Below are 115,343 nucleotides of genomic sequence, written 5' to 3'. Positions count from 1 at the left end.
ACGGCGGCAGCGGTAGCACCGCCAACGGCTTCGGCGGTGCCGGCGGCGGCGGTGGTGCCGGCGGCACTGGCGGCGTCGGGGTTTCGGCCGCCGCCAGCGACGGCGGCGCCGGCGGCAAGGGTGGTGCCGGTGGCGACGCGGGCAACGGCGGCGATGCCGGAACCGGCGTCGGCGCCGCGGGCATTGCGGGCATTGGCGGCGCGGGCGGTGCTGCGGGTGACGGCGGCGCTGGTGGTGCCGGCGATCCGATGTACAACAGCAACGGCGGCGCGGGCGGCGCCGGCGGCCTCGGCGGTCACGGCGGAAATGGCGGTGCCACCGGCGGTCCCGGCGGCAATGGCGGTGGCGGCGGCCACGGTGGTGACGGCGGGGCCCTCGGCGGTACCGGTCACGTCGGGCAGGGCGGCAATGGTGGCGGCGGCGGTGTCGGCGGCGACGGCAACGGCGGGGCCTTCGGCGGCCACGGCGGCGACGGCGGCGATGCCGGCACCGGCTCCGGAACCCCCGCCAACGGCGTCGACGGTGCCGACGGCAATCCCCCTCCGCCATAAGCCCGGTCGGGCCGCCGCCGGGGGCCGCGGCGGGGCCGGCGCGGCCGCCCCGCCCCGGTCGAGTGTCGGGTTGTGCCACGGTTTTCGGTTGCGGGCGTGGCATAAGTCGACATTCGTGGCGGGCCCGCCGCCCCAGCCTGGTCGAGTGTCGGGTTGTGGCACGGTTTTTGGCCGCGGGCGTGGCATAAGTCGACATTCGTGGCGGGCCCGCCGCCCCGCCCCGGTCGAGTGTCGGGTTGTGCCACGGTTTTCGGTTGCGGGCGTGGCATAAGTCGCCCCGCCCCGGTCGAGTGTCGGGTTGTGGCACGGTTTTCGGCTGTGGGCGTGGCATAAGTCGACATTCGCGGCGGGCCCGCCGCCCCAGCCCGGTCGAGTTACACGGATTCTCCGCCGCAGGCGTGGCATAAGTCGACACTCGCGGCCTCACACGCGACGGCCCGCGGCCTCACACGCGACGGCCCCAGACCGCCGCGACGGCCTAACGCGACGTCAACGCCAAGAACGCGCCGAGGTCCACCAGCCCCGCGGGCGTGGCGGGCAGGTACTCGGTCAGCGTTTCCGAGCGCACGATCATCGCCGCGTACTGAGCCCGGCTGACCGCCACGTTGAGCCGATTCCTGTTAAGCAGGAACGAGATACCCCGCGGCACCTCGTCGATCGACGACGCCGTCATCGACACGAACACCACCGGCGCCTGCCCGCCCTGGAACTTGTCCACCGTCCCGACGCGCACTCCGCCCAACCGCGCCGCGTCCAGACGCCGGCGCAGCAGCGCCACCTGCGCGTTGTACGGCGCGAGCACCAGCACGTCGGCGGGGGCTAACGGCCGGGTGCCGCGCTCGTCGGTCCACGGGCTGCCCAGCAGCCCGGCGATCCGGGCCGTGATCGCGTCGGCCTCCTCGGGGCTGTCGACCGAATTGCCCTGGTGGCGAACGGAAACGACGTGCAACCCGGGCTTGCATCCCTGAAGCCGGCGCGCAGCGGTGCAGTCGTGGGAATGCAGCCGACCCTCGTAGGCCAGCGACGACACCGCCGCGCACACCGCGGGGTGCATCCGGTAGGACAGGTCCAGGAAATAGCCGCGCTCGTCGGGCAGCGTGCGGGCGCCGTCGACCAGCCAGTCCAGCGCGGAGGTGTCGACGGGTTCCGGATGTGTGCCCTGACTGACCTGCGGCAGCTGCTGCGGGTCCCCGAGCAGCAGCATGTTGGCGGCCGCCGGCGCCACGGCGATGGTGTTGGCCAGGCAGAACTGGCCCGCTTCGTCGATCACCAGCAGATCCAGGCTGCCGGGCGGCACCCGGTTGGCGTTGGCGAAATCCCAAGCCGTCCCGCCGATCACGCAGCCGGCGTGGTCGGCGACAAACCCCGGATACGCCGAGCTGTCGATCCGCTGCCAGCGCCCGGCGCTCCCTTCGGACGACTTCTTGGCGACCAGCGCCGCGTCCAGGCCGGCGTCGATGACGCCGTTCAGCACGTTCTCCACCGCCGCGTGCGATTGCGCCACCACGCCCACGCGCCAGCCGTGCTCGGTGACCAGCCGCGTGATCGCCGCCGCGGCGGTGTGCGTCTTGCCGGTCCCCGGCGGGCCGTGCACCGCCAGGTACGACGAGTCCAAATCCAGCGTCGCGGCGGTGATGTCGGCGACGGCATCACCGGAGCGCGGCAGCCCGGCGCCGCCGCGCACCCGCGGCGCCGCGCGCAGCAGCACGTCGAACAGCGCGCTGCCAGGGAGTCGCGGCAACCCGTCCGCCACAGCCGACGCCGTCGTCTCGATCGACGCCCGCAACGCCGCCGTCGGCACCGGCGGACCCGGCGTCAAAGCGAACGGCAACCGGTCAAAGGTGTTGCCGTCCTTGTCCGCTCGCTCGACGATCACCACCTCGGTCGGCGCGCTCGGATCGTCGACTTCGACGACCGTGGCGCTGCCCGCGACCCGATGCTCGGCGGTGTCGTAAAGCGCGAACACGTCGCGCGCGAGGTCGCCCCGGGCCAGCTCGCCGCGCAGCCGCACCCGCCGCTGCGGCTTGCGGGCCCGCGGCGGCGTGTGCCAGTCGCGCACCACCGTGGCCCCGTCGGCGACGAACACGTCGGTGTTGTCCGCCCATTCCTCGACCGGGAAGTTCAGCCGGTCGAAATGCGCCCACCAGAACGGCTTGTCCTCGCGGCGGTGGTAGCCCCGCGCCGCGGCCACCAAGGCCACCGCGGTCTGCCTCGCCGTGCGCTCGCCGGCGGCCGCGTCGCCGGTGAACTTTGCCAGCGCCGCGGCCAGCTGATCGTGCTCCTCGATGGCGCCGCCGTCGGGAACCGGTTGCACGCCAACGGGTGTCACGCCGACCTCCCAGGCGCGCAGCACCAGCCAGTCGCGCAGCTTGCGGGTCGAGACGCAGTCGTAGTGGTTGTACTCGGCGATCTCCTTGAGCAGTGCCGCCGCGTCGTCGTCGCGGCCGTCGGCGCGCAGCTCGCAGTAGCGGCCGTAAGCGGTGATCGAGGAGGCCGCGGTGGTGACCTCCCCGGAGCGCAGCTCGCCGCCCATGTACAGCGGTTCCAGGGCCTTGAGGCTGTAGGACTCCGCGCCCACCCGAAGGCTTTTGCGCACCAACGGGTAGAGGTCGACCAGCACGCCGTTGCGCAGCAGGTCGTCGATCGCGTCCTCGCCGACGCCGTAGCGCCCGGCCAGCCGCAGCAGCGCCGTCTTCTCGTACGGCGCGTAGTGGTAGATGTGCATGTTGGGATAGCGCCTGCGCCGCTTAGCGACAAAGGACAGGAAGTCCGTCAGCGCCTTGCGCTCGTCGACCCGGTCGTGCGCCCACAGCGGGCGGAACGCGCCGCCGGCCTCCAGCACCCCGAACAGATACTCCAGGCCCCAGTCGTGCCCGTCGGCCGTCCACAGCGGGTCGCCCTCGAAGTCGAAGAACAGGTCGCCCGGGTCGCGTTCGGGCAGCAGGGTCAGCGGTTGCGGGTCGACGATCTCGTACAGCGCGGCGCCGGTGTCGCGCTGCCGGATCTGCAGCCGCGCCTGCGCGGTCAGTTTGTCCACCACGGCCGGGGCCAGGCCGGCCACCGCACCCACGTGGCCGGCCAGCCCGGCCACGGTGCCGATCCCCGCGTCAATCAGCTTCTCGCGCTGGCTGATCCGCATCCCGGAGACCAGTAACAGGTCGTCGGCCGCGCGCAGCTGCTCTTCGCAGAGCTCGCAGCGCAGACACGCCCCCACGCCGTCGTCGTCCCAGCGCACGGCGGCGCCCGCGGCGTAATGCTCGTCGAGCAGGCGCTGCACCCGTTCGCGCTGGGTTCGGTAGACCGGGATCAGGTCACACAGGCGATGACGGGTGACGGTCCCGTCGCCGAGTTCCAGCTCCGCCTCCGGCGCCACCGCAACACCCGCGCCGGCCAGCGTGTCGGCGTAGGCCGCGAGCTGCAGCAACGCGGGAACCTTGGCCGAGCGCGCCAGCTTGGTGTCCACGACGCGGTACCGCTCGCCGTCGCGGACCAGGAAGTCGGCGAACCCGACGAACCGCCCGTCGAACATCGCGGCCTGGTACACCACCGGAGCGCCGCCGGCGATGGCGCGCCGCGTGGCCTCGGCCGCGGCCGTCAGCCCCGCGAGCGTGTACGCCGGGCGCCCGATGACCGCCACCCCGTCGGCGAACTCGTCGCGCAGCCGGTCCAGGCGGCGCCGCTCGTGCTCGTCACCGAGATCGGCGGTGCGCTGCAGCAATTCGTCCTCGACGGCGACGGCCGGGCCCCAGCCGAGTTTCGCGTCGAACCCCCGCAACAGGGCGTACTCGCAGCGCGCGGCGGCGGCGAGATCCGACGCGCTGTAGACGACCCGCTCTCCGATGACGAACACAGCAGCAACACTAGGAGAAGCCTCCGACAAGTTCGGGGCGCGCCGACACGGCAACACAGCAGGCACGGCAACACAGCGAGCACGGCACCACAGCGAGCACGGCAACACAGCGAGCACGGCAACACAGCGAGCACGGCCACGCGCGGTGAAACCGATATCCCGGCAAACGCCTCCGCAAACGAATTGAATCGCCAAATCGCTCCGAAGCCGAAGCGACGCGCGTACAGTTCCCGGCGCCGCTCGAAACGGTTTCCTTTTGATTGTCGCAATGAAGCGATGGGAGCCTGAAATGTCGACTTTTCTGAACGCAGCACCCGAGGCCCTGGCCACGGCGTCGGCGGACCTGAGCGGGATCGGGGAGGCGATCAGAGCGGCCTCCGCGACGGCGCTGCCGTCGACGGCGGGAATACTGCCCGCGGCCGCCGATGAAGTATCGGGCGCAATAGCAAGACTATTCGGCAGCCATGCCGCCGAATATCAGGCTTTGCAGACCCAGACGGCGCAATTCCACGCCCGGTTCGTGCAGCTGCTGAGTTCGGCGGGGGGCGCGTATGCGGCCGCAGAGGCGGCCAATGCCTCGCCGCTGCAGACCATCGGGCAGACCTTGCAAAGCCTCGCGGTGTTCAAGCCGGTGCAGTTGGCGACGGGGCGCCCGCTGTTCGGTGACGGCGCCAATGGGGCCGCGGGCACGGGCAATGCCGGTGGCGACGGCGGTTGGCTGTGGGGCAATGGCGGTAACGGCGGGTCGGGCACGACCGGTGTCAACGGCGGCAAGGGCGGGGCCGGAGGCTCGGCGGGTCTGTGGGGGCATGGCGGCAGCGGCGGCGCGGGCGGGGCCGCGACCGGGACGAACGGTCGCGGTGGCGACGGTGGCGCCGGCGGGGCCAATGGGCTGATCGGCGGCGGCAACGGCGGAGTCGGCGGAACCGGCGGGCTCGGGGGAGTCGGCGGCAACGGCGGTAACGGCGGAGTCGGCGGGGCCAACGCGCAGGTGCTGTCGATGAACGGTGTCGCCGGCGCCGGTGGCGCCGGCGGCGCCGGCGGTGCCGGAGCCCAAGGCACCTCGCACGCGCTGAACTTCGGGGTGACCGGCGGCAACGGCGGCAATGGCGGAAACGGCGGCACGGGCGGGACCGGCGGGGTCAACCACGCGCAGATGGGCGGGTCCGACGGGGCGGGCGGTGCCGGCGGAGTGGGTGGTGTCGGCGGTGCCGGCGGTGCCGGCGGTGCGACGGCGAACGGCGGCGACGCCGGCCGGGGCGGGGCGGGCGGATACGGCGGCAGCGCCGGCGGTGCACAGGCCGTGGCCGGCAGGGGCGGTGCCGGCGGGGCCGGTGGCTCCGGCGGCGCCGGGGGCGTCGGCAGCGACGAAACCGGCCACCCGAACGACGGGGGCGTCGGTGCCCATGGCGGTGCCGGTGGCGACGGCGGTGTCGGCGGCGACGCCGGCGCGGTCGGCACCGGCGGGGTCGCCGGCAAGGGCGGCGACGGTGGCCTCGGCGGCAAGGGCGGCATGGGCGGCGCCGCCGACTCGCCTTATGCCGGTGGCGCGGGCGGTACCGGGGGCCTCGGCGGTGACGCCGGGACCGGCGGCGCCGGCCCGACTGCGGGCGCGGGCGGCAAGGGCGGCGGCGGCGGCGCCGGCGGTGACGGCGGCAGCACGGGCAGTGCCCACGGCGGCGGTGCCGGCGGTCAAGGTGGGGGCGCCGGCAGCGGCGGCATCGGCGGGGTCGGCACCACCGGCACCGGCGGCACCGGCGGCGACGGCGGGTTGGGTGGCGCCGGCGGCCACGGCGGTGCGGGAGCCAACTACGACGCCGGCGTCGGCGGTAATGGCGGCGCCGGTGGTAACGCCGGGCGCGGCGGGGTCGGCGTGGTCGACGGCGGCCATGGCGGCATCGGCGGCCAAGGCGGTGGCGGCGGCATCGGCGGCGATGCGATAGGCGGCACGTATGCGGGCCTGGGTGGTGACGGCGGTCAGGGTGGCGCCGGCGGAAATGGTGGCACAGGCATCACCGGCCTCGGCGGTGGCGGCGGTACCGGTGGTGTTGGCGGCCGCTCCGGCGACGGCGGCACCGGCGATGGGAGCCGGGGCGGCTTCAATTCCGGTCAGGGCGGCCGCGGCGGCAATGGCGGCAGCGGCTTCGCCGGCGGTGGCACCGGCGGCGACGGGGGTGTCGGCGGCGCCGGCGGTAACGGCGGGCTCGGCGCGAGCACCGGAAGCTACAGCCAGGGTGCCTACGGTGGCCAGGGCGGTGAAGGCGGCAATGGCGGTGCGGCCACCCACGGGGCTGCGGCCGGCGGCAACGCGGGCAACGGCGGCGCGGGCGGTGCCGGCGGCAATGGCGGCAATGTGGGTGCCGGTATCGAGAGCGACGGCGGCGGCGGCGGGAACGGCGGCAACGGCGGGATGGGTGGTCTTAGCCCCGGAGGCGTGGGAGGTAACGGCGGTAACGGCGGTGTCGGCGGCGCGCCCGGCAACCACGGCACCGGCGTCGACAACTTGTACAGCGTCGGTGGTGACGGCGGCTACGGCGGCAACGGTGGGACCGGCGGCACCGGCTTCGCCGGTGGCGGCAAGGGTGGCGACGGCGGCGCCGGCGTCGACGGCGCCAGCGGTGGCGACGGCACTGGAACCCGCAGTTATGGTGGCTGGGGCGGCGGCGGCGGTAATGGCGGTACTGGTGGCACGGCCACCGGTGCGGGTGCCGCGGGCGGCGCCGGCGGGCACGGTGGCGTCGCCGGGGCCGGCGCGAGCGGGGGCAACGTCACCGGCGCGAACAGCCTTAGCGGGGCTGGCAGCGGTGGCTACGGCGGCAATGGTGGTGATGGCGGCCAGAGTGTCGCCGGCATGGGCGGCAAAGGTGGCGACGGCGCCGCCGGCGGCGCCGCCGGTAGCGCAGGAACCGGCGGCGACGAGAACTGGGGCGGTGGCGGCGGAGGCGGGGGCAACGGCGGCAACGGCGGTGAGGGCTTCACCGGCGGAGGCGCGGGTGGCGCCGGCGGGGCCGGCGTCCGCGGAGCCGCCGGGGGTGACGCCGAAAGCAGGAGCTACGGCGGCTACGGCGGTTCGGGCGGTACGGGCGGTCACGGCGGTAACGGCACCGGGGCCGGGGCGCTCGGCGGTGCCGGCGGGGCGGGCGGAGCTGCCGGCGATGGCGCCAAGAGCGGCGCCGTCGGGGTGGGCGGCATCAGCATCGGCGGTGACGGCGGCTATGGCGGCTATGGCGGCGGCGGCGGCGACGGCGTTGCCGGCGGCGGGGCGGGCGGGGCAGGTGGCGCCGGCGGTGACGGGGGCGGCGGCGGCAATGCCGCCACCGGCGGCTACGGCAGCTACGGCGGCAACGGCGGTTCGGGCGGCTGGGGCGGTGACGGCGGTGCCGGCACCGGGGCCGCGGCTGCGGGCGGCAATGCCGGGGCGGGTGGCGCCGCCGGCAACGGCGGGGCAGGCGGCGATGTCGACGGCACGACGGTCAGCCATGCCGGCGCCGGCGCCGTCGGCGGCAGCGGTGGCATCGGCGGCGCCGGCACCACGACGGGTGGCAAGGGTGGCGCGGGCGCCCATGGTGGCAACGGCGGGGACGCCGGCACCGGCGGAGGCGGTGGTGCGGGTGGCAGCGCCGGCGCCGGCGGCGACGGCGGCCGTGGAGGCGCCGGAGTGGACGGCACCGGCGCCGCCGGTGGCATGGGCGGTAGCGGCGCCGACGGCGGCCACGGCGGTAGCGGTTCCCTCAGCAACGGCAACGGCGGCGCGGGCGGCTCCGGCGGTGCCGGCGGCACCGGCGGGGTCGGCGTGACGGGCAGCGGCACCGACGGCGGCACCGGCGGACAGGGCGGCGCGGGCGGTGACGCCGGCAACGCCGGCGCCGCGGGTTCGGGCACCGGCACCGCGGGGATCGCCGCCGCTGGCGGGACCGGCGGTGCGGGCGGCACCGGTGGTGCGGGCGGTTCCGGGGATCCGCTGGCCAACACCAACGGCGGCACCGGCGGCGGCGGCGGCCTCGGCGGGCACGGTGGCAATGGCGGTGCCACCGGCGGTACCGGTGGCGACGGCGGGCACGGTGGCATCGGCGGCGCAGGCGGGACGCCCGGCGGCACCGGCACGACCGGCCACGGCGGCGGTGGTGGCGCCGGTGGCGACGGCGGCGACGGCAACGGCGGTGCGTTCGGCGGCCACGGCGGTATCGGCGGTATCGGCGGCGTCGGCACCGGTACCGCCGCCGCCGGCGGCGACGGTACCGACGGCAATCCCCCTCCGCCCTGATCCACCCCGCCGAATATCGGCTTGGGCGCGCGAAACGCCTCGCGGCGTGCCTCAAGCCGAGTCTCGACGTGCCTTCCGAAGAATTAGCTCGCGGCAGCGCAGCAGGCGACCACGACAGCCGCCGCAACCGGCCCTACCGTGCCGCGCAAGGTCGCAGATTTGAGAATCCCCGAATCGACAAATCCCGCCTTTACGCGGGCGTAAAGTTCGCTCTGCTCACCCGAGGCGATAGGAGCTCACGATGGCGTCTTACCTGATCGCGGCACCCGAAGCCCTGGCAGTGGCGGCGTCGGACCTCAGCGGCATCGGGGAGACCATCAGGCACGCGTCCGCGGCGGCGCTGCCGTCGACGACGGCCCTGGCGCCGGCCGCGGCGGACGACGTCTCCGGGGCAATCGCCCGGCTGTTCGGCGGGTTTGCTCACGACTACCAGGCGGTGCAAGCGCAGGGAGCCCGGATTCATGCGCAATTCGTGCGGGCGTTGACGGCGGGGGCGGGCGCCTATGCCAGCGCCGAGGCGGCCAACGCCTCTCCGCTGGCCGGCCTGGGAGACCTGGGCTTCTTCTCGCCGGTGAAGCTGCTGACCGGCCGGCCGCTGATCGGCGACGGCGCCAATGGCGCGGCTGGCACGGGCAACGCCGGCGGTGACGGCGGCTGGCTGATCGGCAACGGCGGCAACGGCGGATCGGGCACCACGGGCACAGCGGCCGCAGCGGGCGGCGCCGGCGGCGCGGGCGGCTCGGCGGGGCTATGGGGCAAGGGTGGCGACGGCGGGGCCGGGGGTACGGCCACCGGAACAGGCGCGGGCGGCCGGGGCGGCGACGGCGGGGCCAACGGCCTGATCGGCGGCGGCAACGGCGGCAAGGGCGGCGAAGGGGGCACGGGTGGCGGAGGCGGCTCGGGCGGCCAGGGCGGCACGGGCGGCGCCAACGCGCAGCTGTTCTCGACGCAGGGCGTCGCGGGTGCCGGCGGCCACGGCGGCACCGGCGGAACCGGGACGGAGGGCGACCTCGGGCAGGGCGGCGGCAATGGCGGCACCGGCGGCACGGGCGGTACCGGGGGTGCCAACCACGCGCTGCTGGGCGGCGCCGTGGGCGCGGGCGGCGACGGCGGTGACGGCGGCAAGGGCGGCATGGGCGGCACCGGCACCACCACCGGGGGCAACGGCGGCACCGGCGGGCAGGGCGGCAACGCCGGCGGCGCGGGCGCCGCGGCGGGCAGCGGCGGCGACGGCGGCGCGGGCGGCACGGGCGGCACCGGAGCCAGCGCCGGCGTCGCGGGCGACGGTGGCACCGGCGGCGACGGCGGCACGGGTGGGCTCAAAGGCAGCATCGGGACCGGCGGGACCGTCGGCGACGGCGGCAAGGGCGGCACCGGCGGCACCGGCGGCGCGGGGGTCGACGGCGCGCCCGGCTTCGGCGTCAACGGGGGTCAGGCGGGCAACGGCGGCACGGGTGGCAACGGCGGCAGCGCGGGCGATGCCACCGGCACCGCGGGCAGCGGCGGCGACGGCGGCGCCGGCGGGCAGGGCGGCACCGGCGGCAGCAGCGCCACGCAGGCCGGCAACGGCGGCGGGGCCGGCAGCGGCGGAACCGGTGGGCTCACGGGCGCGGTCGGGACCGGCGGGGCGGTGGGCAATGGCGGCGCCGGCGGCACGGGCGGCGCCGGCGGCAACGGCCTGAACGGCGCCGACGGCACCGGCGCGGCCGGCGGCGACGCGGGCAACGGCGCTGCGGGCGGCAACGGCGGCAGGGCGGGCGACGCCACCGGCACCGCGGGCGCCGCGGGCACGGGTGGCGCGGGCGGGACCGGCGGCAACGGCGGCAGCGGCATCGCCGCCGCCAACCAGAATGGCGGCACCGGCGGGAGCGGCGGCGACGGCGGAGACGGTGGAATGGGCGGCAACGCCGCGACCGTCGGCACCGGCGCAGCGGCCGGCAAGGGCGGCCTGGGCGGAGACGGCGGCGTCGGCGGCAAGGGCGGCGCCGCCACCGACCCCTACCTCGGGGGTGACGGCGGCAAGGGTGGCGACGCCGGGAACGGCGGCCAGGGCGGCATCGGCCCGGTCGGCGGCGCGGGCGGCGCGGGCGGCACCGGCGGCGCCGGCGGTGTCGCCGCGAGCAGTGGTGCCAGCTCCGGCGGGGGCCACGGCGGCGCCGGTGGCCACGGCGGTGTCGGCGGGTATGGCGGCGTCGGCAACGTCAGCGTCGGCGGCGACGCGGGCGCGGGTGGCGCGGGCGGTGCGGGCGGACACGGCGGCGCCGGCGCCCACGACATGTTCAACTTCCCCACCAGCGGCGGCACCGGGGGCGACGGCGGTGCGGGCGGAATCGGCGGCAAGGGCGTCACGGACGGCGGGAAGGGCGGCGTGGGCGGCGTCGGCGGTCTCGGTGGCGACGGCGGCAATCAGATCGGCAGCAACGGCTCGGGCGGTACCGGCGGCGCCGGGGGCACCGGTGGTGCGGGCGGAACGGGCGGCGTCGGGAGCACGGGTGTCGGCGGGACCGGCGGCGCGGGCGGCGTCGGTGGTGGGTCGGGCAACGCCGGGGCGGGCTACAGCGGCTGGGGCGGCGAGGCGGGCAACGGCGGAATCGGCGGCGACGGCGGCGTCGGAGCCGTCCGCGGCGGCGCGGGCGGTGCCGGCGGCCACGGCGGCGACGGCGGCAGCAGCGCCGAGGGCGACTACAACTGGGGCGGCTTCGGCGGCGACGGGGGTTCCGGCGGCAAGGGCGGTAACGGCTCCGGAATGAACAGCAGCGGCGGCGCGGGCGGTGCCGGCGGCGACGGGGGCAAGGGCGCCGTGGGCGCGGATGACACCGGCGGGATATTCGGGCAGGCCGGGGGTGGCGGTAGCGGCGGCTTCGGCGGCGCGGGCGGCGACGGCGGCAATGGCAGCGGCACCGGCACCAACGGCGACGGCGGGGCCGGCGGCCAGGGTGGTCAGGGCGCCCTCGGCGGCAGCGGGATCGGCAGCGCCTCGACGTACGGCGGCTTTGGCGGCGACGGCGGCAACGGCGGCAACGGCGGCAACGCCGGCACCGGTGGTCGCGGCGGCAACGGCGGCAATGCCGGTGACGGGGGTGCCGCCGCCGACGCCGGTGCGGGCGCCAACGGCGCCGGTGGCTACCCCGGCGGCCGCGGTGGGGATGGCGGACACGGTGGCAATGCCGGCGATGTCACCGGCACCAACGGCAACGGCGGCAACGGCGGTAAGGCCGGCGACGGGGGCGCCGGCGGCAGCGGCAGCACCGACCCGACCGGCGACGGGCACGGCGGCCAGGGCGGCGGCGGGTATGAGGGCGGCAATGGCGGGGACGCCGGCACCGGCGGTCACGGCGGCAACGGCGGCAACGGGGGCGCCGGTGGTCAGGGCGGCGCCGGCGGCAACGCCGCCGCAAACACCGGTGCTGCCGGCGGCGACGGCGGTGGGGGCGGGCTCGGGGGCAGCGGCGGCAAGGCCGGCGACGCGACCGGCATCGCCGGCAGCGGCGGGGCCGGCGGCAGTGGCGGCTTGGGCGGCAACGGCGCCGACGGGCATGACAACACGGCCCTCGGCATCGCCGGCGGCCAGGGCGGCAGCGGTGGTAGAGGCGGCTACGCCGGCGCCGGCGGGGATGCCGGGACCGTCGGCACCGGCGGCGTCGCGGGCCACGGCGGCGACGGGGGCGAAGGCGGCGTCGGTGGTAACGGCGGTGCCGCCGCCCAGACCACGATCGCGGGAGACGGCGGAGCCGGCGGCGAGGGCGGCGACGCCGGGGCCGGCGGAGCCGGTCCGACCGGCGGCACGGGCGGCAAAGGCGGCGTGGGTGGCCTGGGCGGAGATGGCGGCACGACCGGCGCCCCCGCGGGCGGCGGTCTCGGCGGCCAGGGCGGTCAGGGCGGCGCCGGCGGTAACGGCGGCACCGGAACGACGGGCGTCGGCGGTCAGGCAGGCAGCGGTGGGGCCGGCGGCGGCGGCGGTCACGGCGGCGATGGCGCCAACGACTTCTACGGAAACCCGACCAGCGGCGGCGGGGGCGGGGCCGGCGGTGCCGGCGGGACGGGCGGCACCGGCGCCACCAATGGCGGGGCCGGCGGCGGCGGGGGGAAGGGTGGCCTCGGCGGCGACGGCGGCATTCAGATCCTCACGTCCGGCTCGGGTGGCTCCGGCGGCTTCGGCGGCGACGGCGGCGCGGGCGGCGGTGGCGGCACCGGCACAACCGGCGTCGGCGGGGCGGGCGGCGCCGGGGGCGTCGGCGGTGACTCGGGCAACGCCGGGACGGGCTACGAGGCCTTCGGCGGCTTCGCCGGCAGCGGTGGCGCGGGCGGCACCGGCGGCAACGGGGCCGTCCAGGGCGGCGTCGGCGGGGGCGGCGGCAACGGCGGCAACGGCGGCAGCAGCGCGGCCGGCGACAACAACTGGGGCGGATTCGGCGGCGACGGCGGCCAGGGTGGCAAGGGCGGCAACGGCACCGGCACCAACGCCAACGGCGGCGCGGGCGGTACCGGCGGTCGCGGCGGCCTAGGCGCTGACGGCGGTGCCGATACCGGCGGGATCGACAACACGGCCGGTGAAGGCGGCGCGGGCGGTCATGGCGGCAGTGGCGGCGCGGGCGGCAACGCCGGTCCCGGCGGCAGCGGCATCAACGGCAATGGTGGCGCGGGCGGCCAGGGCGGCGACGGCGGCCGCGGCGGTCTGGCCGACGGCCAGGTGTTGGCCGGCGACGGCGGCAACGGCGGATTTGGCGGCAACGGCGGCAATGCCGGCAGCGGCGGCAAGTTCGGCAACGGCGGCAATGCCGGTGCCGGCGGTGTCGGCGGCGACGGCGGTGGGGCTGCCGCGGGTACCGGCGCCACCGGTGGTGCCGGTGGCACCGGCGGTTACGGCGGCGGCGGTGGCAATGCCGGTGACATCAACGGAACGAATGGCAGGGGCGGCAGCGGCGGCGCCGGTGGCCTCGGCGGCGACGGCGGCAGCGGCGCCGACAAGACCGGCCTGAACGCCAACGGCGGCATGGGCGGCGAGGGCGGTGCCGGCGGCGACGGCGGTGGCGGCGGCACGTCGGGTTCAGGCGGGCAGCCGAGCGTCGGCGGGTCCGGCGGCCAGGGCGGTGGCGGCGGCACGGGCGGCGTCGGCGGGGCCGCGTCCAGCGGCTTCACCGGCGGCAAGGGCGGTGCCGGCGGCCACGGTGGTGGCGGTGGTGACGGTGCTCCCGCCAACGGCGCCGGCGGTGCCGCGGGTGGCGGCGGTACCGGTGGCGCCGGTGGCACCAGCCCCACCCTCGGCGGCGCGGGCGGTACGGGCGGCGACGGCGGCGACGGCGGCAGCGGCGCCGGTACTGCGCTCGGCGGTGCCAAGGGCGGCGGCGGTATCGGCGGACTCGGTGGCGTCATCGGCGGGGCCAACGGCGGCGACGGCGCCGACGGCGCCGACGGCGCCTGACCCGACACTCGCCGCGGCCGTATCTGACCCGTCCCGTCGCCGAGTGTCGGGTTAAGTCACGCGATACGCCCGGAACCGTGTCACAACCCGACACTCGCCGCCCGCATCTAACCCATCCCGCCGCCGAGCGCGCGATGCATACGTCGTCCGTACATCCCGCCGCCAAGTCCCCGGCAGTTCAGTAGCCCGATACTGACACCGCCCGGCCCGCCGCGGGCGACGATTCCCGCATGTCGTCGTATCTGAACGCCATACCGGAAGCGCTAGCGGCAGCATCGGAGGACGTCGCGGGCATCGGCTCCTCGCTCAGCGCGGCCAATTCGGCCGCCGCGGGCCCGACGAGCGCGTTGCTGGCCGCCGGCGCGGACGACGTCTCGGCGGCGATCGCCGCGCTGTTCTCCAACCACGCCAGCCGATATCAGGCGCTCAGCGCGCAGGCGGCGAACTTTCACGCCCAGTTCGTCCAGGCGTTGAACGGCGCGGGCAACGCCTACGCCGCGGCCGAAGCCGCCAACGCGTCGCCGCTGCAGAGCCTCGGGGTGTTTTCGCCGGTCCAGGCCCTGACGGGGCGCCCGCTGTTCGGCAACGGCGCCAACGCCGCGCCGGGCAGTGGGCTTGCCGGCGGCGACGGCGGGTGGATCATCGGCAACGGCGGCAACGGTGGATCCGGTTTTTCGGGTTCCGGGGGCCCCGGTGGCAAAGGCGGGAACGCGGGACTGATCGGCACCGGCGGGGCCGGCGGGGCCGGCGGATTCGGCGCCACCGGCGGGCCGGGCGGCGCCGGTGGCAACGGCGGCCTCTTGTACGGCAGCGGCGGCAGCGGCGGCAGCGGCGGCGCCGGCACGGTCGGCACCACGGGCGGGACCGGCGGCGCCGGCGGTGCCGCCGGACTGTTCGGCGTCGGTGGCACCGGCGGCAGTGGGGGAGTCGGCACCATCGCGGCGACGGGCGGAGTCGGCGGGCACGGCGGCTTCTTGGCCGGCGCGGGCGGGGCGGGCGGTGTCGGCGGGCTCAACGGCGGAAGTGGCGGGACCGGTGGTGCCGCCGGCCTGTTCGGCGCCGGCGGCGCGGGCGGCACCGGCGGGTCCGGCATCACTGCCGTGCAGGCCGGGGGGACCGGTGGGACCGGTGGTATCGGCGGCATCTTCGCCGGCACCGGCGGTGCTGGTGGGGCCGGCGGGGCAGGCTTCGACGGTGGCAGTGGCGGTCATGGCGGGGCCGGGGGCAATGCGGGCATATTCTCCGGCGGCGCAGGCGGTGCCGGCGGCACGGGCGGTGCCGGTGGCGACACCACGAGCACCTTCTCCTCAGGGGTCGGCGGGACTGGGGGCCGGGGTGGCGGCGGCGGGCTGTACGGCGCCGGCGGCGCGGGCGGCGCGGGCGGAACCGGGGGGTACGTCACCGGCTCCGGGATGGCCGGCGGGACCGGCGGGGCGGGCGGCGCGGGCGGGATCTTCGCCGGCTCCGGTGGTGCCGGCGGTGCCGGGGGTGGCTCGGGCGGCGACGGTGCGGCCGCGAGTGACGGCGGCGTCGGCGGCAACGCCGGCATATTGTCCGGCGCCACCGGAGGCTCCGGCGGCTCGGGCGGCCTCGGCCTGCATGCCGATGGCGGAACCGGCGGCAAGGGCGGCAGCGGCGGCCTGTACGGCGCCGGCGGCTCGGGGGGCACCGGCGGCGCCGGAAACGGCCTCGGCTTCGGCGGTGGGGAAGGCGGCGCCGGCGGCGGCGCCGGTGCGCTCCTCGGCGTCGGCGGAGCGGGCGGTGCGGGTGGGACCGGATCTTCGTTCGGCGGAGGCGGCGGCGCCGGCGGCAACGGCGGCCTGCTCTCCAGTTCCGGAGGCGCGGGCGGCATCGGCGGGTTCGCCGCCAGCGGCGACGGTGGAATGGGCGGGGACGGCGGCAAATCCGGGCTGATCGGCAGTGGCGGCAGCGGAGGCGCCGGCGGGGAGAGCGTGTCCTCAGGCACCGGCGGCGACGGCGGCAAGGGCGGCGACGCATCGCTGTTCGGCAATGGCGGCAACGGCGGCAACGGCGGAGAGGGACCGGCGAAGGGGGCTGGCGGTGCCGGCGGCAAGGCCGGCCTGCTCGGCACGCCCGGAATAGCGGGTCAGCCCTAGCGCGTGTTGGCGATCAGCTCCACGCCGGTGCCGTTCCAGCGGAACTTGACGACGGCCGGCAGCCCGATGCCGTTGGCGTACGTCAGCGCTACGGTGTCGCCGGTGCTCTGCGAGGCGTCGATTCCCTTGAACCCGTAGGTATCCGGCACGCCCTGCGGGATGAACTTGCCGAGATGGAACATCACCGCGCGGGTGTTCGGGTTGTCGCCGTTGGTGTTGGCCTTGACGACCACCGCCGACAGCTGCGCGCACTCGTTGTAGTTGCCGGCCAGCGGCTCCGGATTCCACGACTGCTGGCTGCGCGGGTCGCGAGGCAGCTCGGAGACCACCTTGGCGATCGTCGGCGAGCTCAGGTTGACCGCGCACGGGTCGGCCGGCGCGCTGCTGGTGGGCGGCGCTGCCGTCGGGGCCGGCGCCGCCGAAGCCGTGACCGAACCGGTCCCCGCGGCCGGGGTCGTGGCGTGCGGCGTCTTCGCGACCGTCGAGTCGCCCGAACCGCAGCCCGTCAGCGCCAGAAGTGTGACAGCGGCCAGGCCCACGAGCCGGCTGGATAACGACCACACAGCGCTGCAGGCTACCCACATGTGCCCGCACACGCGAACACCGCCACGCGATTTTATGAAAGCCATTGGTACGTCGAACGACGACGGTGATCTCGGGGCCTGACCGGCAACGGCGGCAACGGCGGCGCCGGCGGCCCCCCGCGAGGTGCCCAGGCGTACCGCGGACGCGGCGTGTCGCTGTACATCAGCGCACGCTCGCGTCCAAGCCGGGGCTCCCCACTAAACTCCACACCAAATGACCATCCCGGAGAATCCCCCCGAAACCACCTTCGCCGACCTGCAGATTCATCCCAAGGTCCTGCAGGCGATCGGCGACGTCGGCTACGAGTCGCCCACCGCCATCCAGGCCGAGACCATCCCGGCGCTGCTGGCGGGCTCCGACGTCGTCGGGCTGGCGCAGACCGGCACCGGCAAGACGGCGGCGTTCGCGATCCCGATCCTGTCCAAGATCGACGTCGCCAGCAAGGCCACCCAGGCCCTGGTCCTCGCCCCCACCCGCGAGCTGGCGCTGCAGGTGGCCGAGGCGTTCGGGCGCTACGGCGCCCGCCTGCCGCAGATCAACGTGCTGCCCATCTACGGCGGCTCCTCCTACGCCATCCAGCTGGCCGGCCTGCGGCGCGGCGCCCAGGTGGTGGTCGGCACCCCCGGCCGCGTCATCGACCATTTGGAGCGCGGCACCCTGGACCTATCGCACGTCGACTACCTGGTGCTCGACGAGGCCGACGAGATGCTCGCGATGGGCTTCGCCGAAGACGTCGAACGCATCCTGTCCGACACCCCGGAATACAAACAGGTGGCACTGTTTTCGGCGACCATGCCGCCGGCGATCCGCAAGATCACCACCAAGTATCTGCATGACCCGCTCGAGGTCACGTTCAAGGCCAAAACCGCTACGGCGGAGAACATTTCGCAGCGCTACATCCAGGTCGCCGGCCCGCGCAAGATGGACGCCCTGACGCGGGTGCTCGAGGTCGAGCCGTTCGAGGCGATGATCGTCTTCGTGCGCACCAAGCAGGCCACCGAGGAGGTCGCCGAAAAGCTGCGCGCCCGAGGGTTTTCCGCGGTCGCCATCAACGGCGACATCCCGCAGGGGCAGCGGGAGCGCACCATCGCGGCGCTGAAAGAGGGTGGCGCCAAAGGCATCGACATTCTGGTGGCCACCGATGTGGCCGCCCGCGGCCTGGACGTGGATCGCATCTCGCACGTGCTCAACTACGACATCCCGCACGACACCGAGTCCTACGTGCACCGCATCGGGCGCACCGGACGCGCCGGCCGCAAGGGCGCGGCGCTGCTGTTCGTCTCCCCGCGCGAGCGCCACCTGCTCAAGTCGATCGAAAAGGCCACGCGCCAAACGCTTACCGAGGCCGAGCTGCCCTCCGTCGAGGATGTCAACGCGCAGCGGGTCGCCAAGTTCTCCGACTCCATCACCGACGCGCTCGGCGCGCCCGGCATCGAGCTGTTCCGCCGGCTGGTCGAGGACTACGAACGCGAGCACGACGTCCCGATGGCCGACATCGCCGCGGCGCTGGCGCTGCAATCCCGCGACGGCGAAGCGTTCCTAATGGCGCCCGAACCGCCGCCCGAACGCCGGGAGCGCCCCGAACGGCGGGATCGTCCCGAAAAGCCCAGGCAAGCACGCGATTTCGCGACCTACCGGATCTCCGTCGGCAAGCGGCACAAGATCGGCCCGGGTGCCATCGTGGGCGCCATCGCCAACGAGGGCGGCCTGCACCGCAGCGATTTCGGCCACATCGCCATCGGCCCGGACTTCTCGCTGGTGGAACTGCCGCCGCGATTGCCCAGGGCGACACTGAAAAAGCTGGAGAACACCCGCATCTCGGGCGTGCTGATCGACCTCCGTCCGGAGCGTTCGCCGAGTAAGTCCCGCGCGCGCGACGGCGGCAAACCGCGTCGGAAGCACGCCGAATGACGCTGTCCGAGGAGCAGGACGCTCAGGGGGGCCTCGAGCAGACATCGCGCGTGGACCGGGTCGCGTCGCTCACCGGCATCCGCGCGGTCGCGGCGATCCTCGTCGTCGCCACCCACGCCGCCTACACCACCGGCAAGTACGTCCAGGGCTACTGGGGCCTGATCACCGCCCGCATGGAGATCGGTGTCCCCATCTTCTTCGTGCTGTCCGGCTTCCTGCTGTTCCGGCCGTGGGTACAGGCGGCCGCAACCGGCGGCCCCGACCCATCGCTGAAACGCTATGCATGGCACCGGGTTCGGCGCATCATGCCGGCCTACGTCGTCACCGTGCTATTCGCCTATGTGCTCTACCACTTCCACGAGGCGGGGCCCAACCCCGGGCACAGCGTGGAGGGGCTGATCCGCAACCTCACGCTCACGCAGATCTACACCAACGGCTACCTGGGCTCGTATCTGCACCAGGGGCTGACCCAGATGTGGAGCCTGGCGGTGGAGGGCGCCTTCTACGTCCTGCTGCCGCTGCTGGCCTACCTGCTGCTGGTGGTGATCTGTCAGCGCCGCTGGCAGCCGAAGCTCGTGGTGGGCACGCTGCTGGGGCTGATGCTGATCAGCCCGGCCTGGATGAGCCTGGTGCACCTGTGTTCCTGGTTCCCGCAGGCCAGCGGCGCCCGGCTGTGGCTGCCGTCGTACCTGATCTGGTTTTTGGTCGGCATGTTGCTGACCGTGCTGGCCGCCATGGGGGTGCGCTGCTACGCGTTTGTCGCCCTCCCGCTGGCGGTGGTCAGCTACTTCATCGCCGCCACCCCGATCGCGGGGGCGCCGACGACGTCGCCGGCGACGCTGAGCGAGGCGGTGGTGAAGATGATCTTCTACGCCGTCATCGCGGGGTTGGCGGTGGCGCCGCTGGCCCTGCCGGGCGACCCGCCCGCACACGGCTGGTATTCCCGGCTGCTGGCCAGCCGGCCGATGGTGTGGCTGGGCGAGATCTCCTACGAGATCTTCCTGGTCCACCTGATCACCATGGAGTTCGCGATGGACTACATCGTGCGGGCGCACGTTTACACCGGCTCGATGCTGTACCTGTTCGTCTCGACGATGGCGGTGACGATCCCGTTCGCCTGGCTGCTGCACGTGATGACCCGCGTCCGGGACTGACCCGTTCGGCGGGCCGGCCATCCGACCCCCACGCCGCCCACGGCGGAGTTAGGTTACCCTGACCTAAGTTGGCAATCCGACGAAGGGCGTCAGGACACATGACCGAACTTAAGCCGTCGCGGGGCTGGCAGGGCGCGGTGCTGAAGCTGATGGGGGCCGGCGACTACCGGCTCACCGTGACCGGCCGGCGCCAGATCGGCCCGCGCTATCTGAGCCTGAGCTTCGACGCCGACGGCATGCTGGCCCGCCACGCCGTACACCCGACGATGTGGATCCGGCTCTGGTTCGCCAGCGGCCACCAGCGCGGCTACACGCTGGTGGACCCGAATCCCGAGGAAGACACCTTCGACGTCGAGTTCGCCCTGCACGACGGCCGCGCGTCGGATTGGGCGCGCAACGCGCAACCCGGCGACACCATCGAGGCGACGGTGCTGGGCAGCAAGTTCGCCATCCCGGACCCGGCGCCCAGCGGGTACGTCGTCGTCGGTGACACCGCGTCGCTGCCGGCGATCAACTCCCTGCTGGAAGCCGTCGGCGACGCCCCCGCCCACGTCTTTCTCGAGGCGGCCTGCGACGACGACAAGGACCTGCCCGTGGTCCGTCCAGAGGACGTCACCTGGGTCGATCGGGACCGCGGCGACGCGCTGCTGGAGGCGGTGCGCTCGGCGGCGTTCGACGCGGCCGACCATTTCGGCTGGGTCGCCTGCAACACCCGCACCACGCGACACGTCGCCAGGGTCCTGCGCGAGGACTTCGGCATCCCGAAGCACTCGATCAAAGCGCAGGCCTATTGGGTGGCGTGAGCCCTCGGCTCCCACTCCGGTAACTCGATCCGCACCCGCTCGGCGCCGGCCTCCTCGGCTTGCTGGGCGGCGGCCGGCTTCTTCGGCGCTTCCTGCGCCGCCGCCGACGGTGCCGCGGCCAGCGCGCCCGACGAACTGATCGGCACCGCGGCCGGGCGCACGACCTCCTCCGGCTCGGCCACCACCGCGACCGGCTCGGGCGCCGGTGCCGGGGCCTTTGCGGGCGCCTGCTGCGCGGGTGCGGTGCCGCCGGCTGCGCTTGCCGACGATGCGGCCATCATCGACATCATGGCCACCTGGCCGGCCGCGCCGCCCAGTCCCGGCGGCGCCCCGGTCCCGGCCGCCGCGTGCGGCGTCGGGGCTGTCGGTGGGGCCGCGGCAGAGCCCGGGCCCGCCGCGGCGGGTGCCGCCGCGTCCTGCATCGGTGCCGCGGCCGGGGTCACCGGCGCCAGCAGGCCGGCCGCCCCGACCGCCGAGGCCGCCGACGCAGCCCCGCCCAGCGCGGCCGGCGACGCGGCCGCATCCGAGGACTGCGCGCCGCCGGACGCCCCGCCCGGCGACCCGGACATCGGGCCCGTCGTGGTCGGCGTCGCCCCGCCGGCTCCCGCCTTCGCCGCCCCGCCGATCATCCCGGGCAGGGTCGACATCAGCTGCGCGACGGGCGCCAGTTGCGACCAGGCCGCCGAGGCGCCGGCGTGGTAGCCGGCCATCGCGCCGACGTCCTGCGCCCACATCTCGGCGTATTCCATCTCTTTTTGCGCGATCGCGGGAAAGTTCAAGCCGAACAGGTTCGCGTTTGCCAGCGCGTTGGTGATCGCGCGATTGATGGACACCGCCATCGGGGGCACGGTGGCCTCGAAGGCCGCCTCGAACGCGGACACCACGGCCATGGCCTGGGTCGCGGCCGCTTCGGACTGACCGGCCGCCGCGGTGAGCCACGCGGTGTACGGCGCGGCCGCCTGGGCCATCGCCTGCGCCGCCGCGCCCTGCCAGGCCTGATTCGCCAGGCCCGAGGTCACCGACGAAAAGGACTGCGCCGCCGACCGCAGTTCGCTGGCCAGCCCGTTCCAGGCCGCGGCCGCGTTGAGCATCGGACCCGACCCAGCGCCCATCCGCATCAGCTGGGAGATGATCTCCGGGGGCTGCATCGGGAAGCTCATGGCCAGTCCTTCCGTGTGAAGCTTGGCTCACACACTCACGCCCGGGGCCGAGAAACCTCAGCCGGTATCGGGCCCGCGATCAGTGATGATCGATTTGCCAATAACTTGCCAATAACATAGCGCCCGTCCGCCGTCAGCTTAAGCGATTCCCGCGAAATGGCCCGGTCGGAACTCGACGCGCCCGTGATTTGGCGCCAATCAGCTAGGGAACTTGCCGAGCTGTGGCGGGTGTCACAACCGGCGCCAGAATGGGGGCGACGAACTCGTCGATCATCGCCCGCTCGTCGGCCTCGTCCCGTCCGGGGAACATCAGCAGCGAGATGATCACCCGCACCGCCCAGCGCGCCCGTCGTTGCACGGCGGCGGCGTCCTGGGGATCCAGGACGGGGCCCAGCGAGCTCAGGAACGCCGCCGCCAGGGCGGTGATCACCTCGGACCGCCCGGCCAGCTCGCCGCCGAGCGGCAGGCGGGTGGCGCCGAACCATGCGGCCAGGGCAGGGTTTTCGCGCACCATCCGCAGCGTGGCGGTGATGCTGGCGATCAGCCGTTCGCGCGGTTCCTCGATGCGCTCGATCCGCCGCATGATCTCGCGGCCCAGCCGATGCGTCTCGCGGTGTACGTACGCGGTGCGCAGCGCCTCCCGGCTGTCGAAATAGCGGTACAGCGTCGCGCGGGAACACCCCGCGGCCCTGGCGATTTCGTTCATGCCGACGGCCGCGGGGTCCCGCTCGGTGAAGAGCTGCTCGGCGGCGTCGAGGATCCGGTCCGCGGCGGCCTCGCTGCGGTGTTCGGCCAGCCAGTCCATCAGAGGGTCACCGGCACCGACAGCGGCCGCCGCACATAGCTGCCGCCGGACCAGACGATGTTTGCCACGTCGACCTCGATGCCCGGGCAGCGGGTCAGCAGCTCGCCCAGCGCCACCCGCGACTGCATGCGGGCCGCGGCGGCACCCAGGCAGTGGTGTGCGCCGTGGCTGAAGGTCAGGATGTTGCGGGGGCGCCGGGCCACGTCGAGTTCGCCCGCGTCGTCGCCGTATTGGCGCTCGTCGCGGTTGCCGGACCCGTACAGCAGCAGCACGCGGCGACCGGCCGGGATGGTGGTGTCCTCGATCGTGACGTCGCGGGTGACCGTGCGGGCCAGCCCCTGCGCCGGGGAGGTCAGGCGCAGCAGCTCGTCGATCGCGTCGGGGATGCGGTCCGGGTCGTCGGTCAGCAGCCGGCGCTGGTCGGGCCGCTCGTGCAGCAACGGCATCGACCCGCCGAGCATGCCGGTGACGGTGTCGTTGCCGCCGGTGACCATGGTGAACGTGAACCCCAGGATGGACAGAATGCCGGCGACATCCCCCTCGGCGCCGACCCCCGCCGCCACCAGATGCGAGATCGTGTCGTCCTCGGGTTCGGTGCGGCGCCGGTCGATCAGCGCGGTGAAGTAGGCCATCATCGTCCCGACGGCGTCGCCGACCGTTTCCAGCGCGCCGGCGATGCCCCCCTCGGCGGTGTTGGCCGCGACGATGGCCTGGGTCCAGCCGTCGAATTGCGCCCAGTCCTCTTCCGGCACACCGAGATAGTGCGCGACGACCATCGACGGCAGCGGCTTGAACAACTCGGCGGCAATGTCACCGCCGCCGTTGGCGCGGAGCCTTTCGATGCGCTCGACGACGAACTCGCGCACCTTGGGTTCGACGGCCTCGACCTGTCGCGGCGTGAACCCCCGCGACACCAGCTTGCGGAACTCGGTGTGCACCGGCGGGTCCTGCATCACCATCGGCGGGTTGTCCCGCAGCCCGATCATGTCCAGGTCGCCGTAGTTGACCGTCAGGCCCTCTGCCGAGGAGAACGTCTGGTGATCGCGCGCGGCCGCCCATACGTCGGCGTGCCGGGACAGCACGTAGTAGTCGTTCTCCGGATGTCCCGCGGGGACGACGTGGTGCACCGGGTCGTGGTCACGCAGCGCGCGGTACATCGGCCACGGGTTGTCCCAGGTCTCCGCGGTGGCCAGGACGAACTTCGCTGGAGCTTCGTGAGACACGGCAGCAGTCATGTCTCATTCGTACGACATATCGCCCATGCTGTCAATGCCCCTGCCCAGCGCCGAGTGTGCGGCCAGTCGCACGTTCGGCAGAGAAACCAAAAGACAGAAAGCTAGATCCCCGAGCCCGGGTTGAGGATGCCGTCGGGATCCAGCGCCCGCTTGATCCGGCGGTTGAGGTCCAGCACGTCGGGGCCCAAAAACCCCTCCAGCCACGGCCGCTTCAACCGGCCGACGCCGTGTTCCCCGGTGATCGTGCCGCCCAGCCCGACGGCCAGGTCCATGATTTCGCCGTACGCCAGCTGCGCGCGCTCGGCCATCGCGGCGTCGGCGGGGTCGAACACCAGCAGCGGGTGGGTGTTGCCGTCGCCAGCGTGCGCGATCACCGAGATCATCAGGTCCCGCTCCTCGGCAATCGAAGCGATGCCGGTGACCAGCGCGCCCAGCGCCGGCAGCGGCACCCCGACGTCCTCCAGCAGCAGCGATCCCTTGGCCTCGACCGCCGGTATGCAGAACCGCCGCGCGGCGACAAACGCCTCACCCTCGTCGGGGTCATCGGTCGAAAACACCTCGGTAGCACCGTTTTCCGCGAAGACCGAGGCCATTACCGAAGCGTCCTCGGCGCCCGCGCGACCGCGCTCGTCGGAGCCGGCCACCAGCATCGCCGCGGCCGACCGGTCCAGGTCCATCCGTAGCGTGTCCTCGACGGCGTTGATCGCCACCTGATCCATGAATTCCAGCATCGACGGCCGCAGCCGCGCGCTCACCCCGAGCACGGCATCCACGGCATCCGACACCGAACCAAACGACGCCACCACCACGCTCGAGGTGTTCTGGGCCGGCAGCAGCCGCAGCGTCACCTCGGTGACGACGCCCAGCGTGCCTTCGCTACCGACGAACAGCTTGGTCAGCGACAGCCCCGCGACATCCTTCAGCCGCGGCCCGCCGAGCCGCACCGCGGTGCCGTCGGCCAGGACCACCTGCATGCCCAGCACGTAGTCGGTGGTGACGCCGTACTTCACGCAGCACAGCCCGCCGGCGTTGGTGGCGATGTTGCCGCCGATGCTGCATATCTCGAACGACGACGGGTCCGGCGGATACCACAGGCCATGCTCGGCGGCGGCCTGCTTGACCTCGGCGTTGTACAGGCCGGGCTGGCATACGGCCGTGCGCGTCACGGGGTCGACGGTGATGTCGCGCATCTTCTCCGTCGACAGCACGATCCCGTCGTCCACCGCGGTCGCCCCGCCGGAAAGCCCGCTGCCGGCGCCGCGGGGCACCACCGGCACCTTGTGCGCCGTCGCCCAGCGCAGCACGGTCTGCACCTCCTCGGTGCGCCGCGGCCGGACCACCGCCAGCGGCTTGCCCGCCGACGGATCCAGGGCGCGGTCGTGCCGGTATCCCTCGGTCACGGTGGGGTCGGTGACCACCATCCCGTCGGGCAACTCGGCGATCAGGCTGTCCAGAGCGTTCACGTACCCGATGCTACGACCGGTTCAGCCTCCGGCGCCCGGTCCAGTTCCCGCAACGACGGCAACCGGACGCAGACCAGTCCCGTCGCCACAATCGGCAGCGCCAGCGCCAGGAACGTCACCCGCAATCCGGCCGCGTCGGTCAGCGGGCCGGCCAGCAGCAACCCCAACGGGCCCGCGGCATACGCCAGCGACGCCATCACGCCCACCACCCGGCCGCGCAGCTCCGTGGGCGCCCGGGTCTGCACCACGTAGGCGTAGATCGGCTGGATCGGGCCATAGACCAGGCCGACCAGCCCCACCAGCACCAGGATCACCGGCAGCGGCGGCAGCACGGCGATGGCCACAGCGGCCGCCCCGAAGGTGAGCACCGCGGTCAGCATGATCGTGCGCCGCGGCAACCGCTTGGCCAGGGCCACATAGCCCAGCGCGCCGACCAGCCCGCCCAGCGACAGCGCCACCAGCACCGAACCCAGCTGCCCCGGCTGGTGTCGGTCGCTGAAGTACTTCGGGAACAGCACGGTCTCCATCGGCAGGTACAGCGCGGTGACGACGAGGTCGATCAGCGCCAGCGTGCGCAGCACCCGCAGGCTCCAGACGAACCGCAGCCCCTCGGTGACCCCCGACAGCAGGCCGCCGGGCCGTGTCGCGCGGACGGGCCGGCCGGCGCCCTCGAGGCGCAGGACCGACATCGCCAGGATCGACAACGCGAACGCCCCGGCCGTGATCCACATCGTGGTGATGCCGCCGACCGTCGCGATCATCAGGCCGCCGATGCCCGGGCCCACCATGAATGCCAGGTTCAGGATCGCCTCGTAGAGGCTGTTGACCCGGTCCAGCGACCAGCCGGCGCGAGCCGCGGCCTCGGGCAGCATGGACTGGCGGGCGGTGATCCCGGCCGGGTCGAACGCCGCCGCGCACGCGCCCAGCGCGGCCAGCACCCAGACGTTGACCGCGTCCGCGCCGAACGTCAACGCCACCACCGGGACGCCCGCGACCGCGGCGCCGGACAGCATGTCGGCGATCATCGACACCCGTCGCCGCCCGAAGTGGTCGACGGCCGCACCGGCGAGCAGCGTGGAAACCAGCAACGGCAGCGTCGTCGCGCCCGCGACGATCGACGCCTGGCCCGCGCTGCCCTGCCGCTGCAACACCAGCCAGGGGAACGCGACCAGCGAGATGCCGTCGCCCGCGCAGGCCGCCAGGGTGGCGAACAGGACCAGGAATGCCGGGACGCGGCTGCGTGTGCTCATGGGATATCGCGGCTGAATTTAGCGCCAAACCGGCGACCGCAACCACCGAATTTCACAGCCGGGCAGGATGGTCGTGTGCTCACCCATCCCAATACCGGCAAGGGTTACGCCTCGCCGGTGCCGCCCGGCTCCGGCTGGCCGGGCGATCGCGCCACCCCGCAGACTCCGGTGGCCGCCGACGCGGCGCAGGTCGTGGAGCTGGCCGCCGGGGCGCGCTCGATCGGCGAACTCGACGCGGCGAGCAGCGTGTGCCGGGCGTGCCCGCGGCTGGTCGCCTGGCGCGAGGAGGTCGCCGTCGTCAAACGCCGCGCCTTCGCCGACCAGCCCTACTGGGGACGGCCGGTGCCGGGCTGGGGATCGGAGCGGCCCCGCTTGCTGATCGTCGGCCTGGCCCCCGCCGCCCACGGCGCCAACCGCACCGGTCGGATGTTCACCGGCGACCGGTCCGGTGATCAGCTCTACGCCGCGCTGTACCGGGCGGGCCTGGTGAACCAGCCGACCAGCGTCGACGCGGCGGACGGCCTGCGGGCCAACCAGGTCCGGATCGTCGCGCCGGTGCGCTGCGCGCCGCCGGCCAACGCGCCGACGCCCGCCGAGCGGGACACCTGCGCGCCCTGGCTGGCCGCCGAGTGGCGGCTGGTGTCCCCGCACGTCCGGGTGATGGTCGCGCTGGGCGGATTCGCCTGGCAGGTCGCGCTGCGGATGGCGGGTGTGTCGGTGGCGCCCAAACCCCGGTTCGGACACGGCGTCGTTGCCGAACTGCCGTCCGGTGTGCGTTTGCTCGGCTGCTACCACCCGAGCCAGCAGAACATGTTCACCGGTAGGTTGACTCCGGCGATGCTCGACGACATTTTCGGCAACGCCGCAGGGATGGCAGGAGTCAAGTGACGGAAGTTCTGGTGTCGGGCGCCAGCGTCGCGGGGATGACCGCGGCGTACTGGCTCACGCGGCACGGCTGTTCGGTGACCATCGTCGAACGTCAACCCGGGCTGAGCCGGGGCGGTCAGGCGATCGACGTGCGGGGGCCGGCGCTCGAGGTGCTCGAGCGCATGCAGTTGCGCGCGGCCGCGGACTATTTCCGGACCCGGATCCGCGGCGCGTCGGTGGTGGACGGCGACGGCAACACCCTGTCCGACGACACCGAGTCGACACCCACGCACGGCCCGATCTGGAGCCCCGACATCGAGCTGCTGCGCGACGACCTCCTCGAATTGCTGTACGACGCAACGAAAATCGACGTCGAATACCAATTCGACGACACCATCACCGCGCTGCAGGACGACGGCGCCCGAGTCACGGTCACCTTCGATCAGGCCGACACCCGCGACTTCGATTTGGTGATCGGCGCCGACGGGCTGCACTCCAACGTGCGCGCGCTGGTGTTCGGCGACGAGGAGAAGTACATCGACCGGCTGGGCACCTTCGCGGCGATCTTCACCGTGCCCAACTTCCTGGACCTGGATTACTGGCAGACCTGGCACTACGGCGAGAACAGCATGGCCGGCGTCTACAGCGCTCGCGGCAACGCCGAGGCCCGCGCGATGCTCGGCTTCATGGACCCCGAGCTACGCATCGACTACCGCGACCGAGCGGCCCAGTTCGCCGAGCTGCAGCGCCGGATGGCCGACGACGGCTGGGTGCGCCCGCAGCTGCTGGAGTACATGCGCGAGGCGCCGGACTTCTACTTCGACGAGATGTCGCAGATCAAGATGGACCGCTGGGCCCAGGGCCGGGTGGTGCTGGTCGGCGACGCCGCCTACTGCTGCTCACCGTTGTCGGGGCAGGGGACCAGCGTCGCGATCCTGGGCGCCTACGTGCTGGCCGGAGAGCTCAAAGCGGCGGGCGACGATTACGCGCAGGCCTTCAAGAACTACTACGACGAGTTCCACGACTACGTGCTACGCAATCAGTGGCTGGTCGTCGACAACATTCCCGGCGGCGCGCCCATCCCGCAGGAGGTCTTCGACCGGATCGTGCACTCGATCGAGCTCAAGGACTACTGAGAGGACTAACCGCGCCGGTGTTCTCGCCGAGAGTGAATTTCCTGCGAAATCACCGTCGTTTTCTCGCAGCCAGTTCACTTTCGGCGCGGCGGATGATGCCCGGCAACACGGCGATGCCGTTTTTCGGACAGCCCTAGACGGGGTGCATCACTAGGACGCCTGTAATGAGCGCCAACACCGCCAGCAGCGCCAGCACAAGCACGGCCAGCGTGATCGCGTTCGCCCGGCGCTGCTTGGCCTTGTCTTCCGCCGCGAAGGGGACCGGCGTGGGTTCGAGGGCGGCGCGTAGGTCCTGCGGCTGGTCGGGTACCGGTGGCGGCGCCGGTTGCCGCGGTGCGGCCGGACGGTGTGCCTGCCAGGTCGGCGCCTGAACCGCCTGAACCGCCTGAACCGTCGGCGCCGTCGGCGGAAGGTACGCGGGTGCGTTGAGCGCCGCGCGGGCGGCGTCGGCCAGTTCGAGGGTCGTCGCATACCGCTGGTCGGGCTGCTTGGCCATCCCCGTGGCGATGACGGCGTCGATCCTCGGGGGAACGCTGGGCCGCGACTGCGAGGCCCGCGGGGGCGGCGTGTTGAGGTGTGCGGCGATCAGGTGGGCGGTCGTGGTGCCGGCGAACGGCGGATGCCCGGTCAGCGCTTCGTACAACACGCAGGCCAGGGCGTAGATATCGGCGCGGGCGTCCTCCTCCTTGGTGTGGTCCAGGCGTTCGGGCGCGATGTAGGCGAAGGTCCCGATCATGTGCCCGGACTTCGTCATTCGCGTTTCGTCGGTGACGCGGGCGATGCCGAAGTCGATCAGGTAGGCGAAGTCGTCGGCGTCCAGCAGGATGTTGGACGGCTTGATGTCGCGGTGGATGAGCCCCACGCGGTGAGCGGCGTGCAGCGCCCTCGCGACCTGCTCGATGACGCGCACCGCGCGGTCGGCCGGCAGCGGACCGTCGGCCAGCACGGCCTGCAGATCGCGGCCCTCGATCAGCCGCATGTCGACGTAGAGGCGACCGTCGATCTCGCCGTAGCCGTGGATCGGGATGATGTGTGGACTGTTGAGCCGTGCGGCGGCTTCGGCTTCACGACGGAACCGCTGGACGAAGGTGTCGTCCTGGGCCATGTTGGCCGGCAGCACCTTGATGGCCACCGTGCGGTTGGTCTCCGTGTCGTGCGCGCGCCACACCTCACCCATGCCGCCGCGGCCGAGCAACGCGATCAAGCGGTAGCGACCAAATGGTGTCCCGTCCAACGCACGCCTCCCAGCTACCGCGGTCAGCTACACACTAAGGCTCGTGGTCGTCGACCTCGTGCCGATGATGCCCTCGGCTGCCGCAACCGAAACCGTGCGTGTCCGGCAGCCCGCGACCAGCAGGATCGTGCGCCCACGACGACTCGCGGCGCTTTCGTCGCGACAAGGTGGTCCGCATCGTCGGACACTGCTCAGGTGACCACCGAGCTGAACCCCGCGGACTATCGCTCCGAGCTGCGTCGGGCAGAGGACATCGTCAATCCGGAGACGTGGGCGGGCGGGCTGGAGGACAAGCGGGCGATCGCGCCGCGGTTGCGCGTCGGCCGGGACAGGTGGCTCAACCTGCTGTGGCTGCTTCCTATCGGCTTTTGCGGCCTGCTCGCGGCGGTGGCGATAGGCAAGGGCCTGCACAACATGCCGGCCGTCCAGGACTTCATCCGGCGCTACCCCGGGACCGTCGTGCCGTCCGGGGTGACCCCGGGGATGCCCGCCTGGGTGAACTGGACGCACTTTTTCAACCTGTTCCTGATGATGTTCATCATCCGTTCCGGCATTCAGATTCTGTGTGACCACCCGCGGCTCTACTTCAGCCGCAACGCGACGCCCGGCAAGGACGAGTGGCTGCGGGTCGCGCAGCCGGTGCCGGATGACCCGCTGTGGACGGCCAAGGATGATTCCGTCGCGCTGCCCGGGCAGTTGGGATTGCCCGGCATTCGCCATTCCATCGGATTGGCGCGCTGGTGGCATCTCGGAATTGACGTGCTGTGGCTTGCCAACGGCGCCGTCTTCTATGTGTTGCTCTTCGCCACCGGCCAATGGCGCCATCTCGTGCCGACCAGCTGGGATGTCTTTCCCGATGCCCTGTCGGTCGCGATTCAATACCTGTCGCTGAGCTGGCCCAAAGACAACACCTGGGTTGCCTTCAATTCGCTGCAGCTGCTGGCCTATTTCACCACCGTGTTCGTCGCCGCACCGCTCGCGCTCATCACCGGGCTGGGCATGTCGCCGGCCCTGTCAATGCGGTTGACCATGATCAGCAAACGGCTGAACATCCAGGTCGCGCGGTCGCTGCATTTTCTGGTCCTCGGGTATTTCCTGTTCTTCATCGTCGTGCACGTCACGATGGTCTTCACCACCGATGCGCTGCGCAATCTCAACCACATGTTCGCCGCCCGCGACGACAACGGCTGGGCGGGCTTCTGGGTGTTCAGCGTGGCACTCGTGGTGGTGGTCACCGCGTGGGTGGCGGCCACGCCGCTCACCTACCGGCACCCGCGCGTGGTGCAACGGGTGGGCTACGCGCTGATCGGCCCGCTGCAGCGGTTGTTCGAGCGCACCAACCCCAAGCCGGGCGCGTTCACCGAGAAGGACATCTCGCCGTATTTCTGGCACAACGGCACCTATCCGGAAACCGTCGAGTACAAGCAGTTGGAGAACGACAAGTTTGTCGATTGGCGGCTTCGGGTCTACGGCCTCGTCGAGCACCCCACCGAGTTCTCGCTCGCCGATCTGCACGACCTGCCATACCACGAACAGATCACCCAGCACTTCTGCATCCAGGGCTGGTCGGGGGTGGCGAAATGGGGCGGCGTGTCGATGCAGACGATCATGGACGTCGTCAAGCCGCTGCCCGACGCGAAGTGGGTGGTCTTCTACTCGCTCGGCCCGGGCGCCGACGGCGGCACCTACTATGTCGCGCACCCGATCGAGCAGATGAGCCATCACCTGAGCATGCTGGCCTACGACATGAACGGCGAACAGCTCAGCTACGGCCATGGGGCACCCTTGCGGTTGCGCAACGAGTTGCAGCATGGCTTCCGACATGTGAAGTGGCTCAAGGGTATCGAGTTCGTCGCCCACTATTCGGAGCTCGGCAGCGGCTACGGCGGCTACAACGAAGACCACGAATTCTTCGGGCGCCACCAGACGATCTAGCCGGCGCGCCACCGCGCACACGCAACGCGTCATCGGCGTGTCACGTCACGAAACTGCCTGGTCAGCAACCGAATTGAGCATTTTCGGGCGCATTCCCGCGACCGGCTGACGGGATCGGCATAGGGTCCGGCGTACGCGCTGGAAGTCCAATCCTGCTGGGAGGTAGCCGATGTCGTATGTGATCGCGAGCCCGGAGCTGGTCGTGTCCGCGGCCGCGGACCTGAGCGGGATCGGGGCGCGGATCGCGGAGGCAAACGCGTTCGCCGGCGCGCCCACCACCGCGGTGGTCGCGGCGGGGCAGGACGAGATATCGATCGCCCTCGCGGCGTTGTTCGGCCGCCACGCCCAGGTCTATCAAGCGTTGAGCACCGAGGCTTCGGCGTTTCACGATCAGTTCGTCGAGATCCTCAGCGCCGGCGCCCGATCCTATGCGGCCGCCGAGGCGGCGAACGTCTCGCCGCTGCAGGAGCTGTTGGGGGTGATCAACGCGCCCACCCGCGCGCTGCTGGGCCGGCCGCTGATCGGCAACGGCGCGGACGCCACCACCCCGGGCGGCAGTGGCGGGGACGGCGGGCTGCTCTTCGGCAACGGCGGCAACGGCGCGGCCGGCGGGGCCGGCCAAGCGGGCGGCAACGGCGGCAACGCGGGGCTGATCGGCAACGGCGGCAACGGCGGGCTCGGCGGCACCGGCCTCTACAGCGCGACCGGCGGCAACGGGGGCAGGGGCGGGCTGTTGTTCGGCAACGGCGGCAGCGGTGGTGCGGGCGGTTCCGCGACGGCGCCGTGGGGCGGTCCCGACGGAGACACCGCGTGGGCCGGCGCGGGCGGACGAGGCGGTAGCGCAGGACTATTCGGCCAGGGCGGTGTCGGCGGCGCCGGCGGGGTCAACACGAACTCGTTCGGCGGCGGAAACGGTGGCGCCGGCGGTTCCGGTGGCTTGGTGTACGGCGACGGCGGCGCGGGTGGCGTCGGCGGCGCGGCCGACAACGGAGGTGCCGGCGGCCAGGGCGGCCAAGGCGGAACCGGTGGCGTGTTCGGTGCCGGCGGGGCGGGCGGGGCCGGCGGAGAGGCCGGGGCGGGCAGCTCGGGAGGCGCGGGGGGCCATGGCGGTAACGGCCGCCTGTTCGGTGCCGGCGGCGCCGGCGGCGTCGGCGGAGCCGCGGCCGGTTCGTCGATTTCGGCCGGCTTCGGCGGCAGCGGCGGTAACGGCGGCCGGCTTTGGGGCAGTGGCGGTTCCGGCGGCGACGGTGGCGCCATCGCCGAGGGCGGTTTGAGCGGCAACGGCGGCGACGGCGGCAACGCCGGCTGGATCGGCAACGGCGGGTCCGGCGGAGCGGGCGGGGCGGGCAACGAGTTTCTGTCAGCCGCGATCGGCGGCAACGGCGGCGACGCCGGCTACATCGGCGACGGCGGCGTGGGTGGCGCCGGCGGCAGCCCCCAGGCCGGCACGCTCTGGGGCGTCGGCGGCGCCGGCGGCAACGCTGGCAACGGCGGCAGATGGTTCGGCAACGGCGGGACCGGCGGGGCCGGCGGCGGCGCCAGCACGGCCTCGCTCGGCGGTGCGGGCGGCGACGGCGGAAAGGCCGGACTCTTCGGTAACGGCGGCGACGGCGGCCGCTCGGGTGATGCGGACGCCGCGAGCGGGCTGGTCCGCCCCGGCGGTGCCGGCGGCGACGCGCAACTCGTCGGCAACGGCGGTGACGGCGGCGACAGTGGGTCGGGCTTCGTCCTGGCGCCCGGTGGGCCCGGCGGCATCGGTGGCCAACTCTTCGGCGAACTCGGCCGGCCCGGCGCCACGCCGGCTCTGTTCTAAAGGAAGTTGAAAGTAATCATCCGGTTGCCTTAAATGCAGTCGGCGCATTGCATGTTTGGCCATTTAGCCAAGGTCGGAGATGACTTTAATAAATCGCGCCTGTTTCGACTAACCAGACCCCTGTTCGGCGCGGCTCACATTACATTACGTTCGCTTTTAGTCGGCCCAGCAATTCGCGCGGCACGGAAGCGTGCCGTGAAAGGTTGAATCATGAATTTTGCGCTGTTTTCTCCCGAGGTCAACTCGGCGCTGATGTATTCGGGTGCCGGCTCGGGTCCGCTGGCGGGCGCGGCGAATGCGTGGGCCGGCCTGGCCGACGAGCTGGAGGCCGCGGCGGAGTCGTTTTCGACGGTCACGTCCGGGCTGGCGAACGGCGCGTGGCAGGGTCCGGCGTCGATCGCGATGGGGGAGGTGGCCGCGAACTACGCCAAGGGGCTGATGGCGTCGGCCACCCGGGCCGCAGAGGCGGCCGGCCAGGCTCGGACGGCGGTGGCTGCGTTCGAGGCGGCGCTGGTCGCGACGGTGCACCCGTGGGCGGTTACCGGTAACCGCAATCGGCTGGTTTCCCTGGTCAGGTCGAACCTGTTCGGGCTCGCGGCCCCGGCGATCGCCGAGACCGAGGCCCAATACGAGCGGATGTGGGCGCAGGACGTGGCCGCCATGTCCGGCTATCACATCGACGCCTCGGCGTTGGCCAGCCGGTTGGCGCCCTGGCAGAACTTCGCCAAGAGCCTGCCCGGTGCGGTGGCCAGCGCCGTCTCCAACGTGGGCATCGGCAACGTCGGGACCAACAACTTCGGCAGCGGCAACCAGGGCAATGCCAACGTATTCGGCAACGGAAACAACGGCAGCGGCAACTGGTTCGGCAGCGGCAACAACGGCAGCGGCAATATCGGCAGCGGGAACGTCGGCAACGGCAACCTCGGTTTCGGCAACCTGGGTTCGGCGACCGGGGGCCGCAATTTCGGCATCGGCAACCTGGGCAACGGGAACATCGGCTTCGGCAACCTCGGTACCGGCAACATCGGCTTCGGGAACAGCGGCAACAACAACTTCGGGATCGGGCTCAGCGGCGACAACCAAATTGGCATCGGCAACATCACCGCGGGCTTCAACTCGGGTACCGGCAACGTCGGCCTGTTCAACTCCGGCAACAACAACGTCGGCTTCTTCAACTCGGGCGACGGCAACTGGGGCATCGGCAACTCGGGGAACTACAACACCGGCTTCGGGAACTCCGGCAACCAGAACACCGGTCTTTACAACTCGGGCAGCCTCAACTTCGGGACGGCCAATGCCGGCAGCAACAACACGGGCAACGCCAACGTGGGCAACGTCAACACGGGCAGTTTCAACGTCGGGGGCACCAACACCGGCATCGCGAACGCGGGCGACTTCAACACGGGCCTGCTGAACACCGGCGACCTGAATACCGGCGCCATGAATTCCGGCAGCGGGAACATCGGCAACAACTACAGCACCGACAACAACAATCAGATCGCCTACGACTACACGGTTCAGCTCTCGCTGCCTCAGCAGTCGTTCAGTTTCACCTTGGTCGATCTGCATGTCAAAGACCTGTTCGACCTGCAGGTGACGCCCTACTTCGGCATTTCGCTCAACATGCCCGTCACCATCATCGATCTGCAGGCCGTGCCCGGCATCGGCAATTTCGGTGCCAGCGTCTTCGACGGCCCGGCCACCGTGGCGTCGGGATTCTTCAACCACAACACCGGCCCGACCGCCAGTTCGGGCTTCCGCAACTTCAGCGGCAACACCTCCGGATTCTTCAACAACATCGGCGCCGAGGGCCCGCAGGGGATGAACACGTCAGGGTTCTTCAACTTCGGCACGAACAACGCCGGTGCGCTGAACCTCGGCAACAACATGTCGGGCATCTTCAACACCCTGCTCGACGGCGGTTCCGGGTTCGGCAATTCCGGCCCCGGCGATGTCTCGGGTGTGCTCAACGGCTTCCAGAGCTGGAACCTGGGCTTCGGCAACCTGGGTCAGCTCAACGCGGGCTTCGGCAACGTCGGCGACAACCTGTTCGGCATCGCCAACAACGGCACCTTCGACTTCGGTTCGGCCAACATCGGCGACTACAACTTCGGGCGGGCCAATATCGGCAACCTGAACTTCGGATTGGGCAACATCAATACCGGGCCGTCGTTCAACATCGGCTTCGGCAATCACGGCACCGGCAACATCGGCTTCGGCAACGTCGGCAACAACAACATCGGTTTCGGCAACCTCGGTGACAACAACATCGGCCTGTCGAACAACGGAAACACCAACATCGGAATCACGCTGAGCGGCAACAACCAGTTCGGCGTCGGCAACGTCATCGCGGGCCTGAACTCCGGCTCGGGCAACGTGGGCCTGTTCAACTCCGGCAACAACAATTTCGGCCTGTTCAACTCGGGCGACAACAACGTTGGATTCTTCAATTCGGGTGACGGGAACTTCGGACTCGGCAACGCCGGCAGCTTCAACACCGGGCTGTGGAACTCGGGCTCGGCGAATACGGGCTGGCAGAACTCCGGCAGCCAGAACACCGGCCACTGGAACTCCGGTTCGGACAACACCGGCTGGGGCAACGCGGGCAGTCAAAACACCGGCAACCTCAACTCCGGCAACGTCAACACCGGTCGGCTCAACTCGGGCGATTTCAACACTGGAATCGGCAACTCCGGCGACGTCAACACCGGGGCATTCATCACCGGCGACGAGAACAACGGTTTCCTGTGGCGCGGAAACCTGGAGGGCGTGCTGCGCGGGCATTACGCCATCAGCGTCCATCCCGAGGCCGACGTGCTACTCGGGGTCAAGGGCGAAATCAGCGTTCCGGACTATACGAAGGATTTCAACGAACACACCTCCTTCACGGTCGACTTCGGCACTCACGACATCCAGCTGTTCAACCTCACGCCGAATCCGGGGCTGTCACTCGGTTCCCTCAACCCGGTCTTCGCGCAGAGCAACTCGTCGGGCTTCTTCAACTACGGCTCGGGCACCTCGGGTGGGCTGAACGGCTTTCCCGGCGGGACCAGCTCGAGCCCCAACACCTCGGGTTTCCTCAATAACCTCGCCGCCAGCGGCAGCAGTGTGTCCGGCTACCTGAACGGTCACATCCTGAATCCGGGCCAGAACGTTTCGGGCGTGGGTAACGCCGGCTCCGCCATATCCGGGCTGTGGAACACCGGTGGTAGCTATGACTCCGGGATCGGGAACACGGGTAGCGAGATCGCGGGCTTTTTCAACGATCTGACCAACGACCTGACCGCCGAATTTGCCGCCCTACAAGCGTTGGTCGGATCGCTCAAATAATGTCTGAGCCGCAACCACAATATTGCCGATTCGTGCCGCGAGTCAGCGATACGCAACCGCATCGCGGCGCGTCCAATTGAATTCCCCCTAGTTGTTCGGACTGGAAAGTCGCACTGCGCAATTCCCTGCTATGTTGAGCGGAACTCCGGACACATTTTCCTGTTCTCCCCACGCCACCAAAAAAGGACGCACGTGCACGCTACGCCGATGAACAGAAACGAGATCACCGAACGGATCGGCGTCGCCCGGCTGGAGCGTGGGCTGACCTGGCAGGAGCTGGCGGACGCAATCGACCGGCCGGTGCTGTGGACGACGTCGGCGTTGCTGGGCCAACACCCGATTCCGGCGGAGCAGGCCGAGATCCTGCTCGAGATGCTCGGGATGGACGACTCGGTGGTGCCGGTGCTGGCCGGGCCGGTCATGCGGGGGCGGGCCGCCGCGGTCCCCATCGACCCCACCATCTACCGGCTGTACGAGGCGCTGCAGGTCTACGGCGGGGCGATCAAGGAGCTCATCCACGAGCGGTTCGGCGACGGCATCATGAGCGCGATCAACTTCAGCGTGGACCTGCAGAAGAAGTCGCACCCGTCGGGCGACCGCGTCGTGGTGGAGTTCGACGGCAAATTTCTGCCCTACGAGTGGACTTCGGCGAATGGTTAAGGCGCGCAGGGCGACGCCGCGAGGGGAGCGGTGATGATGCTGGATTTCGCGGGGTTGCCGCCGGAGGTCAACTCGGCCCGGCTGTTTGCGGGTGCCGGGTCGGGTCCTATGCACCTGGCCGCGGTGGCCTGGCAGGGGCTCGCTCAGGACTTGTCGGCTTCGGCGGCGTCGTTCAACTCGGTGATCGCCGCCTTGGCGACCGGCTCGTGGTCGGGTCCGGCGTCGTTGTCGATGGCGGCGGCGGCAGCGCCCTATGTCGCGTGGTTGAACGCGGCCGCGGAACAGTCGGCGCTGGCCGCCGGCCAGGCCCGCGCGGCCGCGATCGCGTTCGAGACGGCGAGGGCCGCCACGGTGCACCCGGTGGCGGTGACCGCCAATCGGACGGCGCTGTCGGCCCTGGTCGCCACGAATTTCCTGGGCCTGAACACGCCCGCGATCTTCGAGAACGAGTTCAGCTACCTGGAGATGTGGGCGGAGGACGTGGCCGCGATGGTGGGGTATCACGGCGGGGCCACATCGGTGGCTTCGACGTTGGCGCCGTTCGCCATTCCGCCGCTGAATCTCGCCGGATTGGTCTCGCAGGCTTCGGAGTGGGCCACCCAGGTGGGGACCCAGGTCGCCGGGGCGGCCTCGCAGGTGGGCTCCCAGCTCGCGGCGGCCGGGGCCGCGGTCTCGGCGCAGGTGCAGACGGCGGTGGCCGCGATTCCGGATGCGGTGTCCTCGGTCGAATCGTTGGTCGCGGGGTTGCCACTGTCCTCGTTGAGCCAGCTGGCACAGATGGCGATGTATCCCGCCAGCATGATGATGTCGCCGATGATGAGCCTCCTCCAGCAGGCGGCAAACGGCGGTGGCACCGGGCTGGCCGGCTCGGCCGCGACGCTGGCGGCCGATACGACGAAATTCGTCGGCGAGATGGGCCCCGCGGCGAAGGCGTTGGGCGGCGGCGGTTTTGGGGAAGCGCTGTCGGCCGGTCTGGGCCACTCGCGGCTGGTGGGAGCCTTGTCGGTGCCCCCGACGTGGGAGGGCTCGATGCCGGCGAAAATGGCCAGTGCGGCGATGTCGGGGCTCGGCCCCGGCGCGGCCGCCAACGCCGCCGAGTTGGCCTCCGCCGCCGGGGCGCCGACGGGCACCGGCGGCATGCCGATGATGCCCATGCCGATGGGTGGTTCGGGTGCCGGCGCCGGGATGCCCGGCGGCATGATGGGCCGCGGCGGCGCGAGTCCGCACGTGCTGCAGAACCGCCCCAGGGTCATACCGGGCACCGGGGTCGGTTAGGCGGGGGGTGGCGGCTGGCCCCGCAGAGCTTCTGCACGTCAACGTTTTTGGTCAGTTCTGACAGAAGGAGTAATTGGTGAGTACTCGGTTTATGACGGACCCGCACGCGATGCGGGCGATGGCGGGTCGGTTCGAGACCCACGCGCAGACGGTGGAGGACGAGGCGCGCCGGATGTGGGCGTCGTCGACCAACATCGCCGGTGCCGGCTGGAGCGGCACCGCGCAGGCGACGTCTTACGACACGATGGATCAGATGAATCAGGCGTTCCGCAACATCGTGAACATGCTGCACGGCGTGCGCGACGGGTTGGTCCGTGACGCCAACAACTATGAGCAGCAAGAGCAGGCGTCTCAGCAGATCTTGAGCAGCTAGAAGGGAATTCGACGATGACGATCAATTACCAGTTCGCTGATGTGGATGCGCACGGGGCCCTACTTCGGGCTCAGGCGGCGTCGTTGGAGGCCGAGCACCAGGCCATCGTGCGCGATGTGCTGGCTGCCGGTGACTTCTGGGGCGGTGCGGGTTCGGTGGCCTGCCAGGAGTTCATCACCCAGTTGGGACGCAACTTCCAGGTGATCTACGAGCAGGCCAACTCGCACGGACAACAGGTGCAGATGGCCGGCAGCAACATGGCCAGCACCGACTCGGCCGTCGGGTCCAGCTGGGCCTGACCGACGACAAGCCAGACGCCACAGGCGCGGGTGACATGCAATGCGTGTTGCCCGCGCCTGTCGGCGTCACAGGGAGCCTCGAGGGGCCTCGGGGGGACTCAGCGCTCGTCGCTGTGAATCGCCTGTGGTGGCGTCACGCTGGACGGCCCGCCGAACACCAACTTGGCGAACCCCCGAAAGGCAGGCAACCCTTGTCATTCAAGAGAACTCAGTCCGCAACAGCCGAGTTGCCGAGCGAGCCTTCGCTCCCGCCGGCCGACGGATTGGACCGTTATAGTCTGAGCGTCAGCGGTTTTGTGGCCATTGTGATCGCGATCGTGTGCAGCCTTGGGGCCGGCCTGGCTTCATGGGACCCGGAACCGGCCGCGCCGGAAGACTTCGTCGCGTTGCGGGAGATCGATCCCACCATTCTGGTGGATATTCGCTACTTTTCGGGCGACAACGTGACCGGGCAGCCCGTCGACGGTTATCGAGCGCCGATGTGCATCCTGACTCGGCAAGCGGCGCAAGGGCTTAGGCGTGCGCAGCGCGAATTCACCGAGCTCGGCTACTCGCTGCGGGTCTACGATTGCTACCGTCCCCAACGCGCGGCCAACGCTCTCCTCGCCTGGGCGCGCGACTCCAGTGACCAGCGGACGAAGGCCGAATTCTATCCGCGCGTTGACAAATCGGATCTTGTGCGCGACGGCTTCATCGCCGGACGCTCAGACCACAGCCGCGGTAGCGCCGTGGACCTCACGCTGGTGCGGCTGCCCGTGGTGCCGAGCAAAGACTCGGCGATGCGCACATCCCGGACCGATTGCACGGCGCCGGCCGCGTCGCGTCCGGCCGACGACTCGATCGACATGGGAACGGCATTCGACTGCTTCGACCCGCTCACTCACACGCGGGACGCGGGGCTGCAGAGCGAGCAGATCACGAATCGGGTGCTGCTGCAGGGTGTTCTGCGATCCATGGGATTTGTCAACGATCCGCACGAGTGGTGGCACTACACATTCCAACGGGAGCCCTATCCGGACACCTACTTCGACTTTCCGGTGCACCCGCTGTCACTTCGCGACAGCGACAGCGGCGGTGACAGCTACAGCGACAACGACGTCGGCGGCGACCGGGGGTCGGGGGCCTTCGCCGGCCCGGTCGGTCGGCGTGAAGTCATGGCGATGGCCGGCTAGACCGCGAATGTGAAGTTTGTCGCTCGGTTAGTGAGACTTACCGGCGTCACACGGCGCGGACCTGGATGCACTAAACACACCAGGAGGCGAACATCAGCCGTGCCGGAAGGAAGTTCTGCACCAATGGGCTCTGACTGAGGGATGTTCCGCCCGAAGCAAAGGAGACAGAGCGGTGACCAGGACGACCGACCCGAACGATGCATTCATCGACGCAGATCTGCTGGAAGACATTCGGACCCACGCCGTGGCGCTGGACTGCGGCGAGCTGCATTCCCGCCGCAGCTCGCCGCAACGCCGTTCAGCATGGCGGCGGCGGAATCGCTGATCGCCGGTGCGACGCTGGGCGTCAGCTCCATGGCCTCGGCGTTCAAGAACTCGGCCGGCTGCGGGGCCCTGGAACTCGTCGCCGCCCCGGTGGGCGATGGCTATCGCGTGTCGGGGCTCATCCCGTGGGCGAGCAACCTCTACCACGACTCGCTGCTAGTCACGGCGGCACGCACGGAGGCCGGCGGCAGGCTGATCATCGCGGTGCCCCTCACGTCCCCGGGCGTCATCGTGGGCGACGACGTGCCACTGATGGCGATGGACAGCACCGCCTCGTCGTATCTGGTCCTGCGCGACGTCCATGTCGAGTCAGCGCAGATACTCGCCACCGACTTCGACGACTTCCTGGATGTCGTCCGCCCGACGAGCTACCTGCTGCAGTCCGCCATGGCCGTGGGGCTGGCCGCGTCCACCGTGGCCGCGGCCAGGCTCGCGCTGACGGGCGTGAATTCGGTGTTTGGTCCCGGGGTTGACCAGCTCGCGCGGGGCGTCGCCATGGCCGAATCGCGGTTGACGAGCACATGTCTCGCGGTCGGCACCGCGCAGCCGCCCACGGAGCGGGAGTTGCTCTGGCTGCGCATGCTGGCCGTCGAGCTGGCCGTCAGCGGTGCACTGGTGGAGCTGCAGACCGCCGGCGCCAGGGGGTTCGCGGCCAACACCTCGGCGAGCCGGCACTATCGGGAGGCGGCGTTCCTGGTCGTCCAGACTCCGACCGACGCCCAATTACGTTGGGAAATGTTCGGATACGCCCGGGCGGCCGCGGGGTCCGCCGATTCCGCCGGCGAGGCATTCTCGCTGGTGACACCCGTGGGGTCTTAATGGACACCCAAGTTCTTATCGTGGGCGCGGGACCTACCGGCCTTACCCTGGCAATCGAGTTGGCGCGACGCGGAATTGACCTTCGCATCATCGACAAGGCCACCGAGTTCCCGTCCGGCTCGCGCGGTCACCTGCTGCAACCGCGCACGCTGGAACTCTTCGAGGACCTCGACGTGCTCAACGATGTGTACGGGGCCGGCATCGCCGAACCGACGATGCACGTCTACGACGAGAAGTCGGCGATGCTCCGCATCCATGCGCGTCAACCGGTGCCGCCGCGTCCCGACGTGCCCTACCCCAATCCCTGGCTGCTGCCGCAGTCGCGTATCGAGCAGATACTGCGGGCGCGTCTCTGCGCGTATGGCCGAGAAGTGGAGCTAGGCGCCGAGATAACCGCCTTCGAGCAGGACGACCACGCCGTGACCGTGCGTCTCGCCAGCGGCGACACCCTCCGCACCGCTTTCCTGGTCGGCGCCGACGGCAAGCACAGCACGGTGCGCCGGTTGCTCGCGATTCCGTTCGCGGCGACGACGCGCAGCGAGGTGGGAATGCTGCAGGCCGACCTGGTTGTCGAGGGACTGGACCACGACTGCGGGCACGTCTGGATGAGCGACGAGCACGGCGCTTTGACCCTCACCCCGCTCGCCGGCGGCAGCCAGACGTTTGTGCTCAACACGACGGTGCCGCGCGTTCGGACGACCGTCGCGGGACTGCAGGCCGTGGTCGACGAGCTGTCGGGTCGCTCTGATATTCGGTTGTGCGAGTTGAGTTGGGCAACCGTCTGGCGACCGCGAGTCAGTGTGGCGCGTGCCCTGCACACCGGGCGGGTGTTTCTCGCCGGCGATGCCGGTCACGTCCTCCCGCCCTATGGCGGGCAGGCGCTCAACAGCGGTGTGCAGGACGCCTACAACCTCGGTTGGAAGCTGGCCACCGTGCTGGTCGGGTTGGCGGGGGGCGCCGAGGCCGACGACGAACTGCTGGCAAGCTACGAAGCGGAGCGGTTGCATGTCGCCACGCACAACTTGGTGGTCAACAGCGTCGTGGCGCATGGTGTCTTCGGCGGCCCGCATGACCAGTTCGTGCGTGTCGCGCGCCCGCAGCAACCCGATATCAGCTTCCGGGACGGGCCGCTGACGGTCGACGAGAACGGCGGCGCCGTGCTGGTTGCCGGGGATCGCGCACCCGACGCCGTGTGCCTGCAGAGCGGCAGAGGCCCGACGCGGTTGTTTACCCTTTTCAGTGGCGCGCACTGGACGCTGCTGCGGTTCGGAAGTCGCGCACCGAGCCTCGACCACCCGTGGCTGCACTCCTACGAGATCGGTGTCGACGTGCTCGACGACGATCGGCACATCGACAGCGCCTATGGTGTCGGGGACGGGGCGGCCGTGCTCGTTCGACCGGACGGGTACGTCGGCGCCATCGCTGCGCAGCGCGAGGTCTTGGCCGCCTACGGGCAGCGGCTGCTGCCGACGGCGCCGCCAGGTCGGCCAGATCACGTTGTTCGGCACCGGATTTCGGCCTGATTGCTACACGCCCCAGTTTGGTTGCGTCCCCGTGCATCGTCAGGACGATGTCGGGGTGGCGGGTGCGCCCACTCGCTATCGAGCGGAACACGCTGTTAGACAGCCGACTTGCAGAACGTGTCCCCGATAGGTGTCGGCACCCTGCGCGACCGCGGCCTTGCGACGCTCGCCACTGTCGTCGGCTCCGGCAACGACGATGTGCTGGCCAACGCCGGTGCCGCGGGCAACTACGGCAACGCTGCGGTGGCCGTCGGTGACAACAACGAAAACATCTCTGCGGCAGCAGGTAATCTCAACGCCGCCGTGGTGGTCGGCGATGGCAGTACCGCCGTGGCCGGTGGGGCCGCCGCCGGGGACCAGGGCAGCGGAAACGTCGCGGTGGTCGTTGCCGACAACGCGCTGGCAAAGGCGTTCAACGGCAACAACAACATCGCGATCGCGTATGCCAACGGCGCGTCGGCCATCGCGGGCCCGGGCGACAACCACACGGACATCGAGCCGGCACTGTAGCCGCGCATCGCCGAACACGCGTGTGGCCAGCCTGGTTGAGCCCGTTGCGTTTAGGCGCTGGAAGCTTTGACCCTGGGCTTCTGTAGGGCTCGCAGCGTGTCCGCGTTGGCGTAGCCGACCCGCGCGGCGATCTGCTCGGTGTTGAGGTGTGTGGTGCGCGCGAGATGATCGGCCCGCTCGACTCGCAGCCTGCGCACGATGTCGAGCGGACTCAGCCCGACGGTCTGGCGGGTGCGTCGCTCCAATGATCGGCGGCTGGTGCCGAGGAGTCGCGCGACGGTCGCGATATCGAGTGGCTGGTCGAGGTTCTGGCGGACGTAGCGCTCGAACTCCAAGACGACGGGGTCGTGGTGTTCGAGGTGGTCGTACATGACGAACTCGGCCTGGGAGGGCCGCTCCTCGATCAGCAGCAGTTCGGCGACGCGCCGTGCCAGGGCCGGCGAAATGCTGCGCAGGATGGACAGGGCCAGGTCGATATGGGCGAATGCCGCGCCGGCGGTCAGGAAAGGGCCGTCGGCCACCAGCATGCTGTCGAGGTCGATCGACACGGCGGGGAAGCGATCGATAAACACCTGCGCGAGAAACCATGACGTCGTCACGCGCCGCCCGTCCAGATGGCCGGTCTCGGCCAGGGTGAACACCCCGGTGCACGCCGCGGCCAGTCGGACGCGGTCGGGGTCGACGTTGCGCAGCGTCCGGACAACACGCTGCCCTGACACACTGGCCAGGGCCGCTTCGGTGTCCGGTCCGGTGATGGTGCCCAACGCCGGGACGATGATCACGTCGAGGTCGGACAGCTCGGACAGCGTGCGCGTCGCGCTCATCGTGATGCCGGCCGTGCTGGTGATCTTGCGGCCCGACGCCGCTATCTCCACGGAGATCGGCGCGATGGACGGATCGATGTGCTGCCGAACGACTTCAGCGGTCCCGATGATATCGATCATCGAGGCGACTGCCGAAACGAAACAACCGTCCTGGGCCACGATCCCAATCCGCATGGCGCAAATGGTAGTGAATCTGGCGCATTTGCTGGCGCAAAATGCAGTAAAACAGTCGCATCCGCTAGTGGTAGGGGGGAGTCGCCGCTCTTACGGTTGAGCTCATTGCGTCACAACGGGTGACGCGAAACCCCTCAGGAGCCACGATGAGCATCAACCAACCCACAGCAACTAAAGCCGTCGTTGCCAAACTGGTTGCGAGGGCGGAGACTGCCGATGAAGTCGGCGCATTTCTGGCCGGCGCGGTCGAACTCGCCAACGAAGAGCAGGGTACTACCGTTTGGTTCGCCCTGCGCACCGATTCGAATACTTTCTGGATCGTCGATGCCTTTCCAACCGAGCAGGACCGCGAGGCGCACCTGCGGGGCCGGATCGCGACCGCGCTGATGGCCAATGCCGACCGGCTGCTGAGCACACCGCCGCAGATCCTGCCGGCCGAGGTGCTTGCCGCCAAGCTTCCTGCGATGGCAGCGGCGCTGTAAGCGCGCTCCACCACTTGTTATCGAGGCGCTCTCACCGAGCGCTCGTATGACGCTGCCTGCTGACCGGCGGCGCGCCCCACCCATGAGCTGAATTTCACGTATAGCAATGCATCTGGAGGAATAATGGACCACTCGAATTCTTCACGGCCGGCCGACCGGGACCACACGGCGCGCGCCCTTGGCGAGGCCGGCGACCCGCCCGGCCCGGGCGTCCTCTCCACGCCCGTTCTCGTCGGCTCGGCGCAGTTCGGCGCGCTGGGCGACCCCAATCGACTCTGCATCCTGACCCGCCTCTGCGACGCGGGACCCAGTTCGACCAAGAGGATCGTCGAGGTGCTGCCGATCACCCGCCAGGCGGCGACCAAACACCTGGAGTTGATGGAGGCGGCGGGGTTGGTGCGCAGCTGCCGCCGCGGCCGGGAACGCATCTGGACGGTCCAGATCAACACGCTGGGCCGCACTTGCGATTACCTGGCTCAGTTGGCGCGTCGGTCCCACGCGCTCACGGGTCCGACCCGGCCGCCGCGAGGATTTCCGGGGCGCCTGCCGGTCGGGGGCCCACCGCCGTACCCGACGCGCACGGACGGCCGGAATCGATACGTGGTGCCCACCAGGCCACACCAACTCTAAAGCGATGCCGGCGCCTACCAAACAGGCGCGCTGAATTCGCCAAAGTATCTCCGCAACAACGTTCTAACGCCGACCTCACGCCAGCTCAATTTGCCAATCGCGCGGGATTGTAAGCGAACCCAACAGTCCCCAATGTGTGATCTATGTCCCCCACGTACAAGGCCTCCCGGCCGTCACGGATCAACGACCGAAACACACCAATCAGCAAAGGCCGAATCGCCAAGACCTGAGGCAAAAGCCTCAGAGGCGAGCCGTATCGCTCTCACGGTGTCGCACTGAACGATTCGCAGCCTTCGCCTTGGACGGATCGTTGGTACCCGCCCACGGATGAAACGAATTTCACCGAATTGCCATTCATCGTGGAGGAGCAGTGGACCACTCACCTTATGGCCGCCCGGCCGACCGGGCGCGCCCGCCAGCGCCGCCCGGCACAGCTATGCGGCAAAACCCGACGACCGGCGGCCAGCCCGCCCCGGCGGGCGGCGTCGTCGCCGCGCCCATCCTCATCGGATCGGCGCAGTTCGGCGCCCTGGGCGACCCCAATCGCCTGTGCATCCTGAGCTGGCTCTGCGACGTCGGCCCCAGTTCGACGAAGAAGGTCGTCGAGGTCGTTCCCATCACCCGCCAGGCGGCCACCAAACACCTGGAGTTGCTGGAATCGGCGGGCCTGGTGCGCAGCTGCCGGCGCGGCCGCGAACGCATCTGGACGGTACAGTTCAGCACCCTGGCGCGCACCTGTGATTACCTGGCCCAGTTGGCGCGCCGGTGCCATGCGTCGTCGGAGCACGCGCGGCCCGCGTCGGCGAATCCCGCGCGGCCCCCGTCGGCGAATCCGGCGCGGCCCCCGTCGGCGAATCCGGCGCGGCCCCCGTCGGCGAATCCCGCGGCAGCGCCAGTCGAGGGCCCTGCGCCGCACCGCCCGCGCCCGGAAGGGTGGAATCGACACCCGTTGGCTACCAGGCCATCACCGCAGCCTTACATGGACAGCCGCAGGCATGTCGCCGAGGCCAGACCCGGCGGGCCGCAGCACCGTAAGTAAGCAATGCCGCGCGTGTCTCGGGTGCATCAGGTTTGGCGTGTCGCGCCGGCCGGGCACCCGAGATCCTCGTGGACCGCAACGGAATTAAACCTCGGACCTTAGGCGGCCGGCGCCGATTGTAAGGGAGCCGCACAAGGTCGGATGTGTGATGTATATCGTCCCCGCCCGCGGCGCCGCGGCCGTCACAAAGAAATGCCTGATGAACACCAATGCGTCAAGAGCGAAATGCGGCAGGTGACCGAATCACCCGGTGGAGAGCGAGGAATCGATGTTCGTAGCGGTATGCAACCCGCCCCTGCCGGTGACGGTGGCGCAGGTCGTTGCCTTCGTGCGGTGCCTGATTCCCAGCGTCGGCGCGGTGGAAGTGTCGATCACGTCGACGAACTCATCGGCTGCATTCACCGTCGCCGTTGCTGACGTGCCGGCGCAGATTGACGAGGCCTTCGTGCGGGGAGCGGTCAAGGCCCTGGGCTGGCCGGCGCCGAAGAAGGTGCACGTGCGGTGCCGGTCGGAGAAGAACCGCAAGCAGCCGGCCCAGCTGACTTGGCGATCGAGGACCGCGATTCCAAAAAAATTGCGCCGAACAGAATCTCCGGCGACGGCCGCGGTGTCCGATTTGGTCGGCTCGGGATTGCTCAAGAAAATCCGCGCCTACGGGGGAGCGGTCAATCGTGACGAGAGCGATTTTCGGGGCCTGCTGAGCGCTCTCGGCGGCCTTGGCCTGTTGGGGCTGGGCTCCCCGGCCAACGCCGACGCACGGCTGCCCGAGATGGCCGAGGCGCTCGAGCTGATCGCCGCGGAGTGCATGCAAATGGGGCTCTGCGTACGGGACAACCGCATGGCCGTCGAGTACTTGCTCACCGCCGCAACACCATTCAGCATCGTTGCGACGGAGCCCCTGCTGGACGGCTCGGCGTGCGCCATCACCGCCATGACGTCAGCGTTCAACCACGTGGCCGGTCACAGCCGCCTGGATCTGACCGCGACCGCGGTCCGGGGCGGCTTCGACGTATACGGTCCAATCGGGTGCGCCAGCGACCAACTGCGGCCCGATTCGCTGTTGATCACCGCGGCGCAGACCAACACCGGCCAGAACGTGATCGTCGCGCTGAGGCTGGACACGCCGGGCGTCGTGGTGGGTGGCCGGCTGAAGCCGACGGCGGCGGGCCTCGAACTCCAAGGTGCATTCGTACCGCACGAGCAGGTGCTGTCGACCGATCTGACCGGGTTTCGTGAGGCGGTGCGGCCGACCCTGATGGTGCTGCAAACGGCCACGTGCCTCGGACTGACCAAGGCGGCTCTCGAGCAACATCGGCCCGCGGCGCCTTCCGCCGATGCGGCCCGCCGCGGCTTTATCGCCGACGGCCTGTTCGCCGCGGAGATTGAACTCGCGCGGTTGGCCGGGTCGCTGCACAGGCCGGCCGCAACGACGCACAACGAGCTGTTCGCGCTGCGGCAGAGCGCCGTGAAGCTCGCGACCGCGAGCGCCGAGCTGGAAATGCTCTCGGCCGGTGGCCAGAGCTGCGCGAGCAAGGCGCAGGACCGTCGGCTCATCCACGGTGCCCCGCCGTCGCGGATGACCCAGGCGCGGCGGCCTCGCGTCCGAAACACCCACTCGGGTCGGCGGAAGTCATGACCGAACTGCTGGTCCTCAACGTCCGAGAGCGCGTCATGCAGGCGGTGTCGCTCGACGGTTCACGGGTCCGCATGCTGGTCGACGGCCTCGACGAAAACCCGGATGGCGTGCTGGTGGACGAGCGCCGCGGGCACATCTACTGGACCAACATGGGCTACGCGGATGCCGGCGCTACGGCGAGCGTCGACTCGAACTTCTTCAACCGCAACGGTTCGATCGAACGTGTCGACTTCGACGGCGGCAATCGCCGCACGATCGTGGCCCGCGGCTCCTTCACCACCGGCAAGCAGATGGCCGCGGACTTCGGCGAGGGCAAGATGTACTGGTGTGACCGTGAGGGCATGCAGGTGCTGCGTTGCAACCTGGACGGGTCCGACCTGGAGGCGCTCGTGATCGCCGGCGCCGGTGCCGTCGCCGCCCGCGATGCCCGAAATCACTGTGTCGGTGTGGCTATCGACACCATCCGCAGGACGCTCTACTGGTCGCAGAAGGGCGCACCTAACTCCGGCCACGGCCAGATTCTGCGCGCACCCCTCGATCTGCGGCCCGGGCATCGCGCCGACCGGCGCGACGACATCGAGGTGCTGTGGTCCGACCTGCCCGAACCGATCGATCTGGATATCGATGACACCGGAACGCTGGTGTGGACCGACCGGGGAGACCCGCCCGACGGAAATACGCTCAACCGGGCGCAGGTCGAGCCTGCGGTCGGCCGGCCGCAGGTCTGTTCGCGCGGCTTCCACGAAGCCATCGGCCTGGCGACCACGGACGGCGTCACATACTACGTCGGCGATCTCACCGGACACATTCGCGTCGTCAACACCGCAGACGGAAGCGAACGCGAGTTGATCGATCTGGGCTACGGCCTGACCGGCATCGCCCTGGCGAACACGTAGGCCCGCAACGCATGCCTGGCGTGTCGCGACTCACGGCAATCTCGCCGGCGACGCCGACGAGCGTCAAATAACAACGGCGACAATGGCCTTAAGTGTTGTCCAAGCCTTCCGCTGAGCGTGCGGCAAACCTTCGCGAATCCGCCACGGCTGCTGTACAAGATCCGTAATATCAAGTGCAACAGACAAAGTCGCACTTTGCGCACGGGGGGGTTTGATCGATGTCACTCAGCAGGGTCTAGGCAGAAGAGCACTTCATGCTGGGCGTGTCGGGAGCGGCACGTGGCTTGGCCTACCAAGCGAATTCAGGCGAATCACCATGTGGGAGAGCCGACTTCTCTGTCGTGTGACGTACGTCGCGCTCAAACCGAACTCATCGCCGTCACAGGGCAATGGCCGCCACGCACTAACGAGTAACGACGGTCGCCGACATCCGGCGCGGCCTTTGTACGCCCTGCAGGGCAGAAGACCTCACATCGCACAGTAAGGAGGGGGTAGTGGCACTGGGAAGCATCAACGAGTGGCATCCGGCGCACGGGCAGGTCACCACCTGGGTGGTTTCGGCGGCGGCGGTGCGCGAGGCGGCACGGACATCGCGCCGCAGCAAGGTGGCGCCCTCGTATCAGCGCGCCGAATATCTGGCCAGCGCCTACGAGGGCGCGATTGCGGGACAGCGGCTGCCTCGCCTCATCATCACGGCGTGGGAGATTCCCGGCGTGTGCGATATAGCCGCGATGACGGCGGCGATCAACGCCCATGTGCGTCGGCACGACACCTACCACGACTGGTTCGAACTCGACGACGACGTCGTCACCTGGACGGTCGACAACCCCGAGGCGATCGACCTGGTGCCCGTCCAGTTAGGGCACATGAGTACCGAACAGATCCGCACGCACGTGTTGACGGCGCCGCCGGACACGCTGCAGTGGGATTGCTTTGCGTTCGGGATCGTCCAGCACGAAGGGTATTTCAGCTTCTACGCCAGCGTCGACCATCTGCACATCGATGGCATATCCACGTTCCTGATCTTCAACGACATCCACCTGACCTACCAGGACCTGCCACGCCCCGCGCCGATCCAGAGCTACCGCGACTACACCGCGCGGCAACACGACAAGGTGTCGGAGTTGACCCTGTTTTCCCCAGAAGTCAGGGATTGGCGCGAGTTCGTGCGACGGACCAATGGTTACTGGCCCACCTTCCCGTTGCCGCTCGGTGACGTGGCCGCCGGTTGCGACGGCGACTACCTGACGATCCAGTTGCTGGATGCGGCCGAGACCGAGTTCTTCGAGGCCGCCTGCAAGGAGGCGGGCGCGCGGTTCAGCGGCGGGGTGTTTGCCTGCGTCGCCATGACTGATCGCGAATTGACCGGTGCCGAAGCCTATTACGGACTCACGCCCTACGACGCGCGCAGGCCGGGCATCGACACGATGACGGTCGGCTGGTTCGCCAGCATGGTGCCGGTCATCGTGCCGACCGGCACGGACTCGTTCGCCGACGCGGCGCGGGCGGCGCAGAGCTCCTTCAACGCCGCCAAGCGGCTCGCGGACGTGCCGTTCGGGCGGATTCTCGAATTGGCGACGCCGGACCAGCTGGGACTGCAACCCGGGGCTACGCCATCAATGATGGTTTCCTTCAACGACTTCCGTCATGTCCCGATCCGCGAGATGCAGGAGCGGACGAACTTTGGGATCTACGGTGACAACCTCTCGCGTGGCGGGATCAACATCTGGATCGGCCGGCACGTCGGGAAGACGACCGCGACGGTCTCGTTTCCGGACAATCCGGTCGCACGCAACTCGGTACACCTCTACTTGGCCGCGTTGACCGACGCGTTCGCCGACGCCGTGAACAGCAGGCTGAGCGCGGCGTATCTGGCCGCCATCGGGTGACGGAACGGGTCCAGGAATAGTGAGCAACCTACTCGATTTGTTCGATCAGTCCCTGTTTCGCTTCGAGCGGGCGATGGGATTCGGAAGCGTGGTGCAGTGCGTGTGGGTCTATGACGACGCGGTCGATATCGAACGCCTCCACCGGTTTCATCATCACCTGCGGCGAGGACGACTATCGCGGCGCGTCGAAACCTCGCCGCTGCCATTCGGCCGTCATCGCTGGGTCGCGCCCAGCGGCCGGGCCGCCCTCGAGATCGTCCCGACGCCCCGCCCGCGCGCCGAAGTCGATGGCTGGCTGGCCGAGCAGGCCGGCACCGCCCTGGACGTGGAGGACGGGCCCGAGTGGCACCTCGCGTTGCTCCGGTTCTCCGACGGCGGCGCGGCGCTCAGCTTGGTGATCCCGAATTGTCTCACCGACGCCGTAGGGCTTTGTGACGCGGTGGCGGACGCGGCGTGCGGCTTCGATGACCTGATGCGCTGGCCCGCGGCAGGATCGAATCCGCGTTGGTGGTCGGTGCTCGAGGACACGTGTCAAACCGCGGGCGACATCGCAGGCGTTGCCCGCGCCATCGTCGCTGCTGCTGGAATGTCGAGTGGTGCATGTGGTTTTGCGGATTCGGCAGTGCCCCGCAGTGGTGCGGACGAATCCCGCACGCTGCCAACGGCAACCATCTTCGTCGACGTCGACGAGTGGGACTTCCGGGCCCGGTCCCTTGGTGGGACGCCGAATTCGCTCTTCCTGGGGGTCGCGGCTCGCCTGGCCGAGCGAATCGGACGGGTGGCCGCCGACGGCTCCGTCAACGTGGCAATGCGGCGCGACCAGCGGACCTTTGGCGATACCCGGGCGCACGCGCTCACCAATGTCGAGATGACAGTCGATCCGGCGTCCGCGACGGCGGACTTGCGCGACATTCGGGCCGACACCAAGCTGGCGCTGATCCGCGCCCAGGACGAGCCGGACGGGCGGCTGGCACTGCTGCCGCTGGCCCCGCTGTTGCCCCATTGGGCCGTGCGGCGGATGGCCGGACTGGGAGCCGGTGGTGCGGTCCATGTCGTCGCGTCGAATCTCGGTGCGATAGAACCCGCTTCGCGGCCCGACGGAACCGACCCCGCCCAATTCGCCATCAGGGCCTGCAACGGAGTCGTCACCGATGCGATGATGCGTCGCGTCGGCGGGACCCTGTCCTTGATTGCGGGTAGCGCGCAGGACCGGGTGTTCGTCTCCGCCATCGCGTACCAGCCGGACCGGATCGATTCGGACAATGCTCTGCAACAGCAGCTTTCACTGACCCTGGGGGACTTTCTGCTGACCGCCACGGCGGGTTGGCCGTCACCCGAACTGACCGGGCGTTCCGACCCGCAACCGATTGGCACGGGGTTCTAGCAATGGACAGCAACGTACTGGATCTGATGGACCAGAGTTTCTTTCGCTTCGAGCGGGCGTCCGGAATCACCAACGTGGTGCAATTCGTCTGGGTATACGACCGCGGCGTCGACATGGCGGGACTGCGTCGGTTCCATCGTGAGCTGCAGCGGGGGCGGCTATCCCGCCGCATCGAACGCTCGCCGCTGCCGTTCGGTCGCCATCGCTGGATTTCACCCGGCGACCAACCCGGACTCGACATCACCGCCACGGCGTTGCCCCGAGACGAACTGGACGCATGGCTCAACGCGCAGGCCAATAGCCCGATCGACGCGGAGCGCGGTCCCGGCTGGCGGCTGGCGGTGTCGGCCCTGGCCGACGGCGGGTCGATCGTCAGCCTGGTCACCTCGCACTGCCTGACCGACGGCGTTGGCCTATGCGAGCTGCTGGCGGACGCGGCCGGCGGCGCTTCCGACGCCGCCGAGTGGCCGGCCGCCAGATCACGCCGGCGATGGCGAGCCGTGCTCGAAGACGTCGGCCGGGCAATGCGCGACATCCCCGCCATCCTCCGCGCGATCCTCGCCGCCATCCGGCTCTTCCGGCGCAGTCGCGGCCCGGGGTCGACCGCGCCGCGGGTCGCCCGGTCGGCCGCCCCAGCCGCAGCGGACGAATTCATCGCTGTCCCAACGGCTACGGTCTTCTTCGAGGCCGACGAGTGGGACGCGCGCGCCCAGGCGCTCGGCGGAACCAGCAACACCCTGCTCTCGGCTGTGGCGGCGCGGCTGGGACAGCGAGTGGGGCGGGTCAACGAGGTCGGCTCGGTCATCGTGACGATGGCCATCAACGAGCGCACCGCCGGCGATACGCGCGCCAATGCCATCACGAATGTGGACATCGCGGTCGACCCCGCGCCCGTGACGACAGACCTGCGCGAACTGCGCGCCACGGTCAAGCGGGCGTTGATCACCTCTCGCGAACAGCCCAACGAGATGTTGGCATTGTTGCCGCTCATTCCGCTGGTGCCGGAGCGGCTGGCGACGCGGTGGGCAGACGTCGCCGCCAGCATGCCAATGACCGTGGGCTCCTCCAACCTTGGCGCGCTCCCGCCGGCCGTCAACCGGCCGGACGGCGCGGCCGCCGACTACTGCGCCTTCAAGACTGTCTGCGCGGGCGCGACCGACACGATGATGCACCGCGTGGGCGGGATGCTGTCGTTGGTCTCGGGACGCGTGAATCGACGGGTTTTCGTTTCGGTCAACTTCTACCAGCGGGGTGAGGAGAACTCGGATCGCGCTCTTCGGCAACATCTTTGCGCCGTGCTCGACGACTTTGGGCTCGCCGCGACCGCGGACTGGACGAGCGCATGTGTGGCCGGTCGATGAGCAACGTCCTCGCCTTGGTCGACCAGACTTTCGTCAGCCTCGGCGAGCTGGCCGGCGGCGCGCAGGCCATCTGGATGTATGACGACCCGATCGACGTCGACGCTGTGCGCCGATTCCATCGTCATCTGCAGCGCGGCAGGATGTCTCGCCGTATCGAGCGTTCGCCGTTGCCGTTCGGCCGCCACCGTTGGGTGTCATCCAGCGATCACCCCGAGCTGCAGATCGCGGTCCCGAGGCCGCGTCGAGAATTCGAGGCATGGTTGCGCGAGCAAGCCGAAATCCCGCTGGATGCCGAGCGCGGGCGTGGCTGGCACCTGGCGGTGTTGCCTTTCACCGACGGCGGTGCGGGCGTGAGCCTCGTGTTCACCCACCGCGTCGCCGACGGCCAGGCAATGTACGCCGCGGTGGCGGATGCCGCGCGCGGCCGCCACGACCCGGTCAAGTGGCCCGCCGAAGGGACCCGCCCACGCTGGCGTGCGCTGTGCGCCGACGCCCGCCAAACGGCGCGTGACATTCCCAGCATCGGCCGGGCCCTCGTGGACGCGGGACGGTTTATCAGGGACCAACGCGGCAGCGCCGGCCCGGCCACCCCGCCGCCCGCTGTCACCGACGGCGACGAGATCATCGCCCTTCCGGTAGCCACCGTCTTCCTGGACGCCGAAGCATGGGAGGCGCAAGCAGACTCGTCGGGCGGCACCGGCAACACGTTGGTCGCGGCGCTGGCGGCCCGGCTGGCCGAGCGGGTAGGACGACTCGCCGTGGACGGCTCGGTCGTGCTGGCGCTGCCCGTCAGCCAGCGCGCCGTCGCCGATACTCGCGCCAACGCCGTCACGATGCTCGAGATCATCGTGGACCCCGCCGGACCGGACCTGCGCGGGATGCGAGCCGCGATGAAGCGAGCGCTGATCCGCCACCGGGATCTCCCCGACGAGGCCACCGCGCTGCTGCCCCTGGTTCCGCTGCTGCCGTCGCGGATCACCAAAAAGACCGTCGCCATGGCCACCGGCGGTGCCACCCGCGTCGTCTCGTCGAATCTTGGTGTAGCGCCCGCGGACGTCAACCGGCCAGCCGGCACGGATGCCGACTTCTTCGCCGTGCGGGCGGTCTACCCGGGGCTGACGCGGGCGACGCTGCACCGGCTCGGCGGGTTGCTGTCCGTGCACGCCGTGCGAGTGCACCAACAGCTCGCGATCTCGGTCCTTGCGTATCAGCCGGGCGGCTCCAACTCGAGTGCCGAATTGCGACAACGGGTTACGAGTGTGCTGAGCGAATTCTCGCTCACTGCGGGTGTGGGATGGGGGCAACAGTGAGCAACGTACTCGATCTCTACGACCAGACGATGTTCATGGGCGAGCGGGCTACCGGAACGACGAGCCTCCTGCAGTGCATCTGGGTGTACGACCGCGCGATCGACATCGAGGGTCTGCGCCGGTTCCATCGCAATCTTCATCAGGGGCGGTTATCCCGCAGCGTCGAACGCTCACCCCTGCCCTTCGGCCGCCACCGCTGGATCGCGGGCCGCGGCGTGTCCACCCTGGTGATCGAGAAGCCCAGGCGCCGTGAAGAATTCGGTACCTGGCTGGGCGAGCACGCCAAGTCCCCGGTGGATGCCGAGCACTGCCCGGGATGGCGACTCGCGGTGCTCCCATTCACCGACGGCGGCGCCGGAGTGAGCCTGATCGTTACCCACTGCCTGGTTGACGGCGTCGGGTTGTGCGAGGCGCTGGGGGATGCGGTTGTAGGGCGTCGCGACCCGGTCCGCTGGCCCCCCGCCCGGTCCCGCGGCTGGTGGCGGGCGGTCAGTGCGGATGCGCGCCAGACTCTTCTCGACCTACCGGACGTCGCCACGGCCGGCGTCGCTGCGCTGAGATTTGCCCGCAACCGGGCGAGCGCCGAATCCGCCGCCGCGCCAGCCACTCCTGCGGCGGCCGCACCCGGGGCGGCGGACCAACCCGTCGCGCTCCCGACGGCGACGATCTTTGTCGATGCCGACGAATGGGACGCACGCGCGCACGCGCTCGGCGGCAGCGGCAACACGTTGCTCGCGGGCCTCGCGGCGCGGATGGCGCAGCGCGCCGGGCGGATCGGCGCCACCGGCACAGTCGATTTGACCCTGCCCGTCAATCAGCGCACCGCGGGCGACACGCGGGCCAACGCCATCACGAACATCGACCTCACCGTCGACCCCGCCCGCGCGACGACCGACCTCAGCGGACTACGGTGCGCCATCAAGCAGGCCCTGATTCGCCTGCGCGATGAGTCCAACGAGCGCTGGGAATTGCTGCCCCTCGCTCCGTTCTTGCCGCGGTGGCTGGTCCGACGATGGGTCGGCGTCTCGGCCAGCAGCACCAACAGCGTCGTCGCGTCCAACCTCGGTGTGGTCGATCCGGCTGCGCTGCGGGCAGACGGAACCGAGGCCGACTACTTCGCGATGAAGTCCCTCGGCCCCGGCGCGACCCGCGCGGTCATGCAGCGGCTGGGCGGGTTGCTGGTGTTGCTGTCCGGGCGAATCCGCGGACGGGTGTTCGTTTCGGTCCTCGCATACCAGCCGGGCCGATTCAACTCGAATCAACTACTGCAACAGCGGCTGTCGGATTCTCTGAGCGACTTCTCGTTGTCCGCAACCAACGGCTGGCCAGGTTCGGACTCGTTGGTCGGCGCGATTGCAGAGAAAGGGACCCGGAAGAAATGAGCACCGTTCTCGATCCGCTCGACCAGAGCGTGTACCTGTTCGAGCGGGCGGCCGGAGCCGCCAACGTCGGCCAGAGCGTGTGGCTGTACAACCGCGACATCGACATCGACGGCCTGCGCGCGTTTCACCACCACCTTCAGCGTGGGCCCCTGGCGCGGCGCATCGAACGTTCGCCCCTGCCGTTCGCCCGCGCTCGCTGGGTCATGGCGGGCGACCGGCCAGAGCTCGAGATCGCGGCGCCCCGACCACGCCAGCAATTCGATGCCTGGCTGGCCGAACAGGCCAACATCCGACTGGACGCCGAACACGGTCCCGGCTGGCACCTCGCCGTGCTGCCGTTCACCGAAGGCGGTGCGGGGATCAGCTTTGTCAGCACGCATTCCCTGGTCGACGGTATCGGCGGCTACCTCGCGCTGGCCCTTGCCGCGCATGGGCAAGATCTCCCGATTCGCTGGCCCGCCGCCAGGTCGCGGAGGCGCCGGCAGGCGCTGCGCGAGGACACCCGCCAAGCCGCGAGCGACATCGCCGCCGCCGGGCGCGCGCTGCGGGCCGCGGCACGGCCTTCGGCTCGTGGGTGCGGCGGCGCGGAGCCCGGCGCCCAACGCCTGCGCGCGCGCCGTCGGCGGACCGGTGGATCTGACGAACGCGTCACGCTGCCAAGGGCGGTGGCCTTCGTCGACACACAGGAGTGGGAGGCCCGCGCACGCGAGCTGGGCGGGACCAGCAATGCGCTGCTGGCGGGGTTGACGGCGCGTCTGGCTCAGCGACTGGGGCGGTTCGATGCGAATGGCCTTGTCACGGTGTCGATCCCCGTCAACGAGCGCACCATGGACGACACCCGTGCCAACGCACTCAGCGGTGTCGACGTCGTGGTTGACCCCGCGACCGTGACGACTGATCTGCGCGAGGTGCGGGCCGCGATCAAGCAGAGCCTGGCCCGCCGCCACGAGGTGCCCGACGAGCGGAAGGCACTGCTGCCACTGGTTCCGTTGCTGCCGCGACGGGTCGTCAGAAGGCTGCTCACCCTCGTCCTCGGCGGCCCGACGACCAGCGGATCGTCCAACCTGGGGGCGATGGACCCGGTCGTCAATCGACCGGACGGCACCGACGCCGACTACTCCGCCGTGTATTCACTGTTCGCGTGGGCGACCACCGCGACGATCCATCGCACCGGCGGACTGCTGGGCGTGCTGTCGGGAAGCGTGCACGGGCAGACGTTCATCTCCGTGGTCGCCTACCAGCCGGGTGCCCTCAATTCCGATAGCGCTGTCCGGCAGCTTCTTTCGGAGGTGCTCGGCGACTTCTCGCTCTCGGCCACGACGGGCTGGGGCTAGCGACATCATGCCCTCACCGACCACCGTGTCCACGACTTCGACTCCACATCAAGCGTTTTCGCTGCTGGGCCGGTTCATCGTGCGCGCGCCGTGGATCGTCGTCGCCGCCTGGATTGCGGTGGTCGGCGTACTCGGTGTGGCATTCCCCCCGTTGACCAAGGTCGTCGAAAGTCAAACCGTACAACCGCTGCCGCCCGAGGCGATGGCGGCCGCCGGCCAGATGGCCAAGGATTTCGGCGAACTCGGCCAGAACACGCTGATCGTCGTGCTGACCGACAACCGCGGTCTGCAACCCGCCGACGACGACATCTATCGCAGGCTGGCCGCGACCTTGCGCGGAGCGACCAACGACGTGACCGCCGTGCAAGACCTTTTCAGCACGCCGGCGCTGCGGCCGTTGATGGTAAGTAAAGACAACAAGGCCTTCTACATGCTGGTGACGTTGCGGGCGCCCACCGCCACCCCGGAGTCGACGCGGGCCTATCAGCGGACCGCCGCGATCGTCAACCGCCTGACCGCGGGCACCACCGTGACCGCGAACCTGACCGGGCAGGCCGCCATGGTCGGCGATCTGTCGATCGTCGGCGCCGGCGACGTTCACCGCATCGAGGTCGGCACCGCGCTGATGGTGTTGACGATCCTGCTGCTGATCTACCGGCGGCCCGTCACGGTGCTGTTGCCGCTGATCACCTTGGGGGTCTCGGTGTCGTCGGCGCAGGGCGTGGTGTCCGCGCTGACCGGGCTCGGGCTGACGGTGTCCTCGCCGACCATCGCCCTCATGTCGGCCATGATCATCGGCGCCGGGACCGACTACGCGGTATTCCTGATCAGCCGCTACCACGAATACATCCGCTCGGGATCCGAATCCGATCTGGCGATACAGCAGGCCTTGAGTTCCATCGGCGAGGTGATCGCGGGTTCAGCCGCCACCGTCGCAATCACGTTCATCTGCATGGTCTTTGCCCGCCTGCCCACGTTCATCAGCATCGGTCCGGCGCTCGCGGTGTCGATCGGGATCGCGTTTCTTGCCGCCGTCACGCTGCTGCCCGCCCTCGTCGTGATCGCGGGCCGGCGCGGCTGGGTGGCCCCGCGCGCGGCGCTCACCGGCACACTGTGGCGACGATCGGCCACCCGGATCGTGCGCAGGCCCAGAGCGCATTTGGCGGTCAGTCTCGCGTTGTTGGCCGCCCTGGCCTGTTGCGCGCCCCTGTTGCGGCCCACCTTCAACGACCGAATGCAGTTGCCCCGATCCGCGCCCAGCAACGTCGGATTTTCGATGATGGCGGATCACTTTTCGACCAGTGCGCTGCTGCCGCAGTACATCTACGTGCACTCGCCGACCGACCTACGGAATCCGCGGGCCCTGGCGGACCTGGACCAGATGGCGCAGCGGGTATCGCAGCTGCCCGACATCGCCGCGGTGCGCGGGATCACGCGGCCGAATGGCCAGCCGCTCGACCAGACCAAGCTCAGCGTTCAAGCCGGCGCGGTCGGCGACAAGCTCGAGGACGCCTCCAGCCAGATCAGCGGCCGGACCGGCGACCTCGACGCGCTCGCCGGCGGCGCCGACAAACTGGCGGCCGCCCTTGCCCAGCTTCGTGACCAAATCCACGCTGCCAGTGGGCCCATCACGCAGCTCTCCGCGACGGTGAACCAGGTCCAGCAGAACTTCTCCGCCGCAGCGGATTTGATGGACAACATCCGTCGGCAGGCCGACGCGTCCCTTGCGGCGTTAGGCGGCGGCGTCGTGGACGCCGGCGGCCCAATCCTGAATGTGTTGAACAACATGCCGCAGTGCACCGCCGACCCGGGATGCAGCGCGGGACGCGCCCGGCTTGCGCAGCTGGTGCAGGCCGGGGGGAGCGGCGCGTTGGGCGCGCAGCCGGAGGTCCAGGAAATCCAGCTGGCGGTGCGAAATCTGGGCGCGCTGTTGGCGACGGCGCGCAATGGCCTGCGCTCGGCGGGCGGGGTCGGTGCGGGTGTGCTGCAGAAGATCGCGGGGATGCAGGCGGTCGCCGATCAGCTTGCCGACGGCAGCCGGCGTCTCGCCCAGGGCGTGCGGCTCCTCGTCGATCAGACCAAACAGCTGGGTCTGGGCATGAATCGGGCGGCGGACCTGCTGCTGACGATGAAGCGTGACGCCTCGCCAAACTCGATGGCCGGCATGTTCATCCCGCCCGGTGTGCTAACCTCGGACGAGTTCCGCAACGCCGCGAAGGTTTTCATTTCGCCCGACGGGCGCTCTGCCCGCTACGTCGTCGAGACGAGATTCGACCCGTTCAGTACGGCTGCGATGGATCAGGTGTCGTCGATCCTCACTACGGCCCGCGGGGCGCAGCCCAACACCTCGTTGGCCGATGCGTCGATCTCGGTGCTCGGCACCACGGCGATGTACAGCGAGATACGTAACTACGACAACGACGACGTGCGCCTGATCGTCAGCGTGACATTGCTGGTGGTTTTCGTCATCCTCGTCCTGCTGCTGCGTGCGATCGTCGCGCCGCTGTACCTTATTGCCTCCGTGGTGATTTCGTTTCTGTCGGCAATGGGCGTCGGCGTCCTCGTCTTCCAGGTCATCCTGCATCAGGCCATCTCCTGGAACTTGCAGGCCACGGCGTTCATCGTGCTGGTGGCGGTCGGCGCCGACTACAATCTGCTGTTGATCACCCGGGTTCGCGAAGAATCGCGCCTCGGCGTCCGATCCGGCATCATCCGTGCCGTCCGGTCGACCGGGGGCGTGATCACCTCGGCGGGAATCATTTTCGCCGCGTCGATGTTCGGGCTCTTATTCGGCAGCCTGTCGACAATGGTCCAAACCGGCTTCATCATCGCCATGGGTCTGCTGATCGACACGTTCGTGGTGCGCACGATCACGGTGCCGGCGCTGGCGGCGTGGATCGGGCGTGCGAACTGGTGGCCTTCCCGCGCTGCGGCCGCACCCGCTAGAACTAAGGCGTGCAGTAGATGTGCGGGCTGTTGAGGAAGTGCGACGTGTCGCCGGCTCCCGACACAGCCGATTGCGCGTCGGCCCGGGCATGCGGATCGATGCCGGCGGCCGCGATCACGAGCAGCACCACGAACACACGCAACGCGATGCGTATCGGAACCGAGGTGGGCGTCAGGATACGCCTCAGGCGTGTTTTATTGCTGACCATAACGTCTTAGTGCTGGGCGGATACCCCAACGTGACGCCCGATGGGTTTGACCCGCGTCACAGGTCGTCACAGGTCGTCGCAACATCCGAACGTCAGGATGCGATCGCGAGTGTGGTTCGGCGCCTGAGGAATTGCCGGAAGTAGTCGATACGATCGGGTTGCAGGATGCCCGCCAGCAGCGTGTCCCAGCTCTTCTCGAGGTCCCGCAGGAACGATTCCGGATCGTCCAGGTTGCCGGTCAGGCGTAGCCCGAGATGCAGTGACACGATGTGCCGGCCCAGGTCGTTCGGATCGCAGCGTCGGTCGATATCGCCCTCGTCAATGGCGCGCTCCGCGACGGTGGCCACGGCCTGGATCCATCCGTCGAAGAGTTTCTCCTGCAAGCCTTCCGACTGGCCTATCGACTCGACCAGGTTGATCGCTGCCCGGACGGCGTCGGTCTTGATGTCGTGCAACGCGATCAGGTACGACAAGTCGATCAGGGTCTCCAAGCCCGAAAGTCTGCGGGCAAGAGCATCGTCCAGCGTCCTGGCGCCTTCTGAAGTCTGCCGCTCGATGATTGCGCTTGCCAGCGCGTGCTTAGAGCGGAAGTGAAAATACATGGCGCGCATGGTCAGTTCGGCGTCTTCCAAGATGTCGCCGACACCGACGTCGTGATATGCCCGCCGAGCGAATTGCCGTGAGGCGGCCTGCAGTATCTGGCGCCGCGTGCTATCTGCCCGTCTGTCAAGCGAGTTCGTAATCAGTCGCATTGCTCCCTGAGGGCATGAGCGCCGTCGATGACGCCGGCGATGTGCGCGTCGCTGAGCTTCTCCTGCTCCATCACTTGACCGAGCAGACACTTCAGATCGACCATCTGCTGGAGATAGATCAGGCACGGGTGGCAATCCTCGAGATGTTTGTCCACGATCGCCCCCCACTCCTGGGGATCGGAATCGACCAGGTCGACGACGAGGCGAACGAAGTCGACGCAGTCGATGGCGAGAACAGTGTTGTTGTCGTGCACGGTCATTGTTGGCTTCGCTTCTCCAGTTCGTTTCGGAGATTTCCCCGGGCGCGGTAGAGGAGCGCGCGTTGGGCCTCCGCCGACAGTTCGAGAATGTTGGCCGCCTCCTCGGCGGACGCGCCGACTAGGTCGCGCAGGATTATGACTTGCCGCTGCCGCACCGGCAGCGCCTCGATCGCCGCCCGCACATGACCGACCAGCTCCCTGGTCACCGCCTGTTCTTCCGGCAAGAACCGTCGAGACGGCGGCGAGCACCAATGCCCTGCGTCAGGGTGGCCGGCGGGGTGCATGCGCCCGGCCAGGGGATCGGGCTCCTCGCCCAGGACCTCGTGCTCACGGATCCGGGTCTCGCGGCGCCGGTGCCGGGAGACGGTGTGCTTGACAATCGCAAACAACCAGGTCGCCACGGATGACCGGCCCTCGAATGCGGCCGACGATTGCATCACCTGTACCCAGGCCTCTTGCACCGCTTCCTCGGCCAGCGTCGGCGAGCTGACCATTGTGCGAGCGAAATTGACCATGGGCCGGTGATAGTCGCGCACCAGGCTGCTCAGCGGGATGCCCCCGACGAGTACTTCGGGTCGGCCACCCTCGGTGGTGGCCGCCACCGAGGTCATCCTCGTCCCGTGCAGATAATTACTCGCATCGCGCAAGCTCCCAGCGCAGTTGGGTTTCGGACGGTGACTGGACGGGGATGAACGCCGCCTCGCGATAGCGCCGGCTTACCGGCGTGCGGCTCTGGTAACCGCGGCCGCCCGCCAATCGGACCTCCAACGCGGCACCGGCGCTGGCGATTTCAGCGGCCCGGAGACGCAGCACCAGCAATTCCTTCTTGCTGGGCGGTTGCGCTCCGCCGACCGCCGCGGCCGCGGCGGCCAACGTCGCCTGCACCGAGGCGAGCGATTCTGCGACCGCGAGGACTTCGCTCTCCAACACCGAGTTGATCCCCGCCGCCAATCCCAGCTGGCTTTGCTCCATGGTGGTGATCGTCAGCCCGGCGCACATAGCCGACTGCAGGATCAGAAACGTCGGGCGGACCGCGTCCAGGAACCCGTCGAAATCGGTGGACAACACCTGCTCCGAGGGGATGAAAGCATTGCGCAATTCCAGGTAGGACGACGCCGTGCTGTCCATCGCGAGCAATTGGAACCGTTCGCCAACGATGACTCCCGGCGTGGTCAGCGGCACCGCGACGATCAACCTGTCGCCGGTGGGTGTGCGCGCCGCGGTCACCAGGAGTGAATCGTTGTAGAGGTTACTGGCCCACCTGATCGATCCGCTCAGCCAGTAACCGCCTTCGACCGGCTCAGCGGTCAAATCGAGGCTGCCGCAACCCGCTGCCGCTTTGAACGCCGATGCGGTTCCGGTGACCCCCAGCGTGGTCCCGGCGAGCAGGGGCTGCACCGCCCTGAGGCTGAACGGCGTTGCAGCCGTGAGCAGGTACTCCACCACCATCCGGTGAGCCCACAGCGAAAATCCCGTGCTCATGCACTCGCCCGAGATCATGCTGATCACGTCGGCCATCTGCGGAAGCGCGCCGTCGGCGTTTCCCGGAGCGCCCAGCCCGAGCACTCCCGCGGCACCGAGCCCGGTGAAACTGCGGCGGGTGGTGTCTTCGCCACGGTCCAGCGCAGCAGCATGGGCGCGGATGTCGGCAAGTAGCTCTCGTTCGAGTAGATCGTTCACCGCATTGACTGCTGTGGTCACCGGATTCCTCCTATTCCTCTGGCGCCTACGGGGTGTTCAGGGTCGAGAGGACGGCGGCCGGGCGGCGGAAGGTGTTGACGACGGGCGACCAGGCGATTGCGTTGTCGTGGATCTCCTGGAGCGTCACGTCGTCAGTATCCCCGGCGAGCGTCACTTTGCAGCGCACTTCGCTAAACCCAAGTCGCTTTCCTTCGGGAATGTCGCCCACACCCCACACGGCCGAGATGTCGATGTCGCCCTCCATCTCGACCTCGATTTTCGTCAGCACCACGCCACGATGAGTCGCATTGGCCAGCAAACCCACGGAGATGCAGGAGCCCAGGGCTGCCAGGGCGGTCTCGGAAGGATTGGGCGCGGAGTCGTCGCCCAGCAGCGCCGGCGGCTCTCCGACGAGCATCGGCGCCAGGCTGCGCACGTAGGTCATGTTGCGGAAGCCGTCTTCACATACGGTCTTGGCCTTGAGGGTCTTCTTGCCGGTTTCGGGGTTGGCTTTGGCGTCACACGACAGCCGATCCAGCCCCTCAGCGTCGAGCGTGATTGGGTGGGTCATACGCGTCTCCGTTTTCTGAGTCGTAAGCCGATACACAGCGTTAGTGATCGGCGGGCCCCGGCCCGTGACGCGGGATGGTGTAGATCACACAGCAACGGGCAAAGCCGCTCGACGTGCGCATTAAAGACATAGCATCCCCTTCGTGGGAGCGAGTCAGTATTTGTAAATATTGGCTAAATGTGGCGAAGGTACCACGTCAGAGCACAGAGTTAGCTATGCTAGGCAACCCCCGGCGCGCGTGTTGAAGCTATATGCCGGCGAGGATATCGCCCACCGTGATCGGTGGCGTCGGCAACGGCGGCGCCGGGAAGAAGTCGAACACCCATGTTGACTTCGGCGTTGAGGAACTGATTGATCGAACTCGTGGTGGCTGACCATACATTGCTCAGTCCCTGGTCGAAGGTGACCGTCGCGTCCAGGTAGTCGATGGTGTTGAAAAGCGCGCCTTTGACAATCGGTTCATAGAGGCCGTAGAGAAAGTTAATCTGCGGTCCGATTAAGTTAAACGGAATACCGTAGAAGTCGATCGGCGCATACCACACCGCATATGCACTCAGGTTGACCCCGTACTTCACCCAGGGTTCGACTTCGTTGTAGAGATTTTCGATCCATGGGCCGATCGAACCGCCCGTGGGCAGCAACGTCAGCGCGCTGGACTCCGCGGCGGCGAAGGTGCCTTGCAGCTGCCCTACGGCCTCGGACAACATGCCGCCCGTCCCCGTCAGCGGTTGCCCGAGCAGCTCGACCGCGGCGGCCTCGGCGGAAGAGTAGGAATTCGCACCGGCGCGCAATGCGGACACGACGTCGTCATGAAATGCCGAGACCTGCGCGGCGAGTCGGTGATAGTTCTCGCCGTGCGCGGAAAAGAGCGCAGCGATCCGTTCTGACACCTCGTCGCGGGCCGCCGCCAGGATTTCGGTCGTCGGGAGTGCCGCGATCGCGTGGGCCTCGTCGATATGCGCGCCGATGCCGGCCACATCCGCCGCCGCCGCCAGCAGCGCGTCCGGCGTAGCAACCACGTATGACACTTTGCTTGCTCCAAATCAATTCGCTTATACGCGAATCCTTTTCGATCGCTCAGTCCATGAAACCTAACACGGACTGGAGTCATGAGCAGCCGAAACGTACTGTGACAAAATACTTTAACGAGTTTCGAGCAACCGGTTATGCGCGTGTTGGTCAGCCGCCCGCGAATGGGCGTTGCATGACGGTGAGCTTGAGACCGTACCGGGGCACTGCGGCCATCCGCGAGTTTCCGCCGAGCGGCACCCCGGGTATCCCGGGCATCCCGGACCCCACGCCGTCGTCCAGCTGCACGGTCGTCAGGGGCGTGGCATCGCCGGCCGCCCTGACGAGGCCGGTCGACGCTGTTCCCTGTCCGAGCCAGCCCTGCGGGACCGACATGTGCCCGATCCGTCCGGCACTCGTCATCGAGGCGGCCACCGAGCCGCGTAACGACGTCGCACCGGAGAGGGACCTCGCGATGGAGTTCAAGGGGGCCAGCAACTCTGGGGCCACCGGGGCCGCCTTGGCTGCGGCTTCGGCCACCGGCGGGCCCATGTAGGGAAGGAGGCCCAGGCTCCTCTCCACCCCGACGGTGCCATTGGCCATCCCGAACAGAGTGCCGACCGAACTGATCGTCGCGTAGAACGCGAAGATGCCGTCGAGGATGGTGAAGTCCTTCTTGACGATATTGGGAAGTGCGTTGCCCACCAACTGAATTGCCTCGCCGAGGCCGAATAAGATCGGCGACAGCTCGGGCGCGATGGGCAAGATCGCCCCCGCGAGGAATTCCAATATGTCGCCCAGGATGTCGGCGACGATGCTGCCGTCTCCCGCTGCCGCGTTGGCCACCGAGTCACTCTGCGCGACCAGACCGGACGCATTGGTGGTGGGGTTCGGAGAAGTGAACGGCGCCAACGTCGCCGCAGCGATCGAGGCGGCGGAGTAGGCGAACATCGCCGCGGCATCCTGGGCCCACATCTCGGCGTACTGCAGTTCGGTGGTCGCGATCAGGGCGGTGTTCTGACCGAAGAAGTTTGTCGCGATCAGTGTCATCAGCTGGGAACGGTTGGCCGCGACCAACTCTGGGGGCACCGTCATCGCAATCGCCTGATCGAACGCCGCCACCGCGGCGGTGGCTTGAGTGGCCGCCTGGTTTGCCCGTGCCGCGGTCGTGCCCAGCCACACCACATACGGAGTGATCGCGGCGATCATCGATTCCGAGGACTGGCCCTGCCACTGCATGGCTGCCAGCTCTTGGATCACCGATCCGTAGGTCTGCGCCGTGACTTCCAGGTCTTCGGAAAGCATTGCCCAACTGGCCGCTGCAGACTGCAGCGAAGTCGGCCCCGGGCCGGCGTACAGCCGGGTGGAGTTGACCTCCGGCGGCAACAGGGCGTAATCGATTGGCACTGCTGGTGTCTCCTTGGGCGCTGGTCTGAGAGGGATTGATAGCGTGACGTCCCGCGTCGTCCCGGCGCGGCCTGTCGACCGAGAACCGTTGGGCGGCAGAATTGGCGAGCAGCGAAGTGTCCATCTCCGCCCATCACCGCGCGCCGAGTCCCTTGGCCGTGCGCGTGTGGACCGGCTGCCGCGACTGATCCGACGACGCGTGACATCGGCGCGCCAACTGGGCCAGATAGTCGATTGTGCGGGCCAGCGTGTGGATCTGAACCGTCCAGATGCGTTCGCGGCCGCGCCGGCAGCTGCGCACCAGGCCCGCCGATTCCAGCAACTCCAGGTGTTTGGTGGCCGCCTGACGGGTGATGGGAACGACCTCGACGACCTTCGTCGTCGAACTCGGGCCCGCATCGCAGAGCCGGCTCAGGATGCACAGCCGGTTCGGATCGCCGAGCGCACCAAACTGCGCGGATCCCAAGGTAATTGGCGCGGTCATGACACCACCGCCGTGACGACGGTATCGGGAAGTACTGCGCCTGGCTGGGATACATGGTCGGCGTGTGGGCCGCGGCGGCTCCAATCCGCTGGGGGACCATGACATACTTGGCTCCATACTTCATGGATAAAATCCGATACGGTGAATTGCGCCTCAGTTTGTGGTAGTGCCGCCTTTATTGTCAAGGAATTCCTGCACCATTCGCTTGTGATATGCAATCGGAAATGTGCGTGTTGGATTCGATGAATTGTGAACGTCGATAAACACCCCCTTGGCCACGACGATATCCAACCGGTTCCGCATATGTCGAGGGCTGGCGAATATCTCGGCGTCATCGCCGCGAACTCAGTATGGGCTCGCTAAATCCGCTGACATACAGGCGATTAGGGGAGGCTGATTCGTTGTTGCGTTGGGCCGCGGCGGCGATGCGCAATTAGATATGCGCATGTTGTGGCTGCATTGACGATGGGCTGCCGTCCTTTTTATGACAGGCCACGATTTACGAGCAGCGCTGGGTGATTGGTCGCGCAGGTGGGCGCGGCGAGAAATGGCGTTTAGCGCATCCCCGGTGAGGGTCCGGCGTTGGGTCCCGCTATCGCCGGCGCTGGTCCGACGGGGCCCGCGCTGGGGGCCTGGATCTCGGGAGCTGGTCCGACGGGGCCGGCGCTGGGGGCCTGGATCTCGGGCGTCGGCACCGCCGGGCCGACGGTGGGGACCGGAACCTCGGGTGCCGGGCCTGCGGGTCCCGCACTGGGTGCTTGTACCTCGGGCGCTGGTCCCACGGGTCCGGCGCCGGGAGCTTCCAATCCGGGTACCGGTCCTGCGGGACCCGCGGCCGGTACGGGTACCTCGGGCGTAGGCACCGCGGGAGCCACCGGCGCCGGCGCCGGCGCCGGGTAAGCGGGGACACCGCCACCAGGGTTGAGGTTTCCACCGTTGTCGGTGTTGGGGTCAGCGGCGTACGCGTGGATGGGGGACCCCTGGTTGGAGATGGTCACACCCCCCGCGCCGCCGATCTGGTAGTCGCCAAGCAGAGCGGCCGCGCCGACGATGGCGGTTGACGACAGCACCACTGCGGTGCTGCGGCGAACATTCTTAACCATGGAATACTCCTTCACGTTAGCCGCGATGCTCGGCAACAGGAGGCTAGCCGTCCGTTCCGGTCTAGGCCACGGCCGCGCCGGTCGATAGGACCTGATGGCGCAAGCAATCTCGTGGCCGTATTCTGAAAACTATTGCAGTACAACATAATCGGAAGCACTTGGTCGCTGGTCGATTAAATTCGACACGCCCGTGATCGACGGCGTGTTGAGTTAAGTCGCTGCATCGCAATGAAAGCCGGCCACACTCGGTTTTGCGGGACGGTGCAATTGAATTCGGGCGTGTCGTGTGCGACGCAGGCCGTAGTGGCAACAGGCAAACTAGTTGCGAAACTGACTCCACCGCAACGGCTTCGGCAACCAGAGTCGAAGGCCGCAGGGAGATATTCCGTGCAAACTCGTTGTGCGGGTCGGCCCGCGGCCGGTCATCAGCGCTTATAGTTGCGTCCCCATGGGCGACAACCTAGCGCCGCGCTTCGCTGATGTGCAGGCGCACTACGACCTGTCCGACGAGTTCTTCCGGCTATTTTTGGACGAAACGCAGACGTACAGTTGCGCGTACTTCGAGCGCCCGGACATGACGCTGGTGGAGGCGCAGGTTGCCAAGATCGATCTGGCGCTGGACAAACTCGGTCTGCAGCCGGGGATGACACTGCTCGATGTCGGCTGTGGCTGGGGCGCCACCATGGTCAGGGCGATTGAGAAGTACGACGTCAACGTCATCGGCCTGACGCTGTCGAAAAACCAGGCCGCCCACGTACAGCGGTTGTTCGGCACGATGGACATCCCGCGCGCCAGGCGGGTGTTGCTCAAGGGGTGGGAGCAGTTCGACGAACCCGTCGACCGCATCGTCTCGATCGGCGCCTTGGAGCACTTCGGCCACGATCGTCACGGTGACTTTTTTGCGTTGGCCCATAAGCTGTTACCCGCTGACGGTGTGATGTTGTTACACACGATCACCGGGCTGACGCGGCGGCAGATGACGGAGCGCGGCTTGCCGCTCACGTTGGGGCTGGCCCGATTCCTCAAGTTCATCGCCACCGAGATATTCCCGGGCGGGCGGCCGCCGACCATCGAGATGGTCGAGGACCATTCGGCGAATTCGGGTTTCACGCTGACCCGACGTCAGTCGCTGCAGCGGCACTACGCACGAACCCTCGACCTGTGGGCCGAGGCACTCGAGGCGCGCAAGAGCGAGGCGATCGAACTCCAATCCGAGGAAGTCTACGACCGGTACATGAGGTACCTCACCGGCTGCGCGCGAATGTTCCGAATCGGCTACGTCGACGTCAACCAGTTCACCCTGGAAAAGTCGTAACCGGTTGCGGGTGGCCGCGTCTTGGCAGCTCAGCCGGCGGATGCCCGAGCCGACAACTCCGGCGTCGTCAATACGTTGGTCGCGAATTAGGTGCTTTGTGGCCTGCGCCAAGTCACGGCGGCTCGCGGGAACGTTCGGGGGGTTGACGGCGTTGACGCCAACGTGCATCTTTCTGTACTCGACCTAGTCCCGGTGCGCACAGACCAGTCCACCGGCGAAGCGCTCGCGGCCACCGTGCAGCTCGCGCAGGCCGCGGACCGACTGGGCTTTACCCGCTACTGGGTCGCCGAACACCACAACATGCCGTCCGTCGGTGCCACCAGCCCTCCCGTGCTGATCGCCTACCTTGCCGCGCACACCGAGCGGCTGCGGCTTGGGTCCGGCGGCGTGATGCTGCCCAACCATGCTCCTTTAACGGTCGCCGAGCAGTTCGCCCTGCTGGAGGCCGCGGCCCCGGGCCGCATCGACCTGGGCATCGGCCGCGCGCCCGGCTCCGACCCGGTCACGTCCTACATGCTGCGCGGGGGGCGCGGCGAGGAAGACATCGCGAACTTCCCCAACTACCTGGACGACGTCGCGGCGCTGATGAGCGCGCGCGGCGTGGTCGTGCCGCTGCGCTCCGGCGATTACCGCCTCAAGGCCACGCCCGCCGCGACCAGCGAGCCGAGGCTGTGGCTGCTGGGGTCGTCGATGTACTCGGCGCAGCTGGCCGCCGCCAAGGGCCTGCCGTACGTGTTCGCCCACCACTTCTCCGGCAAGGGCACCGAAGAGGCGCTGCAGGTTTACCGGTCGCGGTTCCGGCCCAGCGACCTGGCCGCCGAGCCCGTCACGTTCCTGACCGTCAACGCCGCCGTCGCCGAAACCCGCGACGAGGCAACGGCTTTGATCATGCCCAACCTGCAGGCGATGGCGCGGCTGCGCACCGGTCAACCGCTGGGGCCGCTGCCGCTGGTCGAGGAGGCCCAGGTTGCCGAGTTGCCGCCCGAGCAGCAGCAGATCGTGGACAGCGGGCTGCGAAAGGCCGTCGTCGGCACTCCCGCAGAGGCCGCCGAGCAGCTGCGGGCGCTCGCGGACAGGTTCGACGTCGACGAGGTCATGGTGCACCCCGTCGCGTCGGCCTACCGCGGCGCCGATCCGGCCACCGCGCCGGCCCGGGTCGCGACGCTGGAGCTGCTGGCCAAGGAGCTGTTCTAGCCCCCTTTTAACGCCGCCGCAGCTTCTCGAGTGTCCGGCACACAAACAACGCATGCCGAATTCATAGACGAGATAAAATCCGGCACACCCAGCTAGCCAGGGTGCACACGGCCTGAGAAGGACTCGCTGATGGATGAGGTGGCTTTCGGTCGGTACCGGCTCGTCGCGCTGATCGGCGAGGGCGGCATGGGCAAGGTGTACAAGGCCCACGACACCGCGATGGACCGTGATGTGGCGATCAAGGTGCTGCCGGCCGAGTTGGCCGCCGAACCGGGGTATGAGCAGCGGTTTCGCCGCGAGGCCCGTCTCGCGGGCCGGTTGACCGAGCCGCACATCATTCCCGTGCACGAGTCCGGCGAGATCGATGGCCGCCTGTATTTGACCATGCCGATCATCGATGGGGTCGACCTGCACACCGTGCTGCAGCGGGAAGGCCCGCTGGCCCCGCAGCGGGCCGTGGCCGTAGTCGAGCAGTTGGGCGCCGCGCTGGATGCCGCGCATGCCGCCGGGCTGGTACACCGCGACGTCAAACCCTCCAACGCGCTGTTGGCCGGCGATGACTTTGTCTATCTGATCGACTTCGGCATCGCGCACGACGCGACGGCCACCAAGCTGACCCAGACGGGCTCGATCGTCGGGACGCTGGCCTACATGGCGCCGGAGCGGCTGGAGTCCGGGGCCGCCGACGCCCGCTCCGATGTGTACGCGCTGGCCTGCGTGCTCTACGAATGCCTGACCGGCGATCAGCCCTTCCCCGGCGACAGCATGGAGCAGCAGCTCGTCGGACACCTGACCCAGGATCCGCCCAAGCCCAGCCGCCACGACCCTACGATTCCGCCCGGCTTTGACGACGTGATCGCCACCGGCATGGCCAAGGACCCCGAGGCGCGCTACGGCAGCGCCAAGGAGCTGACCGCTGCCGCCCGCGAGGCCCTCGGCGCAGTGCCCGCGCCGGCCCGCGGCGCCCCGACCACGAAGCCGTCCCGACGGCAGCTCGCCGAGCCCGTCCCGCCGCCGCCTGCCCCACGGTCAAAGCGCAAATGGTTGATAGCGGCCGCGGCGGCGGTCGTGCTTGTCGCGGCCGTCGCCGCCGGCGTGGTGCTGCGCAACGTGCTGTCGCCCACGCCGACGACGGAGCTGGTGCTGACCGCCGCCGCCGACGCCGGAGCCAACCCGTTCATGCCCCCCGCGGCCACGCCGCCGCCGACCAACACCCAGCCGCCGCCCACCCTGGCGCCGCACGGCAACGGGCCGGTGGTCACCCAGTCGCTGCCCGGCGACCGCGACGGCCTCTACGGCGGCACGATGAACAACGCCGAATGCGACCGCGACAAGATGATCGACTTCCTCGGCAGCCACCCCGCCCAGGCCGGCGCCTTCGTCGACGCCCTCAACAGCGACCCCACCCTGTCCTGGAGCGGCGGTCGCGCCCTGACCGCCGCCGACATCCCCACCTACCTGCGCGAGCTGACCCCGGCCGTGCTGCGGGTGGACACCCGCGTGACGAATCACGGCTTCGACGGAACCCACCCCACCACCCTGCAGTCGGTCTTCCAGCCCGGTACCGCCGTGTTCGCCGACGCCCACGGCGTGCCCCGCGCCCGCTGTTACTGCGGCAACCCGCTGACCGCGCCGTCGGCGTTGACGGGCGAAGTCAAACCCGTCGGCACGCGCTGGGCGGGCTACAACCCCGACGCCCTGGCCGCGGTCGCGCCCAGCAAGGCGAACATCGCCACCTTCGTGCTCGTCGACGTCGTCACCGGCAAGGCGTTCAACCGCCCCGTCGGAACCACCGGCGGCAACGACACACCGCACGTCGGCCCCGTCGCCCCACCCGCCGGCGCGCCCAGCACCGGACCGGCACCCAACGACGGCATCGCCGGGATCTATATGCGGCACACCATCAGTTGGGTGTGCAACGGGGTCAACGCGGCGTCTGCCGACGCACCCCTCTCCGTCAAGCTGGAAGGCAACATGGTGAGTGTTTTCGGGCAGACCGGGCCGCTGAACGCCGACGGATCGTTCGTGGCCGACGGTCCTTGGGGTCCCTACGACCACTCCACGGTAAAGGGTGTCTTCGCCAAGGAAGGTGGCCGTTGGGTCATCCGCGACGGCACGTGGGACGACCGTTTCTGCCACGGTGTCTGGACGGCCACTAAGCGGTAGAGCGCTCGCCGAGTGTGGGCCTTACGCACGCGAATTGCCCTGCGGGCGTGCAAAACCCCCACACTCGAAGCGGCAGAAACCCCTACTCCGTCACGCGCGCCTGCTGCGACTCGCGCGCGGCGGGATCAGGGGTGTGGGCGGCGATCCAATCCCGCATGTCGTCGGCGGGCAGCGGGGGACTGTGCACGAAGCCCTGCGTGATGGTGCAGCCGTAGCGTCGCACCGCGCCCAGCGTCACGTCGTCCTCGACGCCCTCGGCGACGAGGTCGGCGCCGAGGCTGTGCGCCAGCGCGACCGTCGACCGCACGATGGCCACCGAGCGCGGGTCGTGGGCCAGCCGCGCCACGAACACCCGGTCCAGCTTCAACTCGTCGACGGAGACGTCCTGCAGGCGGGCCAGCGACGACCACCCGGTGCCGTAGTCGTCCAGCGAGATGCGCACGCCAAGACGCTGCAAGGCGGCGACGGTGTTACGCGACCGCGCCGAGTCGACCAGGGTGCTCTCGGTGATCTCGATGATCAGCGCGTCGGGCGGCAGGCCGTGCGTTTGCAGCAGCCGCTCGATTGTGCCGACCAGGTCGAGGTCCAGCAGGTTGGTGGTCGACAGGTTCACCGCCACCGTCAGCGACAGGCCCTGCTCGCGCCACGTCTGGATCTGCTCCAAAGCCAGGTTGACGGTCCGGTTGGCCACCTTGCGCATCAGCCCGGCGCGCTCGGCGGCGGGCAGGAACTCCTCGGGCAGCAGCAGGCCGCGGTGCGGATGATGCCAACGCAGTAGCGCCTCGACGCTGTGCACGCTGCCGTCGCTGGCATTGATCTTGGGCTGGTAGTGGCAGGTCAGCGCGTCGCCGTCGAGCAGCGCGGCGCGCAGTTCCTCGATCAGGTTGGGGTCGTTCTCGCGATACAGCTCGAACGTCGGGTCGTAGACGACGATCTGGCTGGGGGCGGACTTGGCGTGCGGGATCGCCGTCTCGGCCCGGTTCAGCAGCTCCTGCGGATGGTCGCAGTGGTCGGGGCACAGCGCGATCGCGATGCGGGCGTCGACCTGCACCGTGATGGGATCCAGCACCACCGGTTCGCTCAGCGCCTCGAGCAGGCGGCCCGCCTGCGCCCGCGCGGCGATCACGTCCGCACCTTCGGCGAGCAGGATGGCGAACTCGTCGTCGCCGACTCGGGCCAGCAGATCCTCCCGGCGCACGTTGTTGGACAGCCGGGTCGCGACCTGGCACAGCAGCTCGTCACCGAAGTGATGGCCGACCGAGTCGTTGATCTCCTTGAACTCAGACAGATCCAGCAGCAGCAGCGCGCGGCGCGACGGCACCCGGTCGCCCGTCGGGCTCGACAGGACGGAGATGGCCCGCCCGGATAGCCCGCCGCTGCAAGACCCGGAAATCTCCGTCAGCGCCGTCGCCAACGAGCGCCGGTTGGGCAGCGTGGTCAGCTCGTCGGTCATGGCCTGCTTGTGCCTCTCGGCCATGATGCTGACATCCCGGAAGGTCACCGCGAACCGCGCGGCGACGGCGATCAGGCTCAGCGCGGCCAGCGTCGCGGCCACGCGTGAATCATGGCCCAGGACGGCCACCGCGAGCGACACCACCGTGCAGGCTACCGGCGCGGTATAGGAGCCGAGCCCGCGCCTCGGCAGCGGTGCAGCCGACGACCACGGCGCCCAGCTGGCTATCGCCACCAGCAACGACGACGTCGGCCAGCAGGCGTCGAGCAGGGTGCCGACCCGATACGTGCCGCCCGAGGTTTCGAACAGGTACAGGGTGTCGGTGACCGCGAACGTGACGAACCCCGCCACCAGGAGGCCCCAGCGAAACTCGTTGCGCCAGCCGAGAATCGGCAGTATGCCCGCGGCCAGTGCCAACAGCACCAGGTCGCCCCACGGGTAGACCATGCCCACCAGCACGGTCGCCGGTGCCCGGATCGCGGCCCGGTGCATCGGGCCCGCCGCCAGCGCCGCGGCCACCGCGGCCATGGCCAGCCCGCAGACCAGGGAGTCGAGCCGGATGGGCACCGGCACCCGCCGCAGCCGGGTCCGCATCAGCAGCAGCAGTCCCACGTAGACCAGCGGATAGAACGCCAGATACAGCGGGTCGGCAACCGACGGCGACTGGCCCGGGGCCACCCACAGCGTGTAGACGACGTCGCCGAGCGCCGAACAGGCCATGCCGACCGCGATCAACGCCCAGGCCCAGCGGTCGACCACGACGCGGTACGCCCGGACGGCGACCAGGACGGCCGAGAACAGGTTCAGCGCCGGATACAGGTAGTCGGTGAAGAACGCCTCGGGCCGGCCGGCCCGCACCATCAGGCTCGCGACGGTGAAGACGATGACCCCGATCACCAAGAGCCCCAGGGCGATTCGGATCGCTAGCGGGGGCCAGCGAATGCCGTGCGGCAATTCGCCGGGGTGGGCCGGTGTGGGCGGCGCGGCCGGTACCAGCGTGCTGATCGTCCGCGCTACCGCGGCCTGCGGACCGTGCAGGCCCTGAAGCCCGGGCGCCCGGGGTGCGGCCGGGTCGTCGCTGTCGTCCTCGGGCGCCGATATCGCCGTCTCGGCGAACTGCGCCATCTCGTAGGGGAACGGCAAATTCGGAACGAAACTGCGAATGCATTGGCCGCCTTCCCGTTTGGCGGCATACATGGCCAGGTCGGCGTGCCGGAGCAGCTCGTCGACGGTGCACTCGGCGGTGGCCACGGTGAAGCCGATGCTCGGCCGTACCTGCAGCGGGACACCGTCGATCACGATGGTCGTGGCGAACGAGTCCAGCACCCGGTGCGCCACCGCCTGGCACTCTTGGACGGAACCCTCGATGAGCACCGCGAATTCGTCACCGCCGAGCCGCGCCACCGTGCCGGTGCCGCCCAGAGCGGTGGTGAGGCGCCCCGCGACCCTGATCAGCAGCTCGTCGCCCGCGGGATGCCCCAGCGCGTCGTTGACGGACTTGAAGTTGTCCAGGTCCAGGCACAACACCGCGATCGGGGTGTCGTCCCGCTGTCGGCGGTGGACGGCCTCGTCCAATCGATGCAGGAAGTGCGCGCGGTTGGCCAGACCGGTCAGGCTGTCCCGGAAGGCCTCCTGCGCCACCTCGGACAGCAGTCCTTGGTTTTCGACGAGGACGACGAGCTGGCGGACCAGCACCGCCCCCACCAGCATGCCGAGCGCCAGGACCATCGGTCCATGCTCCATCCGGCCGATCATGTGCCCTAGCCCGACGGCCGCGGCCAGCAGTAGCGGCAGGTAGGGCAGCCACAGCCGCCCGCGGGAGACGATCTCGTCCGGCGCCGACGACGGCGGGGTCTCGTTGACGCTGGACAACGCCGACAGCGTGATCATGCCCAGCCCGGCCACCCGGGTCAGGTCCACCAGGTCGCCGGTGTGAAAGGTGCCGATCCCGGTCTGGAACACGATGAGGATGTCGGCTACGCCGATCGTCGTGATGCCGCCGGCCAACAGGCTGATGCTGCGCCGCCCGCCGGGGCGATCCCGCGAAAGCACAAGGATGCCCGACGTCACCACCACGACGTCGATGAAGATGTGCGTCATCGTCGTGAGCCACGACTGGCTGTCCTCGCGAACCAGCTTGGAGATGACGAACACCCACGCGACCATGAACAGCGAACTCGCCACGATGATGCCGTCCAGCACCGTCCGCCACAGATGGCGCTTACCTCGGCTGGGCAGTAGCACCAGCGAGGCGATGGCGCCGGCCGGATACAGCATCAGGACGATGTCGGCGGTCGCCGGGTGATTGGCGTGGTCAAGGTCGGAGCGCACGTCGTAGACCGCCCAGATCACCTGGCCGATCGCCCAGCCCAGCAAGCCGACCGCCATCGCCGCCCAGCCGATCCGGCGGCGGGCCGCCGCCGCGCGGGAGGCCCTGGCGGCGCATACCGCCGTGACGATGAGGCACAGCACCGATACGAGCTGGTCAAGCGGACGGGTCGCGTACGCGCCCTGCCAACCCCACACCCAGGACGCCGCGACCACCGCCGCCGCCAGCACGTATCCGGCGGCGATCGCGCAACTGACGCCCATGGACAGCCCGGTGAACGGGCACGGCATTCCCGTCCAGCGCTTCATTCCTGCTCCAGGTCCCCGCTCCAAGCGCCGGCTTCACCGCGCCCTTAGCAGAATAAACCGCTGCGCGCCGGTGCCGCTGGATACCTGGTGCTGCTGTTACGCGGGAGTCAGCGCGAAGATCGGAATGGGCCTTGACGTGCGGTTTTGGTATCCGTCGTAGCGATTCCCGTTGTTCTTGTTCACGATCGCCCAGAGCCTGGCGTAGTCGGCGTCGTCGGGGGTGATCTTGCGTGCGGTCGCCGCGAAGCGCTTCGGGCCGACGTTGATCTCGACCTCGGGGTGTTTGCGCAGGTTGTGGTACCAGGCGGGGTATTTGTCCGCGCCGCCGTTGGACGCGACGATCAGGTACGAGTCACCGTCCTTCGCGTAGGTCAGCGTTGACGTGCGCGGTTTGCCTGTCTTGGCGCCGACGCTGTGCAGCAGCAGGCTGTTCGGCATTCCGGGGATCACGTGGCCGATCCAGCCGTCGGTCTTCTGGTACACGGTGTCGTGCACCCGCAGCATCGGCAGCAGCAGGCGTTCCAGCGGTTTCAGATTGCTCATCGCCCCAGTCTTACCGTCTTTCTAGATGCGTGCCAGCGCGTCCCGCAGGATCCGGGCGGTGTCCTCGCGGTCCGGGTCGCGGCGCAACAGCATGCCCTTGGCCACCGACAGCTTGTCGCCATTGCGCCGCGGCAGCACGTGCAAATGGATGTGGAACACGGTCTGGAACGCGGCGCGGCCGTCGTTGATGCCGATGTTGGTCGCGTCCGCCAGTTCCGTCGCGCGGGCCGCCCGGGCGATCCGCTGCCCGGCCGCGATCATCCCGGCCAACGTCTCAGTCGGGGTGTCGGTGAGGTCGACGGTGTGGTTCTTCGGGATCACCAGGGTGTGGCCGCGAGTGAACGGCCGGATGTCGAGGATCGCCAGGTAGTCGTCGTCTTCCCAGATCCGGATGGCCGGGGCGTCGCCGGCGACGATCGCACAGAACACACAGGACATGCCGCCCACCGTACTTGGACCGGGCCGGGGCCCTCCCCGACGGGCGAGATACGCTGCCGCAGTGGACCCTAGCGATCTCGCCTTTGCCGGCGCGGCCGCCCAAGCCCGGATGCTCGCCGACGGTGACGTCACGGCGCCCGAGCTGCTCGAGGTCTACCTGGAGCGGATAAGCGCGCTGGACAGCCAGCTCCGCTGCTACCGCGTGGTGCTCGCCGACGACGCCCGCGAGGAGGCCTACCTGGCGCAGGACCGGCTGGACGCCGGGGAGCGGCTGCCGCTGCTCGGCGTGCCGATGGCGATCAAGGACGACGTCGACGTCGCGGGCGAGGTGACGACCTTCGGCGGCGGCGGGCACCGGCCCGCGGTGCACTCCGACGCGGAGGTGGTGCGGCGGCTGCGCGCGGCAGGCGCGGTCATCATCGGCAAGACGAACGTGCCCGAGCTGATGATGTTTTCCTACACCGAGTCGCTGACCTTCGGGGCGACCCGCAACCCGTGGAACCCCCGGCGCACGCCGGGCGGCAGCAGTGGCGGCAGTGCCGCCGCGGTCGCCGCCGGCTTGGCGCCGCTGGCCCTGGGCTCCGACGGCGGCGGCTCGATCCGCATCCCGGCAAGCTGGTGCGGCGTGTACGGCCTGAAGCCGCAGCGCGACCGGGTGTCGCTGGAGCCGCACGACGACGCGTGGTACGGCCTGAGCGTCAACGGCCCGATTGCGCGCACGGTGGCCGACGCGGCGCTGTTCCTGGACGTCACCTCGAGCGTGCCCGGTCCGGAGGGCGAGTTCGTCGCCGCGGCCACGCGTGAGCCCGGCCGGCTGCGAATCGCGTTGAGCACCAAGGTGCCCACGCCGATGCCGGTCCGCGTCGGGCGCGATCACCTGGCCGCCGTGGAGCAGGCCGGCGCGCTGCTGCGGGAGCTGGGGCACGACGTCGTCGTCCGCGACCCCGAATACCCGGCAAAGCTCTACGCCAACTACCTGCCTCGTTACCTGCGGGGCATCAGCGACGACGCCGACGCGCAGGCCCACCCCGAACGGTTGGAGCCGCGCACCCGGGCAATCGCGCGGATGGGCTCCTACTTCTCGGACCGGCGGATGGAGTCGGTGCGGGCGCACGAGGCCGCGCTGAGCAACCGGATCCAGTCGATCTTCGACCACGTCGACGTCGTCGTCACCCCTGGCAACGCGGCCGGCCCGCCGCGCGTCGGCGCCTACGCGCGCCGTGGCGCCGTGTCGACGCTGCTGTTGGTGGGGCAACGCGTTCCGTACCAACAGGTCTGGAACCTGACCGGGCAGCCCGCCGCCGCGGTGCCGTGGGACTTCGACGAGGACGGCCTGCCGATCGCCATCCAGCTGGTCGGCCGCCCGTACGACGAGGCGACGCTGCTGTCGCTGTCCGCGCAGATCGAGGCGGCCCGGCCGTGGGCCCACCGGCGGCCGCCGGTCTCATAACAGCGCCCGCCACGCGTCGAGCTTCACGCCCGGTTTGACGGCGTGCGCCGGGCTGGTCGACGGCAGCCGCTCGGCGCGGATCCGCTGGGGTAGCTGCACCCGACGGGCGCACAGCTGCGCCGCCTTGGCGCCGTTGAAGTACACCCGCGTGATGGCCGGATAGCGGGCGAACAACCCGTCAAAGTCGTTGGTCACCAAGCTCTTCGGGTCGAACGCGGCGTCCGCGCTGCCGCGTCGGCGGCAGGAGTGCAGCACGTCCCACAGCGCGACGCCGTGGGAGCGCAGCGCGGCCAGCCGGGTGTCGTAGGGTGCCGTCGGGTCGAAGCCGTAGAGCTGCGCGGTGATGCGCCAGAACGCGTTTTGCGGGTTGGCGTAGTACTGCCCGAGCGCCAGCGACTGGACGCTGGGGAACGAGCCCAGGACCAGCACCCGGGCGCGGTCGTCGATCACCGGCGGGAATCCATGCAGCAACTCGGCGGACATCACCACCATGATCCCGGGCCGGCGAGATACGTTGACCCCATGACCGACGACGTCGACGACGACCTGCTCGCCGGGCTCGAGGGCGCCGCTCGTAGCGAGCGCGCCGAGCTGGTGCAGTGGCTGCTGGAACAGGACATCACCGCCGACGAGATCCGCGCGACCAACCCGCCGCTGCTGCTGGCCAGCCGCCACCTGATCGGCGACGACGGCACGTACATGTCCACCCGGGAGATCAGCGAGACCCACGGAGTCGACCTGGACCTGCTCCAGCGGGTGCAGCGCGCGATCGGGCTGGCCAGGGTGGACGACCCCGACGCCGTCGTGCACATGCGCGCCGACGGTGAAGCCGCCGCATATGCGCAGCGGTTCGCCGACCTCGGGGTCCCGACCGAGCAGATCCTGCTGGTGGTGCGCGTGCTGGCCGAAGGGTTGTCCCACGCCGCCGAAGCGATGCGCTACGCCGCGCTGGCGGCCATCATGCGGCCGGGCGCCACCGAACTGCAGATCGCCAAGGCGTCCAAGTCGTTGGTGAGCGAGATCGTGCCGATCCTCGGTCCGATGACTCAAGAGATGTTGTTCATGCAGCTGCGGCACATGGTGGAGACCGAGGCGGTCAACGCCGGTGAGCGTGCGGCCGGCAAGCCGCTGCCGGGAGCGCGCGAGGTCAGCATCGCGTTCGCCGACCTGGTGGGCTTCACGAAGCTCGGCGAGGCGATGTCGGCCGAAGAGCTGGGACAGCTGGCCGACCGATTGGCCAGCCTGGCGCGGGACCTGACGGCGCCGCCAGTGCGGTTCGTCAAGTCCATCGGCGACGCGGTGATGTTCGTCTGCCCGGAACCCGAGCCGCTGCTGGACACCATGCTCAAGCTCGTCGACGTCGTCGACACCGATGACGACTTTCCCCGGCTGCGGGCCGGAGCGGCCACCGGCATGGCGGTGAGCCGGGCCGGCGACTGGTTCGGCAGCCCGGTCAACGCGGCCAGCCGGGTCACCGGCGTGGCGCGGCCGGGGACGGTGCTGGTCGCGGACTCGGTGCGGGAAGCCGTCGGCGACGACGCCGGATTCGATTGGTCTTTCGCCGGCTCGCGCCACCTCAAGGGCATCAAGGGCGAGATGCGGCTGTTCCGGGCGCGGCGGGGCGGCACACCCGCCGACGACTGACGCCTACGTTCGCCGGTGGTGAACGCAATACCGTAATCAATGCAACGGTGTAATCATGTAATCATGAAACAACACCACCACACACACGGGCGTCGCTACGGGCGCTCCGGCGGCTGGCAGCAAGCCGCCCAACCCGACGCCAGCGGCGCGGCGGAATGGTTCGCCGGGCGCCTGCCCGAAGGCTGGTTCGACGGTGACCCGACGGTGATCGTCGACCGCGAGGAGATCACGGTCGTCGGCAAGCTGCCGGAGGCCGGCGAGCAGGAAGAGAGCGGCGATCGCGCAGAAGGCCGCGCCTCGCGCTTCCGCGAGGAGACCCGTGCGGAGCGGATGAACATCGCCGACGAGGCGCAGGGTCGTTACGGCCGCAAGGTGTCCTGGGGTGTGGAAGTCGCCGGCGAGCAGATCCTGTTCACGCACATCGCCGTGCCGGTGATGACCCGCTTGAAGCAACCGGAACGCCAGGTGCTCGACACGCTGGTCGACGCCGGGGTCGCTCGGTCCCGGGCCGACGCGCTCGCGTGGTCGGTCAGGCTGGTCGGCGAGCACACCGAGGAGTGGCTGGCCAAGCTGCGCTCGGCTATGTCGGCGGTCGACGACCTGCGTGCTGAGGGACCCGACCTGCAGGGCTGAGCCCGGCCGCTATTCGTTGATCTTTGCGAGGATCTTGTCGGCGATCTGGCCGGCCTGATTGGCGGGTTTGTACGCGCACGCGTTCACGTCGACGACCACGTTGTTGGCCACGGTGAGGACCCGCTGGCACTGCCAACCCTTGGCGCCCTCCTGCGTCTTCGACAGCGATATCCGTGGCGGCTGGCCCTCGAGGCTGGTCAGCGTCCAGCGAACGGTGTCGGTCTTCTTGGCGTTGGTGACCGTGACCGTCTTGTCGGCGCAGGACTTCCACTTAGTCTGGGACGCCTGCAGGAAGTCGTTGGCCTTCTCGGCGGTCGGGAAACGCACCACCGCCTCGTGCGCCCAGTGGTCGAAGCTGTCGCCCGGTTCCGACATCACCAGTCCCTGCACGTCCGTGTAGCCGCTGCCGGTGTACGCGTCCTTCTGCAGGGCGTAGAGCACCCCGATGCACTCCGGCGAGGACAGCGTCACCGACGACTTGCCCAGGTCGGTCATGGGGGTGCCGGCCGTCATGCCCGTGGCGCCCATGATCGAGTTGACTTCGGAGACGCTCAGCGGCAGCGATGCCAGGCGATCGGTCGCCACCGGCGGGGGCGGCGGCTTGGGCTTGGGTTTGGTCACCAGCCAGATGCCCACCCCGCCGACGATGACGATCAGCAGCCCGGCAATGGCGGCGATAATCGGCCAGGGGTTGCGCTTTTTCGCCGGCGGCTGGGCCTGGGTCCACGGAGGCGGGCCGCCGGGCTGTTGCGGCGGGGGCGCACCCGGGCCCGGTGGTTGGCCGCCCCAGCCGGTTTGTGGGTATTGGCCGCTGGGCGTGGGCGGGTGTGCGGTGGGCACGGGCCCGCTGCTGGGGCCCCAGCTCGGCTGGCCCGTGGGCCGCGGCCCGGACCCCGAGATGCCGGGTCCGCGGTACTGCGGCGGCTGGACCGGCGTCGGCGGCGGGGTGAAGCTCTGGCGCGGCGCCTGGGGCATGTGCGCCGTCGGGGGAGTCGTCATGCCCGTCGCCGCCATCGTGGGCGGCGGCGGACGCATGCCGGGCGGTGGCGTCCCGCCCGGTGGGGGGGTCATGCCGGTCGGCACCACCGTCGCGGGCGGGCCGGTCAGCGTGGCTTCCTCGCTGCGCCGCAGGATGTTGTCGGCGTGGTCCTGGTCGGGGTGGCTGAGCGCCTCGTGGGCGGCCAAGGCCAGGTCGCCGGCGCTGGCGTAGCGGTCCTCGGGCTTCTTGGCCATGCCGCGCGCGATGACCGCGTCCAACGCCTTGGGAATGCCGGTCCGCTTGGCGCTGGCCTGCGGCACGGGGTCCATCAGGTGGGCGGTGACCAGCATGCTCGCGCTGTCCGACCGGTACGGCGGGGCTCCGGTCAGGCATTCGTAGAGCACGCAGGCCAAGGCGTAGATGTCGGCGCGGTAGGTCACCTCGTCGGTGGAAAAGCGTTCGGGCGCCATGTATTTCCAGGTGCCGACCGCCGTGCCCAGCTGGGTCAGCTTCTCGTCGGTGGTGGCGCTGGCGATGCCGAAGTCCACCAGATAGGCGAAGTCTTCGCGGGTGACCAGGATGTTGGGGGGCTTGACGTCGCGGTGCATCACCCCGGCGGCGTGGGCGGCGTCCAGCGCGGAGGCGATCTGGCTGATGATGGCCACCGCGCGCGGCGGGGTCAGCGGGCCGAAGCGTTTGAGCACGCTGTCCAGGTCGGTGCCCTCGACCAGGCGCATCTCGAGGTACATCTGCCCGTCGATCTCGCCGTAGTCGTGGATGGGCACGACGTGCGGCTCCTGCAGTCGGCCGGCGATGCGCGCCTCGCGCTTCATCCGCTCGCGAAAGACCGCATCCTTGCTGAACTCGGCGGTCATCACCTTGACGGCGACGGTCCACTCCTTGACGGTGTGCTCGGCCTCGTAGACCTCACCCATCCCGCCGCGGCCGAGAAGTCGTTTGAGGTGGTAGGGCCCGAACATCGACCCCACCCGCGAGCCCTGCGTGTCGCTCATCGGTGACCCTCCAAATCAACCCCGCAACCCCGCCGACAATATCAACAACCCCCTCACACGCGGCCAGGTCGCTGATGGGTGCATGTCGAAGGAGTAATGCCCAGTTTGCCCTCGCGGTGCGACAAGTGTCACCACCACGGAGCCAGCAGGGCCATTTCCGTGCGAATCGAGCGTTCAAGGATCCATCAAGAATGCGGCAAGCGCCGCGACGGACCCTCTATGTGGATGGAAACCCAGTCGGGAAAGCGACCCACGGACCGAGAGGCAGCGCGCAGATGGCGAAGACCACGTTCCAGGCACCGATCAGCGCCAAGCGCGCATGGTCGTACGCGGTCTACCTCGTCGGCTACCGGATGCTGCGGGTCCAGCTGTCGTGCGGCGAGCTGGCCGTCAGCGGGGTGCCCTTCGTCCTGAAGTACATCTGACGGCGGCGCGGGTCACTTGCCCGCGGTGCGGTGCGGGTCGAGCCGCCTGATCTGGATGGCGAGCAGGACGATCAGCACGACCGCCTGCACGGCGCACGCCCCGGCGGAGAACAACCAGTTATTGGTCGTCGAGTCCCACAGCGGATCGGTCTCGGCCGCCATACTCTCGCGCAGGTCGTTGACGTTGACGGTGGCGGCACCCATCGCGTAGGCCCATCGCGACGGCGACAGCCAGGACAATTGCTCCAACGGGATTCGGCCGTACACGCCGAACACCCCGCCGGACAGCACCAGCTCGGCCATGACCACGAGCACCAGCAGCAGCATGCCCCGGTCGGCGTTGCCGATCACCGCGGAAATGAGCAGGCCGATCATCATCGAGACGACGGTGACGGCAACGACGGCCGCCGCGATCTCCAACCGGGGCACGTACAGCGCCAGCGCCTGGTCCGGAGCGGGCCGGATCAGCACGCCGAGGATGCCGAGAATCAACCCCTGCACGGTGGTGATCGCGGTGAGCACCACCAGCTTCGAGGCGAGGTAGGCCCCGCCCGACAGGCCGATCCCGTGTTCGCGCTGATAGATCGGCTTTTCCTTGACGATTTCGCGGATCGAGGCGGAACACCCCATCAGGGCGCCGCCGATGATCAGCAGCAACAGCAACTGGGTGGGCTGATTCGACTTCGCCATGACGGCCGCGGACTCGGACAGCCCGGACTTTCCGGGAACGAAAACGAGCAGCACGCTCAGGATCACCGGCACCAGCGGCAGGGTCCACACATACTGGCGATCGGCGGCGATGACGGCCAGATATCGGCGACATAGCGTGGTGAGCTGCGCGAACGCGCTCTGCTGCGCGACGGCCTTGGCCGGCTGCCCCCCGGGAGGCGACGCCTTGGCGGTGCGGCCGCCGCTCAGCGCCTGCTTGAGGGACGACGTGTTGAACCGGTCGGTCCAGTCGGTTTCAGTGTCGTGCTCGAGCAGGTTGAACAGGTCGGCGAAGTCGCTGCAGTTGAAGTAGCTCAGCGCCTGTTTCGGCGGCCCGAAGTAGGCCAGCCGGCCGCCGGGCGCCAGGACGAGCAGCCGGTCGCACATGTTGAGCTGCGCGATGTTGTGGGTGACGACCACCACCGACCGGCCGTCGTCGGCGAGCCCGCGCAGGGTCTGCATGACCGATTTCTCGTACCCGGGGTCCAGGCCCGACGTGGGTTCGTCGAGGAACAGCAGCGACGGCTTGGTCAGCAGTTCCAGCGCGACGCTGGTGCGCTTGCGCTGACCGCCGGACAGGCTGTCGATGCGCTGGTTGGCGTGTGCCGTCAGCCCGAGCTCGGAGAGCACCTCGTCGATGCGCTTCTTGCGCTCCTCGGCGGAGACGTCCTGCGGAAAGCGCAGCTGCGCAGCGTAATTCAGGGCCCGACGCACCGTCAGCGGGGTGTGCAGGATGTCGTCCTGGGGCACGAACCCGATGCGGTGCCGCAGCTCCGCGTAGTTCTCGTAGAGGCTGCGGTCGTCGTAGTGCACATCGCCGCTGCTGGCCGGGCGGAAGCCGGTCAGCGCGCTCAGCAATGTCGACTTGCCGGCGCCGCTGGGCCCGACCACCGCCATGAAGCAGCGTTCCGGCAGCGCGAAGCTGACGTCGGACAACAACACCTTGCCCTTGTCGGTGACCACCCGCAGGTTCGAGGCCTCGTAGGACACGTCGCCGGTGTCGACGTATTCCACCAGGCGCCCGCCGGCCAGGTGCAGCAGCTGGTGGCCGATGCCGACGATGTCGTCGGGCCCGATGAACGCGCGGCTGATCCGGTTGCCGTTGACGTAGGTGCCGTTGGCGCTGTTGTTGTCGACGAGCTCCCACTGGTCGCCGGCCCGGCGCAGGATGGCGTGGCTGCGGGACACCAACAGGTCGTCGAGCACCACGTTGTTTTCCGCCGCGCGGCCGATCGTGACGACCAGCTGGTCGATCTTGTGCACCGCGGTCGGCGGCCGGGTGAGCGTGCCCGTATCGGTCCGGGGCCGTGACGGCGGAGGCGCGGGCGGGGGCTGGGGCGGTAACGCGTTGAGCGGCATGGAAACGATCGACGTCTCGCGCTCGGATCGCGGCGGCTCCGGCGGCGACAGCGCGGGGGTGGGCGGGAGGGTGGGGGGGAGATTCATGATCGTCGTCGTGCGCTCGGCGCGCGGCGGCTCCGGCGCGGGCGGGCGCGGCGCCTGCGGTGGGTGCGGCGGCCCCGGGACCTGCGGCGCCTGTGGCTTGGGCGGTGGGGGCGGCGGGGTCTGCGCGATCGGGGCCGTCGTGGGCGGTGCGGTGACGACGGTGACCTCGCCGCGGGGCGCCTGCGGCGGGGCGACCGGGTGCAGTTCCACCACCTCACCGGAGGACACCGAACCCAGCATCACGGTAATGGGCCCGCGGATGCTCAGCCGCTGCAGCCGCTGCCCGTTGACGAACATGCCGTTGTTGCTGTGGTTGACCAGGACCCAGCCGTCCGGCGTGGGCTGCAACACGGCGTGATCCCGCGACACCCGGGGGTTTTCCAGGCGGACGTCGGCTTCATTCGCGCGGCCTATCGTCCAGACCCGGCCGGGGGTTGCCCGCCACGTGCGCCCGCAGGCCCGCAGCTCCAGCTCAGAGGGGTCTGCGGTGACCGTGTCGGTCTTGTCGTCCATGCCTAGCCTCCGGTACTCAGGAGTGCCTCAGGAGTGCCTCAGGAGTGCGAAGCCCACCACTTGTATATCTGATCGAGGTTGGGACCCTGAAGCTTCCCCCGACCAGGCCGAACACCATCGTTTTCTGATTGCTCCACATGATCTGGGGTTCAGTGTCCTTATAGATTCCGCAGGCGACCATGCCGAGGATGGTGTTCGGGTCGTTGCCGTGCCACCACCGCCCCGGCGATACCCCGCCACCCGGGCAGGTCTGCATGCTGAACGTCTTGGTGAAGTTGTTGAAAGCGTCCTGCACCGCCGCGGAGTTCGCAAACAGCCCGTACGCGGCGACCGTGGGGCCGCCGGCGTCGGTGTTGGCTCCGCACTTCACCGACACCACGGCTCCCGGCATCGTCTTGCTGTCCTGCGTGCAGGTGCCGCTGGGGTAGCCCGCCGGGAGCGCCCCGAGCAGCCGCTGCAATTCCGCCGACTTGGTGACGGTGGTCGGCGCGCTGGTGGCGGCCGTGGTGGTCTCGCTGGTGGTCGACCCGGCCGTCGGGCCGACGGTTTCCGTGGGGTGGTTCTCCTCAGGTTCGCGTGTCACCGCCCTGACGAGGACGGCGCCGACGACGAGCAGCACCACCAGGACGGCAACTCCGACGACGATGGGCCACGGGTTGCGACCCCTGCTCGACGGCGGCCGCGGCGGCGGCGCCGGCGGCGGCTGACTCCACGGCGTGGGCCCGGCGAAGTGCTGCGGAACGCCGGGCGGGGGACCCGGCGGGCGCGGCATGGGCTGCGGACCGCTGGCGGGAGTCCAGGCGGGCGGACGGACCGGCACCGGCGGCGGCGTCCGCCGCGTGTTCGTCGGGGCGACATAACCGGCCGGCGGGCGGACCGGCGGGGGCGGCGCGACCGGTTGCGGCCCGGCGGCCCGCAGCGACACGGTTTTGTGCGGGGTGGTGGCTTCGTTGCTGCGCCGCAGGATGTCCTGGGCGCGGTCCTGGTCCGGGTCGGTGAGCGCCTGGTGGGCGGCGCGGGCCAGCTCGCCGGCCGTGCTGTAGCGCTCGTCGGGCCGCTTGGCCATCCCGCGCGCGATCACCGAGTCGAGGGACCGCGGAACACCCGTGCGCTGGACACTGGGCTGCGGGATGGGGTCCATCATGTGCGAGGTGATCAGCACCCCGGCGCTGTTCGAGGGGTAGGGCGGGGCCCCGGTGAGGCACTCGTACAGCACGCAGGCCAGCGCGTAGATGTCGGCTCGATGGTCCACCTCGCCGGTGGAGAACCGCTCGGGCGCCATGTATTTCCACGTGCCTACCGCCGTGCCGACCTGGGTGATCTTCTCGTCGGTGGTGGCACTGGCGATCCCGAAGTCGACCAGGTACGCGAAGTCCTGGCGGGTGACCAGGATGTTCTGCGGCTTGACGTCGCGGTGCATGACGCCGGCGGCGTGCGCGGCGTCGAGGGCCGACGCGATCTGCGTGATGATCGCGACCGCCCGCGGCGGGGCCAGCGGGCCCGACTCCTTCAGCAGCCTGTCCAGGTCGATGCCCTCGATCAGGCGCATCTCCAGGAATAGCTGCCCCTCGATCTCGCCGTAGTCGTGGATCGGCACGACGTGGGGTTCCTGCAAACGGCCGGTGTGCCGGGCTTCGCGCTTCATCCGCTCGCGGAAGACCGGGTCGTTGCTGAGGGCTTCCGACATCAGCTTGACCGCCACGGTCCACCCTTTGCCGACGTGCTCGGCCTCGTAGACCTCGCCCATGGCGCCCCGGCCCAGCACGCGCTTGAGGTGGTAGGGGCCAAACATCGAACCCGCGCGCGAATCGTTCGCGTCGCTCATCGTCGACCCCTCCAACCCCGCCCCGAGACCCCGCCGAGGATACCGTCACCACGCTAATGGGGCGGGCGACGTAGTGCGCGGGCCTTCCGCGGGCGCGCGCAGGTCAGGCGTTTTTGCCCCACCAGGAGTGCAGCTCCTCGAGCGTAACCGGGCTGCCGAAGACGTCGGCCAGCATCAGCTTGCCCTCGTTGGACCAGACCACGTTGGGCTGGTCCTTGAACGTGGCGCAGGCGATCTGTCCGGACGTCGCGTTCGGGGTGTTCTTGTAGTGCCAGGTATCCGGCGAGGGCCCCTGCCCGGGGCAGTTGACCAGCTGGACGTTGGCGGCGCCGATGTCGGCGGTGAACGCCTTTTTCAAGGTGGCGATGTCGGGGAAGAGCCCGTAGATGGCCTTGACCGGGCCGCCCTGGCCCGAGTTCTGGCCGCATTTGACCATGGCGATGGTGTCCACCCAGATGCTGTTGGTCGACGGGGTGGTCGAGGTGCAGGTGCCCGCGGGGTAGCCCTTGGGCAGCAGGCTCTGCAGCTTGCTCTGCGGATCGTTCCCGGCGACGGACGTCGTCGTCGTGCTCGAGGTGCTCGAGGTGGTCGACGTGGTCGTGGTGGTTTGGTCCGCCTGCGGGTGGTCGTCAGACTTCGTGGCCACGTAGATGCCGATGGCCGCCGCCGCAAGGACCAGCACCGCGGCCGCGGCGCCCGCGATGAGGAGCGCCGGGCTGCGTTTCGCGGGCGTCGGCTGGGCCTGGGTCCACGACGTCCCGGTCTGCGGTGGGGGCGCCTGCCCGCCCCAGCCGCCGGTGGCGTTTCCGAAGTACTGCGGCGCTGCCGTGGGTTGGGGCGCCACGGGAACGGGCCCCGACGACACCGGCCCGGTGTACTGAGGCGGGTGGCCCGGCTGCGGTGGGCGGCTGTGCGGCTGGTTGGGCGGTTGGTGGGGCGGCGGAATTGGGGCCCCCAGCCGGGTGGCCTCCTGGCTGCGGCGCACGATGTTCGCGGCGCGGTCCTGATCCGGGTTGCTGAGCGCCTCGTGCGCCGCCAGCGCCAGGTCGCCGGCGCTGGAAAACCGGTCGTCGGGATTCTTGGCCATGCCGCGCGCGATCACCCCGTCCAGGCCCCGGGGGATCCCGGCCCGCTTGGCGCTGGCCTGCGGGATCGGCTCCATCAGGTGGGCAGTGACCAGCATGCTCGCGCTGTCGGAGCGGTACGGCGTTTCCCCGGTCAGGCATTCATACAGCACGCAGGCCAACGCGTAGATGTCGGCGCGGTAGGTCACCTCGTCGTTCGAAAAGCGTTCGGGCGCCATGTATTTCCAGGTGCCGACCGCCGTGCCCAGCTGGGTCAGCTTCTCGTCGGTGGTGGCGCTGGCGATGCCGAAGTCCACCAGGTACGCGAAATCGTCCTTGGTGACCAGGATGTTCGGTGGCTTGACGTCGCGGTGCATAACCCCGGCCGCGTGGGCGGCGTCCAGCGCCGAGGCGATCTGGCTGATGATGGCCACCGCGCGCGGCGCGGTCAGCGGGCCGAACCGCTTGAGCACGCTGTCCAGGTCGGTGCCCTCGACTAGGCGCATCTCGAGGTACATCTGCCCGTCGATCTCGCCGTAGTCGTGGATGGGCACGACGTGCGGCTCCTGCAGGCGGCCGGCGATGCGCGCCTCGCGCTTCATCCGCTCCCGGAACACCGGGTCCTTGCTGAACTCGGCGGTCATCACCTTGACCGCGACGGTCCACTCCTTGACGGTGTGCTCGGCCTCGTAGACCTCACCCATCCCGCCGCGGCCTAGCAGCCGTTTGAGGTGGTAGGGCCCGAACATCGACCCCACCCGAGAGCCCTGCGTGTCGCCCATCGCTGACCTCCAACCCAACGCCGAAACGCCGCCGACAATATCAACCGTCTTTCGGAACCGTAGCCCCTTGACGGCTCAGTCGACCGCCGAGAAGCCGATGGTTGCCTCCGCCGTGGTCTCGGCGGCGACGCGGAAGGTGAATTCGTGGTCGCAGATGCGGATATGGTCCCCGTCGCTCAGCGTGGCGGCGGCGCGGATCCGCTGGTACTGCACGTGCACGCCGTTGGAGGAGCGCAGGTCGTTGATGATGTAGTTCGTGCCGGTGTCCACGATGACGGCGTGGTGGCGGCTGACGTTGGCGCTTTCGAGGACGATGTCGTTGTCGTGCAGCCGGCCGATTCGCGTCGCCGCCGACTGCAGCGCATACCGTTCACCCGAGGCCGCGCACAGGTAGGCGGTCACCTTCTGGCCCGACACGCTGGTGCGCTGGTCGAGCACCGTGATGCTGCCCACCGCGGTGGTCTTCGCGGTCTTCTTGGCGTCCAGCGGTTCCTGGCGCAGCACCTTGTCGTTTAGATCACGCAGAGTCTGGCCCGGGTCGATGCCGAGGTCGTCGGCCAGCATGGTCTTCACCCGGCGATAGGCGGACAGCGCGTCGGACTGGCGGTCGGTCAGGTAGTAGGCGGTGATCAGCTGGGCCCACAGCGGCTCGCGGTAGGGGTGTTCGGTGGTGAGGGCCTCGAGCTCGGTGATCACGTGGGAGGCGCGTCCGCAAGCGATTTCGGCTTCCGCCTTCGCGGTGTGGGCGACGATCTTGTCCTCCACGAGGGCGGTCGCGAACGTGTCGACGAACTGAAAGTCGCGCAGGTCCTCGAGCACCGGTCCGCGCCATTCCGCCAACGCGTCCGACAGGTGCCGGCTGGCCTGTTCGAACCGGCCCGACGCCGCGGCGTGCACGCCCGCGTTCTTCTCGTTGATGAACCTCCCCAGGTCACAGGTGTTCTCGGGGATGCTGAGCCGGTAACCGGGCGGCGCCGCGGCCAGCACGCCCTTCGGGTCGATCCCGACGCCGCTGAGCAGCTTGCGCAAGTTGGACACGTAGGAGTGAATGCTGGCCCTCGCCCCGGACGGCGGCCAGCCCTCCCAGACCGCCGTGATGAGCCTCTCCACGCCGACCGGGCTGTTGCGGTTCATCAGCAGCATCGCCAGCACGGCCCGCTGCTTGGGCGTACCGAGCGGCACCAGCTCGCCGTCAACACTCATCTCCAACGGTCCGAGCAGACCGAATTCGAGACGTATGTCCACCATCGCTTACCAGCCCTTCCGGGTGTTCTGCGGCATCAGCTGCCGGGTTGGCATCAGTGTCGCATTAGGTGTCATTGTGATACCAATCCCGCCGATTCGGAAACAATGGCGCACTCCGCATTTCCGGGTTCATCCGAATCCGGGCCGGCCGGCGGTGGGCTGAAATACTCGCGCTACCAACGCGATCATTGGGCTTCGATGCGAATTAATATGGTGCACATCGCAACACGCAACGGCGGGCAGCCGGTCCGGTGCGTGTGCACCGCGGGCTGCCCGCCGTCAGGAGGCCCAAATCACGCGGTGGTGACGACCATTTCGCCGCCGGTCTCCCAAGCCTGCATGAACAGCTTGAGCGGAATCTGCTCGTCCTTGCCGGTCTTGATGCCGCTGTCGTTGAGGTGCACGACGTTGTTGGCGGTGTCGATTCCGGTCACCACGACGGCGTGGTCGGGGCGCGGGTTGCCGTTGCGGTCCTTGTTCTCGATCGGCTGGTGCCAGATCATTTCGGCGTTGAGCGCCACGATCAGCTTGTGGTTGGTGCTCAGCAGCTGCTCGAGGCCCTCGATGCCGGTGGGGACGTGGGTCTTGGCGGCATTGTTCTTGTCGCTGTAGACAGCCTTGACGCCGTATTGCTTGAGCAGCTCGGGCAGGTCGGGGAGCATGGTGCCCATGCCGGTGGTGCCGTCGCCCTTGACCGGCTTGATGTAGATCGAACCGGAGTGCAGGATGCTCGGGGTCTCCTGGGCCTTCTTGATGGCGGCGTGCTCCGAGGGCTTCTTGCCGGTCATCTGCCCCACCACGTCGGCGCTGGACATGATGGCGCAGTCGTCGTAGTGCTGGTGGCTCCACCACTTGGCGGCGGCGGCGGGGTCGCCGTACATGGTGCCGTTGGCGGCCTCGGCGGTGCCGGTGGCCAGCCCCAGCGAGACGGCCGCGGCCGCGACGGCGAATGTCGCGGTCTTGAGGATCTTGGTGAACTTCATCGGAGGGTCCTTTTCTCGTTCCGCACTCCGGCGGAGTGGCTTGTTGAGAAAAGGTTCCGATGGTGACCTCTCCGTTATCTTGACGAATCCTTGAAGAGACCTCGCACCGCTAGAAGGGCCTAGAAGAGCACAGCCGCGCGCCCAGCGTCATCTCACATGATGCGCTGGGTCACAGCGGCTTTGCCCGCGAGCCAGGAGCCGGCTCGCGGGCGTATTTGGGACCTAGTTGCAGCCCCAGGCGTCGATGGTGCCCGACCCGCCACCGAGGTTCTTGACGGCGTCGAGCTGCGCGGCGGTCAGCGTCGGACCGGTGCCGCCGGCGTACTTGACGGCGTTCTCGGCGACGGCACCGCAGGCGCTGAAGGTCACCAGGACCACGCAGTCCGAGTAGCCGCATGCGCTCATCGCGCCGCTCTTGGCCGCCGCGACCGTGGACGCGTGCAATGTCCTGCCGTACACCTTGTGTTTGTCGGAGATGGCGATCGCCCCGACCTGTCCGTCGGCGCCCGCCGTCGGGGCCAGCGCCGCGGACATCGCGGTCACCGTTGCCATGCTGCCGAGCACGACCGCAGCTCGTCGCTGAACAGCGCTCAATTGCATGATGGTTCCTTTCCCAGGCCGACGGTCCGGTGAGTTGTAAGCGGTTTGGCGTCCATGGTCGTTGTCACGTCGTCGTCTCGGTGACGGTTAGACCGGCGGCTTGGTGGCGGTGACCTGCTTGCCCCAATCGGACATCGTCAACGTGACCGTGGAGTTCTCGACGGGGACGATCTGCAGCTTGACGAGGTGGTTGGACCCGTCCGACGCGATCCAGACGGTGGTGGGTGTCGTCGTGACGTTCTCCGGGCCGAGGCGGCGGCCCGCCAGCCTGGCGACGTCGCTCGACGTCGACGTGCCGGTGATCTTGGTGGTCGCGATGCCGTTGACCTGTTCGGATCCGGAGACCTTCGGGTTCTTCAGGTTGGCCAGGATGTTGGCCAGGCCCTTGTCGGGGTCCAGCAGCGTCCCCACGTCATAGATCGACACGCCATCGCCGTAGTCGGTGTACTTGCCGCCGGGATCGGCGACGTCGGAGTAGAGGGCGCCGTCGACGAAGACGAACTTCGAGTCGACCGGCTTGGAACCGACCGTCAGCGTCGCGCTGCCGCTGGCGACCTTCTGCGGCGAGCGGGCGACGTCGCCGTCGAGCTTGGTGAGCGACAGGTTGGGCACCTCGCCTTCGACCGCGACGTTGAGGTGCAGGCTGGTGACCTGGCGCATCGCCTCGGCGGCCTGCTTGACGACGTTCGCCGCGTCGACGTTGCCCCCGGACGGTGACGAGCCGCCGCCGCCGTTTTTCGAGCTGGAACACCCGCTGAGCGCGAGGATCACGGCGAGAGCTGCGGCCATGACGGCAACAACGGCCCGATGCGGAAACTTCATCAAAATCCCCTTCGGTCGACTCACGACTGCGTGCCGCTGGAAACCCGTGTAGCAGAGTTGGCAGCCGAGTACAGAGCCTATGAGGTCGATGTCACGTTTAACAAGGAGGTTCCCGAAGGACCGTCGGGCCAGGTTCAAGCCTGCGTCATGTCCCAGTACGCGCCGCGACGTGCGATCAGCTCGGTGTGACTGCCCTGTTCGACGATCCGGCCGGCCTCCAGCACCACAATGCGGTCGGCATCGCGGATCGTCGAAAGACGATGAGCGATAATGAAACTCGTGCGGTCTCGCCGGAGTTCGCACATGGCGCGCTGGATCAGGGCCTCGGTGCGGGTGTCGACCGAGCTGGTCGCCTCGTCCAGGATCAGCAGCTGCGGGCGGGACAGAAACGCGCGCGCGATCGTGATGAGCTGCTTCTCGCCGGCGCTGACATTGCCGCCGTCATTGCTCACCCGGGTCTGGTATCCGGCGGGCAGCCTGCTGACGAACTGGCCGACATAGGCGGCCTCGGCGGCCGCGATGATCTCCTGCTCGCCGGCGTCGGGCCGGCCGTAGGCGATGTTCTCGGCGATCGTGCCGTCGAACAGCCAGGTGTCCTGCAGCACCATGCCGATCCGCGAGCGCAACGTTTGCCTGTTCAGCGTGGTGATGTCGACCCCGTCGACCAGGATGCGGCCGGAATCCACGTCGTAGAACCGCATCAGCAGGTTCACCAGCGTGGTCTTGCCCGCTCCCGTCCGCCCGACGATCGCGACGGTGCTGCCCGGCTCGGCCACCAGCGACAGGTCCTCGATCACCGGAGTGCCGGCGACGTAGGAAAAGCTGACGTGGTCGAACTCGACGCGACCGGCCGGCGCCTGGCCATTGCGCGACCCGGCCGTTGGGCTCGCCTGCCATTCCTCCGGCTCGTCGAGCAGGTCGAAGACCCGCTCGGCGCTGGCCACCCCGGACTGCAGGGTGTTGTACATCCCGGCCACCTGGTTGACCGGTGCGTTGAACTGCCGGACATATTGAATGAACGCCTGGATGCTGCCGAGCGTGATCTGACCGGCGGCGATCTGCAGCCCACCCACGACGGCCACCGCGACGTAGCCGAGGTTGCCGACGAACGTCGTCGCCGGCGACACCAGGCCGGAGACGAACTGCGCGCCGAAGCTGGCCTGATAGAGGTCGTCGTTCAGCTCGCGGAACCGTTCCTGCGCCGCCGCCTGGTGGCCGAACGTCTTGACCAACGTGAATCCGCTGTAGGTCTCCTCGATGTGGGCGTTGAGGCGGCCGGTCCGGGTCCATTGCGCCACGAACTGCCGCTTGGAGCGCCGGGCGATGGCGCGCGTGGCCAGCAGCGACACCGGCACGGCCAGCAGCGTGATCACGGTCAGCAGCGGCGAGATCGACAGCATCATCGCCAGTACCGCCACCACCGTCAGCAGCAGGGTCAGCAGTTGGCTGACAGTGATCGACAACGACGTCTGCAGGTTGTCGACGTCGTTGGTGACCCGGCTCAGCAGCTCGCCGCGCTGTCGGGCGTCGAAGAAGGCCAGCGGCAGCCGGTGCACCTTGTCCTCGATGTCGGAGCGCAGCGCCACCATGGTGCGCTGCAACGTCACGTTGAGCAGCCGGGCCTGGGCCCAAAGCAGCAGCGCGGCCACCAGATACAGGGCCAGCGCGAGTCCCAGCGTGCGGCCCACCGCACCGAAGTCCACGCCCCGGCCCGGCACCACGTTCATCCCGGACAGCAGGCTGGCGAAGGCGTTGTCGCCGCGCTGCCGGGCGGCGGCGACGGCCTGCGCCTTGGTGATTCCGGCGGGCAGTCCGCGGCCGATGACGCCGTTGAACAGCAGGTCGGTCGCGTGGCCCAGGATCCGCGGCACCACCACGCCGATCGCGGTCCCGGTGATTCCCAGCAGGATCACCGCCGCGACCAGTCTCCGCTGCGGCCCCAGCCGTCTGAGCAGGCGCAGCACCGATCCGGTGAAGTTGCGCGAATTGCCGGTCGGCGCCGGGGCCCCGCCGCGCAGCGGCGTCTCGGTGGGCGCGCTCATCGGGCCGCCTCTGAGGTCACCGACTGCGAGTCCGCGAATTCCGCGTAGGTGGGGCAGTCCGCCAGCAGCGACTCGTGCGTGCCCGCGCCGACCAGCCTGCCATTGTCGATAACGATCACCTGGTCGGCCGCCGACGCGGTCGAAATGCGCTGTGTCACAACGATGATCGTGGCATCGGCGGCCACCTCTTGCAGCGCCGCGCGGACCCGCGCCTCGGTGTGCACGTCCAGCGCGGAGAACGCGTCGTCGAACAGGTAGAGGGCGGGGCGGTGGATCACGGCCCGGGCGATGGCCAGGCGCTGCCGCTGCCCGCCGGAGAAGTTGATGCCGCCCTGCGCGACGCGCATCTGCAGCCCGTCGGGATTGGACCGCACGAACCCGTCGGCCGCGGCGACCCGCAGCGCCTCCCACATCTCGTCGTCGGTGGCGTCGGATTTTCCGTAGCGAAGGTTGTCGGCCAGGGTGCCGGAGAACAGGTAGCCGCGCTGGGGCACCAGGCCGATGCCCGACCAGAGCCGCCGCAGGTCGTACTCCCGCACGTCCACCCCGTCGACCAGCACGGCGCCGTCGGTGACGTCGTAAAACCGGCAGATCAGCGAGACCAGCGTCGACTTGCCCGAGCCCGTGCTGCCCACGATCGCGGTGCTGGTGCCGGGCCGCGCGGTCAGCGAGATGTCTTGCAGCACGGGGCGATCGGCGCCGGGGTAGCTGAAGGTGGCGCCGTCCAGCCGCACCGTGCCCCGGTCTACCGGGTTCGGGGTGGTGGGGTGCTGCGGGTTGTCGACGGCGGTGCGGGTGGACAGCACCTCGCTGATCCGCTGGGCGCAGACGGATGCCCGCGGCAGCACCGCCAGCGTCATCGTCGCCATCATGACCGCCATCAGGATCTGGGTGAAGTACGCCAGGAAGGCGAGCAGCGAACCGACCTGCATCTGGCCGCTGTTGATGCGGAGGCCGCCGAACCAGACCAGGGCGACGCTGGAGACGTTGATGGTCAGCGTAGTGACGGGCAGCGTCAGCGCCTGCCAGTTGCCTGCGCGGATCGAGGTGTCTGACAGCGCGACGTTGGCGCGTGCGAACTTGTCGCGCTCGAAGTCTTCGCGGGCAAAGGCGCGGACCACCCTGACGCCGGAAAGCTGGTCGCGGATAACCCGATTGATGCTGTCGATCAGGCTCTGCATGGCCCGGAACATCGGCAGCATGCGCGAGATGATCCAGAAGTTGGCGACGGCCAGGATGGGCACGCTGACCAGCAGCAGCCAGGACAGTCCGGCGTCTTGGTGGATGGCCATGAGGATTCCGCCGATCGACATGATCGGCGCGGTGACCAGCACGATGCAGGTGATCTGGACCAGGAACTGGATCTGCCGGACGTCGTTGGTGGTGCGGGTGAGCAGCGTCGGCGCGCCGAACCGGGCCGTCTCGCGTTCGGAGAAGGTGGTGACATGGTGAAACATCGCCGAGCGCAGGTCGCGGCCGAACCCCATCCCGGTCCGTGATCCGAAGTAGATCGCCCCGACCGAGCAGATCACCTGCAGGCCGGTGACCGCCAGCATCAGCCCGCCGAGCCGGACGATGGTGGCGGTGTCGCCCTTGGCGACGCCGTCGTCGATGATCGCGGCGTTGACCGTCGGGAGGTACAGGGTCGCCAGCGTGCTGATCAGCTGCAGCGCCATCAGCGCCGCGACGAGCCGGCGGTAGGGCCGGATGTACTGGCGCAGCAGTGCCAGGAGCATTGGGTAACTGTCGCACACTCGACGAAATGCCTGCTCAGGTGGCGTGTCGGTGGTTGACCTCCTGGGGTGCCGCTACAGTGCATCGTGTGACCTGCAGCAGACCCACCAGAAGAGGCAGCGGTGCGGCGTAACGTGACGGCACTGGCCGCGGCGGCGTCGGCCATGGCGATCCTGATCCCGACGATCGCGGGATGCTCCGGCGGCGACGACAACAAGTCGGGGGGTCCGTCGTCTGCGGGTCCGGGCGGATCCGAGGGTCATCACGGACCTTTCTTCCCGCTGTGCGGGGGCGTCACCGATCAGACGGTGATCGAGCAGACCAAGATCTCCGGGCTGGTCAACACCGCGAAGAATTCGGTGGGCTGCCAATGGCTGGCCGGCGGCGGGATCAGTGGCCCGCACTTTTCGTTTTCGTGGTACCGCGGCAGCCCGATCGGACGCGAACGCAAGACCGAGGAGCTGTCGCGCGCCAGCGTCGAGGACATCAATATCAACGGCCACGGCGGTTTCATCGCGGTGGGCAATGAGCCGAACCTCGGTGACTCGTTGTGCGAAGTCGGGATTCAGTTCCAGGACGACTTCATCGAATGGTCGATCAGTTTTAACCAAAAGCCCTTCCCGCCGCCGTGCGATATCGCCAAAGAACTGACCCGGCAGTCGATTGCGAACTCCAAATGACGGGCCGGGCCAGACGATGGGTTGTTGCCTGCATCGCGGTGTTGGTCACCGCGCTAGTCGTGCTGACGGGGTGTTCGCGGTCGGTGGCGGGTAACCCCGTCAAGGCCGGCGGGGCCGGCACCCCACGCAACAACAAGTCCGAACAGCAGTATCCGAACCTGCTGAAGGAATGCGAAGTGCTGGGCAACGACATCCTGGCCAAGACCGTGGGCGCCGATCCGCTGGACATCCAGAGCACCTTCGTCGGGGCGATCTGCCGGTGGCAGGCGGCCAATCCGGCCGGGCTGATCGACATCACCCGGTTCTGGTTCGAGCAGGGCAGCCTGAGCAACGAACGCAAGGTCGCCGAGGGCCTGAAATACAAGATCGAGACGCGGACCATCCAGGGCGTGAATTCGATCGTCATGCGCACCGACGACGCCAACGGCGCGTGCGGAGTGGCCAGCGACGCGGCCGGCGTGGTCGGGTGGTGGGTCAACCCGCAGGCCCCCGGCATCGACGCCTGTGGGCAGGCCCTCAAGCTCATGGAACTGACACTGGCCACCAACTCCTAGCGGTCGTAGTTTTCCAAGGGCGTCATTGCCGACGAATGCAATGGCGAATATTGCAGACGAAAACAATGGCGCTTAGCGCCAACCTATTTCGTATCCGAGTCGGCGTGTTTCTTCTTCATTGCCAATTCCGCATTGCCGCGCACCGAGCGCTTAGCAGTGCTACCGTTCCCGCCACACGACCCCTTACGTGGATTCTCTGGAAGGAGATCAGCAGTGTTGACAATTCGGGACCACAACGTCGAGGACTACGCGGCGTTACGCGATATGGACACCACCGACGTCGCCGTGTTGGACGAGGCCGACCGCGCCTGCCTCGACGAGCTGGGCCAGTACCTGGTCTCCACCGACGCCTGGGAGCGTTTCTCGATTTGGCTGCTGCACAAGCACTTCGAGCCGACGACGGGCGAGGTCTTCGTAGAAAGCCTCACCGCAGAGCCGCACGGAACCCAAACCACGCTCGTCGGGCGGACCGCGCACGGCCTGAACGCGACGTCGATGTGCTTCGAGTCGGTCGTGGACGGCGTGGGCGTTGTCGGCATGGAGTTCGCGGAACCCACCGACTTCGGTCCGACGGCGTCGCTGAACGCCGACGATGAGGCCGTGCTCGCCGGCATCGCCGACCGGCTGCACGCCGCGGGCAAGACCGAGCGGTTCGGTGTGCGACTGATCCGCAACCCGCTCGGCCTGTCGGACAGCGAGGTGCTGCTCGAGACCTGCGACGTTCCCGAGCGGACGCTGCGCTGCAGTGTCGCCGCACGCGACGAGGCTCGCGCCGCACACAACGTCGAGACCAGCTGGCAGTGGAAGCCGAACACCAGCGGCACCGGACCGTCGGTCATGCAGTACTGCGCGACCGTGTGTGTCACGGACGCCGATGGCCACCACTGGAATTCGCACGTCTAACTCGCAGGTATTCACCGCGGTACGTGGAAGCTGACGAGAGCGGCGCCGCCGGGGCCAACCTGGTCCCAGCGGCCCGCCACTCGTAGCACCGCGACCGCCGAGGTCGGAAATTTCGCCGAAATGCGTTCGACGGCACCGGGGTCGGTGCCGTCGGCGCCGGCCAGAATGATCGCGACCGACGACGTCGTCGGCTCGTGGCCCACGACGAGCAGCGTCTCGACGTCGTCCGCGACCCCGTTGATCTCCTCGATCACCGTGCCTGGAGCAGCGCCGTAGAGCCGCTCGACATAGCGCACCGGCGCGTCAATGCCCGTGCCGGCCAACGTCTCCCGTGCGCGCGTGGCCGTCGAGCACAGCACGCCGTCGATAGCCGGCACATTTTCACGCAGCCAGTTCCCGGCCAGTCCGGATTCCCGCACACCCCGCGACGCCAGCGGCCGGTCGTGGTCGGCGACGTCGTCCGGGTACGCCGATTTTGCGTGCCGCATCAACACGAGCGTGCGGTGCTGGTCAGTCATCGGACTCACGTTAGTGAGTACCGGCCCGGGATCGCTACGCCGCGTCGTCATCGCCGTCTCCGTCGTCCCTGAGTAGTCGTTCGGTGTGGTGGTAGGTGTTGGTTCGCGGTTGTCCACGGTCGTGTTCTGGTGGTGGGATCCATTCGGTTTGGCCGTTAGCGAGGCGGCGGGTCCGCCAACCTTGGTCGAGCAGTTGGTGGTGCGGTGTGCAGGCGAGGGTGAGTTTGTCGGCATCGGTGGCGCCGCCAATGGCCCAGGGTGTGATGTGGTGAACTTCGGCCCAGTAGCCGGGGGCGTCGCAGCCGGGGTGGGTGCAGCCGCGGTATTGAGCGTGCAGGAGCAGGCGTTGGTCGGCGGTGGCGATGCGCCGAGCGCGGCCGAGGTAGAGGGGGCGCTGGGTGTGATCGTCGAAGATTGCGAGGTAGTGGTAGGCGTTGGAGGCCATGCGGATCAGGTCGGCCATCGGTAGCAGGGTGCCACCTCCGGTGACGGCGCGCCCGGCTCCGTCGCGCAGTTCCTGCAGGGTGGTGGAGACGACGACGGTGACGGGCAGGCCGTTGTGCCGGCCAAGGGCGGGGTCGCCCAATTGGCGGCGGGCCAGGGCATTCAGGGCGTCGTGGTTACGCTGGCCAGGGCTGCGGGAGTCGCGTTGAGCGGCGTCCTCGTCGGGCTGATCAGTCGGGCAGGATTGGTCGTCAGCGGGGTTGCACATGCCTGGTGCGGCGAATTTGGCGAACCAGGCCTCGAGGTGGGCGCGTAGTTCGGGGGTGGCAATCAGCCTGGCTTCGCTCATGCCGTCAGCGCGTTGGGGTTTGAAGGTGAAGCCGCGCTGCCGGGCGCGGTCCGTGTCGGAGAACTTGCCGTCGGGGTTGATCAGCAGCGCGGTGCGGTCGGCGGCCTTGCGCAGCTGGTCGGGGCGCAGCTCGGCGGCCTTTTGGGCCAGCATCCCTTCAGCACCCTCGACGACGTCGGGCGGGATGTCGCGGGGCAGGTCGCGCAGGAAGGTCTGCAGTACCCGCAGGTGTTCGGCATCCAACAAGCCCTCGCGCCACGCCGCTGCTGTAGCGGGCAGCTCGGGCGGCAATTGCTCCCCGGTCAAGGTGAGCCGCGGGGACAGTTGGGCGGCGTCGCGGATGCGGCTGCGCGCTTCGCTGTAGCTGATGCGTAGCCAATCGGCGATCACCTGGTAGGGCAGGCCGCCGACGTCGGCGGCGTCCTCGCCGGCAAGCCCGCCGATCACATCGTGGCTGAGGGCGATCTGGCGGCGTCGGGAGGTTTCCATCCGCTGCAACACCTGCAGGCGCACGGCGGGAGCGCACGCCTGCAAGTTCAGCATGTCCACGGCCGCCACGGCCGACTCGAGTGCGTCGAGTGCGGACGTCACCTCCGGCGGAAGTTCAATCGAAAGCATGTTCGAATTCTAGGTCTGGGTCCCGCCGCCGGCCAGCACACCACCACCAGCTGTGGATGAAACCTCAACTGTGGACAAACCTCGCCTACAAGGGCCTCATGGCGAACCTGCCGAACGACGTCCCGCGACTTGTCGGCACCCGGTCCTAAACTTCGCCTTGCCTTGATCACCACGCATTTAGGAGGGACGGGATGCGATTCCTGCACACTGCCGACTGGCAGCTGGGCATGACGCGGCACTTCCTCGCCGGCGACGCCCAGCCGCGGTATTCGGCCGCCCGACGCGACGCGGTGTCCGGGTTGGGCGCGCTGGCGGCCGAGGTGGGCGCCGAGTTCGTCGTCGTGTCTGGTGACGTCTTCGAACACAATCAGCTCGCCCCCCAGGTGATCGGCCAGTCCCTGGAAGCCATGCGCGCCATCGGAATTCCCGTGTATCTGTTGCCCGGTAACCATGACCCACTGGACGCGTCGTCGGTATATACGGGCGCGCTGTTCAAAGCGGAGTGTCCGGAAAACGTCGTGGTGCTGGATCGCGCCGGCGTCCATCAGGTCCGGCCCGGGCTGGAGATCGTCGCCGCGCCGTGGCGGTCCAAGGCGCCGACCACCGACCTCGCTGCAGACGTGCTCACGGGCCTGCCGGCGGATCCGGCAACCCGGCTTCTGGTGGCGCACGGCGGCGTCGACGCGCTCGACCCCGATCGCGAAAAGCCCTCGCTGATCCGGCTCGCCGCGGTCGAGGCCGCATTGGCGCGCGGCGCGATTCACTATGTGGCCCTGGGCGATAAGCATTCGCGTACCCAGGTCGGCGACAGCGGCCGGGTGTGGTATTCCGGCTCACCGGAAGTCACGAACTTCGACGACATCGAATCCGATCCCGGTCACGTCCTGGTCGTCGATATCGATGAAACCGACCCGGGACGGCCCGCCACGGTGACGGCCCGGCACGTGGGGCGCTGGCGATTCGTCACATTGCACAGCCATCTCGACACCAATCGCGACATCGCCGACCTGGACATGAATCTGGACCAGATGGGCGAAAAGGACCGCACCGTGGTGCGCCTGGCATTGACAGGCTCGCTGACCGTCACCGACCGTGCCGCGCTGGACACCTGCCTCGACAAATACGCGAGATTGTTTGCCTGGCTGGGTCTTTGGGAGCGCCACACCGACCTTGCGGTAATACCCGCCGACGGCGAGTTCACCGACCTCGGCATCGGCGGGTTTGCCGCCGCGGCCGTCGACGAACTGGTCGCGACGGCGCGCGCCGACGATGCAGAGTCCGCCGCCGTCGCGCAGGCGGCGCTGGGTCTACTACTACGGCTCACGGATCGGGGGGCCGCGTGAAACTGCACCGGCTGGTCCTGAAGAACTACCGGGGCATCGCGCATCGTGAGATCGAGTTCCCCGAGCACGGCGTCGTCGTGGTGTGCGGCGCCAACGAGATCGGCAAGTCGTCGATGATCGAGGCGCTGGACCTGCTGCTCGAATCCCGAGACCGTTCGACCAAGAAGGAAGTCAAACAGGTCAAACCCACCAACGCCGACGTCGGCTCCGAGGTCACCGCCGAGATCAGCAGCGGCCCCTACCGTTTCATCTATCGCAAACGGTTTCACAAGAAGTGCGAGACCGAGTTGACCATGCTGGCACCCCGCCGCGAGCAGCTGACCGGCGACGAAGCCCACGAGCGGGTCCGCACCATGCTTGCCGAGACCGTCGACACCGATCTGTGGCGTGCCCAACGGGTGCTGCAGACCGGGTCGACGGCGGCGGTAAACCTGTCTGGCTGCGAAGCGCTTTCCCGTGCGCTCGATATCGCCGCCGAGCATTCGGCCGGTGATGCCGCATTGTCCGGCGCGGAGCCGTTGCTGATCGAGCGGATCGACGCCGAGTATGCGCGCTACTTCACCCCGACCGGGCGCCCCACCGGCGAGTGGGCCGCCGCGATCGCCCGGCTGGCCGACGCCGAAACCGCGGTGACGGGGTGCGCGGTCGCGGTCGCCGAGGTCGACGACCGGGTGCGTCGCCACGCCATTCTCACCGAACAGGTGGCCGAGCTGTCCCAGCAGCGGCTTGCGGTCGGGCCGCGGCTGGCCGCGGCGAAGGCCGCTTCGGACAAGATCGCCGAGCTGACCACGCAGGCCCATGAGGCCAAACTCGTCGCCGCCGCCGCGGAGGCTACCAGCGTCGCAGCGACGGCCGCGCACACCGGCCGCACGCGGCTGCTCACCGAAATCGTCACTCGCGTAACGGCTGCCGCGCAGACAGAGGAGGAAGCGAAGGCGGCCGACCAGGCGTTGGCTGTCGTCAAAGCCGAGGCGCAAGCCGCAGATGACGAGGTCGAGGCGGCCGTGCGGGCTGCGGAGGCCGTCCAGGCGCGCGCCGACTCGGCCCGGTGCGCCCTCGAACAGATTGCGGCACGCGCGGAGGCGCACCGGCTCGGCGCTCGCCTTGCGCGGATTGACGACGTCCGGCGCGACTGCGAAAGCCTCGCCGCAGAGTTGTCGACGATCGCCATCACCGAGGAGTTGCTGCGGCGAATCGAAGATGCCGCCGCCGCGGTCGATCGCACCGGTGGCCAGCTGGCACTGATCTCGGCGGCGGTGCAGTTCACGGCCAACGCGGACATCGAACTGGTCGTCGGCGACCAACGGGTATCGCTGGCGGCAGGCGAAAGCTGGACGGTCACGGCGACCGGTCCCACCGAGGTCGCGGTGCCCGGTGTTGTGACCACACACATCACCCCGGGCGCCACCGCGCTGGATGTCCAGGCCAAACACGCAGCGGCGCAACAGGAGCTGACGGCGGCGCTGACGGCCGCCGGCGCCGCCGACCTCCACGAGGCGCGGTCCGCTAACCAGCGCCGTCGCGAACTGCGCAGCAGCCACGACCAACTGGCCGCGACTCTGGCGGGCCTGTGCGGCGACGACCGGATCGACGACCTCCGCGCGCGGCTGGCCGAATTGCGCGCCGACCACGACGCTGCCGCCCAGACGCTCGACGCGGCCGCGGCCCGCGCCGAGCTCGACGCGGCCGAGGCCGCACGCAAAGACGCGAACGCCGACTGCGAGGCGAAACGCCGGGCCGCCACGGCCGCTGGCCGAAAGCTCGCCGAGACATCCACGCGGGCAACGATTTTGCGGGACAAGATAGCCACCCAACGCGCCGAGCTCGATGCCGCTAAAGCCCGATTGGCCCAGGAACGGACGGCGGTCGACGACGAGGGCCTCGCGTCGGCGGCGGATGCTGCGGAAAAGGCGGCGCATGCCGCGGCGCTCAGGGTCGCCGAGCTCAATACGCAGCTGGCCGCCGCCGCACCGGATGCAGTAGCGGCCGAGCTGGCCGACGCGACCGCGGCCGCCGAGTCGCTGCACGACCTGTACGAAGAAGCCGCCAAGGCGCTGCGCGAGGTCACCATCGAGCTCACGGTGTTCGGCGGCGAGGGCCGGCAAGGCAAGCTCGACGCCGCCCAGTCGGAGCGGGAGCACGCCGCCCGCCAGCACTCCAGCATCGGCGGCAGGGCCCGGGCCGCGCAGCTGCTGCGGTCGGTGATGGCGCGCCACCGCGACACCACCCGCCTGCGCTACGTGGAGCCCTACCGCGACGAGCTGCAGCGCCTGGGCCGTCCGGTGTTTGGGCCGACGTTCGAGGTCGACGTCGACAGCGACCTGTGCATCCGCAGCCGCACCCTGGAGGGCCGCACGGTGCCCTTCGAATCGCTGTCGGGCGGCGCGAAGGAGCAACTCGGCATCCTGGCCCGGCTGGCGGGCTCGACGCTGGTCGCCAAGGAGGACAGCGTGCCGGTGGTGATCGACGACGCGCTGGGATTCACCGACCCCGACCGTCTGGCCAGGATGGGAAAGGTGTTCGATACCGTGGCAACTCACGGACAGGTGATCGTGTTGACGTGCAGTCCCGACCGGTACGACGGCGTCGAGGGAGCCCATCGCATCGATCTCGACGTGTAGCACGCGGAAGCGGGGATGTGCGATGGACATTCAGTGCGACTACATCGTGGTCGGTACGGGTTCGGCCGGCGCGGTCGTGGCCAACCGGTTGAGCGCCGACCCGTGCACCAAGGTGGTGGCGCTGGAGGCGGGACCACGCGACAAGAACAGATTCATCGGCATCCCGGCAGCCTTCTCCAAGCTGTTCCGCAGCGAGGTCGACTGGGACTACCTGACCGAGCCACAACCCGGACTCGCCGGTCGCCGGATCTATTGGCCCCGAGGCAAGATGCTCGGCGGCTCGTCGTCGATGAACGCGATGATGTGGGTGCGCGGATTCGCCGCCGACTACGACGAGTGGGCCGCTCAGGCCGGCCCGCAGTGGTCATCAGACGAAGCGTTGCGCTACTACCGCCGCATCGAGAACGCCACCGCCGCCACGGATTCGGTCAACCCTGACCACAGCGGGCTCACCGGCCCGCTGCACATTTCACGCCAGCGCAGCCCGCGAGCCGCGACCGCGGCGTGGCTGACGGCGGTGCAGCAGTGCGGATTCCCCATGGTGCAGCCGAATTCACCCGCGCCGGAAGGCTTCTGCGAGACCGTCGTCACCCAGCGCCGCGGTGCCCGGTTCAGCACTGCCAAGGCCTATCTCAAACCCGCGATGGGTCGCGAGAACCTGACCGTCGTCACGAATGCCACCGCGACCCGGGTCGTCATCGACGGCAACCGTGCCACCGGCGTCGAATACCATCACAATGGCCACACGACCGTCGCCCACGCCCGCAAAGAGATCATCCTGTGCGGCGGCGCCGTCAACAGTCCTCAGCTGCTGATGCTGTCCGGCATCGGCAACCGCGAGCACCTCGCCGAGCACGGCATCGACACCGTCCACCACGCACCCGGAGTGGGCCAGAACCTGATCGACCACCTCGTCACGGTCGTGGGCTTCAACGTCGACGGCGACAGTCTGGCCGGAGCGGAACGACCGAAAGAGCTGGTCAACTACCTGCTGCGGCATCGCGGCATGCTGACCTCTAACGTCGGCGAAGCGTACGGTTTCGTGCGCAGCCGCCCCGGCCTTGAGCTGCCCGATATCGAGCTGATCTTCGCCCCGGCGCCGTTCTACGACGAGGCGCTGTTGACCGAGGAGCCCGGCCACGGAGTCGTCTTCGGGCCCATCCTGGTGGCGCCGGAAAGCCGCGGCCAGATCACCTTGCGGTCCGCCGATCCGCACGACAAACCGGTCATCGAACCGCGCTACCTGTCCGACCCCGCCGACCTGGACCGCGCCGCGATGATGGAGGGCCTGCGAATGTGCGCCCGCATCGCCGCGGCTCCCGCCCTCAAAGGCCTGCTCGGCTCGATCGCGCGGCCACGCAATTGCACCGAGCTCGACGAGGAAACCCTGGAAAAGGCGTTGGCCACTTGCTCGCACACGCTGTACCACCCGTTGGGCACGTGCCGGATGGGCAGCGACGAAGGCAGCGTCGTGGATCCGCAACTGCGCGTCCGCGGCGTCACGGGGCTGCGGGTCGCCGACGCATCGGTGATGCCCAGCACCGTGCGTGGTCACACCCACGCACCTTCGGTCCTGATCGGGGAGAAGGCGGCGGACCTCATTCGTGGCTGATTTTCGGCAGAATGGGCAAGTGACCGAGCGATGACCCACCAATGACCATGAACGCCAAGCGGCGCCGCGTCCAGGACAAACTGGCGGGGCAGCCGGGCGTGCGTCCGGTGCGCCGGCCGGTGTCGCCGGGCAGCGCGGAGCACTTCGACCTGTATTACGTGCGGACCGGCCGAAAGTCGGCGCACCCGTTGGTGATCCTCACCGGAGGTCCGGGAGTGGCGGCCATGCGGCTCTACAAGGGCCTGCGCCGGCGGTTCGCGGCCGCCGGCCTGGACGTCATCATGATCGAGCACCGGGGCGTAGGCATGTCCCGCCATGACGACGCCGGCGCCGACCTGCCGCCCGAGGCGCTGACCGTCGATCAGGTGGTCGATGACGTCGCGACGGTGCTCGACGACGCGCACGTCGAGTCGGCCGTCATCTACGGCACGTCGTACGGCACTTATATCGCTGCGGGACTGGGCGTCCGCCACCCCGGGAGGGTGCGCGCGATGATCCTCGATTCGCCGCTGCTGTCCCGCGACGACATCGACGACGTGCGCGACGCCATCCGTCGGCTGCTGCTCAAGGGCGACAACCCCGAAACCGCCGCCCTGGCTGCCAAGGTGCGGCGGCTGGTCGACGCAGGGGTGATGACTCACTCAGGCGGTCAGGCGTGCGTCCGGTGCTACGGCTACGGCGGAACCGAGCTGTTGGACCGCCAACTCGATCTGCTGCTCGACGGACGAACGTTGCTGTGGCGCAGCATGCTTCGGGTCGGGGGGCTGCTCACCCGGACTGCGCCGTTTCGCTTCGAGGCGGATCTGGTGGACCGCATCGCGTTCCGCGAACTGGACTACGCTCCCCAGCCTGACGGGCTGCCGCTCGACCCTGCCGCCGCACTGCGTGAAGTAATGCCGGTGACAGCCGATTTCGAGGCGGAGCCGTACGACCTCGTGGCCGAGATGCCGAAGTTCCATTGGCCCACGGTGGTGATCTCGGGCGCTCGCGATCTCATCACTCCGCCGGCGGTCGCCGAGCGCATCGCGTCGCTGGTGCCCGGCGCGGTGCTAGTGCGGATGGCGACCATGGGCCACGGCGCCCTGGACTTCCGGGAGGCCGCCGCGCTGGCCATCATCGGCGCGGTCTGCCGAGGTGAGGCCGACGGGCTGGCCGAGCGGGCGCCTGCGCTGGACGAGTTGCCGGCCCGCCCGGCGATGCGGCTGCTCTGGAAGGCGATCGGCGTGGCCGCCACCGCCGAGCGTGCGCTGCCACGACCCCGCCGAGCAGACGTAAAAGCCCCCGAATCCCGCGTGAATTAGGGACTTTTGCGACTGCTCGCAGCTACGGGATGAATCCGATGGCGGTCCAGTCCACGTCCGCCAGCCCGAACGCGCCGAAGTTGGCCAAGTTGCTGCGCACTGCCCGGTCGCCGGGGGACTGGAACAGCGGCAGGTTGAAGCCGATCTGCCACAGCATCATGTCGACCTCGTTGGCCAGGGCGCGCGCTTTGTCCGGATCCAGTTCGGACAGGGTCTGATCGATCTTGTCGTCGATCGCGGGGCTGCCGATCTTGCCGAAGTTGCTGTCGCCACCCTTCAACGCATAGATCTGCGGGAGCGCAGACAGTGGGAAACCCCCACCGACCCAGCTGAATTGGGTGACGTCGAAGTCGCCGGTGCTCACGTACTGGCTGAAGAATCCACTGCCCGACTTGGGATCGAGTTGCAGCTTGACACCGATCTGCGCCAGATTCTGCTGGGCAACCAGGGCGATCTGCCGGTTCGACTGGGCGTCGAAGAAGACGTCGCGCACCACCAGCTGTTTGCCGTCCTTTTCCCGCACGGCTCCGTTGAGCTTCCAGCCCAGCGCGTCCAGGTCCCTGCGTGCCTGATCGGGGTTGTAATCGGCTGGCGCGCTGTTGTTTTGGTAACCGGTCTGGCCGACCATGTACACACGGTTGTTCAGCGGCGTCGGGTTGGCGGTCAGGCCGTGTTCGACGACGTCAACGATGGCCTTGCGGTTGATGCCCTTGCAGATCGCCAGCCGCAGCCGGGGGTCCGAGAGGATGGATCCCGGCGCGCCGTTGAAGGTGAAGTGGGACCAGGTGGGTGCGGAGGCGTGCCGGATCACGATGCCGCGCGTGCGCTGGGCGGTGACCATCGCGTCGAGCGTGCCGACGCCGGCGGCATCGATGTCGTGGTTCTGCAGGGCCGGTATCGCGGCCGCGGGGTCGAGGAACAGGTATGTGATGGAATCCAGTCTCGGCTTGCGGCCCCACCAGCGGGGGTTGCGGGTCAGCACGATGCGCTGCGCCGGCCGGTCGATCTTGGACACGATGAACGGCCCGGCCGACGGGCCGGGGGCCTCGAGCTGTCCGTTGTTGAAGACTTCCGGGTCCGCCGTCATGCTGCGGGGCTGTATGCCGCCGGCGAACATGCCCTGCCATTCGGCGTACGGCTGCGCGAACGTGACGATCGCCTGGCGCTCATCGACACCCCGGGTCACCGACTCCACGCGATCGAAACCGGCATGGCTGGCGATCAGGAACCGCTTGTCTCGGCCGCTGAGCGCGTTGACCTCCGACTTGAGGTCCTCCCAGGTGAAGGGCGTGCCGTCGTTCCAGGTCGCCTTCGGGTTGATGGTGTAGGTGACGACCTGCGGATTGGTGCCGGTTAGCTCGGCGCCGGTGAAGTAGTCGGTGTTGAGCTTCAACGTGCCGTCGGCCTGGGCGATGAACGCCCCGGGCAGGGTCGGCGAGACGATGTCCCCGGTGTCGGCCGTGTTGCCGTCGATGTTCATTTCGTTGAAGTTGTCCGGGAACAGCGTCAGCGCGAGCCGTAGGTTGCCGCCGTCGCGCAGCGTCGCCGGGTCCCGCGGGTTGATGTCGCTGGTGCTGCCGACCCGCGCCGCGTGGGCCTCCGGGAGGTCCTGATAGCCGCTCGAGCAACCGCTGACGACCAGGACGACCGCCAGTACCGGGGCAAGGATTCGCGCCACCCGCACGATGTTAACCGCCGGCGACATCGGGGTGGGCCCGCGGAACGGCGGCCAGCAGCCGCCGGGTGTACTCGTGCCGCGGGTTGACGAACACCTCATCACCGTCGCCCTGCTCCACGATCGCCCCCCGGTACATCACCGCCACTCGGTGCGCCAGGTGCTTGACCACCGAAAGGTCGTGCGAGACAAACAGATAGGAGAGCCCGAACTGTGCCTGCAGGTCCAGCAGCAGGTTGATGATGCCCGCCTGGATGGACACGTCGAGCGCCGACACCGGCTCGTCGAGCGCAAGGATCTTCGGCTGCAACGCCAGCGCCCGCGCGATGCCGATGCGCTGCTTCTGCCCGCCGGAGAACTCGGCGGGATAGCGGCTGGCGTCCCTGCGGTCCAGGCCGACGATCGTGAGCAACTCGGCCACCCGCTGCTCACAGTGCGGTCGGTCAAACCCGTTGGCCACCAACGGTTCGGCGATCACGTCGAAAACCGGGAGGCGCGGATCCAACGAGGCCACCGGGTCCTGAAACACCACCTGCACCTCGGTCCGCAGGGTACGGCGCGCGGCCTGGTCGAGCGCCGCGACGTCGCTGCCGAGTATCTCGATGGAACCCGCCTGGGGCGCGGTCAGCTCGAGGATCTGGGTGAGCGTCGTGGATTTGCCGCAGCCGGATTCGCCGACGAGGCCCAGTGTTCGGCCCTGCTCCAGGGTGAAGCTGACGCCGTCGACCGCCCGCACCTCGCCGACCCGCCTGCGAAACACCACGCCCTTGGTGAGGGGGTACGACTTGGCCAGGTCGGTCACCCGCAGCACGAGCGGCGGCTCGCCGGCCTCCGCAGCGGCCATCGGTTGCGTTGAGACGCCGAAGATTTCGGCCGCACTGCGCCCCGCAACGTCGTCGGTGCGGATGCACGCCGCCCGGTGCCCTTCCCCGACGGTCACGAGTTCTGGCTCCGCCGAGGTACATTCGTCGATCGCCAGCGGACAGCGGGGGGCGAACGGGCACGCGCCGGGTGTCAGCGACGACATGGTCGGCGGTGCGCCCGGGATCGGGATCAGCCGGGTGCCCTGCGGGGCGTCCAGCCGCGGCACCGAGCCCAGCAGCCCTACCGTGTAGGGCATCCGCCGGTCGCGGTAGAGGTCGTCGACGGTGGCGGTCTCGACGCCCCGCCCCGCGTACATGACCATGGCGCGATCGGCGAATTCCGATACCACGCCCAGGTCGTGGGTGATGATCAGCACGCCTGCGCCGGTCACATCGCGTGCGGTTCTGAGCAGGTCGAGGATCTGGGCCTGCACGGTGACATCCAGTGCGGTGGTGGGTTCGTCGCAGATCAGCAGGTCGGGATCGTTGGCGATGGCGATGGCGATCACCACCCGCTGGCGTTCCCCGCCGGAAAGCTCGTGCGGGAATGCTTTCACGCGGCTTTCCGGCTGCGCGATGCCGACCAGTTCGAGCAGCTCGACGGCGCGCCTGCGGGCGTCGCCGCGGCTGATGCCACGGTTGTGGATCTCGATGGCTTCGGCGATCTGATCGCCCACGGTGTAGACGGGCGTCAACGCCGACATCGGGTCCTGAAATATGGTGCCGATCTTCCTGCCGCGGATCCGCGACATCGACCGGTCGTCCAACCCGAGCAGTTCCTCGCCGTGCAGGCGGACGGATCCCGAGACATTCGCATACTCGGGCAGCAGCCCGATGACGGCCATCGCGGCGGTGCTCTTGCCCGAACCGGACTCACCGACGATGGCCAGGACCTCGCCCGGGTCGATGTGGTAAGTCGTGCCACGCACCGCGGAGACGGCGGCGTCGGCGGTTTCGAACGTGACGCACAGGTCCGTCACCTCGAGCAGCGTGGTCACTTCGGCCGCCGGTTCCTGCGCCGCGGTGGCCTGGTGCGGGGATCGAACGCGTCCCGCAGGCCATCGCCGGCGAAATTGGCGCACAGCACAATTGACACCAGCGTGCCGGCCGGAAACAGGAAGACCCACGGGAAGGTGGTGGTCGAAGGAATGGCGTCAGCGATCAGCGACCCCAGTGACACGTCGGGTGGCTGAACGCCGAATCCCAAGAAGCTCAGGCCGGTTTCGGCCAGGATCGCGGAACCGACGTTGAGTGTGGCGTCGATGATCAGAATCGAGGCGACGTTCGGCACGATGTGACTCACGATGATCCGGCGGCTGGGCACGCCCATGTACCTTGCCGCGCGGATGAATTCGCGCTCCCGCAGGCTCATGGTCAAGCCGCGGACCATCCGCGAGCTGACCATCCAGCCGAACGCCGCGAGCAACGCGATGAGCCAGAGGATGTTGCTCGAACCCTTGGTGCGCGCACTGACGATGGCTATCAGCAGGAAGCCCGGGATGACCAGCAGCAGGTCCACCAGCCACATCAGTGTCGTGTCGCGCCAGCCACCGAAGTAACCGGCGATCGCACCGACGGTGGCGGCGATCGTCGTCGAAATCAGGGCCACGCAGAATCCGATCAGCATCGACTTCTGCATACCGCGCAGGATGCGGGCCAGCAGGTCCTGGCCCAGCGCATTGGTGCCGAACCAGTGCTTGAGCGACGGTGGCTGCAGCAGCGCGTCGTAGTCGAGGTGGTTGTAGTCGTAGGGGAGCAGTGCGGGTAGCGCGTAGCAGCCGATGAACGCCGCCGCCAGCAGGACCAGCCCCACCACCGCGGGCTTGTTGCGAAGGAATCGGCGCACCAAGAGGTTTCGGCGCGTTGTGAAGGCGGCCGGGTGGATGCCCGAGCGCGTTTCGGTGGCTTCTGGGCCGGCCTTCGGCGTCGTCATGACACCCGCACCCGTGGATCCAGCAGTGCGTAAAAGACGTCGGACAGTAGTCCGGCGCTCAGAACGGCCACGCCGGAAAAGAGAGTGATCGCCATGACGACGTTGGTGTCCTGGGTCAGGACGCCCTGCACGAACCATTCGCCCATGCCGTGCCAGCCGAAGATCTTCTCGACGAACACCGCGCCCGTGACCAGGCCGCTGATCCCGTACGCGAACAAGGTGGCCAGCGGAATCAGCGCGGTGCGCAAGCCGTGCTTGAACAGTGCACGGCGGCGGGTCAGGCCCTTGGCGCGCGCGGTCCGGATGAAATCCTCACCGAGCACGTCCAGCATCGCGTTGCGTTGATACCGACTGAAGCCCGCGATCGAACCCATTGCCAGCGTCAGCGTCGGCAGCACGAGGTGCTGCAGGCGGTCGACAAGTTGGTCCCACAGTCCGCCCGGCGGAATCGGCGAGGTCTCGCCGGTGTACAGGAAGATCCGGACGCCGGCGAAGTTGTTCACCCGCAGTCCGGCCAGGATGAGCAGGCCGCCCATCACGAACGTCGGGATGCTGAGGGTGATCAGCGACAACACGGTGATCACGCGGTCGCTCAGCCGGTACTGCCGAATGGCTCCCCAGGCCCCCACGACGATGCCGATGATCGTGCCCAGCACCGAGCCGATCACGACGAGCCGCAGGCTGATGCCGATCCGGTGCCACAATTCCCCGGAGACGGGATGGTTGGTCACGGTCGTGCCGAAGTCGCCTTGGGCCACCCCGGCAATCCATTGCCCGTACCGGATGGGGATGGGCTTGTCGAGGCCAAGCTGCGCCGCTTTGCGGTCCACGAGTTCCTTGGGCGGTGGCGGGTGGCGCTGCGTGTAGGTGTCCAGCGGCTTGAAGAACACCGAGGCCAGAAAGAAGGCCAGGAACGACGCCAGCACCAGCAGCACGATGTAGTTCAGCAGCCGGCGCAGCAGGAAGCGGATCATGCCTGATCGCTCCGCGTGCGTCGCATTGGGACAGGGTATGAGATGCGGCGTCCGTCAGCGAGCAGGCCGTTCCGATCCGGTTGATCGGGACCCGTGTAATACGGGTGCCCGGTTGTTAAAATCCACCCCGGCATCGACGTATGTAGCAAATCGCTGAGGAGGCTTGCGTGACGGTTACCGAGGACTACCTGGCCAACAACACCGAGTACGCGAGCAACTTCAGCGGGCCGCTGCCGTTGCCGCCGAGCAAACACATCGCGGTGCTGGCCTGCATGGACGCCCGCATCGACGTCTACCGCGTACTCGGCATCAACGAAGGGGAGTCCCACGTCATCCGCAATGCCGGCGGCGTGGCCACCGACGACGCCATCCGCTCGCTGGCGATCAGCCAGCGCCTGCTGGGGACCAAAGAGATCATCCTGATCCACCACACCGACTGCGGGATGTTGACGTTCACCGACGACGATTTCAAGCGCGACATCCAGGCGGAGACCGGCGTCAAGCCGCCGTGGGCGGCCGAGGCCTTCCCTGACGTCGAGGAGGACGTCAGGCAGTCGCTGCGCCGCATCGAGAACAGCCCGTTCGTCACCAAGCACGTGTCGCTGCGCGGGTTCGTCTTCGACGTCGCTACCGGCAAGCTCAACGAGGTCAAGCTCTAGCGCCGCCGAGCACACGTAGAAGCCCCCGCACGCCCGGCGTG

85 protein-coding genes and 3 pseudogenes (1 of these 88 running past the window's edge) are annotated in these 115,343 nt (G+C 69.2%); 48 read left to right on the top strand and 40 right to left on the bottom strand.

Annotated elements, in window-relative coordinates; all coding sequences use genetic code 11:
* Positions 1-551: the end of a PE family protein gene (locus AC5Y5V_RS12550; RefSeq protein WP_499935125.1), read on the top strand. It extends 4,270 nt beyond the left edge of the window; the window shows 551 of its 4,821 coding nt (coding positions 4,271-4,821); its start codon lies off the left edge, out of view; the stop codon is at positions 549-551.
* 478 nt (positions 552-1,029) lie between these two features.
* Here the strand turns inward: AC5Y5V_RS12550 and AC5Y5V_RS12545 are convergent, their stop codons facing one another.
* Positions 1,030-4,401 carry a TM0106 family RecB-like putative nuclease gene (locus AC5Y5V_RS12545; RefSeq protein ID WP_499935123.1) on the bottom strand — a complete coding sequence of 1,124 codons (3,372 nt, stop codon included), beginning with the start codon at positions 4,399-4,401 and terminating at the stop codon, positions 1,030-1,032.
* A 289-nt stretch (positions 4,402-4,690) separates the two neighbouring features.
* Here AC5Y5V_RS12545 and AC5Y5V_RS12540 point away from each other — a divergent pair, with 289 nt between their 5' ends.
* The 3 genes from AC5Y5V_RS12540 to AC5Y5V_RS12530 all read left to right on the top strand — a co-directional run bounded on the left by AC5Y5V_RS12540 (position 4,691) and on the right by AC5Y5V_RS12530 (position 16,204).
* Positions 4,691-8,665, top strand: a complete 3,975-nt coding sequence (locus AC5Y5V_RS12540) for a PE family protein (protein WP_499935120.1) — start codon at positions 4,691-4,693, stop codon at positions 8,663-8,665.
* A gap of 241 nt (positions 8,666-8,906) precedes the next feature.
* Positions 8,907-14,087 carry a PE family protein gene (locus AC5Y5V_RS12535; protein ID WP_499935116.1) on the top strand — a complete coding sequence of 1,727 codons (5,181 nt, stop codon included), beginning with the start codon at positions 8,907-8,909 and terminating at the stop codon, positions 14,085-14,087.
* A gap of 230 nt (positions 14,088-14,317) precedes the next feature.
* On the top strand, positions 14,318-16,204 hold the full coding sequence (locus tag AC5Y5V_RS12530; RefSeq protein ID WP_499935111.1) for a PE family protein: 1,887 nt from the start codon (positions 14,318-14,320) through the stop codon (positions 16,202-16,204).
* Here the strand turns inward: AC5Y5V_RS12530 and AC5Y5V_RS12525 are convergent.
* Positions 16,201-16,788 carry an LppP/LprE family lipoprotein gene (locus AC5Y5V_RS12525; protein ID WP_499935108.1) on the bottom strand — a complete coding sequence of 196 codons (588 nt, stop codon included), beginning with the start codon at positions 16,786-16,788 and terminating at the stop codon, positions 16,201-16,203. The two genes, AC5Y5V_RS12530 and AC5Y5V_RS12525, sit on opposite strands and share 4 nt — an antisense overlap.
* Positions 16,789-17,002: 214 nt before the next feature.
* Here AC5Y5V_RS12525 and AC5Y5V_RS12520 point away from each other — a divergent pair, with 214 nt between their 5' ends.
* The 3 genes from AC5Y5V_RS12520 to AC5Y5V_RS12510 all read left to right on the top strand — a co-directional run bounded on the left by AC5Y5V_RS12520 (position 17,003) and on the right by AC5Y5V_RS12510 (position 20,657).
* On the top strand, positions 17,003-18,700 hold the full coding sequence (locus tag AC5Y5V_RS12520) for a DEAD/DEAH box helicase (protein WP_499935103.1): 1,698 nt from the start codon (positions 17,003-17,005) through the stop codon (positions 18,698-18,700).
* Entirely contained in the window at positions 18,697-19,854 is a 1,158-nt protein-coding gene (locus AC5Y5V_RS12515) for an acyltransferase family protein (protein ID WP_499935099.1), read from the top strand. The genes AC5Y5V_RS12520 and AC5Y5V_RS12515 overlap by 4 nt, the downstream gene beginning before the upstream one ends.
* Before the next feature lie 98 nt (positions 19,855-19,952).
* A complete protein-coding gene (locus AC5Y5V_RS12510; protein ID WP_499935095.1) occupies positions 19,953-20,657 on the top strand; it encodes a siderophore-interacting protein in 705 nt (234 codons plus the stop codon).
* On the opposite strand, the gene AC5Y5V_RS12505 is transcribed toward AC5Y5V_RS12510, so the two are convergent.
* The 5 genes from AC5Y5V_RS12505 to tap form a co-directional block, all read right to left on the bottom strand.
* Positions 20,642-21,817: a PPE family protein gene (locus tag AC5Y5V_RS12505; RefSeq protein ID WP_499935093.1), complete on the bottom strand. Its 1,176-nt coding sequence runs from the start codon at positions 21,815-21,817 to the stop codon at positions 20,642-20,644. The two genes, AC5Y5V_RS12510 and AC5Y5V_RS12505, sit on opposite strands and share 16 nt — an antisense overlap.
* A 202-nt stretch (positions 21,818-22,019) precedes the next feature.
* Entirely contained in the window at positions 22,020-22,622 is a 603-nt protein-coding gene (locus tag AC5Y5V_RS12500; RefSeq protein WP_499935089.1) for a TetR/AcrR family transcriptional regulator, read from the bottom strand.
* Positions 22,622-23,857, bottom strand: a complete 1,236-nt coding sequence (locus AC5Y5V_RS12495; protein WP_499935086.1) for a cytochrome P450 — start codon at positions 23,855-23,857, stop codon at positions 22,622-22,624. Before AC5Y5V_RS12495 ends, AC5Y5V_RS12500 begins: the two co-directional genes overlap by 1 nt.
* Positions 23,858-23,958: 101 nt before the next feature.
* The gene (locus AC5Y5V_RS12490; protein ID WP_499935347.1) at positions 23,959-25,278 is read right to left on the bottom strand and encodes an FAD-binding oxidoreductase; all 1,320 of its coding nucleotides are present in this window, start codon (positions 25,276-25,278) and stop codon (positions 23,959-23,961) included.
* Positions 25,279-25,316: 38 nt separating this feature from the next.
* Complete coding sequence (tap, locus tag AC5Y5V_RS12485; RefSeq protein WP_499935084.1) at positions 25,317-26,570, bottom strand: multidrug efflux MFS transporter Tap; 1,254 nt, start codon at positions 26,568-26,570, stop codon at positions 25,317-25,319.
* Between the two features lie 75 nt (positions 26,571-26,645).
* Between tap and AC5Y5V_RS12480 the strand changes: the two genes are divergently transcribed.
* Entirely contained in the window at positions 26,646-27,458 is an 813-nt protein-coding gene (locus AC5Y5V_RS12480) for a uracil-DNA glycosylase (protein WP_499935080.1), read from the top strand.
* On the top strand, positions 27,455-28,573 hold the full coding sequence (locus tag AC5Y5V_RS12475) for an FAD-binding protein (RefSeq protein WP_499935077.1): 1,119 nt from the start codon (positions 27,455-27,457) through the stop codon (positions 28,571-28,573). Before AC5Y5V_RS12480 ends, AC5Y5V_RS12475 begins: the two co-directional genes overlap by 4 nt.
* A 133-nt stretch (positions 28,574-28,706) precedes the next feature.
* Here the strand turns inward: AC5Y5V_RS12475 and AC5Y5V_RS12470 are convergent, their stop codons facing one another.
* Positions 28,707-29,807: a serine/threonine-protein kinase gene (locus AC5Y5V_RS12470; protein WP_499935075.1), complete on the bottom strand. Its 1,101-nt coding sequence runs from the start codon at positions 29,805-29,807 to the stop codon at positions 28,707-28,709.
* Positions 29,808-30,002: 195 nt separating this feature from the next.
* On the opposite strand from AC5Y5V_RS12470, the gene AC5Y5V_RS12465 reads away from it, so the two are divergent.
* From AC5Y5V_RS12465 to AC5Y5V_RS12410, 12 genes are all read left to right on the top strand, one after another.
* Positions 30,003-31,742, top strand: a complete 1,740-nt coding sequence (locus AC5Y5V_RS12465) for a molybdopterin-dependent oxidoreductase (RefSeq protein WP_499935072.1) — start codon at positions 30,003-30,005, stop codon at positions 31,740-31,742.
* Positions 31,743-31,911: 169 nt separating this feature from the next.
* Positions 31,912-33,555 (top strand): PE family protein, encoded by a 1,644-nt coding sequence (locus tag AC5Y5V_RS12460; protein WP_499935070.1) that lies wholly within the window; start codon positions 31,912-31,914, stop codon positions 33,553-33,555.
* Positions 33,556-33,765: 210 nt separating this feature from the next.
* Positions 33,766-36,885: a PPE family protein gene (locus AC5Y5V_RS12455; RefSeq protein ID WP_499935068.1), complete on the top strand. Its 3,120-nt coding sequence runs from the start codon at positions 33,766-33,768 to the stop codon at positions 36,883-36,885.
* 207 nt (positions 36,886-37,092) lie between these two features.
* On the top strand, positions 37,093-37,545 hold the full coding sequence (gene cynS, locus AC5Y5V_RS12450) for a cyanase (RefSeq protein WP_499935064.1): 453 nt from the start codon (positions 37,093-37,095) through the stop codon (positions 37,543-37,545).
* 33 nt (positions 37,546-37,578) lie between these two features.
* Entirely contained in the window at positions 37,579-38,820 is a 1,242-nt protein-coding gene (locus tag AC5Y5V_RS12445; RefSeq protein WP_499935061.1) for a PPE family protein, read from the top strand.
* A 76-nt stretch (positions 38,821-38,896) separates the two neighbouring features.
* Complete coding sequence (locus AC5Y5V_RS12440) at positions 38,897-39,193, top strand: WXG100 family type VII secretion target (RefSeq protein WP_499935060.1); 297 nt, start codon at positions 38,897-38,899, stop codon at positions 39,191-39,193.
* Positions 39,194-39,207: 14 nt separating this feature from the next.
* A complete protein-coding gene (locus AC5Y5V_RS12435) occupies positions 39,208-39,492 on the top strand; it encodes a WXG100 family type VII secretion target (protein ID WP_499935058.1) in 285 nt (94 codons plus the stop codon).
* 305 nt (positions 39,493-39,797) lie between these two features.
* Positions 39,798-40,664 carry a M15 family metallopeptidase gene (locus tag AC5Y5V_RS12430; RefSeq protein WP_499935056.1) on the top strand — a complete coding sequence of 289 codons (867 nt, stop codon included), beginning with the start codon at positions 39,798-39,800 and terminating at the stop codon, positions 40,662-40,664.
* A 172-nt stretch (positions 40,665-40,836) separates the two neighbouring features.
* Positions 40,837-40,989 carry a hypothetical protein gene (locus AC5Y5V_RS12425; RefSeq protein ID WP_499935053.1) on the top strand — a complete coding sequence of 51 codons (153 nt, stop codon included), beginning with the start codon at positions 40,837-40,839 and terminating at the stop codon, positions 40,987-40,989.
* Positions 40,968-41,807: an acyl-CoA dehydrogenase family protein gene (locus AC5Y5V_RS12420; protein WP_499935051.1), complete on the top strand. Its 840-nt coding sequence runs from the start codon at positions 40,968-40,970 to the stop codon at positions 41,805-41,807. The genes AC5Y5V_RS12425 and AC5Y5V_RS12420 overlap by 22 nt, the downstream gene beginning before the upstream one ends.
* Positions 41,807-43,330 (top strand): FAD-dependent monooxygenase, encoded by a 1,524-nt coding sequence (locus AC5Y5V_RS12415; RefSeq protein ID WP_499935049.1) that lies wholly within the window; start codon positions 41,807-41,809, stop codon positions 43,328-43,330. Before AC5Y5V_RS12420 ends, AC5Y5V_RS12415 begins: the two co-directional genes overlap by 1 nt.
* Positions 43,331-43,438: 108 nt before the next feature.
* The gene (locus tag AC5Y5V_RS12410) at positions 43,439-43,840 is read left to right on the top strand and encodes a hypothetical protein (RefSeq protein WP_499935046.1); all 402 of its coding nucleotides are present in this window, start codon (positions 43,439-43,441) and stop codon (positions 43,838-43,840) included.
* 50 nt (positions 43,841-43,890) lie between these two features.
* Here the strand turns inward: AC5Y5V_RS12410 and AC5Y5V_RS12405 are convergent, their stop codons facing one another.
* Positions 43,891-44,838, bottom strand: coding sequence for a GlxA family transcriptional regulator (locus AC5Y5V_RS12405; RefSeq protein ID WP_499935042.1), 948 nt, complete (start codon positions 44,836-44,838; stop codon positions 43,891-43,893).
* Positions 44,839-44,984: 146 nt separating this feature from the next.
* On the opposite strand from AC5Y5V_RS12405, the gene AC5Y5V_RS12400 reads away from it, so the two are divergent.
* The 12 genes and pseudogenes from AC5Y5V_RS12400 to AC5Y5V_RS12345 all read left to right on the top strand — a co-directional run bounded on the left by AC5Y5V_RS12400 (position 44,985) and on the right by AC5Y5V_RS12345 (position 61,161).
* Positions 44,985-45,320, top strand: coding sequence for a putative quinol monooxygenase (locus tag AC5Y5V_RS12400; RefSeq protein WP_499935036.1), 336 nt, complete (start codon positions 44,985-44,987; stop codon positions 45,318-45,320).
* Positions 45,321-45,575: 255 nt separating this feature from the next.
* A pseudogene (locus AC5Y5V_RS12395) lies at positions 45,576-45,812 on the top strand (ArsR/SmtB family transcription factor); the annotation flags it as partial.
* A gap of 574 nt (positions 45,813-46,386) precedes the next feature.
* Positions 46,387-46,743: pseudogene (locus tag AC5Y5V_RS12390) on the top strand (ArsR/SmtB family transcription factor); the annotation flags it as partial.
* A gap of 514 nt (positions 46,744-47,257) precedes the next feature.
* Positions 47,258-48,625 (top strand): acyl-CoA dehydrogenase family protein, encoded by a 1,368-nt coding sequence (locus AC5Y5V_RS12385; protein WP_499935034.1) that lies wholly within the window; start codon positions 47,258-47,260, stop codon positions 48,623-48,625.
* Complete coding sequence (locus tag AC5Y5V_RS12380; protein ID WP_499935031.1) at positions 48,622-49,521, top strand: hypothetical protein; 900 nt, start codon at positions 48,622-48,624, stop codon at positions 49,519-49,521. Before AC5Y5V_RS12385 ends, AC5Y5V_RS12380 begins: the two co-directional genes overlap by 4 nt.
* A gap of 494 nt (positions 49,522-50,015) precedes the next feature.
* Positions 50,016-51,410 carry a condensation domain-containing protein gene (locus AC5Y5V_RS12375; protein ID WP_499935027.1) on the top strand — a complete coding sequence of 465 codons (1,395 nt, stop codon included), beginning with the start codon at positions 50,016-50,018 and terminating at the stop codon, positions 51,408-51,410.
* 37 nt (positions 51,411-51,447) lie between these two features.
* On the top strand, positions 51,448-52,794 hold the full coding sequence (locus AC5Y5V_RS12370) for a hypothetical protein (RefSeq protein ID WP_499935024.1): 1,347 nt from the start codon (positions 51,448-51,450) through the stop codon (positions 52,792-52,794).
* Positions 52,795-52,796: 2 nt separating this feature from the next.
* Positions 52,797-54,155: a WS/DGAT/MGAT family O-acyltransferase gene (locus AC5Y5V_RS12365; RefSeq protein WP_499935021.1), complete on the top strand. Its 1,359-nt coding sequence runs from the start codon at positions 52,797-52,799 to the stop codon at positions 54,153-54,155.
* Positions 54,152-55,465, top strand: a complete 1,314-nt coding sequence (locus AC5Y5V_RS12360) for a hypothetical protein (RefSeq protein WP_499935018.1) — start codon at positions 54,152-54,154, stop codon at positions 55,463-55,465. The genes AC5Y5V_RS12365 and AC5Y5V_RS12360 overlap by 4 nt, the downstream gene beginning before the upstream one ends.
* Positions 55,462-56,847: a hypothetical protein gene (locus AC5Y5V_RS12355; RefSeq protein WP_499935015.1), complete on the top strand. Its 1,386-nt coding sequence runs from the start codon at positions 55,462-55,464 to the stop codon at positions 56,845-56,847. Before AC5Y5V_RS12360 ends, AC5Y5V_RS12355 begins: the two co-directional genes overlap by 4 nt.
* The gene (locus tag AC5Y5V_RS12350) at positions 56,844-58,181 is read left to right on the top strand and encodes a hypothetical protein (protein WP_499935012.1); all 1,338 of its coding nucleotides are present in this window, start codon (positions 56,844-56,846) and stop codon (positions 58,179-58,181) included. Before AC5Y5V_RS12355 ends, AC5Y5V_RS12350 begins: the two co-directional genes overlap by 4 nt.
* A gap of 7 nt (positions 58,182-58,188) precedes the next feature.
* On the top strand, positions 58,189-61,161 hold the full coding sequence (locus AC5Y5V_RS12345; protein ID WP_499935010.1) for an MMPL/RND family transporter: 2,973 nt from the start codon (positions 58,189-58,191) through the stop codon (positions 61,159-61,161).
* Here AC5Y5V_RS12345 and AC5Y5V_RS12340 read toward each other — a convergent pair.
* From AC5Y5V_RS12340 to AC5Y5V_RS12295, 10 genes are all read right to left on the bottom strand, one after another.
* Positions 61,130-61,336 carry a hypothetical protein gene (locus AC5Y5V_RS12340; protein ID WP_499935008.1) on the bottom strand — a complete coding sequence of 69 codons (207 nt, stop codon included), beginning with the start codon at positions 61,334-61,336 and terminating at the stop codon, positions 61,130-61,132. The two genes, AC5Y5V_RS12345 and AC5Y5V_RS12340, sit on opposite strands and share 32 nt — an antisense overlap.
* Before the next feature lie 92 nt (positions 61,337-61,428).
* Entirely contained in the window at positions 61,429-62,082 is a 654-nt protein-coding gene (locus tag AC5Y5V_RS12335) for a TetR family transcriptional regulator (protein WP_499935344.1), read from the bottom strand.
* A complete protein-coding gene (locus AC5Y5V_RS12330; protein WP_499935006.1) occupies positions 62,079-62,348 on the bottom strand; it encodes a hypothetical protein in 270 nt (89 codons plus the stop codon). The genes AC5Y5V_RS12335 and AC5Y5V_RS12330 overlap by 4 nt, the downstream gene beginning before the upstream one ends.
* Positions 62,345-62,959, bottom strand: a complete 615-nt coding sequence (locus AC5Y5V_RS12325; protein ID WP_499935002.1) for an RNA polymerase sigma factor — start codon at positions 62,957-62,959, stop codon at positions 62,345-62,347. The genes AC5Y5V_RS12330 and AC5Y5V_RS12325 overlap by 4 nt, the downstream gene beginning before the upstream one ends.
* Positions 62,960-62,978: 19 nt before the next feature.
* Complete coding sequence (locus AC5Y5V_RS12320) at positions 62,979-64,049, bottom strand: acyl-CoA dehydrogenase family protein (protein ID WP_499935000.1); 1,071 nt, start codon at positions 64,047-64,049, stop codon at positions 62,979-62,981.
* A 25-nt stretch (positions 64,050-64,074) separates the two neighbouring features.
* The gene (locus tag AC5Y5V_RS12315; RefSeq protein WP_499934996.1) at positions 64,075-64,599 is read right to left on the bottom strand and encodes an OsmC family protein; all 525 of its coding nucleotides are present in this window, start codon (positions 64,597-64,599) and stop codon (positions 64,075-64,077) included.
* 218 nt (positions 64,600-64,817) lie between these two features.
* The gene (locus AC5Y5V_RS12310) at positions 64,818-65,618 is read right to left on the bottom strand and encodes a PE family protein (protein ID WP_499934991.1); all 801 of its coding nucleotides are present in this window, start codon (positions 65,616-65,618) and stop codon (positions 64,818-64,820) included.
* Positions 65,619-65,778: 160 nt separating this feature from the next.
* The gene (locus tag AC5Y5V_RS12305) at positions 65,779-67,008 is read right to left on the bottom strand and encodes a PPE family protein (RefSeq protein ID WP_499935341.1); all 1,230 of its coding nucleotides are present in this window, start codon (positions 67,006-67,008) and stop codon (positions 65,779-65,781) included.
* Between the two features lie 139 nt (positions 67,009-67,147).
* On the bottom strand, positions 67,148-67,498 hold the full coding sequence (locus tag AC5Y5V_RS12300; RefSeq protein WP_499934989.1) for an ArsR/SmtB family transcription factor: 351 nt from the start codon (positions 67,496-67,498) through the stop codon (positions 67,148-67,150).
* 554 nt (positions 67,499-68,052) lie between these two features.
* On the bottom strand, positions 68,053-68,601 hold the full coding sequence (locus AC5Y5V_RS12295) for a hypothetical protein (protein ID WP_499934987.1): 549 nt from the start codon (positions 68,599-68,601) through the stop codon (positions 68,053-68,055).
* Positions 68,602-69,049: 448 nt separating this feature from the next.
* Here AC5Y5V_RS12295 and mmaA2 point away from each other — a divergent pair, with 448 nt between their 5' ends.
* The 3 genes from mmaA2 (at position 69,050) to AC5Y5V_RS12280 (ending at position 73,276) form a co-directional block, all read left to right on the top strand.
* The gene (gene mmaA2, locus AC5Y5V_RS12290) at positions 69,050-69,916 is read left to right on the top strand and encodes a cyclopropane mycolic acid synthase MmaA2 (RefSeq protein WP_499934985.1); all 867 of its coding nucleotides are present in this window, start codon (positions 69,050-69,052) and stop codon (positions 69,914-69,916) included.
* A 162-nt stretch (positions 69,917-70,078) separates the two neighbouring features.
* Positions 70,079-71,110, top strand: a complete 1,032-nt coding sequence (locus tag AC5Y5V_RS12285) for an LLM class flavin-dependent oxidoreductase (protein WP_499934983.1) — start codon at positions 70,079-70,081, stop codon at positions 71,108-71,110.
* Positions 71,111-71,239: 129 nt separating this feature from the next.
* Positions 71,240-73,276, top strand: a complete 2,037-nt coding sequence (locus tag AC5Y5V_RS12280; RefSeq protein ID WP_499934981.1) for a DUF6777 domain-containing protein — start codon at positions 71,240-71,242, stop codon at positions 73,274-73,276.
* Between the two features lie 82 nt (positions 73,277-73,358).
* Here the strand turns inward: AC5Y5V_RS12280 and AC5Y5V_RS12275 are convergent, their stop codons facing one another.
* From AC5Y5V_RS12275 to AC5Y5V_RS12265, 3 genes are all read right to left on the bottom strand, one after another.
* On the bottom strand, positions 73,359-77,348 hold the full coding sequence (locus AC5Y5V_RS12275) for a diguanylate cyclase domain-containing protein (protein WP_499935338.1): 3,990 nt from the start codon (positions 77,346-77,348) through the stop codon (positions 73,359-73,361).
* Between the two features lie 114 nt (positions 77,349-77,462).
* Positions 77,463-77,909, bottom strand: coding sequence for a nitroreductase family deazaflavin-dependent oxidoreductase (locus AC5Y5V_RS12270; RefSeq protein WP_499934979.1), 447 nt, complete (start codon positions 77,907-77,909; stop codon positions 77,463-77,465).
* Between the two features lie 21 nt (positions 77,910-77,930).
* Positions 77,931-78,347 carry an HIT family protein gene (locus AC5Y5V_RS12265; protein ID WP_499934977.1) on the bottom strand — a complete coding sequence of 139 codons (417 nt, stop codon included), beginning with the start codon at positions 78,345-78,347 and terminating at the stop codon, positions 77,931-77,933.
* A 61-nt stretch (positions 78,348-78,408) separates the two neighbouring features.
* Here AC5Y5V_RS12265 and AC5Y5V_RS12260 point away from each other — a divergent pair, with 61 nt between their 5' ends.
* Positions 78,409-79,797 carry an amidase gene (locus AC5Y5V_RS12260; protein ID WP_499934975.1) on the top strand — a complete coding sequence of 463 codons (1,389 nt, stop codon included), beginning with the start codon at positions 78,409-78,411 and terminating at the stop codon, positions 79,795-79,797.
* Here AC5Y5V_RS12260 and AC5Y5V_RS12255 read toward each other — a convergent pair.
* Complete coding sequence (locus AC5Y5V_RS12255) at positions 79,792-80,280, bottom strand: DNA-deoxyinosine glycosylase (RefSeq protein ID WP_499934973.1); 489 nt, start codon at positions 80,278-80,280, stop codon at positions 79,792-79,794. The two genes, AC5Y5V_RS12260 and AC5Y5V_RS12255, sit on opposite strands and share 6 nt — an antisense overlap.
* A 39-nt stretch (positions 80,281-80,319) precedes the next feature.
* Between AC5Y5V_RS12255 and AC5Y5V_RS12250 the strand changes: the two genes are divergently transcribed.
* On the top strand, positions 80,320-81,441 hold the full coding sequence (locus AC5Y5V_RS12250) for an adenylate/guanylate cyclase domain-containing protein (protein WP_499934971.1): 1,122 nt from the start codon (positions 80,320-80,322) through the stop codon (positions 81,439-81,441).
* A 63-nt stretch (positions 81,442-81,504) separates the two neighbouring features.
* On the top strand, positions 81,505-82,074 hold the full coding sequence (gene abmR, locus AC5Y5V_RS12245) for an ATP-binding transcription factor AbmR (RefSeq protein ID WP_499934967.1): 570 nt from the start codon (positions 81,505-81,507) through the stop codon (positions 82,072-82,074).
* 9 nt (positions 82,075-82,083) lie between these two features.
* On the opposite strand, the gene AC5Y5V_RS12240 is transcribed toward abmR, so the two are convergent.
* Positions 82,084-84,066, bottom strand: a complete 1,983-nt coding sequence (locus AC5Y5V_RS12240) for a serine/threonine-protein kinase PknH/PknJ (protein ID WP_499934965.1) — start codon at positions 84,064-84,066, stop codon at positions 82,084-82,086.
* Between the two features lie 275 nt (positions 84,067-84,341).
* Between AC5Y5V_RS12240 and AC5Y5V_RS12235 the strand changes: the two genes are divergently transcribed.
* The gene (locus AC5Y5V_RS12235) at positions 84,342-84,491 is read left to right on the top strand and encodes a hypothetical protein (protein ID WP_499934963.1); all 150 of its coding nucleotides are present in this window, start codon (positions 84,342-84,344) and stop codon (positions 84,489-84,491) included.
* A gap of 12 nt (positions 84,492-84,503) precedes the next feature.
* Here the strand turns inward: AC5Y5V_RS12235 and AC5Y5V_RS12230 are convergent, their stop codons facing one another.
* The 10 genes and pseudogenes from AC5Y5V_RS12230 to AC5Y5V_RS12185 all read right to left on the bottom strand — a co-directional run bounded on the left by AC5Y5V_RS12230 (position 84,504) and on the right by AC5Y5V_RS12185 (position 98,257).
* Positions 84,504-86,558: an ATP-binding cassette domain-containing protein gene (locus tag AC5Y5V_RS12230; protein ID WP_499935335.1), complete on the bottom strand. Its 2,055-nt coding sequence runs from the start codon at positions 86,556-86,558 to the stop codon at positions 84,504-84,506.
* Between the two features lie 366 nt (positions 86,559-86,924).
* Positions 86,925-87,158 (bottom strand): annotated as a pseudogene (locus tag AC5Y5V_RS12225) (FHA domain-containing protein); the annotation flags it as partial.
* A 16-nt stretch (positions 87,159-87,174) separates the two neighbouring features.
* Entirely contained in the window at positions 87,175-88,983 is a 1,809-nt protein-coding gene (locus tag AC5Y5V_RS12220) for a serine/threonine-protein kinase (protein ID WP_499934961.1), read from the bottom strand.
* Between the two features lie 103 nt (positions 88,984-89,086).
* On the bottom strand, positions 89,087-90,829 hold the full coding sequence (locus AC5Y5V_RS12215) for a serine/threonine-protein kinase (RefSeq protein WP_499934958.1): 1,743 nt from the start codon (positions 90,827-90,829) through the stop codon (positions 89,087-89,089).
* 75 nt (positions 90,830-90,904) lie between these two features.
* On the bottom strand, positions 90,905-92,077 hold the full coding sequence (embR, locus tag AC5Y5V_RS12210) for an ATPase/transcriptional regulator EmbR (RefSeq protein ID WP_499934956.1): 1,173 nt from the start codon (positions 92,075-92,077) through the stop codon (positions 90,905-90,907).
* A gap of 290 nt (positions 92,078-92,367) precedes the next feature.
* A complete protein-coding gene (locus AC5Y5V_RS12205; protein WP_499934954.1) occupies positions 92,368-93,057 on the bottom strand; it encodes a C39 family peptidase in 690 nt (229 codons plus the stop codon).
* 222 nt (positions 93,058-93,279) lie between these two features.
* The gene (locus AC5Y5V_RS12200) at positions 93,280-93,657 is read right to left on the bottom strand and encodes a DUF4189 domain-containing protein (protein WP_499934951.1); all 378 of its coding nucleotides are present in this window, start codon (positions 93,655-93,657) and stop codon (positions 93,280-93,282) included.
* 87 nt (positions 93,658-93,744) lie between these two features.
* Entirely contained in the window at positions 93,745-94,479 is a 735-nt protein-coding gene (locus AC5Y5V_RS12195) for an LppX_LprAFG lipoprotein (protein ID WP_499934949.1), read from the bottom strand.
* 134 nt (positions 94,480-94,613) lie between these two features.
* A complete protein-coding gene (locus AC5Y5V_RS12190; RefSeq protein WP_499934947.1) occupies positions 94,614-96,521 on the bottom strand; it encodes an ABC transporter ATP-binding protein in 1,908 nt (635 codons plus the stop codon).
* On the bottom strand, positions 96,518-98,257 hold the full coding sequence (locus tag AC5Y5V_RS12185) for an ABC transporter ATP-binding protein (RefSeq protein WP_499934944.1): 1,740 nt from the start codon (positions 98,255-98,257) through the stop codon (positions 96,518-96,520). Before AC5Y5V_RS12185 ends, AC5Y5V_RS12190 begins: the two co-directional genes overlap by 4 nt.
* A 120-nt stretch (positions 98,258-98,377) precedes the next feature.
* Here AC5Y5V_RS12185 and AC5Y5V_RS12180 point away from each other — a divergent pair, with 120 nt between their 5' ends.
* The 3 genes from AC5Y5V_RS12180 (at position 98,378) to AC5Y5V_RS12170 (ending at position 100,392) form a co-directional block, all read left to right on the top strand.
* Entirely contained in the window at positions 98,378-98,935 is a 558-nt protein-coding gene (locus AC5Y5V_RS12180) for a DUF3558 domain-containing protein (protein ID WP_499934942.1), read from the top strand.
* Positions 98,932-99,489, top strand: a complete 558-nt coding sequence (locus AC5Y5V_RS12175) for a DUF3558 domain-containing protein (RefSeq protein WP_499934940.1) — start codon at positions 98,932-98,934, stop codon at positions 99,487-99,489. Before AC5Y5V_RS12180 ends, AC5Y5V_RS12175 begins: the two co-directional genes overlap by 4 nt.
* Positions 99,490-99,702: 213 nt before the next feature.
* Positions 99,703-100,392, top strand: coding sequence for a hypothetical protein (locus AC5Y5V_RS12170; RefSeq protein ID WP_499934938.1), 690 nt, complete (start codon positions 99,703-99,705; stop codon positions 100,390-100,392).
* 11 nt (positions 100,393-100,403) lie between these two features.
* Here the strand turns inward: AC5Y5V_RS12170 and AC5Y5V_RS12165 are convergent, their stop codons facing one another.
* Positions 100,404-100,910: a SixA phosphatase family protein gene (locus AC5Y5V_RS12165; protein WP_499934936.1), complete on the bottom strand. Its 507-nt coding sequence runs from the start codon at positions 100,908-100,910 to the stop codon at positions 100,404-100,406.
* Between the two features lie 34 nt (positions 100,911-100,944).
* Positions 100,945-102,321 (bottom strand): HNH endonuclease signature motif containing protein, encoded by a 1,377-nt coding sequence (locus tag AC5Y5V_RS12160; protein WP_499934933.1) that lies wholly within the window; start codon positions 102,319-102,321, stop codon positions 100,945-100,947.
* A gap of 191 nt (positions 102,322-102,512) precedes the next feature.
* Between AC5Y5V_RS12160 and AC5Y5V_RS12155 the strand changes: the two genes are divergently transcribed.
* Genes AC5Y5V_RS12155 through AC5Y5V_RS12140 form a run of 4 tightly spaced genes read left to right on the top strand, consistent with a single transcriptional unit; the run spans position 102,513 to position 109,198 of the window.
* Complete coding sequence (locus AC5Y5V_RS12155) at positions 102,513-103,664, top strand: metallophosphoesterase family protein (RefSeq protein WP_499934930.1); 1,152 nt, start codon at positions 102,513-102,515, stop codon at positions 103,662-103,664.
* Positions 103,661-106,285, top strand: a complete 2,625-nt coding sequence (locus AC5Y5V_RS12150) for an AAA family ATPase (RefSeq protein WP_499934928.1) — start codon at positions 103,661-103,663, stop codon at positions 106,283-106,285. The genes AC5Y5V_RS12155 and AC5Y5V_RS12150 overlap by 4 nt, the downstream gene beginning before the upstream one ends.
* A gap of 22 nt (positions 106,286-106,307) precedes the next feature.
* A complete protein-coding gene (locus tag AC5Y5V_RS12145) occupies positions 106,308-107,897 on the top strand; it encodes a GMC family oxidoreductase (protein WP_499934925.1) in 1,590 nt (529 codons plus the stop codon).
* 41 nt (positions 107,898-107,938) lie between these two features.
* Positions 107,939-109,198, top strand: a complete 1,260-nt coding sequence (locus AC5Y5V_RS12140) for an alpha/beta hydrolase (protein WP_499934922.1) — start codon at positions 107,939-107,941, stop codon at positions 109,196-109,198.
* A 22-nt stretch (positions 109,199-109,220) separates the two neighbouring features.
* Here the strand turns inward: AC5Y5V_RS12140 and AC5Y5V_RS12135 are convergent, their stop codons facing one another.
* The 4 genes from AC5Y5V_RS12135 to AC5Y5V_RS12120 are packed head-to-tail and all read right to left on the bottom strand — an operon-like array spanning position 109,221 to position 114,643.
* Positions 109,221-110,903: an ABC transporter family substrate-binding protein gene (locus AC5Y5V_RS12135; protein ID WP_499934920.1), complete on the bottom strand. Its 1,683-nt coding sequence runs from the start codon at positions 110,901-110,903 to the stop codon at positions 109,221-109,223.
* Positions 110,887-112,734, bottom strand: a complete 1,848-nt coding sequence (locus AC5Y5V_RS12130; RefSeq protein WP_499934916.1) for a dipeptide ABC transporter ATP-binding protein — start codon at positions 112,732-112,734, stop codon at positions 110,887-110,889. The genes AC5Y5V_RS12135 and AC5Y5V_RS12130 overlap by 17 nt, the downstream gene beginning before the upstream one ends.
* Positions 112,731-113,669 (bottom strand): ABC transporter permease, encoded by a 939-nt coding sequence (locus AC5Y5V_RS12125; RefSeq protein WP_499934914.1) that lies wholly within the window; start codon positions 113,667-113,669, stop codon positions 112,731-112,733. The genes AC5Y5V_RS12130 and AC5Y5V_RS12125 overlap by 4 nt, the downstream gene beginning before the upstream one ends.
* Entirely contained in the window at positions 113,666-114,643 is a 978-nt protein-coding gene (locus tag AC5Y5V_RS12120; RefSeq protein WP_499934911.1) for an ABC transporter permease, read from the bottom strand. Before AC5Y5V_RS12120 ends, AC5Y5V_RS12125 begins: the two co-directional genes overlap by 4 nt.
* A 167-nt stretch (positions 114,644-114,810) precedes the next feature.
* Here AC5Y5V_RS12120 and AC5Y5V_RS12115 point away from each other — a divergent pair, with 167 nt between their 5' ends.
* The gene (locus tag AC5Y5V_RS12115) at positions 114,811-115,302 is read left to right on the top strand and encodes a beta-class carbonic anhydrase (RefSeq protein WP_499934909.1); all 492 of its coding nucleotides are present in this window, start codon (positions 114,811-114,813) and stop codon (positions 115,300-115,302) included.
* Positions 115,303-115,343 lie beyond the last annotated feature (41 nt).

The organism is Mycobacterium sp. NGS68 (genome assembly GCF_059812195.1).
Note: the sequence above shows the minus strand (reverse complement) of the source record. Positions and strands in the feature narration are given on the sequence as shown.

What these genes read in the sequence shown, in the direction of transcription:
- AC5Y5V_RS12540 (WP_499935120.1), top strand. Translation starts at nt 4,691, where the DNA reads ATGTCGACTTTTCTGAACGCAGCACCCGAGGCCCTGGCCACGGCGTCG.
- AC5Y5V_RS12535 (WP_499935116.1), top strand. Translation starts at nt 8,907, where the DNA reads ATGGCGTCTTACCTGATCGCGGCACCCGAAGCCCTGGCAGTGGCGGCG.
- AC5Y5V_RS12530 (WP_499935111.1), top strand. Translation starts at nt 14,318, where the DNA reads ATGTCGTCGTATCTGAACGCCATACCGGAAGCGCTAGCGGCAGCATCG.
- AC5Y5V_RS12525 (WP_499935108.1), bottom strand. Translation starts at nt 16,788, where the DNA reads ATGTGGGTAGCCTGCAGCGCTGTGTGGTCGTTATCCAGCCGGCTCGTG.
- AC5Y5V_RS12520 (WP_499935103.1), top strand. Translation starts at nt 17,003, where the DNA reads ATGACCATCCCGGAGAATCCCCCCGAAACCACCTTCGCCGACCTGCAG.
- AC5Y5V_RS12515 (WP_499935099.1), top strand. Translation starts at nt 18,697, where the DNA reads ATGACGCTGTCCGAGGAGCAGGACGCTCAGGGGGGCCTCGAGCAGACA.
- AC5Y5V_RS12510 (WP_499935095.1), top strand. Translation starts at nt 19,953, where the DNA reads ATGACCGAACTTAAGCCGTCGCGGGGCTGGCAGGGCGCGGTGCTGAAG.
- AC5Y5V_RS12505 (WP_499935093.1), bottom strand. Translation starts at nt 21,817, where the DNA reads ATGAGCTTCCCGATGCAGCCCCCGGAGATCATCTCCCAGCTGATGCGG.
- AC5Y5V_RS12500 (WP_499935089.1), bottom strand. Translation starts at nt 22,622, where the DNA reads ATGGACTGGCTGGCCGAACACCGCAGCGAGGCCGCCGCGGACCGGATC.
- AC5Y5V_RS12495 (WP_499935086.1), bottom strand. Translation starts at nt 23,857, where the DNA reads ATGACTGCTGCCGTGTCTCACGAAGCTCCAGCGAAGTTCGTCCTGGCC.
- AC5Y5V_RS12490 (WP_499935347.1), bottom strand. Translation starts at nt 25,278, where the DNA reads ATGGTGGTCACCGACCCCACCGTGACCGAGGGATACCGGCACGACCGC.
- tap (WP_499935084.1), bottom strand. Translation starts at nt 26,570, where the DNA reads ATGAGCACACGCAGCCGCGTCCCGGCATTCCTGGTCCTGTTCGCCACC.
- AC5Y5V_RS12460 (WP_499935070.1), top strand. Translation starts at nt 31,912, where the DNA reads ATGTCGTATGTGATCGCGAGCCCGGAGCTGGTCGTGTCCGCGGCCGCG.
- AC5Y5V_RS12455 (WP_499935068.1), top strand. Translation starts at nt 33,766, where the DNA reads ATGAATTTTGCGCTGTTTTCTCCCGAGGTCAACTCGGCGCTGATGTAT.
- cynS (WP_499935064.1), top strand. Translation starts at nt 37,093, where the DNA reads ATGAACAGAAACGAGATCACCGAACGGATCGGCGTCGCCCGGCTGGAG.
- AC5Y5V_RS12445 (WP_499935061.1), top strand. Translation starts at nt 37,579, where the DNA reads ATGATGCTGGATTTCGCGGGGTTGCCGCCGGAGGTCAACTCGGCCCGG.
- AC5Y5V_RS12435 (WP_499935058.1), top strand. Translation starts at nt 39,208, where the DNA reads ATGACGATCAATTACCAGTTCGCTGATGTGGATGCGCACGGGGCCCTA.
- AC5Y5V_RS12420 (WP_499935051.1), top strand. Translation starts at nt 40,968, where the DNA reads ATGGCGGCGGCGGAATCGCTGATCGCCGGTGCGACGCTGGGCGTCAGC.
- AC5Y5V_RS12415 (WP_499935049.1), top strand. Translation starts at nt 41,807, where the DNA reads ATGGACACCCAAGTTCTTATCGTGGGCGCGGGACCTACCGGCCTTACC.
- AC5Y5V_RS12405 (WP_499935042.1), bottom strand. Translation starts at nt 44,838, where the DNA reads ATGCGGATTGGGATCGTGGCCCAGGACGGTTGTTTCGTTTCGGCAGTC.
- AC5Y5V_RS12400 (WP_499935036.1), top strand. Translation starts at nt 44,985, where the DNA reads ATGAGCATCAACCAACCCACAGCAACTAAAGCCGTCGTTGCCAAACTG.
- AC5Y5V_RS12385 (WP_499935034.1), top strand. Translation starts at nt 47,258, where the DNA reads ATGTTCGTAGCGGTATGCAACCCGCCCCTGCCGGTGACGGTGGCGCAG.
- AC5Y5V_RS12380 (WP_499935031.1), top strand. Translation starts at nt 48,622, where the DNA reads ATGACCGAACTGCTGGTCCTCAACGTCCGAGAGCGCGTCATGCAGGCG.
- AC5Y5V_RS12365 (WP_499935021.1), top strand. Translation starts at nt 52,797, where the DNA reads ATGGACAGCAACGTACTGGATCTGATGGACCAGAGTTTCTTTCGCTTC.
- AC5Y5V_RS12360 (WP_499935018.1), top strand. Translation starts at nt 54,152, where the DNA reads ATGAGCAACGTCCTCGCCTTGGTCGACCAGACTTTCGTCAGCCTCGGC.
- AC5Y5V_RS12350 (WP_499935012.1), top strand. Translation starts at nt 56,844, where the DNA reads ATGAGCACCGTTCTCGATCCGCTCGACCAGAGCGTGTACCTGTTCGAG.
- AC5Y5V_RS12345 (WP_499935010.1), top strand. Translation starts at nt 58,189, where the DNA reads ATGCCCTCACCGACCACCGTGTCCACGACTTCGACTCCACATCAAGCG.
- AC5Y5V_RS12340 (WP_499935008.1), bottom strand. Translation starts at nt 61,336, where the DNA reads ATGGTCAGCAATAAAACACGCCTGAGGCGTATCCTGACGCCCACCTCG.
- AC5Y5V_RS12330 (WP_499935006.1), bottom strand. Translation starts at nt 62,348, where the DNA reads ATGACCGTGCACGACAACAACACTGTTCTCGCCATCGACTGCGTCGAC.
- AC5Y5V_RS12325 (WP_499935002.1), bottom strand. Translation starts at nt 62,959, where the DNA reads ATGACCTCGGTGGCGGCCACCACCGAGGGTGGCCGACCCGAAGTACTC.
- AC5Y5V_RS12315 (WP_499934996.1), bottom strand. Translation starts at nt 64,599, where the DNA reads ATGACCCACCCAATCACGCTCGACGCTGAGGGGCTGGATCGGCTGTCG.
- AC5Y5V_RS12300 (WP_499934989.1), bottom strand. Translation starts at nt 67,498, where the DNA reads ATGACCGCGCCAATTACCTTGGGATCCGCGCAGTTTGGTGCGCTCGGC.
- AC5Y5V_RS12295 (WP_499934987.1), bottom strand. Translation starts at nt 68,601, where the DNA reads ATGGTTAAGAATGTTCGCCGCAGCACCGCAGTGGTGCTGTCGTCAACC.
- mmaA2 (WP_499934985.1), top strand. Translation starts at nt 69,050, where the DNA reads ATGGGCGACAACCTAGCGCCGCGCTTCGCTGATGTGCAGGCGCACTAC.
- AC5Y5V_RS12280 (WP_499934981.1), top strand. Translation starts at nt 71,240, where the DNA reads ATGGATGAGGTGGCTTTCGGTCGGTACCGGCTCGTCGCGCTGATCGGC.
- AC5Y5V_RS12275 (WP_499935338.1), bottom strand. Translation starts at nt 77,348, where the DNA reads ATGCCGTGCCCGTTCACCGGGCTGTCCATGGGCGTCAGTTGCGCGATC.
- AC5Y5V_RS12270 (WP_499934979.1), bottom strand. Translation starts at nt 77,909, where the DNA reads ATGAGCAATCTGAAACCGCTGGAACGCCTGCTGCTGCCGATGCTGCGG.
- AC5Y5V_RS12265 (WP_499934977.1), bottom strand. Translation starts at nt 78,347, where the DNA reads ATGTCCTGTGTGTTCTGTGCGATCGTCGCCGGCGACGCCCCGGCCATC.
- AC5Y5V_RS12255 (WP_499934973.1), bottom strand. Translation starts at nt 80,280, where the DNA reads ATGTCCGCCGAGTTGCTGCATGGATTCCCGCCGGTGATCGACGACCGC.
- AC5Y5V_RS12250 (WP_499934971.1), top strand. Translation starts at nt 80,320, where the DNA reads ATGACCGACGACGTCGACGACGACCTGCTCGCCGGGCTCGAGGGCGCC.
- abmR (WP_499934967.1), top strand. Translation starts at nt 81,505, where the DNA reads ATGAAACAACACCACCACACACACGGGCGTCGCTACGGGCGCTCCGGC.
- AC5Y5V_RS12240 (WP_499934965.1), bottom strand. Translation starts at nt 84,066, where the DNA reads ATGAGCGACACGCAGGGCTCGCGGGTGGGGTCGATGTTCGGGCCCTAC.
- AC5Y5V_RS12235 (WP_499934963.1), top strand. Translation starts at nt 84,342, where the DNA reads ATGGCGAAGACCACGTTCCAGGCACCGATCAGCGCCAAGCGCGCATGG.
- AC5Y5V_RS12230 (WP_499935335.1), bottom strand. Translation starts at nt 86,558, where the DNA reads ATGCCGCTCAACGCGTTACCGCCCCAGCCCCCGCCCGCGCCTCCGCCG.
- AC5Y5V_RS12220 (WP_499934961.1), bottom strand. Translation starts at nt 88,983, where the DNA reads ATGAGCGACGCGAACGATTCGCGCGCGGGTTCGATGTTTGGCCCCTAC.
- AC5Y5V_RS12215 (WP_499934958.1), bottom strand. Translation starts at nt 90,829, where the DNA reads ATGGGCGACACGCAGGGCTCTCGGGTGGGGTCGATGTTCGGGCCCTAC.
- embR (WP_499934956.1), bottom strand. Translation starts at nt 92,077, where the DNA reads ATGGTGGACATACGTCTCGAATTCGGTCTGCTCGGACCGTTGGAGATG.
- AC5Y5V_RS12205 (WP_499934954.1), bottom strand. Translation starts at nt 93,057, where the DNA reads ATGAAGTTCACCAAGATCCTCAAGACCGCGACATTCGCCGTCGCGGCC.
- AC5Y5V_RS12200 (WP_499934951.1), bottom strand. Translation starts at nt 93,657, where the DNA reads ATGCAATTGAGCGCTGTTCAGCGACGAGCTGCGGTCGTGCTCGGCAGC.
- AC5Y5V_RS12195 (WP_499934949.1), bottom strand. Translation starts at nt 94,479, where the DNA reads ATGAAGTTTCCGCATCGGGCCGTTGTTGCCGTCATGGCCGCAGCTCTC.
- AC5Y5V_RS12190 (WP_499934947.1), bottom strand. Translation starts at nt 96,521, where the DNA reads ATGAGCGCGCCCACCGAGACGCCGCTGCGCGGCGGGGCCCCGGCGCCG.
- AC5Y5V_RS12185 (WP_499934944.1), bottom strand. Translation starts at nt 98,257, where the DNA reads ATGCTCCTGGCACTGCTGCGCCAGTACATCCGGCCCTACCGCCGGCTC.
- AC5Y5V_RS12175 (WP_499934940.1), top strand. Translation starts at nt 98,932, where the DNA reads ATGACGGGCCGGGCCAGACGATGGGTTGTTGCCTGCATCGCGGTGTTG.
- AC5Y5V_RS12165 (WP_499934936.1), bottom strand. Translation starts at nt 100,910, where the DNA reads ATGACTGACCAGCACCGCACGCTCGTGTTGATGCGGCACGCAAAATCG.
- AC5Y5V_RS12160 (WP_499934933.1), bottom strand. Translation starts at nt 102,321, where the DNA reads ATGCTTTCGATTGAACTTCCGCCGGAGGTGACGTCCGCACTCGACGCA.
- AC5Y5V_RS12155 (WP_499934930.1), top strand. Translation starts at nt 102,513, where the DNA reads ATGCGATTCCTGCACACTGCCGACTGGCAGCTGGGCATGACGCGGCAC.
- AC5Y5V_RS12145 (WP_499934925.1), top strand. Translation starts at nt 106,308, where the DNA reads ATGGACATTCAGTGCGACTACATCGTGGTCGGTACGGGTTCGGCCGGC.
- AC5Y5V_RS12140 (WP_499934922.1), top strand. Translation starts at nt 107,939, where the DNA reads ATGACCATGAACGCCAAGCGGCGCCGCGTCCAGGACAAACTGGCGGGG.
- AC5Y5V_RS12135 (WP_499934920.1), bottom strand. Translation starts at nt 110,903, where the DNA reads ATGTCGCCGGCGGTTAACATCGTGCGGGTGGCGCGAATCCTTGCCCCG.
- AC5Y5V_RS12125 (WP_499934914.1), bottom strand. Translation starts at nt 113,669, where the DNA reads ATGACGACGCCGAAGGCCGGCCCAGAAGCCACCGAAACGCGCTCGGGC.
- AC5Y5V_RS12120 (WP_499934911.1), bottom strand. Translation starts at nt 114,643, where the DNA reads ATGATCCGCTTCCTGCTGCGCCGGCTGCTGAACTACATCGTGCTGCTG.